Consider the following 115,343-nt stretch of genomic DNA (forward strand, 5'->3'; position numbering starts at 1 on the left):
AACATACAGCGCGTGCATGTCTTCATCGCTGATTTTGGCGTAATCCGGGTACGGCATTGCCGGATACAGACGTGAACCGTCCGGCAGCACACCTTTACGCACGGCATCAGAGAACTGCTGCTCGCTGTAGTTGCCGATGCCGTGCTCTTTGTCCGGCGTAATGTTGGTGGAGTAGATGGTGCCGAGATTCGACTCAATCGCCAGACCACCGGCGTAATCGGCCTTGCCCGCTACGGTATGGCACGCCATACAGTCGCCGAGACGTGACAGATATTCACCCTGCTTGATCAGCGCGGCTTCATCTTCCGCGTGAGCCTGGACCGCAAAGCTTCCCAGCAGTACGGCGTTAGCGATTAACAATGATTTTAATTTCATGTGCTTATGCCTGTACCAATGGACCTGGGTTTTTCAGATAGTGTTCTTTGATCGCCTGCGCAGCCATCAGGGTAATCGCGCCGATGGTATCGGTCGGGTTCGCCTGGAAGTTTTGCGGGAAGGCGTTACCGCCCGGTACAAACACGTTATGTACATCCCAGCTCTGCAGATACTTGTTCAGCGCCGAGGTTTTCGGGTTATCGCCCATCACCGCACCACCCACGTTATGGGTAGAAACGTATTTGGTCAGGTCAAAGTCCGCGCCCATTGGCAGGAAGCTCATGCTCATGCTGTCTGGGTTCAGCTCTTTGGCGATATCGCCGACGATACCTTTCAGATGCTGTTGCAGCTTGAGTTCGTTCTCTTTCCAGTTAAAGGTCATGCGCAGCAGCGGCTGGCCACGATGGTCGGTGTAATGCGGATCCAGATCCAGATAGATATCGCGATACGACTGACAAGTGGTCGTGATGCTGATTTTCATAGAATGGTTGTACCACTCTTCCAGACCTTCTTTGTAACCCATACCCCAGGCTGGCGTGCCCTTTGGCAGCGCTGCCGCCATTGGCGTGCCGGTAGCTTGCGAGCTGTGAATCTTCGCGCCGCCGAGGAAGCCGAGGCCAGGACCATCAAAGTTGCCTGGTGAGATGTCGTTGAACATCTGGCCGGTGGCGCCTGCGGTGGCGTAAGAGTTGAAGTTCTTGTCTTTGAAGAACAGGGTTGCGCCGCCGTTCGACAGGAACGCGTAGTTACGGCCCACCACACCTTCTTCGGTGATTGGGTTGTACGGCTTGCCGATACCCGACAGCAGCATCAGACGCACGTTGTACAGCTGGAAGCTCGACAGCACGACGATTTTGGCCGGCTGGAACACTTCGTTTCCGTCTGCATCGAAGTAGAGAACGCCCTTCGCCGTTTTACCATCGTCGTGCAGCACCACTTTGTACACTTCCGCATGCACTTCGTAAGAGAAGTTAGGCATACGCTTCAGTGCATCCATCACAGCGGTTTGCGGTGAGGCTTTGGAGTAGTTCAGGCACGGGTATTTCGAGCAGTAACCGCAATAGTTACACGGCGCGATCTGGTTGCCGTACGGGTTTTTCCACGCGCGAGACACGCAAGCAGACGGGTTCGGGAACGGGTGGTAACCCAGCCTGGTCGCGGCTTCTTTGAACATCACGTTGTTCAGCGTATCTTCCAGCGCAGGCAACGGATAAGGCTCAGAACGTGGACCTTCAAACGGGTCACCGCCTTCCAGAATCTGGCCGCGCAGGTTGCCGGTGTTGCCCGACTGACCGCAGATCAGTTCAAACTTGTAGTAATACGGCTCGATCTCTTCCCAGGTGAACGGGAAGTCCATCACGCGCATATCTTCCTGCAATACGCCGGGTTTGTAAGCCTGATCGACGTAGGTCTTCAGTTTGATATCGGTTGGGGTTGGACGAATCAGTACCGCCGTCCAGTGCATACCTGCGCCGCCCACACCGGTACCCGGAGCGAATGCGCCCCATTTACGCGTCGGGAGTGCCGTCTGGCTCATGTTGTAACGCACGGTGACCGCCACTTCTTTTGGGGTGGCGAACACTTTGTTACGCACGTTATAGGCGTATTCATCAGCGGGTTTCGGGTAAGCGAAATCCGGGTAATCACGCTCGCCGCCGCGCTCTAACGCGCGAACTTCCAGTCCGGCCATTGCCAGTTCGATGCTCATCAACGAGCCGGCCCAGCCGAGGCCGCAAACGACGACGTCGACTTCTTTCTTTGTAATCTGTGCCATGTTAAATCCTGTCTCACATACCAAATACGGGGGGAGGCTTACGCGCGTTCACCCAAGAGGCTGACCGGTCCCAGCGGGTACGGCACGTTGTGCTGTTTCACCCACTCAGTGAAGCTGGCGCGTGCGCCTGGGAAACCAATCGCAATCCAGGCTTTCATGCCCTTATTGCCGCCGTACATGGGATCGGCGAGGTAACCGTGTTTGGTATCAGCCAGAAGCTGGCCAAAGAACTGCGAGGCTTTCAGGTTCGGTTCACCCATCGCCGGGAAATCGATACCGTCATTTTTATTGACCTTGGTCAGCACCGCGTCTTTCTCTTCCAGCGTCAGTTCATGGAAGGATTTTTTGTAGGTGCTCTGCGTCCACTGTTCCACCAACTTGATGCCTGTGCGATACAGTTCCTGCGGGGTGTAAGGGATCTGATAACCCATGGTGGCTGGCGCGTGCACGTCGAACGGACCCTGCATGTAAATTTCGCCGCCGAACTCAGGGCTATGGAGTTGCTGATCGATAAAGATCGGCACGTTAGTTTCCAGTGCACCTGGCGCCTTGCCCTTACCACCGGCCGGAATCAGACGATCGGTCGCGGCCAGAATAAACTGCCACTCCTGAGCGCTGAAAAAGATCGGTTTGTAATCGGCGAGTTCCGGTGCTGCCATTTCCGCAGCTTGCGCCGCAGTTAATCCCTTAAATACCAGGTCGCTTAATGGCAAAGCCAATAACGACCCAAGCAAAAACTTACGTCTGGTGGTCGGTTTATTTAGAAGCATGGCGCGACGACTCTCACTTGCTAAGAAAGATAATTATTTTTGTTAATGGCTTTATAAATCGGTAAATAACCTGGCAATCTTAGGGATATAGATATTTCTGAATGTAAGAATCAATGTTCAGATGTGTTTTGATGAGAAATCATCATGATGTTGAATTTAGGTTAAGAGCAGGTAAAGGGCTTTCGGAGGGTGAATTGGACTTTTAACCGTACAATTGCTGTGTTTTTAGCAATTCTGGATGGGCAAATGACCAAAATTGATCGCGCAAAGAAATAATCGCTCAATTCAATCGATAAAAATAAATCATACTTCCATACAAGAGAATTATTCTCATTAATAACATCTTATTTACTTAATTGACCAGTACATGAACGATCTATTTCCTGAAAATGACAGGCGGCGCACAAAATAAGCGAAATAATCGCAAGATGTTATCATTTGTTAATTTCCGGCACAGCTCAGAACAAACCGGCATTTTGCCTGAGCGGCGGCAGCGGTAGAGTCGATTAATCTATCACTCAGGAAAACAATAAATGCGTGCATTGATTTTGTTGGTCACTTTATGGAGTAGTGCATTTGCCTTACAGGCTGCCACACCGAAAGACACGCTGGTGGTCGCCGTACCGCTGGATGGCATTATCAGCTTCGACCCTGCAGAAAGCTTTGAAACCGTCAGCAACAGCGTACAGCGCAATATCTACCAGACGCTGGTACAAGCCGACCGCGATACGCCACAGAAACTGGCACCGCTGCTGGCAACATCCTGGCAAAGTGGCAGTTCGCCACACAGCCTGGTGTTTAACCTCAAACCCGGCACTCGCTTCTCCAGCGGTAATGCGGTGACACCGCAGGATGTGATTTTCTCACTGACGCGCGCCGTGCAGTTGAACAAGGCACCTTCTTTCATTCTCGCCGAATTTGGCTGGACCCGCGAAAACATCGCCAGCCAGTTTAAGGTGCTGAGTGACCATCAGTTGGAGATACAGTGGCCTGCACAGATCGGTCAGGACTTGGCGCTGCGCCTGCTGACTGCGCCGGTCGCCTCGGTGGTGGACAGTAAAACCGTGCAGCAGCATGCGGTAAATAACGATTTGGGTAATGGCTGGCTGCACACCCACACCGCTGGCAGCGGCGCGTTCACGATTCAACAGTATGTGCCGCAGCAGGCGCTGGTGCTAAGCGCCAATCCGCAAGCTAACCCGCAGCCACATCTGAAGCGTATTTTGCTAAAAGGCGTGGCCGATGCCGGTGCGCGTCGCCTGTTGATCCAGCAAGGCGATGTGGATGTCGCTTATCAGCTCGGCCCGGATCAAATCGATGCGCTGAAGAGCGATAAAAACCTGCGCATCGAGGCGTTCCCTTCGAGCCTGGTGTATTACCTGGGCTTCAATACCCAAAACAAAGCGCAACCGGCACTGGGCAACCCGGCCCTGTGGGAAGCAGCGCGTTGGTTGGTGGATTACCAGTCAATCTCAAAAGATTTGCTGAAAGGTCAGTACCGCATTCATCAGAGTTTCCTGCCGCAGGGCTTTGATGGCGCGCTAGAGGATCAACCGTTCCATTACGATGTGGCGAAAGCCAAAGCGATATTGGCCAAAGGGGGCATTAAACCCGGCAGCAAGTTTGCGCTGACGGTGATCAACCAGCCGCCGTACATTGATGTTGCCCAGGCGCTACAGGCCAGCTTTGCCAAAGCGGATGTGCAGATTGAGCTGCAGCCGGTGGCAGAATCCGAGTTGTGGAGCAAAATGCGCGGCCGCGATTTCCAGTCGATCTTTATCTACTGGGGCGCGGATTACGTTGACCCCAATACCAATGCCAGCGCTTTTGCTTACAACGTGCCGGGCGGCTCAAAAACGCTGGCGTGGCGAGTCGGCTGGGAGATTCCTGCACTCAGCGCGAAGACACGTGCCGCAGCGGGTGAAAGTGACGCCACCCAACGCCGTGCGCTTTACACCGACCTGCAAAATACCGTGCAGCAGAATTCCCCGTTTGTGGTGATGCTGCAGGGTGCGCAGCAGGTCGCGGTGCGTAACAACGTCAATCATGTGCAGCAAGGGATTGGGGTGAGCTTGCTGTTCTTTGATGTGGTACAGAAGCAGTAAATTCTGTTGATGGGGGAATGACTTCCCCCCTCAACACTTTCAGTACAATCTTCATCCGTCTCCTCGCATCGCTTGCTATTCTTTCTGGCATAACCTGTTGCCTTCGAGTGAAAAAAATATGACCACCCCGTTGCTGATTGCTCAAACGCCCGACATCCAGTTATCCCTGCTTTCCAATATGGCGAACCGCCACGGCTTAATCACTGGCGCCACCGGCACCGGTAAAACCGTGACGCTGCAAAAAATTGCCGAGTCCTTCTCTAATATCGGCGTGCCGGTGTTTATGGCCGATGTGAAAGGCGATCTGACTGGCGTAGCCACCGCCGGTGAAGGCTCGGAAAAGTTGCTGGCACGGCTGGAAAAGATTGGCGTGACCGACTGGCAGGCACAGAAAAATCCGGTGATGGTGTGGGACATTTTTGCCGAGAAAGGCCACCCAGTGCGCGCCACCGTTTCCGACCTTGGCCCGCTGTTGCTGGCGCGCTTGCTCAACCTCAATGATGTGCAATCGGGCGTGCTGCAAATCATCTTCCGCATCGCCGACGATCAGGGCCTGTTGCTGCTGGATTTCAAAGATCTGCGCGCCATGACGCAATACATCGGCGATAACGCTAAATCTTTCCAGACGCAGTACGGCAACATCAACAGCGCCTCTGTGGGGGCGATTCAACGTGGCTTACTGGCGCTGGAACAGCAAGGCGCTGAACACTTCTTTGGCGAGCCGATGCTGGATATCCGCGACTGGATGCGTTGTGACAGCGAAGGCAAAGGCTTCATCAACATTCTCTCCGCTGAGAAGCTGTATCAGATGCCGAAACTCTATGCCACCAGCCTGCTGTGGCTGCTGGCGGAGCTGTACGAACAATTGCCCGAAGCGGGCGATCTCGACAAACCAAAGATGGTATTTTTCTTTGATGAGGCACACCTGCTGTTTACCGATGCGCCGCCGGTGCTGCTGGAGAAAGTGGAGCAAGTGATCCGTCTGATTCGATCCAAAGGCGTCGGCGTCTATTTCGTCACGCAGAATCCATCGGATATCCCTGACAACGTGCTCGGCCAGCTGGGCAATCGTGTGCAACACGCCCTGCGCGCCTTCACGCCGAAAGATCAAAAAGCGGTGAAAAGCGCCGCCGAAACCATGCGCGCCAATCCGGCATTCAATACCGTGGAAGCCATTCAGGCGCTGGGCACTGGCGAGGCGCTGATTTCGTTTCTCGATGAAAAAGGCAGCCCGTCGATGGTGCAACGCGCCATGGTGATTGCGCCCGGCTCGCGCATGGGGCCGATAACGCAGGATGAGCGCAACGGCCTGATCAATAACTCACCGCTGTACGGCAAATACGACACCGAAGTGGATCGCGAATCCGCGTTTGAGATGCTGCAAAAAGGGGTGCAAGCCGCGCCACAGCAGGCCGATGCGCCGGAAGCCAAAGGCAATAATGTCGAAGTTGATGATGTCATTCTCGGCGGGTTGAAAGACATTCTGTTTGGCACCACCGGACCGCGCGGCGGCAAGCGCGATGGCGTGGTGCAGAGCGTGGCAAAAAGCGCGGCGCGCCAGGTAACCAACCAGATCATTCGTGGCGTACTGGGGAGTTTGATGGGCGGCCGTCGTCGATAACACACTGAAAATATTTATCTTCCTCCGCGGCGCTATGTATGGCGCGGGTATCAGCAACGCTGCTGTGACACCTGCGCGCCGCGACATCAATGACGCTGATTGAATAGGTACAATGATTCGCACCGCCACCATAAGGTGTGGTCTGCTAAGATCGTTATATGGATAAATATCAACAACTCAAACGGAGCAAGCGTCTGGCACTCGCATTGCTGCTGGTTGCCGCAGTGACTTTTGTCGTGACGCTGTTTCTACCACCCAATTTTTGGGTGCTTGGTCTCAAGGCCATTGCTGAAGCGGCGATGGTCGGTGCGCTGGCAGACTGGTTTGCGGTGGTCGCGCTGTTTCGCCGCGTGCCGGTGCCCTTCATCTCGCGTCATACGGCGATCATTCCGCGCAATAAGGATCGCATCGGGGAGAATCTTGGCCGCTTTGTGCAGGAGAAATTTCTTGATACCGATTCGTTGCTGGCGCTGATCCGCCGCCACGATCCCTCGCAGATGCTGGCGCATTGGCTCAACACACCGGGCAACGCCGATCGCATTGGCCGCCATCTGTTGCAGGTGATGCGCGGCTTCCTTGATCTCACGGATGATGAACGCATCCAGCGCTTCCTGCGGCGTGCCGTGCATCGCGCCCTGGATAAGGTCGATCTGACGCAATCCAGCGCACTGCTGCTCGACAGCCTGACCAAAAACAATCGTCATCAGGAACTGCTCGATGCCGCAGTACAACAGCTGCTGCGTCTGCTGCATAAGCCTGGCACGCGTGAATTTATCGCGGCTCAGATTGTGCGCTGGCTGAAGCGTGAACATCCGATCAAAGCCAAAATGCTACCCACCGAATGGCTGGGCGAGCACAGTGCTGACCTGGTGGCTAATGCAGTGGACTCGATTCTGGATGAAGTGGCAATCAATCAAGGTCACGAACTGCGTCTGGGCTTTGACCGCGCAGTACAGCGACTGATTGAGAAGCTGAAAACCGACCCCGAAATGGCCGAACGCGCCGAGGTGATCAAAAGCTGGCTGAAAGAGGATGAGTCGCTGAATCGCTACATCGGCGAGCTATGGCAGGACTTGCGTAGCTGGCTGAAGGCCGATCTTAACAGTGAAGATTCTCGCGTGCAGGAGCGCGTGCGTCTTGCCGCGCTATGGTTCGGCGAAACGCTGGCAGCAGATGAAGGGCTGCGTACCTCGATGAATCAACACCTGGAAGATGCCGCCCGCAGCATTGCTCCAGAGTTCGCCGAATTCCTGACGCGCCACATCAGCGATACCGTGAAGAGCTGGGATGCGCGAGAGATGTCACAACAGATTGAGTTGAACATTGGCCGCGATCTGCAGTTTATTCGTATTAACGGGACGTTGGTGGGTGGCACCATTGGATTAGTTCTGTATCTGCTATCGCAGCTGCCAACGTTGATTCATACATTGAAGTAATAAAAAAACCGCCATGGAGATGGCGGCTTCAATGGGTTTTCGTGATAGCTGCGGGTTATCCCTTTACCATCATTAACTGCGCTTCATCAACAGATACAAGCTGATGGCAAAGAACGCGGCGCTCGGCAATAGCGCCCCCAGAAGCGGCGGGATGCCATACACCAGGCTCAGCGGTCCGAAGATCTGATCCAGCACGTAGAACAGGAAGCCGAAGCTGATACCCGTCACCACGCGCACGCCCATCGACACACTTCGCAGCGGACCAAAGATAAACGACAGCGCCATTAACATCATCACCGCCACGGACAGCGGCTGGAAGATTTTACCCCACATGTTTAGCAGATAACGCCCTGACACTTGGCCACTCTGCTTAAGGTATTTGCTGTAGTTGTACAGACCGCTAATGGACAGCGCATCCGGATCCAGCGCGACCACGCCGAGTTTGTCAGGCGTCAGGTTGGTTTTCCACTCCCCACCCAGACTTTGCGAACCGGTAATCTGTTTCGCATCACTCAGGTTGGACTCATCCACCTGCGACAGCTGCCACAACTTCTTGTCTTTGTTCCATGTCGCACTGGCGGCATAACGAACGCTGAGAAGACGACGCTGATCGGTGAAGGTGTATATGCTGACGCCATCAATCTCGTTGTCGCCTTTGATACGTTCGATGTAGATGAAGTCATGGCCGTCTTTCGCCCACAGCCCATTCTGCGTCGACATCAGCGAGCCGCCGTACAGTTGCTGCGCACGGTAGTTACGCGCCATCTGCTCCCCCTGCGGTGCCACAAATTCGCCGATAGCCATGGTCAACAACACCAGAGGAATCGCGGTTTTCATCACCGCCAGCGCCACCTGCATACGGGTAAAGCCCGATGCCTGCATCACCACCAGCTCGCTGCGCTGCGCTAGCGTTCCCAAGCCCAACAGTGCACCCAGCAGTGCGGCCATCGGGAAGAAGATTTCAATATCTTTCGGTACGCTGAGCAGCGTGTAGTAACCGGCGTCGAGCGCGGTGTAAGCGCCCTGCCCGGTTTTACGTAGCTGATCGACAAACTTGATGATGCCCGATAGCGACACCAGCATGAACAATGTCAGCATGATGGTGTTGAAAATGGTTTTACCGATATAGCGGTCAAGGACCTTAAACATCACTGCGATCCTCCACGACTAAAGCGACCACGAATGCGTCGCATCGGTACCGTATCCCACAGGTTCAACATCACGGCCAGCGCCAGATAAGCCAGGTTCACTACCCACATCCAAATCGCGGGATCGAACTTGCCTTTCGCTGCGTTAGAACGTAACGAACTCTGCAGCAGGAAGAAGATCAGATACAGCAGCATCGCAGGCAGCATTGACAGCACACGCCCCTGCCGAGGGTTGACCACGCTGAGCGGCACCACCATCAACGCCATCACCAGCACCGCAAACACCAGCGTTAAACGCCAGTGGAACTCGGCCTGGAACTGCGGCGTTTTGTTTTGGTACAGGGTGCTAATGCTCGCCTGATCGGCATCATTCGGATCGAGCGTGGCCTCTTTATAGCCCACCAGCGCCTGGTAGTTGGTGAAGTCGGTGATGCGGAAATCGCGCAGCATCGCCGTGCCCTCGAAGCGCGTGCCTTTATCCAGCGTCACCACTTGAGAACCGTCTTTGCGTTGTTCCATATGACCGCTGTCAGCCAGCACCACCGATGGGCGTGCATTGCCTTTCGGACGCAGCTGGGCCAGGAATACGCTACCAAAGTGATTACCCTTCACATTTTCCACAAACAGCACAGTATTACCGTCGCTGGAGGTCTGGAACTGGCCCGCCGCCAGTGCCGCTGCGCCAGGGTTGGCTTTGGCATTTTGTGTGACTTCATCCTGGTAACGCGATGACCATGGTCCTAACCAAAGGACGTTGACAGCCGCTACCGCTGAAGTCAGCAGCATCAGGATCATCGCGGCCTTGACCAGCACGCTTTTCCCCAGGCCGCAGGCATGCATCACCGTGATCTCACTTTCGGTGTACAGCCGCCCAAGGGTCATTAAAATCGCCAGAAACAAGCTTAGGGGCAGGATAAGTTGTGCCATTTCAGGCACGCCAAGTCCTAACAATGTCAGAACCAGATTTGTTGGGATCTCGCCATCCACCGCTGCACCCAAAATCCTGACTAACTTCTGGCAAAAGAAGATCAGTAGCAGGATGAACAGGATAGCCAGCTGGCTTTTGAGCGTTTCCCGAACCAGATATCTAATGATGATCACGCTTAGTACGCCTGTGATAACTTGTCTTTTTGCAGGAAAATCGCTAGTTTCAACGCTTATCAGCCATTTTTCTTCATCAATGGCCGTCATCGTAGCTAAAATAGTATGACGAACGCGTTAGGGTGGTGAAAAAACAACACATTGCCACCACATCTCATTATGACCGTCGGCGTTAAATTGTCATGGCGCCGCTAAAAATAATGGGTTACGAACGCGCTACATTCTAACGACAGCTAAGGCCGTTGTCTTTAAGATTCAGGAGAGTGCATGGAGTTCAGTGTAAAAAGCGGTAGCCCGGAAAAACAGCGTAGCGCCTGCATTGTTGTAGGCGTTTTCGAACCGCGCCGTTTGTCACCCATTGCTGAACAGCTGGATAAAATCAGCGACGGCTACATCAGCGCCCTGCTGCGCCGCGGTGAACTGGAAGGCAAAGTCGGTCAGACCTTGCTGCTGCACCATGTGCCTAACATCCTGTCTGAACGTATCCTGTTGATCGGCTGCGGTAAAGAGCGCGAGCTGGATGAACGCCAGTATAAGCAGGTGATTCAGAAGACCATCAATACGCTGAACGACACGGGTTCGATGGAAGCGGTGTGCTTCCTGACCGAACTGCATGTTAAAGGGCGCAACACTTACTGGAAAGTCCGCCAGGCGGTTGAAACCTCAAAAGAAGCGCTCTACAACTTCGACCAGCTGAAAAGCAATAAAGTTGAACCGCGCCGTCCACTGCGCAAGCTGGTGTTCAACGTGCCAACCCGTCGTGAACTCACCAGCGGTGAACGTGCGATTCAGCATGGTTTAGCGGTGGCAGCGGGCGTCAGAGCCGCCAAAGACCTCAGCAATATGCCGCCAAATATTTGTAACGCCGCGTATCTGGCGTCGCAGGCGCGCCAGTTGGCTGATGCGTACAGCAAAAATGTCACCACGCGTGTCATCGGTGAACAGCAGATGAAAGAGCTGGGCATGAACGCGTATCTGGCGGTCGGTGCTGGCTCACACAACGAATCATTGATGTCGGTGATTGAATACAAAGGCAGTACCGATCCGGAAGCGCGTCCGATTGTGCTGGTCGGTAAAGGCCTGACCTTCGATTCCGGTGGTATCTCGATTAAACCTGCCGATTCGATGGATGAGATGAAGTACGACATGTGCGGCGCGGCGTCCGTGTACGGCGTGATGCGCATGGTGGCGGAACTCAATCTGCCATTGAACGTCGTCGGCGTACTGGTGGGTTGTGAGAACATGCCGGATGGTCGTTCGATGCGTCCAGGCGATGTGCTGACCACCATGTCGGGCCAAACCGTTGAAGTGCTGAATACCGATGCGGAAGGCCGTCTGGTGCTGTGCGATGCGCTGACTTACGTTGAGCGCTTCGAGCCAGAAGTGGTGATTGACGTCGCGACCCTGACCGGTGCCTGCGTGATTGCGCTGGGCCATCACGTCAGTGGTTTGATGTCGAACCATAATCCGCTGGCGCACGAGCTGATCAGCGCCTCAGAACAAGCAGGTGACCGCGCGTGGCGTCTGCCGATGGCGGATGAGTATCAGGAGCAGCTGGAATCCAATTTTGCCGATATGGCAAACATTGGCGGCCGTCCCGGCGGTGCCATCACGGCAGCCTGTTTCCTGGCGCGTTTTGCGCGTAAGTTTAACTGGGCGCACCTGGACATCGCGGGTACCGCATGGCGTTCTGGCAAGGCCAAAGGTGCCACCGGCCGCCCGGTTCCGCTGCTGTCGCAGTTCCTGTTGAACCGCGCGGGTCTGAACGGCGACGATTAAAGCCGCGAAAAAATATACACAAATAATCCGAGGTGCAGGAAGGCGGCAAATGAGCGACAAATCGACTTGTCGATTTTAACAGCGCTTACGCTGGCCCGCAGGGTGAACCTCCTTCGGGAGGTTCATAGTCCCGATGAGCTTACTCAAGTCAGTGATTCGGGTGAGCGAGAGCAGCCAACGCATCTGCACCTTGAAGTATGAAGTGTATAGACGTATCAACTCATGGGGCGCAAAATGCGCCCCACTGTCATTAATGGAAATAAGCTTGCCATGAAAAACGCCACTTTCTATGTGATGGAGTCAGAAAGCGCCAGTGACGGCCTGAGCGCCATCGAAGCACTGGTGTGCGATCTGGCCGAAACACGCTGGCGTGACGGCAAACGCATTCTGATTGCCTGCGAGAATGAAGAGCAGGCCAATCGTCTGGATGAAGCGCTCTGGCAGCGCCCCGCCAACGCCTTTGTGCCACACAATCTGGCGGGTGAAGGCCCACGCTACGGTGCCCCGGTTGAGCTGGCCTGGCCGCAACGACGCGGCAGTTCACCGCGTGACCTGCTGATCAGCCTGCTACCACAGTTCGCAGATTTTGCTACTGGTTTCCATGAAGTGATAGACTTTGTTCCTTACGAAGAATCCCTAAAACAACTGGCGCGCGATCGCTACAAAACGTATCGCAGCGTTGGTTTCCAATTGAATACGGCGACGCCACCTCCGCCGCAAACGACAGTGTAGAAATGGAAAAGACATATAACCCGCAAGATATCGAGCAGCCGCTCTACGAGCACTGGGAACAGCAGGGCTACTTCAAACCGAATGGCGACACCAGCCAGGAAAGCTTTTGCATCATGATCCCGCCGCCGAACGTCACCGGCAGCTTGCATATGGGTCACGCTTTCCAGCAGACCATCATGGATACCATGATTCGCTACCAGCGTATGCAGGGTAAAAACACCCTGTGGCAGGCGGGTACTGACCACGCCGGTATCGCGACTCAAATGGTGGTGGAGCGCAAGATCGCCGCTGAAGAGGGCAAAACTCGCCAGGATTACGGTCGTGATGCCTTCATCGATAAAATCTGGCAGTGGAAAGCAGAGTCCGGCGGCACCATCACCCGCCAAATGCGTCGCCTCGGTAACTCCGTGGATTGGGAGCGTGAGCGCTTCACCATGGATGAAGGCCTGTCGAATGCGGTACGTGAAGTCTTCGTGCGCCTGTATAAAGAGAACCTGATTTACCGTGGCAAACGCCTGGTGAACTGGGATCCAAAACTGCGTACCGCTATCTCCGATCTGGAAGTGGAAAACCGTGAGAGCAAAGGCTCCATGTGGCATATCCGCTACCCGCTGGCCGATGGCGTGAAAACCGCAGAAGGCAAAGATTACCTGGTGGTCGCCACCACTCGTCCGGAAACCCTGCTGGGCGATACCGGCGTGGCGGTGAATCCGGAAGATCCACGTTACAAAGATCTGATCGGCAAAGAGCTGATCCTGCCGCTGGTGAACCGTCGTATTCCTATCGTGGGTGACGATCACGCCGATATGGAAAAAGGCACCGGCTGCGTGAAGATCACCCCAGCGCATGACTTCAATGACTACGAAGTGGGTCGTCGTCACAAGCTGCCAATGATCAACATCCTGACCTTTGATGGCGATATCCGCGAGCGTGCGGAAGTGTTCGACACCAACGGTGAAGTCAGCGACGAATGCGCCGATGAGATCCCAGCGCAGTTCCAGAAAATGGAGCGTTTCGCTGCGCGCAAAGCCATGGTGGCTGCGATTGATGAGCTCGGCCTGTTGGACGAAATCAAACCACACGATCTGACTGTGCCTTACGGCGACCGTGGCGGCGTGGTGATCGAGCCAATGCTGACCGACCAATGGTATGTGCGCACTGCCCCGCTGGCAAAAGTTGCGGTGGAAGCGGTCGAAAACGGCGACATCCAGTTCGTGCCTAAGCAGTACGAAAACATGTACTTCTCATGGATGCGCGACATTCAGGATTGGTGCATCTCCCGTCAGCTGTGGTGGGGACATCGCATCCCGGCCTGGTATGACAACGACGGCAACGTCTATGTTGGTCGTACTGAAGCCGAAGTGCGTCAGGAAAATAACCTGGCAGACGTTGTGGTGCTTCGCCAGGACGACGACGTGCTGGATACCTGGTTCTCATCAGGTCTGTGGACCTTCTCGACCCTTGGCTGGCCAGAGAATACCGAAGCGCTGCGTACCTTCCACCCAACCAGCGTGCTGGTGAGCGGCTTCGACATCATCTTCTTCTGGATTGCGCGCATGATCATGCTGACCATGCACTTCATCAAAGACGAAGACGGCAAGCCTCAGGTGCCGTTCAAAACCGTGTATATGACCGGTTTGATCCGTGATGAAGAAGGCCAGAAGATGTCCAAGTCGAAAGGCAACGTCATCGATCCACTGGATATGATCGACGGCATTTCGCTGGAAGATCTGCTGGAGAAACGCACCGGTAACATGATGCAGCCGCAGCTGGCTGAGAAGATCCGCAAACGTACCGAGAAGCAGTTCCCGGACGGCATTGTGGCTTCCGGCACCGATGCCCTGCGCTTTACCCTTGCTGCACTGGCCTCAACCGGCCGTGACATCAACTGGGATATGAAGCGTCTTGAAGGCTATCGCAACTTCTGTAACAAGCTGTGGAACGCCAGCCGTTTCGTGCTGATGAACACCGAAGAGCATGATTGCGGCCAGAACGGCGGCGAACTGAAGCTGTCACTGGCGGATCGCTGGATTCTGACCGAATTCAACAGCACCGTGAAAGCCTATCGTGAGGCGCTTGACAGCTATCGCTTTGATATCGCTGCCAACATCCTGTACGACTTCACCTGGAACCAGTTCTGTGACTGGTATCTGGAGCTGACCAAGCCGGTAATGACCAACGGCAGCGAAGCGGAACTGCGCGGCACGCGTAATACGCTGGTCACCGTGCTGGAAGCGGTGCTGCGCCTGGCGCATCCGATCATTCCTTACATCACCGAAACCATCTGGCAGCGTGTGAAAGGTTTGAAGAACATCGATCACGATACCATCATGCTGCAGCCGTTCCCGCAGTTTGACGCGGCGAAAGAAGATGCCGAAGCCAAAGCGGATATCGAGTGGATCAAGCAGGCGATCGTGGCCGTGCGTAACATCCGTGCGGAGATGAACATCGCTCCGGGTAAACCGCTGGATGTGCTGCTGCGTGACTGCTCGCCAACCGCGCAGCGTCGTGTGGATGAGAACCGTAGCTTCCTGTCGCGCCTGGCGCGTCTGGAAAGCCTGACCATCCTGCCTGCGGGCGAGAAAGGTCCGGTCTCAGTCACCAAGATCGTCGAAGGCGCTGAGTTACTGATCCCGATGGCGGATCTGGTCAACAAAGAAGCCGAGCTGGATCGTCTGGCGAAAGAGCTCACCAAGCTGGATGTCGAGATTGAGAAAATCCAGATCAAACTGGCGAACGAAGGCTTTGTGGCACGCGCACCGGAAGCGGTCGTGGCCAAAGAGCGCGAGCGCATTGTTGAGCTGGAACAATCAAAAGCAAAACTGATTGAACAGCAGGGCGTGATTGCGGCATTGTAAGCGCATCAGTCCAACTGCTTAATCCAGGCCGGGCACTGCCCGGCTTTTTTACACCGGAAGAAAATGATGACCACCGCTACGCCACTGAATTTACAGGTGCGCCCGATTGTTGCGGCCGATAATCCGCTGATTGCCCAGGTGATCCGTGATGTGTCCGCAGAGTTTGGCCTGACCGCAGATAAAGGCTACACCGTGTCCGATCCAAATCTGGATCGCTTGTTCGAGTTGTACAGCGAAGCCAACAGCGCTTACTGGATTGTCGAGCATGAAGGTCTCGTCGTGGGCGGCGGTGGCGTGGCACCGCTGGCGTGTAGCGCGCCGGATATTTGTGAACTGCAGAAGATGTACTTCCTGCCTCAAGTGCGCGGTTTAGGGCTGGCGCGTGCGCTGGCTTTGCGGGCGATGGAGTATGCGCGTCAGCAGGGCTTCCGCCGCTGCTACCTGGAAACCACCGGTACCCTCACCCGCGCGATTAAGCTGTATGAGTCATTGGGCTTTGAGCTGATTGACAGCGCCATGGGTTGTACCGGGCACGGCGATTGTGAAGTGCGGATGCTAAAGGTGTTGTGATGAGTGCGCATGACTGCGCACTCGTTTAAAATGCGGGCACACCGCTATGAAAACGCAATTCACCATCTGGCTCGCTGATTAAGCGCGCCTCGGCGGCACCAAAGGCCTGCACGCGCGGGGCAATATCCTTCGCTGAAATTTGTTCCGCCAGCTTCAGGTAGTCCTGATAGTGGCGCGCTTCAGAACGCAGCAGTGAGATATAGAACTTCTGCAGTTGATCATCCAGATACGGCGCCAGGCTGGCGAAACGTTCGCAGGATCGCGCTTCAATGTAGGCTCCGCAAATCAACTTATCCACCAGCGCATCCGGTTCAAAGGTGCTGATTTCGCGTATCAATCCTTTGGCATAACGGCTGGCAGTGATTTTACGGTACGGCAAACCCCGCGACTGCATAATCTCCCACACCTGATAGAAGTGATGTAGCTCTTCTTTGATCAGCAGAATCATCATCTCGACTAAGTCATCCGCCCATGGCAGTTCATTACGCACGATGATGCTCTTGGTCAGATTCTTATGCGCATTGATAAAGTTGCTGTCCGGCTCATCGCGATAGATGAAATCTTCATAGGGTTTGAGCCACGCCAGAATGGCATCGCCACTCGGCTTATCGGCCACATATCGACGAATAATAAACACCGCGGTTTGAGCCGCTTTCAGCTCGCACACCATGTGGTCGGTCAGCAACAGCGTCAGGTTTTCTGGCTTGCGTGCCTCATCAATCCACGCTTGTGGCGTGCGGCAGTGCAGGAATTCATAGATGGGTTCTAACAGTGGAGCGTAATTCATCGGCGTTCTTTATTCTGGCGGGGAATGAGAGTTGGGCGACGAACGCCGCCCATCAAAACTTAGTGACGCACACCGTCGTCTTCTTCGTCGTCGATGAAGTCGCCATCGTCGTCTTCATCTTCCGCGTCCGGGTCTTCGAAATAAGTGCCCCAGCCGTCGTAATCGACGTTGAATTTGCCGGCCAGATTCACCAGTTGCTCAACCTGCGCATCAATCAGCTCTGGCTTTAATGCGCCTTCGCTCAGGATGTCCACGCACATTACGGTGCCGCCCTCTTCCAGCTCCAGCTCTTCCGGCTCGCTCACTTCAAAGCCCAGTTTGAAAGCCTCAACCGCCACTTTCTCCAGTGAGTCGAAGTTGTTGCAAGAGAGGTGATGCTCGATAGTGTAAAGCGCATCCGGATCGCTGCCGTCTTCCAGCAACTCTTCAATGATCAGGCGGGTTTCTTCGCGCTGTTCTTCCAGCAATGCTTCATATGCCATGTGCGTGTCCTCAAAATGTTCGACGTGAATGCAATTATTTTCCCACACTGCCTCGCGCGCCACTACACAAAACAGAAAGTTTCTTAACGCCGGGGTTGAAAATGCATATTCATACGGTTAGATTGAATTTTAATTCATTATTAGTCCCTATCTGGAGCGCTGTATGAGTCAGCTGTATTCGAGACACTTCCTGAGATTGCTGGATTTCACCCCCGCTGAAATCGCCGACCTGCTAAGTCTGGCAGGTGAATTAAAACACGCTAAGAAAAATGCCCAGGAAACGCAGTACCTGAAAGGCAAGAATATCGCGCTCATCTTCGAAAAAGACTCGACCCGTACCCGATGCTCTTTCGAAGTTGCCGCATACGATCAGGGCGCTAACGTCACCTATCTCGGCCCAAGCGGCAGCCAAATCGGCCATAAAGAGTCAATGAAAGATACTGCGCGCGTCCTTGGCCGCATGTATGACGGCATTCAGTATCGTGGCTTCGGTCAGGAACTGGTGGAAACGCTGGCGGAATTTGCCGGTGTGCCGGTGTGGAACGGCCTGACCACGGAATTCCACCCGACGCAGTTGCTGGCAGATTTGCTCACCATGCAAGAACATCTGCCAGGTAAACCATTAAGCGACATGACGTTGGTGTATGTGGGTGACGCACACAACAACATGGGCAACAGCATGCTGGAAGCGGCGGCACTGGTGGGTCTGGACCTGCGCCTGGTGGCACCGAAGGGTTGCTGGCCGGAAGAGCAGTTGGTTGAACAGTGTCGCGTTGCCGCACAGAAAACCGGTGGCAAAATCACCCTGACCGAAGACATTGGCGAAGGCGTGCAAGGTGCGGATTTCATCTACACTGATGTGTGGGTGTCGATGGGTGAAGCGAAATCAGTATGGGAAGAGCGTATCGCCCTGCTGCGTCCGTATCAGGTCAACAGCGCCATGCTGGCACTGACCGGCAATCCGCAGGTGAAATTCCTGCACTGCCTGCCCGCCTTCCATGATGATCAAACCACGCTGGGCCGTCAGATGGCTGAACAGTATGGTCTGAAAGACGGCATGGAAGTGAGTAATGAGGTGTTTGAATCGGCGCACAGCATCGTTTTCGATCAGGCCGAAAACCGCATGCATACCATCAAAGCGGTGATGGTCGCCACGCTGGGTAATAAGTAAAGCAAACGTTTACCTTGCGGCGATTTCTGCTTGATGCAAATCAGTGAATGCGTATAATGCGCCACAATTTGCCGGAGGAAACATGCAACAGCGCAGCGCACAATTTGCCGCTCTACCCCGCCTGACCACAGGCGATGCAGCTGTTTCTTTCCGTCAACCATTGATCGTAAAAAAAGCCCCTTAAGCAGGGGCTTTTTTTTGTCCGCAATCCGGCAGCGCAGAGGAGAACGCTATGGCCAACCCGCTATATCGCAAGCACATTATTTCCATTAACGATCTCAACCGCGAAGAGCTGGAGTTGGTGTTACACACCGCTGCCCAGCTAAAGGCTCATCCCCAGCCGGAACTGCTGAAGCATAACGTGATTGCCAGCTGCTTCTTTGAAGCTTCAACACGTACCCGTTTGTCGTTTGAAACCGCCATGCATCGCCTCGGCGCTTCGGTGGTGGGCTTCGCCGACGGCAGCAACACCTCGCTGGGTAAGAAAGGCGAAACGCTGGCCGACACCATTTCGGTGATCAGCACTTATGTCGATGCGATTGTGATGCGTCACCCACAGGAAGGCGCCGCGCGTCTGGCGACCGAATTCTCCAGCGGCATTCCTATTCTCAATGCCGGTGACGGTGCCAACCAGCACCCGACGCAAACCCTGCTCGATCTCTTCACCATCCGTGAAACCCAAAGCCGCCTGGATAATCTCAACGTGGCGATGGTCGGTGACCTGAAATATGGCCGCACCGTGCACTCGCTAACGCAGGCGCTGGCGAAATTCACCGGCAACCGTTTCTACTTTATCGCGCCGGATGCGCTGGCGATGCCGGCCTACATCACCGACATGCTGGATGAGCAGAACATTGTCTGGACGCGTCATGACACCATCGAAGAAGTGATGCCAGAACTCGACATCCTCTACATGACCCGTGTGCAGAAAGAGCGTCTCGATCCGTCTGAGTATGCCAACGTTAAAGCACAATTCATTCTGCGCGCGGCCGATTTAGCCGGTGCACGCGATAACATGAAAGTGCTGCATCCGCTGCCGCGTATTGATGAGATCACCACTGACGTCGATAGCACGCCGCACGCCTGGTATTTCCAGCAGGCGGGCAATGGCATCTTCGCCCGCCAGGCTCTGCTGGCACTGGTATTGAATAGCGAACTGGCACTGTAAGGAGAAACCGATGACTCACGATAATAAATTGCAGGTTGAAGCCATCAAGCGTGGCACGGTAATCGACCATATTCCTGCGCAGGTCGGTTTTAAATTGCTGTCACTGTTTCGCCTGACCGAGACCGACCAGCGCATCACCATCGGCCTGAATTTGCCTTCGGGTGAGATGGGCCGCAAGGATTTGATTAAGATCGAGAATACCTTCCTGACCGACGATCAGATCAATCAGCTGGCGGTGTATGCGCCTCACGCCACCGTTAACCGCATTGATGAATACGAAGTGGTGGCGAAAATCGCCCCAACCTTGCCGGATCGTGTCGAGCGTGTGCTCACCTGTCCGAACAGCAACTGCATTAGCCGCAGTGAGCCGGTATGCAGCAGCTTTGCGGTGAAACAGCGCGACGATGATGTGCACCTGAAGTGCAAATATTGCGAGAAAGAGTTCGCGCGCCACGTGGTGCTCGGTCACTGGTAATCGTGCCTATCGTCCCTATAATGGGGCGAACCAATACGCGGCTGACAAGGGTCGGCTGCGCACTTCTAAGGAGAAGCAATGTCTCGCGAAATCAGCACAGAAAAAGCACCCGCAGCAATTGGCCCTTATGTGCAGGGCGTGGATCTCGGCAGCATGATCATCACTTCAGGCCAGATCCCTGTTGATCCGGCGACCGGTGCCGTCGCGGATGATGTGTCTGCGCAGGCGCGTCAGTCACTGGAAAATGTGAAGGCGATTGTGGAAGCCGCTGGCCTGAAAGTGGGCGACATTGTGAAAACCACCGTGTTTGTGAAAGATCTCAACGACTTCGCTACCGTCAATGCCACTTACGAAGCCTTCTTCACCGAGCACAACGCCAGCTTCCCGGCACGTTCTTGTGTGGAAGTCGCGCGTCTGCCGAAAGATGTGAAGATCGAGATTGAGGCAATTGCCGTTCGTCGTTAAGTAAAGGCAATGCGCAATACATTGCGCCGCTACAAACTTTTGCTCAACTGTGGCGGCGCAATGAGTGTGTGAGAACATCACGTTAGCGGCATCATTTCATGGCTTGCTCTTCACTCCCGTAGCGGCCTGATTTTATAGTGTGCCATCTCCTCGTAGAGGCATAATTCTATGGTGTGCCATCCCCCGGTAGCGGCACGATTCAAGAAGTGAACCCCGAAAGTTGGACACCATTCCAACGAGTAGTGGAGTGACCCCGTTCCCGTAGAAATTCATCGCGCATCCGTTTATTTAGACGACCTCAATAACTTCTCCAGCGGCCTGACCAACGCCAGCACAGTTTCATCCTGCACCTGTGCCGCAGCATCCAGTTTGGCATGCATCCCGGCCACTTCGCTGGCACCGTACGCCTGATTACGCTGCATCGCATTGACCAAATCAATGCCCATGCGGCTCAGTTCCGCCACCTGCTGAACCTGCTGCTGCAACGGTTTCAATTGGTCATTGCTCAATATCAACGGCATCACAGCATCACTGTTGTTTTGCCAACGCTGAAATTGCTGGCGAATGGCGTTGGCCGCGCCGCGATCCTCGCGATTAGCCATCAGAGCATCCACCTGTTTGTCCAGTAAGCGCACCGCTTCACTCTCAGCAGGCAGCACATCCGCCAGACGGTTGAGCGGCTCAAAGTAATCGTAATGCCCGGCCTGGAACTTCAGGTGCTGACGCGTGTAATACTGTGCCGGTTCCAGCACCTCCGCCAGCACGCGCAGCGGCGTGATATCGCTGGTGTTGGCCAACCGCATCATCTGCACGTCCGCCTGCTGATGCTGTTGTAATCCCACCGATACCGTGCCCCAGCGATCCACCGCGTTTAAACGCTGATACATGTTGTCGCTGTCGGTGACATCCTTCGCCGACCACAGGCGCTCAGCCACCACAAAGGCACGCGGCCATAGACGCGTATCAATGACCCGACTGTTGACGTTTTCCGCCCACAGCGCAGCCTCGCCACCAATCAGATTGTTTTGCATCTGTTGTGGCGTAGGGACGGAGGGTTGAATGCCGGTTGGCACCTGCGCCAGCTTATTGCCCTCGGTGGGATAGCGCACATTGCCCACCAGCATGTAGCCGGTCAGTTTGTCCTGCGTCAGAGTGACCATTGGCTGGAACGGCCCCATCCAGGTATCAACGCTAAAGGTCAGCTGCGTGGGTGACAGCCAGCGAATATCACTCACCATACGCCGCGCTTTGCCGCTGAAATCAATAAAGCCACGCCAGCCGTTTTTCGCTTCCACCAGAGTGAAACTGCCTTTGACCGGGCTGCCCTTCAAACGCGGCATGGTGAACTGCCAGCTCTGCGCTTGCTCTCCGGCTTGAATCTGATCCTGCCCATGAAGTCCCTGCGGCCATGGCTCGTTGCGGTAGTGATAAGCCGCAGTCTGTGGCTGATCGAGGTAAAAACCGGTTGAGAGAATGCCACGGAAATCGTGCTTCGCCACCTCACCTAACGCATCCTGCCCCTGCCAGGACTGGATCAAAATGCTGTTCGGCAGATCCGGATGGTAAACCTCATCCCAGCCAATCATGCGACGTTGATGCGCTTCCAGGATCTTCTCCACCCGCTGATTGAACCACGCCTGTAATGCGTGCGTGTCTTTCAGACCATGGTCGCGCATAAACTGCTGTATTTTCGGCGAGTCATTCCACTGTGTTGGATCCACTTCATCTCCGCCAATATGGATATAGGGATCCGGGAAGATCGCGGTGACTTCACCCATCAGCGTATCGATAAAGGTGAAGACGGCTTCGTTGCTGGGATCAAGCAACGGTTTAAACACACCCCAGCCGCGTTCCATCTTGTACGGGCCCGGCGCGCTGAGCAGTTCTGGCATCGCCACCGCGATCGCCGAGGCGTGCCCCGGCACATCAATTTCCGGCACCACGCGCACACCGCGCTGTGTGGCATAACGCACCACATCGCGCATTTGCTGCTGCGTGTAGTAAAGGCCGTCGCTGGCCTTCTCCTGCAACTGCGGATAGTGGCTGGAAGCAAATCGCCAGCCCTGGTCATCGGTCAGATGCCAATGGAATACGTTCATACGCGCAGCGGCGATACCGTCGATTTGCCGTTTCACGGTTTCAATCGGCAGGAAGTGGCGCGCCGAGTCGATTAGCACCCCGCGCCACGGGAATCGAGGTTTATCGTCAATGGTGACAAAGGGGATCTGCGTTCCCGTCTCATTATTCTCAATCAACTGAAGCAGGGTCTCCATGCCGCGCATCGCACCGAAACGCGTGTTGGCTTTTAGCGTCGCGCCGCCGCTGTTGACCTCAAGATGATAGCTCTCATCGCTGTCCGGCTGTGGCAAGGGATCCACCGCCTGAGCGATTTGCACCTGGATCGTCGCCTGATCGCCCGGTTCGCTGGTGGGCAGCAGCGGCCAACCAGTTTGACGTGAAATACGTGCTCGCCAGCGCGCTTCAGCTCCCTCCAGATGATCGCCCGTAATATTCAGCGTGAATTGCGGCGTCAGCGTGAACTCGCCACCGCTGGCGGGCTGTACCACTTTTTGCGGCCAGGGCATTAAAGGCAGATCAGAGGCGGGGGCAGCAACAGCGGAAAAAGTCAGGGATAAACAACAGGCGAGCAGCGTTCGTTGCAGAGGCATGTAAGGCATCCTTGTAATTAAATGACGGGCCAAAAATAGGCAAAAAAAATCATTAAACCTGCTTCGCGTCGCAAATCAAGTTGTAAAAAGGTCGAAGTTTGGCCTGCTTAAAACTTTTGAAGTTTAGTCCGCTTTACCATTGTGCGGCTTTCAATCTTCGTTATGTCTTCTTTGCGGCAGGTCAAAAACAACGCAATTAATTTCAGCCAAAACACCACATATTGCGATTACACTCTGCACAAATATCTACATATAGTTTCACGGAGAGAAAATGGCGGCGGTGGTGATTAAGCGAGACGGCTGTAAAGTGCCGTTTGAAGCGCAGCGTATTGCGCTAGCGGTTCAGGCGGCGGCGCAGGCTGCTCAGATTGATGATGCGAATTGGTGTACACAGGTCGCAGAGCAAGTGAGCCAGCGATTGTCCGATCGCATTGAGGTCGATATCCGTGACATTCAGTGCGCAGTGGAAGAGACGCTGATGGCCGGACGCTGGCCGCAGCTGGCGCGCGCCTATATCGAGTATCGCCATGACCGTGATTTAGCCCGTGAACAACGTGGCAAACTGCACCACGCCATTCGCGGCCTTGTGGAACAAACCAACGCTGCGCTGCTCAATGAGAATGCGAATAAAGACAGTAAAGTGATTCCCACGCAGCGCGATTTACTGGCGGGCATTGTTGCCAAACATTATGCCCAGCAGCAACTGCTGCCGCGTGATGTGGTGCTGGCGCATGAGCGCGGCGAGATTCATTACCACGACCTCGACTATTCGCCATTTTTCCCGATGTTTAACTGCATGTTGATCGATCTTCAGGGCATGTTGAACAACGGCTTCAAGATGGGCAATGCCGAAATCGAGCCGCCAAAATCCATTGCCACCGCGACGGCGGTGACAGCACAAATCATTGCGCAGGTCGCCAGCCATATTTACGGTGGTACCACCATCAACCGCATTGATGAAGTGCTGGCGCCGTTTGTGACGCTTAGTCTGGAGAAACATCGCGCCGTGGCACAACAGTGGCAGATTCCGGATGCGGAAGCCTATGCGCGCGTGCGCACCGAGAAAGAGTGCTTTGACGCATTCCAGTCCCTGGAATATGAGGTCAACACACTGCATACCGCCAACGGACAGACGCCGTTTGTCACCTTTGGCTTTGGACTCGGCACCGATTGGGCCGCGCGCCTGATCCAGCAGTCGATTCTGCGCAACCGCATCGCGGGGCTGGGTAAAAACCACAAAACCGCGGTGTTCCCTAAACTGGTGTTCGCCATCCGCGAAGGTGTGAATCGCCGCCCCGGCGATTTTAACTACGACATCAAACAGCTGGCGCTGGAGTGTGCCAGCAAACGTATGTATCCCGACATTCTCAATTACGACAAAGTGGTGGAAGTCACCGGCTCGTTCAAAACCCCGATGGGCTGCCGCAGCTTCCTCGGCGTGTATGAGGAAAACGGTAAGCAGATCCACGAAGGGCGAAATAATATTGGTGTCATTAGCCTGAACCTGCCGCGCATCGCGCTGGAAGCCAAAGGTAATGAAGCCCGTTTCTGGCTGCTGCTGGATGAGCGGCTAGAACTGGCTAAGCGCGCTTTAGTGACACGCATCGCCCGGCTGGAGAAAACCAAAGCACGCGTAGCACCGATTCTCTACATGGAGGGCGCGTGTGGCGTACGTTTGAATGCTGATGACGAAGTCGGCGCGATTTTCCGCAACGGCCGTGCTTCGATCTCGCTCGGCTACATCGGCCTGCATGAAACGCTGAACGCGCTGAGCGGCAATGAAGTCCATCCGTATGATGCGCAGCACCTGCGGGAAAAAGGCGTGGCGATTGTACAGCGTCTGCGCGACGCCGTGGATGCGTGGAAAGACGAGACAGGATACGGTTTTAGTCTGTACAGCACGCCGAGCGAAAACCTGTGTGATCGCTTCTGCCGACTCGATGCCGCCGAATTTGGCGTGGTGCCAGGCGTCACCGACAAAGGCTATTACACCAACAGCTTCCACCTCGACGTCGAAAAGAAAGTGAATCCCTACGACAAGATCGATTTTGAAGCGCCCTATCCTGCCATCGCCAATGGCGGCTTCATCTGTTATGGCGAATACCCCAATATTCAGCACAACCTCAAGGCGCTGGAGGATGTGTGGGATTACAGCTATCACCGCGTGCCCTATTACGGCACCAATACGCCAATCGATGAGTGCTACGAATGCGGCTTTACGGGTGAATTCAGTTGCACCAGCAAAGGTTTTACTTGTCCGTGCTGTGGTAACCACGATCCGGCGCGGGTTTCCGTCACGCGCCGTGTTTGTGGCTATCTGGGCAGCCCTGATGCGCGGCCGTTCAATGCCGGTAAGCAGGAAGAGGTGCAGCGTCGCGTTAAGCATCTGGATACCGGACCGCTGGGATGATGCGTATTCACCGCTATTACCCCGTCGATATCGTCAACGGGCCGGGTACACGCTGTACGCTGTTTGTCGCGGGCTGCGAGCATCAGTGTCGCGGCTGTTATAACCAGAGTACCTGGCGGCTGGATTCCGGCGTGCCTTTTACGTTAGAGAAGGAAGAGCAGTTGATTGCCGATCTCAAAGATCAGCGCATTCCACGTCAGGGGCTGTCGCTGAGCGGCGGCGATCCCCTGCATCCGCACAACGTACCGCACATCCGCCGTCTGGTAAAACGCGTGCGCCGCGAATGCCCGGATAAAGATATCTGGCTGTGGACCGGCTATGAGATGGCGGAACTGAGCGCGGCACAGCGTGAAGTGGTGGATGAAATTGATGTGTTGATCGACGGGCGGTTTGTGGAAGCGGAGAAAGATGCGCGGCTGCTGTGGCGCGGCAGCCGCAATCAGAAGATCTGGTATTTACGTCAGCCACAGGGCGAGTGTGCCGAGGAGCATGCCGCTCAGCGCCACGCCAGCCAGGGCGATCCACAAGGCGCGTGCCGGGAAGGCACGGTGCAGCATCAGTAAGGACGGCACACTCACGGCGGGTAAGGTCACCAGCAGCGCTAACGCAGGCGCGAGCCCCATGCCCGCCATCATCATGGTCTGTACAATGGGAATTTCTGCGGCTGTCGGGATGACAAACAAACAGCCCGCTATCGCCATCAGCATCACCCAAAACAGCGTGTTGCCCACTGCGCCATCGGCATGCGGAAACAGCCAGACGCGTGCCGCACCCAGCAACAACACGGCAAAGATATACAGCGGAATGGTGTTCCAGAACAGTCGCCACATGACGCGCAGCCAGCGAGTCAGAAACGGCTGCTCGCTGTCGGCAGCCATCACCATGGGCGCGGCAATGGTTTGTTCCGGCACGCTGCGCTGTACCAGCGACGCAATCCCCAGCACCATGATTAAGCCCGCCACCAGCCGAATCGCCGCGAAGTGCCAGCCCAGCACAAAGCCCATAAAAATTAGCGTGGCCGGATTCAGCAGCGGGTTCGCCAGCCAGAAGGCCATCGCCGCCCCGCTGGATACCTGCGACTGACGCAACCCCGCCGCCACTGGCGCGGCGCAACAGGTGCACATCATGCCCGGCAATCCCAGACCGGTGCCGATCAGCGTCGATCCAAACCGCGAGTTGCCCATTAAGCGAAGCAGCCAGTTACGCGGAATAAGCACTTGTACCAGCGATCCCAGCATCACACCTAACACTGCGGCTTTCCAGACGGCGAGGAAGTAAACCATCGCATAATCCAGCGCCGCGCGCCACGGTGAGTCCGCGGCATTCGCCAGAATGGATTTGCCGATCGAGTGGGTTTCAGCCGCCGTGAAGGCTTTGCCGTAGTAGGGCTGCCATTTGACGTACCACAGGCCAATAACGACGACGGCGAGGAACAGCAAGGGTTTCCACCATGCGAAGCGCGTCGCCGGGGCAGATGTTGCAAGTTGGGTCATAGCAGATTCCGTATTCTACAGAATAACGAATGCCGCACCGGAGAGTGTGGCGGTTAATCCATAGTGTTATTCAGGTTATTGGAATCTGCTACGCAAAGTTAGCGTAAGTTTGATCGGGCGCGGAAATTTAACTTTCGCTGGTTTTGTCTCGCTGCCAGACAATTTTTTTGCCGAAACCCAGTGCGTTGTCGGTCATCTTCACTACATCCAGCGTGATTTCCCATAATGGTGCCTGAACCTTGCGGGCAATCGGAAAACGGTTCTGGTAAGCGTGACGCGCCTGGGCTTCACGCTCGCCATTTAGCCGCTGAATTCGGCCACTGTACTGCACGCCTTTGATTAGCAACACGGTTTTCGGCTGGCCGTTAACCGTGCCCGCCACGCGCGGATGGGCTTGCATAAGGGTGCCGTGTCGCGTATCGGGTTCGGTCATCAACCAAAATGCCATACGCGTTTCATCGAAGACGTAAAAGCAGTTTGCACACCACAGATCGTCGCCATGACTGGCGCACAATGACAGGGCACGCTGTTTTTTGAGATAGCGAATAAGATGAGAATGGTCAGACACAATGCAACTCCATGCGGCACATAGCGAGGTTAACCTAAGCGCGCTACACTGCCCAACAGCCATCGAACAGGAAAAGTCATATATGCAACAGGGCTGGCAGCTGTACATGCTGCAAACCGCCGCCGGGATGATTTACACCGGCATCACCACCGATGTTCATCGTCGCCTGCAGCAACATCAGAGCGGAAAAGGTGCACGCGCATTGCGTGGCAAGGGTCCGCTGACGCTGGTGTTTAACTGTGATGCCGGCGATCGCGCGGCCGCTTCGCGCCTGGAATATCAGGTGAAGCAGCTCAGCCGCACGCAAAAGCTGCTGCTGGTTGCACAGCAGCCTGCATGCCTGAACGCATGGTTTAATCGAAACGATTAAAAGGTTCAGCGAATGCGATCAGCCCTTCTGCGCCCGCGAACGCATCATCCGCTAACTTGTACACCTGAAACGCCGCTTCACTGCCCAGCCAGCGACAGTGCAAGCCATGACGTGCCGCCGGTTCGAAGCCCAATGGGTTGTAGAATTCGGGATCGCCCAAGACCACCACCGCGCTGTAGCTGAACTCGTTCAGGGAATCGAGCCCTTCATACACCAGCTGTTTGGCAATGCCCTGCTTACGAACGGATTCATCTACCACCAGCGGCGCCAGCGCCACCCAATTGCGATCTTCACCTTGTAAGGTCACCGGGCTAAAGGCGGCATAACCCAACACCTGCCCTTCATCGTCCGTGGCCACCACACCCAGCGTTAACAGACCATCTTCACGTAGCTGCTGCACCAGTTCAGCCTCGGCGGAGGTCGCAAAACTGCGCTTCAATAACGTGTCGATGCCCGCCGCATCTACACCAATTTCAGTACGAATTAACATGAGATCCCCGCGCGCGCCTCAGCGGCCTCCGCGTCCTGTTTCATTCCTGCCTCAACAAAGGCAGCCAGCTGCTGCAACCCCGTGCGCAAAGGCGTGGGCATGGCCTCCAATTCAATGGCATCCATCAAATTCTTCACCTCCAAACCCAGCTCCGTGTCGCCTTCAATCACCAGACGGCGTTGAAAGAACAACATATCGGGGTCTGCTTTGCGTGCTGCCACCAGCAACAAGTCGTTGGCTTCACCGCGGAACCAGACATCTGCCTCGGCGTCGCGTGAAACGGTCAGGCGTCCATTCTGCAAGGTGGTGATCCAGCGCAGATTCACATCTGCAATCTCAATCCCCAGAAAGCGCCCTTCCAGAAAGTCTAACTCACCTTCAGACAAAGCATGACGAAATTGCCAGTTTAAGAGTTGTTGCAAAACCACTTTTTTTACAGGGAATGGGGTGAGTGAAACAGGTAAGGTAAGGAATTCTGGGCCTTTTTTCACCATCAGGCCGCGTAAGCGCGAAAACATCATCAACAATCCCTTCAGAAAATTTTACCTATATTGCCACATCCAGGCGCCCTCGCCTCCACTGAGATCAAGGAAATCGCTGAACAATTGATTAAATAACCTTCACTCTGCATGCTGAGTGACGCTTTCACTGCCTTAAATCAACATTCACGCCTGTCGCCTTCCCTACACTTTAACGCTTCGGAATTCGGGGGGAGGAAATGTATGGAACTGCTGTGTCCAGCGGGGAATTTACCTGCGCTGAAATCGGCGGTGGAGCATGGCGCCGATGCAGTGTATGTCGGTTTGAAAGATGACACCAATGCCCGCCACTTTGCTGGCCTTAATTTTACTGACAAGAAGCTGGCAGAAGCGGCGCGCTTCCTGCACCAGCACCGCCGCAAGCTGCACGTGGCCATCAATACCTTTGCCCATCCTGATGGGATGAATCGCTGGCAAACGGCCATTGATGTGGCGGCGCAGAACGGCGCAGATGCCTTGATTCTCGCCGATATCGCCACGCTGGAGTATGCCGCTCAGCGTTATCCGCAGGTGGAACGCCATCTTTCCGTGCAAGCTTCGGCCACAAATTTGCAGGCCATCCACTTTTACCATCGCCATTTCGATCTCAGCCGCGTGGTGTTGCCACGCGTACTGTCGATGCATCAGGTGAAACAGCTGGCGCGTGAAACACCGGTGCCGCTGGAAGTGTTTGCCTTTGGCAGCCTGTGCATTATGGCGGAAGGCCGTTGCTATCTCTCCTCATGGCTGACGGGGGAATCACCCAACAGTGCGGGTGCCTGCTCGCCGGCAAAATTCGTGCGCTGGCAGCAAACGCCGCAGGGGATGGAATCACGCCTGAATGAAGTGCTGATTGATCGTTACAGCGCCGATGAGAGCGCCGGTTATCCCACTCTGTGTAAAGGGCGCTATGAAGTAGATGACCAGCGCTATCACGTGCTGGAAGAACCCACCAGCCTGAACACCTTATCGCTGTTGCCAGAGTTGCTACGCGCCAATATCGCTTCGGTAAAAATTGAAGGCCGCCAGCGCAGTCCGGCTTATGTGGCGCAAGTGGCAAAAGTGTGGCGCCAGGCGATTGATCGCTGCATGGCCTCACCCGAGCAATTCGCGGTGCAGGAACCCTGGATGCGCGCGCTGGGCGAACTTTCTGAAGGTAGCCAGACCACGCTCGGTGCCTATCACCGCAGCTGGCAGTGAGGAGACGCTATGAAATATGCCATCGGGCCGGTGCTGTGGTACTGGCCAACGGAGACGCTGGAACACTTTTATCAGCAGGCAGCCGACAGCTCTGCTGACATCATCTACCTCGGCGAAGCGGTATGCAGTAAACGTCGCGCGACCCCATTCCAGCAATGGATGGAATTAGGCCATCATCTGGCACAACACGGCAAACAGGTGGTGCTCAGCACGCTGGCGCTGTTGCAGTCACCTTCGGAAGTCAAAGAGCTGCGGCGCTATGTGGAGAACGGTGAATTTTTGCTGGAAGCCAACGACATCGGCACCGTTAACATGGCGGCCGAGCGTAAGCTGCCGTTTGTCGCCGGGCCGACGCTTAACGTCTACAACGCGCAAACACTGCAGCTGCTGCTAAAAGAAGGTATGACGCGCTGGTGTTTGCCGGTCGAGATGTCGCGCGACTGGCTGATTCAGCTATTGCAGCAGTGCAATGCCGCAGGCCTGCGCGACAAGTTTGAAGTGGAAGTGATCGGCTATGGCCATCTGCCACTGGCGCTGTCAGCACGCTGCTTTACCGCCCGTTCCGAAAATCGCGCCAAAGATGACTGCCAGACTTGCTGTATTAACTATCCTACCGGCCGCCGTGTGCTGTCGCAGGAGGGCCAGCAAGTGTTTGTCTTAAATGGCATCCAGACCATGAGCGGTTACTGCTATAACCTCGGTAACGATTTGGCCGGTATGCATAACTGGATCGACATCGTGCGCCTCTCGCCGCAGGATGAAACTACGCTGGCAGAGGTCGATCGCTTCCGCGCGAACGAAGCCGGCGAAGCGCCGCTGATGATGGCGCGCGGCAGTGACTGCAATGGCTACTGGCGTCGTTTGGCCGGTATGGCGCTTGAAGGCGGACGCTAAAGGCACATTCCGGCTATATTCCTGCTGTTAATAGCAGTTTTAATATGGGTAATGATGCGTAATACTGACTGGCGCAGGTCTGATAACACCTGCGCCATCCTTATCTGGAGTGCCCATGTCTGAGAAAAAAACAGTTCGCCTGTCCGTACTGGATCTTGCACCTATCCCGCAAGGTTCTGCTGCGCGCGAAGCTTTCCACAATTCGCTGGCGCTGGCGCGTCAATCTGAAGCCCTTGGTTTCCATCGTTACTGGCTCGCTGAGCACCACAACATGACCGGTATCGCCAGTGCGGCAACCTCGGTGTTGATTGGCTATCTGGCCGCGAATACCGAAACTCTGCGCCTCGGATCTGGCGGTATTATGCTGCCCAACCACGCACCGCTGGTGATCGCTGAACAGTTTGGTACGCTCGAATCGTTATACCCTGGCCGTATTGATTTAGGGCTGGGCCGTGCACCGGGTTCTGACCAGCGCACCATGCTCGCGCTGCGCCGCCATCTCTCCAGCGCCCAGGCCGATAGCTTCCCGGAAGATGTGGCAGAACTGATTCGTTGGTTTGATGCCGAAGAAGGTGAACATCCGCCAGTGCAGCCAGTGCCGGGTTTAGGCTTGAAAATTCCTGTCTGGCTGTTGGGCTCCAGCCTCTACAGCGCACAGCTGGCCGCGCAGCTCGGCCTGCCGTTCGCCTTTGCTTCCCACTTTGCACCGGACCTGTTGTTCCAGGCACTGCATCTCTATCGTGAGAAATTCAAGCCTTCAGCGCGTCTGGCCAAACCGTATGCCATGGTGTGCGTCAACGTGGTCGCGGCGGATAGCGAGCGCGATGCGCGCTTCCTGTTTACCTCGATGCAGCAGCAATTTATTAATCTGCGCCGTGGCAAACCCGGCCCGCTGCCTGCACCGGTCGAGAACATGGACAACCTCTGGTCGCCATCAGAGCAGTACGGTGTACAGCAGGCGTTGAGCATGTCGATTGTCGGTGACAGCGATAAAGTGCGTCAGGGACTGGCTGCGCTGATGCGTGAAACGCAGGCCGATGAAATCATGGTTAATGGCCAGATTTTCGATCCGCAAGCCCGCCTGCGCTCATTCGCGCTGGCCATGGAAGCCGCTCGTTCACTGTAAAGCTTACTGCGGTGGGGACAGGCCTTCTGGCCCCACTGCGACCATGCGCACATCCCGCGCTGGCGATTGCCCGTAAAAGCGGCTGTATTCGCGGCTAAACTGTGAAGCACTCTGATACCCCACGCGATACCCTGCGGTTCCCGCATCCAACTTATCAATCAGCATCAGACGCCGCGCTTCGTTAAGACGCAGCTGCTTTTGATACTGCATTGGTGTCATGGCTGTGACCGATTTGAAGTGATGGTGCAGCGATGAAATACTCATGCCCACGCTGCTGGCCAGCTGATCCATCTTAAGCGGCTGATGAAAGTTTTCGCGTAGCCAACGTGCCGCGCGCGCCACTTTGTTGCCCGGCCGTTCCGTCAACGCCATGTTGAGGATGCGCGGCCCTTCCGGACCAGTGAGGAGTCGATAGAAAATTTCCTGTTCAATTAACGGTGCCAGCGCCGGAATATCCTGGGGCTGATCCAGCAGCTCAATCAGGCGGATCACGGCATCGACCAGTGGCGGCGCCACTTTGTGTACCGTAATCCCACGTTCATTGGTTACCGTTGCGCCAATCTGCTGTAGCGGGAAATGTTCGAGGTAGTGCATCAGGCGCGTTTCGTTGATGGTGATCCCGACGCCCAGATTCGGTTTTTCCGCCGTAGCCTGCACCACGCAGGATTGCACCGGCATATCCAGCGTCACTAACAGCAGATCGCCCGGTCCGTAATGCATCACGTCTTCACCCATGCGCAATGCTTTTTGCCCTTGCGCCACCAGTGCAAAACTGGCCCAGGTGGCAATGTGCGACAGGCTCGTGGGTTTGGAGCTTCGGCCAAAAGAGAGAAAATCGATGGGGCTGAAGTGGCGGCCATCTTCGGGGGTATGGCGAGCGATCATCGCCACCAACTGCTGCCACTGTTCCTGATGAATCATGCGTTGCGCACTCCGTGATGAGTGATCACTGTCCCCGCATTCTCGCCTTTCGCTCGCGTTACGCCTAGTCCCTGCACAGCACATTTGCAGGATTGTGCAAAAAGCTTGCAGGATTGCGCTACCGCAAAATTGTAGGGACAGCGCATGCTTACCCTTCCCCGAATTCTCAGGTGGAGAAACACAATGAAAGCACTTGAAGGCAAAATCGCGCTGGTGACGGGCGCCTCGAAAGGCATTGGCGCCGCCATTGCTATGACTTTCGCGGCGGCCGGCGCTCGCGTCATTGTTAATTACCGCCAGGATGAAGCGGGTGCGGCAGATGTGGTCACGGACATCTGCGAGCTAGGCAGCGATGCCATTGCGGTACAAGCAGATATCTCCCGCGAGGCCGATGTGCAGCGTTTATTCGCGCGCAGCATCGAGCAGTTTGGCGCACCGGATATCGTGGTCAACAATGCCGGTATTTTCCATCACGGCGATTTCGCCGAACTCAGCCTCAGTGAAATGCAGCAGCAGCTCAATGTAAATGTATTGGGCACGTTACTGGTCTGCCAGCAGGCGGCGAAACATTTCCCGGCTCGCGGGGGCACCATCATTAACCTGAGCGCCCTTAACAGCCAACGCAGCACACCCGGCTCGGTGTTATGGGCAGCGACCAAAGGGGCGATTGATACCTTAACCCAGGGCCTGGCGCGTGAGCTCGGGCCGCGTAATATCCGCGTCAATGCGCTGGCACCGGGAATCATCCTGACCGAAGGTTTACTGGCTGCCAAGAAGATGAATCCGGATGTCAAAGCGAAACTGATCGCTGCTACGCCGTTGGGACGATTTGGTCTGCCGGAAGATGTGGCGCAGGTTGCCCTGTTTCTGGCTTCAGAAGAGTCAGCCTACGTCAGTGGAGAGCGGGTGTTGATTGCCGGCGGCGTGTAACGTTTAATTTACGAACATAAAAAAGGGACGCCGTGGCGTCCCTTTTTATTTTTTAGCGTTTATCGCTTACGCGTCACGACGACGTGGTGCAGAAGCACCTTCTGGACGTGGGCCACGACCGCCTTCACGGCTGAAGCGTCCGCCTTCACGGCCTGAGTCACGACCACCTTCACGACGCTCAGAGAAGCGACGCGGTGCGCCTTCGCCACGCGGTGCGCCATTACCACGACGCTCACCATCACGACCGCCTGGACGACGTTCACTACGTTCGAACGCAGGAGCATCACCCATCAACTGCATGTTCATCGGCTTGTTCAGAATGCGCGTGCGAGTGAAGTGTTGCAGAACTTCGCCCGGCATACCTTTTGGCAGCTCGATAGTTGAGTGGGTACCAAACAGCTTGATGTTACCGATGTAACGGCTGCTGATGTCACCTTCGTTAGCGATCGCGCCCACGATATGACGAACTTCAACACCATCATCACGGCCCACTTCAATGCGGTACAGCTGCATTTCGCCAACGTCACGACGTTCACGACGTGGAGCGCCATCACGGTCACCGCGATCGCCACGGCTTTCGCGTGGACCACGTGAGTCGCGAGAATCACGACGATCATCACGGTCGCGGAACTCACGACGTGGTGGACGTGGTGCTTCTGGTGGCAGAATCAGTGGACGTTCGCCCTGTGCCATTTTCAGCAGTGCTGCGGCCAGTGTTTCGAGATCCAGATCTTCGCCCGGCTGCATTTTGCTCAGCAGTGCACGGTACATATCCAGATCGCTGCTTTCCAGCTGCAGCTGTACTTTGGCGGCGAATTTAGCCAGACGGCGCTCGCTCAGCAGTTCTGCATTTGGCAGTTCAACTTCTGGAATAGTCAGCTTCATGGTGCGTTCGATGTTACGCAGCAGACGACGCTCGCGGTTCTCAACGAATAGCAGCGCACGGCCCGCACGACCTGCACGACCAGTACGGCCGATACGGTGAACGTAAGACTCAGCATCCATTGGGATGTCATAGTTAACAACCAGGCTGATACGCTCAACGTCCAGACCACGTGCGGCAACGTCGGTTGCGATCAGGATGTCCAGACGGCCATCTTTCAGGCGCTCCAGTGTCTGCTCACGCAGAGCCTGGTTCATGTCACCGTTCAGTGCTGCGCTGTTATAGCCGCTGCGCTCCAGCGCTTCAGCCACTTCCAGCGTGGCGTTTTTGGTACGCACGAAGATGATGGCAGCATCGAAGTCTTCCGCTTCCAGGAAACGCACCAGCGCGTCAGTTTTACGGCCGTAAGCGGTCCAGTAAGACTGAGAAATGTCAGGACGCGTGGTCAGGCTTGACTGAATGCGCACTTCCTGTGGATCTTTCATGAAGCGTTTGGTGATACGACGAATCGCTTCTGGCATGGTTGCTGAGAACAGCGCGGTCTGGTGACCGTCTGGGATCTGCGCCATGATGGTTTCAACGTCTTCGATGAAGCCCATACGCAGCATTTCATCAGCTTCGTCCAGCACCAGACCGCGCAGGTTAGACAGATCTAACGTGCCGCGTTTCAGGTGGTCCAGCAGACGACCAGGCGTACCTACGACAACCTGTGGCCCCTGGCGCAGTGCGCGCAGCTGAACGTCATAACGCTGGCCGCCGTACAGGGCAACCACGTTCACGCCACGCATGTGTTTAGAGAATTCCGTCATGGCTTCAGCAACCTGAACAGCCAGTTCGCGGGTTGGAGCCAGCACCAGAATCTGTGGTGCGCGGACAGTTGGATCAATGTTGTTCAGTAACGGCAGGGAGAATGCCGCTGTTTTACCACTCCCGGTCTGCGCCATACCCAGCACATCACGGCCCGCCAGCAGGTGAGGAATACACTCAGCCTGGATTGGGGATGGCTTTTCGTAGCCCATACCGTTCAGTGATTCGAGGATGTCAGCGTTCAGGCCAAGGTCAGAAAAAGTGGTTTGAATATCAGTCATGTAGTACACGTGCCTCTTAGATTGCGGCGGCCAGTCTACATAACTCGTCGTGAAAATTTTCAGTCATTTTCATCAAAAAGTGTGAACCGGCTCAAATTAGAAGTTTTGACGAACAGAAAAGCCCTCACCTTGAAGATGATGACTTTACAAGTATTCAGGCAATAAAAGTTCGTCAGCTATTGCTGGTCAGATTCTGATAAATCGTCTTGTGTCTGGCCGAGTTGCGCCAGTTCCAACAATGCGTATCGGTGCTCAACAAAGTTGTTAACATTGTTAGCGACCGCCAGTTTGAACAACGCTTTCGCGTCGTCCTTCTCCCCCAGACTTAGGTAGTACTTACCTAAATAGAAGTTGGTTTCACTGAGATGTTCAGCGAGCGAGGTGTTATCCGTTGCGTCCGCCTTGAGACGTTCCATCAGCGTTTTTTCACTGATGTCGCCAAGGTAGAACTCGACAATATTCCATCCCCATTGGTCCCGGACCGCTTTGTCATGTCGCTGTCTCAGCGTGACTTTGGCCTTGTCGGCGTCCATATCGCTTTCAACGAGATAGAGCCAAAGGCTGCGGAAAGGATCGTTAGGATCGTCTTGATAAAACGCCAGCAGATCATCTTGCGCTAACTTGTATCGACCGCCGTAATAGAGGGCGATACCACGGTTTAAATGCGCATAGTTGTAAGTTGGATCAAGCTCAAGTACAGAATCAAACGCTTCATAGGCAGCATCAAAATTGCCTGCCTGCGTTAAATATATACCGAGGTAGTTAAACACCTCAGGCATATCCGGTCTTATAGACAGCGCTTGCGAGAAATCGTTTCGCGCTAATGCCCTCAGACCCAAACTATCATACAACACTCCGCGCTCATATAATAGCTGTGCGCGTTCATCATCGGTCAGGGCACGACTGGCAAGAATTTGTTCCATTCGCGCCAGGATCACCTCTTGCTGCAGTGTGGGCTGCAAAGGTACTGCCAGAACTTCGTTCTTACGCCAATTGGAGTTGCTGCATCCTGCCAGCGTGATAGCTGTCGCAACAAAACACCAGCGCAAAAAAGGCTTCATTTCCCACTCCCGAATACAAACATTGGGATGACCATCCTGTCATCCGCCTGCTGTGCACAAGGATTCCCGCCCTCGCGATGATCCAAACACTTCTCCCCGCAGAGCAGGGAGAAGCCAATCAGTAAACGCTTACTCGGCGTCAGATGCATTCGTTGCAGCAGGGGTTTCTTCCGCTGGTTTCTGCTCTGTCGCTTCTTTGATGCTCAGGCGAACGCGGCCCTGACGGTCCACTTCCATCACTTTCACTGGAACTTCCTGACCCATCTGCAGATAGTCGGTCACTTTCTCAACACGCTTGTCAGCGATCTGAGAGATGTGGACCAAACCTTCTTTACCGCCGCCGATCGCCACGAAGGCACCGAAATCAACGATACGCGTCACTTTACCGGCATAGATACGACCCACTTCGATTTCAGCGGTGATCTCTTCGATACGACGAATCGCTTCTTTCGCTTTGTTGCCGTCGGTTGCTGCGATTTTCACGGTGCCATCATCTTCGATTTCGATGGTGGTGCCGGTTTCTTCGGTCAGCGCACGGATAACAGAACCGCCTTTACCGATGACATCTTTGATCTTGTCTGAATTGATCTTGATGGTGTAAATGCGCGGTGCGAACTCAGAGATTTCCTGACGCGGTGTACTGATTGCCTGCTCCATCACGCTCAGGATGTGCAGACGCGCACCTTTAGCCTGGTTCAGAGCAACCTGCATGATTTCGCGGGTGATACCTTCAATTTTGATATCCATCTGCAGTGCAGTGATACCGTCGCGGCTACCCGCCACTTTGAAGTCCATATCGCCGAGATGATCTTCATCGCCCAGGATGTCAGACAGAACCACAAAGTTCTCATCTTCTTTAACCAGACCCATCGCAATACCGGCTACGGCAGCTTTGATCGGAACACCTGCGTCCATCAGTGCCAGAGAGGCACCACACACGGAAGCCATTGAAGAAGAACCGTTAGATTCGGTGATTTCAGACACCACACGTACGGTGTACGGGAACTCTTCCTGCTTAGGCATCACTGCCAGCACGCCGCGCTTCGCCAGACGACCGTGACCAATTTCACGACGCTTCGGTGAGCCAACCATACCGGTTTCGCCCACAGAGTACGGAGGGAAGTTGTAGTGGAACAGGAAGCTGTCAGTACGCTCGCCCATCAGCTCGTCCAGATTCTGTGCATCACGGGCAGTACCCAGAGTTGCAGTGACCAGAGCCTGAGTTTCACCACGAGTGAACAGAGAAGAACCGTGTGTACGTGGCAGTACGCCAGTGCGCACGTCCAGACCACGAATCATATCTTTTTCGCGGCCATCGATACGTGGCTCACCACGGATGATGCGGCTACGCACCACGCTCTTCTCGAGATCGTGAACGATGTCAGCTATTTCGCCAGCATCCAACGTTTCGTCTTCAGCCTGCAGCGCAGCGATAGTCGCGTCTTTAACCGCGCCAACCTGCGTGTAACGCTCTTGCTTATCAGTGATGCGGTAAGCATCAGCAATACCGGCTTCTGCCAGTGCAGCAACACGTGCAATCAGTGCATCGTTTGCTGGCTCTGGCTGCCAATCCCAACGCGGTTTGCCTGCTTCACCAACCAGTGAGTTGATGTTTTCAATCACAACCTGCTGCTGATCGTGGCCGAATACCACCGCGCCCAGCATCTGATCTTCGGTCAGCACTTCTGCTTCAGATTCAACCATCAGAACCGCGTTCTGCGTACCGGCAACCACCAGGTCCAGACGTGAGGTTTTGATCTCATCAGCAGTTGGGTTCAGAACGTACTGGTCGTTGATGTAACCCACGCGCGCTGCACCGATTGGGCCGTTGAATGGCAGACCAGACAGAGCCAATGCAGCAGAGGCACCGATCATCGCAACGATGTCCGGGTTAACCTGTGGGTTGACAGAAACAACGGTCGCAATAACCTGCACTTCGTTGATGAAACCTTCCGGGAACAGTGGACGCACTGGACGGTCAATCAGACGAGAAATCAGGGTTTCGCCTTCGCTTGGACGGCCTTCACGACGGAAGAAACTACCCGGGATACGACCAGCAGCGTAAGTACGCTCCTGATAGTTAACCGTCAGCGGGAAGAAATCCTGACCTGGTTTGGTTTTTTTCTGGCCAACAACAGTCACGAATACCGCGGTGTCATCCATGCTCGCCATAACTGCTGCAGTGGCCTGGCGCGCCATCATGCCGGTTTCCAGCGTGACGGTATGCTGACCATATTGGAATTTGCGTACGATCGGGTTCAGCAAAATTTAAGTCCTTAAATTCGAGGGGCTGAGCACTTTTGGGCTCGCCGGGGTTTACCGATCTTTAGTTGCATCCTCGCGACTAATGACAATCTTCAACCGCTCATGCGGTAAAGCCTCTCATTAGCCGCGCGAAACGCTGCAAGCAAAGATCACTCTCAGCAACAATACATGAGTTTGGTACGGAATGCTGCGGATTGCTCGAAAAAAGGGGCCATAAAGGCCCCCTTTTCGCGAAACTCGCACAAATCTGATCGTCAGATGCGCTTTTCTGCATAGTGCATGTGCTACATCGTTGATCAGATTCTTCAGACTTAGCGACGCAGACCCAGGGTTTCGATCAGGCTGGTGTAACGTGCTACGTCTTTACGCTTCAGGTAGTCCAGCAGCTTACGACGCTGAGATACCATGCGCAGCAGACCGCGACGGCTGTGGTGGTCTTTTTTGTGCTCAGAGAAGTGACCCTGCAGGTGGTTAATCTGAGCAGTCAGCAGAGCAACCTGAACTTCAGTTGAACCGCTGTCGTTAGCACCACGACCGAATTTAGCAACGATCTCTGCTTTAGCTTCTACGCTTAGAGACATAATGAACTCCGAAATAATAAATGAATGGTTGGGTGCCGATCTCTAATTCAGCAGCCCGCTTTAAAAGCCGCGCTATTCTACTCTTCGCCACATAGCAACGCAAATGCGCCGTTAGGTCTAAGTGAGCTTAATGATTAGGCGGGAAACTCAACCACCAGACGACGCGGCGCCACGCGCCCATCCTCGGCGATTTCAGCCATGCCGATAAATTTGTGCTCTTCACCTTCAGTGACACGCACTAACCCCTGTTCAGGCGCATTCGCCGCCTGCACTGGCATCCCCTGCTTGAAATAAGCGGCGACAGAGGGCAACAAATTCACGATGGGGAACGCTTCCGCTGGGCTATCCATCGGCAGCAGCAGCGCATCAAGTGCACTGTAGTCTGGCGTTTCTGCTGCGTTGGCTTCCGCCGCCATCGCCTGCAACTGCTCAAAGGTGATCATGCGCTCAATCGGATACTTCGCCACCTGCAAACGACGCAACATAATCACATGTGCGCCACAGCCGAGCTTCTCACCGAGGTCATCAATGATGGTACGAATATAGGTACCTTTGGAAACGTGAATTTCCAGCTCCAGCTCATCGCCTTCCCAGCGTATAAACTGCAGTTCAAACACGGTAATCGGACGCGCTTCACGCGGTACGGTAATGCCTTCACGCGCGTACTCATACAGCTTGCGGCCCTGATACTTTAGCGCAGAGAACATGGTGGGTACCTGTAAGGTGTCACCACGGAAGCTCTCCAGCGCCGCATCAAGCTGGGCTTGATTGAAGGTCACCTGGCGCGTTTCGACGATATTGCCATCAGCGTCTGAGGTATCCGTACGCTCGCCAAGGCGGGCAATAACACGATAGCGTTTATCGGAATCGAGCAGGAACTGCGAGAACTTCGTCGCTTCACCGAGGCAGATCGGCAGCATGCCTGTCGCCAGCGGATCAAGCGCTCCGGTGTGGCCCGCTTTGTTCGCGTGAAACAGGCGCTTCACTTTCTGCAGTACATCGTTGGAGGATGCGCCCTGATGTTTATCCAGCAGAAACACTCCGTGGACGTCGCGACCGCGACGACGAGGACGACTCATTAGTCCTCCTTGTCATCTTCCGCCGGGCTTTCACCACGACGCTCAACGTCACTCTTGATCACGTTGCTAACCAGGTTTGACATCCGCATCCCTTCGATCAGCGAGTTGTCATAGAAGAAGGTCAGTTCAGGCACGATACGCAGACGCATCGCCTTACCGACCAGAATACGGATATAGCCCGAGGCTTCTTTCAGCGCCTTGAGGCCATTTTTTACCGCATCTTCATCCCGGTCATTCAAAAAAGTTACGAACACTTTGGCATACGCCAGGTCACGCGACACTTCCACGCCGGATACCGTCACCATCATGCCGAGGCGTGGATCTTTAATTTCACGTTGCAGGATAATTGCAATTTCTTTTTGCAGTTCCTGAGATACGCGCTGTGGGCGGCCAAATTCTTTTGCCATTTTTCTTTCTCCCAAATAATTCGGGAGGCCAGAGGCCTCCCAAATTGCAACACATCAGATGATAATCAATCGATGGTGCGTTTAATTTCAATCACTTCAAAGACTTCGATCATATCGCCAACACGAACGTCGTTGTAGTTCTTCACGCCGATACCACACTCCATGCCATTACGCACTTCGTTGACATCGTCTTTAAAGCGACGCAGAGATTCCAGCTCGCCTTCGTAAATCACCACGTTGTCGCGCAGTACGCGAATCGGGTTGTGACGTTTGATGTTGCCTTCGGTAACCATACAGCCGGCAATGGCGCCAAATTTCGGTGACTTAAATACGTCACGCACTTCGGCCAGACCGATGATCTGCTGTTTGAATTCCGGTGCCAGCATGCCGCTCATTGCCGCTTTAACTTCGTCAATCAGATTATAGATGACGGAGTAGTAACGCAGGTCAACGCTTTCAGCATCAATCACGCGGCGGGCAGAAGCATCAGCACGAACGTTGAAGCCAAGAATAATCGCGTTAGAGGCTGCTGCCAGGGTGGCGTCGGTTTCAGTAATACCGCCCACGCCTGAACCGATAATTCTCACTTTCACTTCGTCGGTAGAGAGTTTCTGCAGGGAATCGGAGATCGCTTCCACAGAACCCTGTACGTCGGACTTCAGCACGATGTTCAGCTCGGACACTTCGCCTTCGGTCATGTTGGCGAACATGTTCTCCAACTTCGACTTCTGCTGACGTGCCAGCTTCACTTCGCGGAACTTGCCCTGACGATACAGTGCAACTTCACGTGCTTTCTTCTCATCACGTACAACGGTCGCTTCATCACCCGCTGCTGGCACACCAGACAGACCGAGGATTTCGACTGGAATCGATGGACCCGCTTCCAGCACTTCACGACCCAGTTCGTCACGCATCGCACGCACACGGCCATACTCGAAGCCGCACAGCACGATATCGCCTTTGTTCAGCGTACCTTCACGCACCAGAACAGTAGCAACCGGACCACGACCTTTATCAAGGAAGGATTCGATAACCACGCCGCTCGCCATACCTTCACGGATTGCGGTCAGCTCCAGAACTTCAGCCTGCAGCAGAATCACGTTCAGCAGGTCATCAATACCGGTACCGGCTTTTGCAGACACGTTAACGAACATGTTCTCGCCGCCCCACTCTTCCGGAATAATTCCATACTGAGTCAGCTCGTTCTTAACGCGGTCTGGATCGGCTTCTGGCTTATCAATCTTGTTCACTGCAACCACAACCGGCACTTTCGCCGCTTTGGCGTGCTGGATAGCTTCGATGGTCTGTGGCATCACGCCGTCATCGGCTGCAACGACGAGGATAACGATATCCGTTGCCTGCGCACCACGTGCACGCATTGCGGTAAACGCGGCGTGGCCAGGGGTATCCAGGAAGGTGATCATACCGTTGTCAGTTTCAACGTGGTAAGCACCGATATGCTGAGTAATACCGCCAGCCTCGCCTGAAGCGACTTTGGTTGAGCGGATGTAATCCAGCAGGGAGGTTTTACCATGGTCAACGTGACCCATGATGGTGACCACTGGCGCGCGAGCTTCCTGCGCAGCATCGGTGTCACGATCGTCCATTACCGCTTCTTCCAGCTCGTTCTCGCGGCGCAGGATCACTTTGTGACCCATTTCTTCCGCAACCAGCTGGGCAGTTTCCTGGTCGATAACCTGGTTAATGGTCGCCATAGCGCCCATCTTCATCATCGCTTTGATAACCAGAGAACCTTTGATCGCCATTTTATTGGCCAGTTCCGCTACGGTGATAGTTTCACCGATGACAACATCGCGGTTAACAGCCTGCACCGGCTTGTTGAAGCCCTGCTGCAGGGAGCTTGGCTTACGATGCTTACCGCCTTTACCACCACGAACTTGCGCACGCGCTTCTTCACGGTCGGTTTTGGCTTCGGAATGCTTGTTACCTTTTTTAACCGGACGCGCAGCTTTAGCAGTACGTGTACGAGCACGACCCGCTTCAACTTGACGATCGTTCTCGTCTTCGGCCTGACGGGCATGAGTAGACGTGGTGACGTGATAGTCGCCTTTGTCTTCTTCTTCAGGTTTTTCCCATTCCGCCGCTTTTTCTTCAGCCAGGCGTTTAGATTCTTCTGCTACGCGGCGGGCATCTTCTTCCAGCTTGCGGCGTGCTTCTTCTTCCGCTTTGCGTTTCAGTTCAGCCGCTTCGGCTTCACGGCGCGCTTTATCAGATTGCGCAGCCTTGGTTACTTCGTCGGTTGGTTGATTAGTCACTTTCTCATTTTCCGCTGCTTCACGTTTAGCCTTGTCAGCGGCTTCGCGCTTGGCTTTGTCTTCGGCTTCACGTTGCGCTTTTTGTTCAGCTTCGCGACGGGCTTGTTCTTCCGCCTCGCGACGCGCCTGCTCTTCCGCTTCACGCTGCGCCTCGGCTTCTGCTTCTGCCTGAGCTTGCTCAGACTCTGCATCACCTTTCACGTATGTGCGTTTTTTGCGGACTTCGATTTGCACCGACTTACTTTTACCCCCGGTGACGGGAATATTCAAGGTGCTGCGCGTTTTGCGCTGTAATGTCAGTTTACTTGAACCGGTCTGACCGTGCTCACGATTCAAATGGGACAGTAAGGTTTCTTTCTCTTGCTGGGACACCGCATCGTTTTCAGACTTGCGGATCCCTGCGTCAGCAAATTGCTGTACCAGGCGATCGACCGGAGTCTGAATTTCGGCGGCCAGCGATTTTACGGTTACATCTGTCATGCTGTTCCTTCCTGTTATTACGCGTCATCGCCGAACCAGCAGATATTACGTGCAGCCATAATCAGCGCACCGGCCTTCTCATCATCCAGCCCTTCAATATCTGTCAGATCGTCAACACCTTGCTCAGCGAGATCTTCCAGCGTGCAAACGCCTTTAGACGCCAGGCGATACGCCAGCGCACGATCCAGGCCCTCAAGATTCAGAAGATCCTCAGCGGGCTCCTGATTACCAAGGCTCTCTTCTTTCGCTAATGCCAGGGTGGTCAACGCATTTTTGGCTCGTTCACGCAGGGCTTCAATGGTCTCTTCGTCGAGGCCGTCGATTTCCAGCAACTCGTTGATTGGCACGTAAGCCAATTCTTCCAGCGAAGAGAAGCCCTCTTCCACCAGTACGGTGGCGAACTCTTCGTCGATGTCGAGATGTTTGGTGAACATATCGATCGCTGCGTGGGCTTCAGCCTGATGCTTAGCCTGCAGATCATCGACGGTCATCACGTTCAGTTCCCAACCGCTCAGTTGGGAAGCCAGACGCACGTTTTGGCCGTTACGGCCGATCGCCTGAGCCAGATTACCGGCTTCAACAGCGATATCCATGGTGTGATTGTCTTCATCCACCACGATTGACGCCACATCGGCTGGCGCCATGGCGTTAATCACGAACTGCGCCGGGTTATCGTCCCACAGCACGATATCGATACGCTCGCCACCCAGCTCGCTTGATACAGCCTGGACGCGCGCACCGCGCATACCCACACAAGCGCCTACCGGATCAATACGTTTATCGTTGGTTTTCACCGCGATTTTAGCGCGTGAACCTGGATCGCGCGCAGCCGCTTTGATCTCGATAACTTCTTCACCGATTTCTGGCACTTCAATGCGGAACAGTTCGATCAGCATTTCTGGTTTAGAACGAGTGACAAACAGCTGTGCACCACGCGCTTCCGGGCGAACGGCATATAACACGCCGCGAATACGGTCGCCTGGACGGAAGTTTTCACGTGGCAGCATATCTTCACGTCCGATCACAGCTTCAGCATTGCTGCCCAGATCGAGTGAGATACTGTCGCGGTTTACTTTCTTCACCACGCCGGTGATGATTTCACCTTCATGTTGACGGAACTGATCAACCACCATCGCGCGCTCAGCTTCACGTACTTTCTGCACGATAACCTGCTTGGCGGTTTGGGTGGTGATACGGTCGAAGGTGACAGATTCAATCTGGTCTTCAACGTATTCGCCCAGATTGAACGCTTCGTCTTCAAAGCGGGCCGCATCCAGCGTAATTTCACGAGTCGGCTGTGTCACTTCTTCCACAATCTGCCAGCGACGGAAAGTATCGAAATCACCGCTGCGACGGTCAATGCTGACGCGCACTTCGATCTCTTGCTCATACTTCTTTTTAGTCGCAGTGGCCAAAGCGCTCTCAAGCGCTTCGAAGATTTTCTCACGTGGCAGGGCTTTTTCGTTAGAAACGGCTTCTACTACAGCTAAGATCTCTTTGTTCATCCTGGTTAGCCTCAATCCGGACTTTTAAAAGTGGGGGACCAGGTTCGCTTTCTGAATATTACTCAGCGCGAACACCTCATCGTTACCCTCAACGGTTACCGTGATCATCTCACCTTCCACGGATTTGATGATCCCCTGCCATTTACGGCGGTTCTGTACGGCCATGCGCAGTGTCAGGCTCACCTCATCACCGGCGAAACGTGCATAGTGTTCAGCAGTGAAAAGAGGACGCTCGAGACCTGGCGAGGAGACTTCAAGGTTGTAAGCCACCGTAATGGGATCTTCCACATCCATTACCGCGCTGACCTGGTGGCTAACATCGGCACAATCATCAACATTGATACCATTCTCACTATCAATATAGATGCGCAAAGTCGATGTGCGACCGCGAACGAATTCGATACCGACCAATTCGTAGCCAAGCGCTTCTACTGGAGCGGTGATCAAATCAGTCAATTTTTGCTCTAATGTGGACAAGCCCACCCCCAAGACATAAAAAAAGGGCCTATAGCCCAGTATTGCGATTCCTGATAACAAAAAACCCCGAAAATTCGGGGCTTTTTGTGACTGGACCCTGTACGCCGCATAGCGGCTTCGGCACACAATCCAAAAGAATTTTTTTCAAAAAACACTGAGGATGCGTCCGTCGATGCATACAGTATATTTGAAAAAGAACTCTAAGGGAAAGTGGTTGCGGGGGCCGGATTTGAACCGACGACCTTCGGGTTATGAGCCCGACGAGCTACCAGGCTGCTCCACCCCGCGTCCGAAAACGTGGCGAATAATACGCCGACCTTGCTAAAAAAGCAAGTTTTACTGAGATTTGGTACCGAGGACGGGACTTGAACCCGTAAGCCCTTTCGAGCACTACCACCTCAAGGTAGCGTGTCTACCAATTTCACCACCTCGGTACTGCACTGACTGCGACGTTATGTTGCCGCTAAAGCATTGACGATGTTACTGCGGGATATCATTGCCCGGGGTTGCCGGTTTAGCTGGCTGAGTCTGCTGTTCAGACTGAGCTGGCGCAGTGAGGTTTTCCCACTCGCTTCCTTTAGAAGACTTGTTCGTGTTCAGATTGCCCAGGATCAAGCTGATAATGAAGAACAGGGTCGCCAGTACTGCAGTCATACGTGTCATGAAATTACCAGACCCGTTTGAACCGAACAGTGTACCAGAGGCGCCTGCACCGAATGAGGCTCCCATATCAGCGCCTTTGCCTTGCTGAAGCATGATCAGACCTACAAGGCCAATCGCAACAATAAGGAAAACAACTAACAGAGCTTCGTACATAATCAACCTGTTTCCTTGCGCGTTATCCGCACAGTTAAAGCTTCACCAATATTGACGGGGAGTATCGTCATCACCCATCAGAAGCGGGTGTGAATACTAACCAATGGGGCATACCTCTGCAAGCGCAATTTTCACGAACTTTATTGATTGCGGAAAAAAACGCCAGGGCGGTGATTTAACAGGCGGAAAGTCGAGATCTCGCCGCCTGATAACACCTTTAAACCGCTTTCACTGCATCAGCAATTTTATGCGCCAACTCGGTGACTAAAGTTTCGTCTTCCCCCTCAACCATCACGCGGATCAGCGGTTCAGTACCGGATTTACGCAGCAGTACACGACCTCGCCCTGCTAACGTTTTTTCGACTTCAGCACTAACGGCTTTAACACTCTCGGATTCCAGAGGATCATGACTGCCGCTGAAGCGTACGTTGACCAGAACCTGCGGCAGCATTTTCATGCCACTGCACAAATCATGCAGACTCATGTGATTACGCACAATAGCAGTGAGCACTTGCAAACTTGCCACGATGCCGTCACCGGTACTGATTTTGTCCAGCAGGATGACATGGCCAGAGTTTTCAGCCCCCATGCGCCAGCCCTTCTCCTGCATTTTTTCCAGCACGTAGCGGTCACCCACTTTGGCACGCGTGAAGGGAATGCCCAACTGTTTCAACGCCAGTTCCAGCCCCATATTACTCATCAACGTGCCCACCACGCCGCCGCGCAGTTGCCCCTGACGCAACGCTTCACGTGCAATGATGTAGAGAATCTGGTCACCATCGACCTTCATGCCCAGATGATCAACCATCATGATGCGGTCGCCATCGCCATCGTAAGCAAGGCCCAAATCGGCCTTCTCTTCCAGCACGCGCTGCTGCAGCATGCGGAGATCGGTTGCGCCGCACTCTTTGTTGATGTTCATGCCATCGGGCTGAACGCCAATCGCAATCACCTTAGCGCCCAATTCACGCAGCACGTTAGGCGCGATGTGATAGGTCGCACCATTAGCGCAATCCACCACAATTTTCAGGCCGTTGAGGCTTAACTCGCTCGGGAATGTGCCTTTACAGAACTCAATATAGCGGCCGGCAGCGTCAACAATACGGCTGGCGCGCCCCAGCTCAGCGGACTCGACACAGGTTAGCGGCTTCTCTAACTCAAGCTCAATGGCCTCTTCCACTTCATCCGGTAATTTAGTGCCTTCCGCAGAGAAGAATTTGATACCGTTATCGTCGAAAGGATTATGCGATGCAGAGATTACGATGCCGGCTTCTGCGCGGAAGGTCCGCGTCAGATAGGCAATCGCGGGCGTTGGCATAGGTCCCGTAAAGGCCGCCGACAAACCGGCTGCAGCCAGGCCGGCTTCCAGTGCCGATTCCAGCATATAGCCAGAAATGCGTGTGTCTTTACCAATCAATACTTTACGCGAACCCGAACGCGCCAGGACCTTACCCGCAGCAAAACCCAGCTTCAGGACAAAATCAGGGGTAATCGGCGCTTCACCGACCTTGCCACGAATACCATCTGTACCGAAATATTTACGATTACTCATGCTTTATCCTTTTGCTCTCCGTGTCGCTTCAACAATACGCATCGCTTCGACAGTCTCTTTAACATCATGCACGCGAATAATTTGTGCACCCTGCATAGCGGCAATCACCGCACAGCTCAGGCTGCCGGTCAGACGCTGCGTCGGGCCGACATTTAACAGCTGGCCAATCATCGATTTACGTGACATTCCGACCAGTAGCGGTAAGCCAAAATGGTGGAAATGGCTGAGTTCTGCCAGCAGTTGATAATTGTGGTTGAGATTCTTACCGAAACCGAAGCCAGGGTCGAGCAACAGATTCTCTTTTTTAATGCCTGCCGCTTCGCAGCGTGCAATCTGTGCATGGAAGTAAGCGTCCACTTCACCCACGATATTCTGATATTCAGGTGCTTGCTGCATGGTACGAGGTTCGCCCTGCATATGCATCAGACACACCGGCAGACCGGTTTCTGCTGCTGCTGCCAACGCACCCGGTTCTGACAGTGAGCGAATATCATTAATGATGTGAGCACCCACTCGCGCTGATTCACGGATCACTTCTGGCTTTGAAGTATCCACGGAAATCCACACTTCAAAACGCTGAGCAATGGCTTCCACTACCGGAATCACGCGCGCTAACTCTTCATCTACGCTGACTTCATCGGCACCTGGCCGCGTAGATTCCCCGCCGACATCGATGATGGTTGCGCCCGCATTCACCATCTCATTGGTATGGGTCAGCGCATCCACCAACGTGTTGTGTGTTCCGCCATCAGAGAAGGAGTCCGGCGTGACATTCAAAATACCCATCACATGGGGAAACGACAGATCGAGATGGGAATCACGGGCGAACAACTTCATGGCGGGAATCTCCTTGGGAATCACGGTATCACTGAATGTAAAAAACCCCGGACCGGCCGGGGTTTTTGCTGAGGTTTGTGGCCTCTTATTTGTCGAACTGTTCTGACATGGTGTTGCCAGGATTTGGCGTACGCGGTTCATCAACCGGACGTGGCGCCTTTGGCGTGCCATTGTTGTCCGATGAACTGCTGCTGCCTGAATCATCCCAACCTGCAGGTGGGCGAACTTCACGGCGAGCCATCAAGTCATCAATCTGTGGCGCATCAATGGTTTCATACTTCATCAGCGCGTCTTTCATCGCGTGAAGGATGTCCATGTTCTCACCCAGCAGAACACGAGCACGTTGGTAGTTGCTATCGATCAGGTGTTTAACTTCCTGGTCGATGATGCGTGCTGTTTCATCTGACATGTGTTTAGCCTTGGCCACAGAGCGGCCGAGGAACACTTCGCCTTCTTCTTCAGCATACAGCAACGGACCTAACTTCTCGTTGAAGCCCCACTGCGTCACCATGTTGCGCGCCAGGTTAGTGGCGACTTTAATATCGTTAGATGCACCGGTAGAAACGTGTTCTGCGCCGTAGATGATCTCTTCCGCCAGACGACCGCCGTACAGCGTCGAGATCTGACTTTCAAGTTTCTGGCGGCTGGCGCTAATCGCGTCGCCTTCTGGCAGGAAGAAGGTCACACCCAGCGCACGTCCACGCGGAATAATCGTCACTTTGTGCACCGGATCGTGTTCCGGTACCAGACGACCAATAATTGCATGGCCCGCTTCGTGGTAAGCGGTGGATTCTTTCTGCGCTTCCGTCATCACCATGGAGCGACGTTCTGCACCCATCATGATTTTGTCTTTCGCTTTCTCGAACTCAACCATCGAGACCACACGCTTGTTGCCACGTGCAGCAAACAGTGCCGCTTCGTTGACAAGGTTAGCGAGGTCAGCACCCGAGAAGCCCGGCGTACCTCGTGCGATGATCGCTGCATCAATGTCAGTGGCCAGCGGCACACGACGCATATGCACTTTCAGAATCTGTTCACGACCGCGAACATCTGGCAGACCGACCACAACCTGGCGGTCAAAACGACCTGGGCGCAGCAGCGCGGGGTCAAGTACGTCTGGACGGTTAGTTGCGGCGATAACAATGATGCCTTCATTACCTTCGAAGCCATCCATCTCCACCAGCATCTGGTTCAGCGTCTGCTCACGTTCATCATGACCACCGCCTAAACCAGCGCCACGTTGACGGCCTACGGCATCGATTTCATCGATAAAGATGATGCACGGTGCGGCTTTCTTCGCCTGCTCGAACATGTCACGCACACGAGATGCACCGACACCCACGAACATTTCAACGAAGTCAGAACCGGAGATAGTGAAGAACGGTACTTTTGCTTCGCCAGCAATCGCTTTAGCCAGCAAAGTTTTACCCGTACCCGGAGGGCCGACCATCAGGACGCCTTTCGGGATCTTACCACCCAGTTTCTGGAAGCGGCTTGGCTCGCGCAGATACTCAACCAGTTCACCCACTTCTTCTTTCGCTTCATCGCAACCTGCGACATCTGCAAACGTGGTCTTGATCTGGTCTTCGGTCAGCATGCGGGCTTTACTCTTGCCAAAGGACATTGCGCCTTTGCCACCGCCGCCCTGCATCTGCCGCATAAAGAAGATCCAAACGCCAATCAACAGCAGCATTGGGAACCAGGAGATGAAGATGGAAGCCAGCAGGCTTGGCTCTTCTGGTGGTTCGCCAATCACTTTGACGTTTTTGGTCAAGAGGTTATCAAGCAACTTGGGATCGTTGACAGGAATGTAAGTCGTATATTTATTACTGTCTTTTTTGACAACGTTAATCTCACGCCCGTTAATACGTGCCTCGCGGACCTGATCCTGGTTCACTTCCGACAGGAAGGTTGAATAATCAACCCTACGGCCATTCGACTCGCTGGGCCCAAAGCTCTGGAAGACAGACATCAGCACGACCGCGATGACTAACCAGAGAATCAGGTTTTTCGCCATGTCACTCAAGGGATTAACCTCATATTACAACGGTGTTAACAGACAGCGTAGGGTACTATATATCCTTCAGACCTGGAATCGCGGCGCTGATGATTTTACTGCTTTCCACTGAAACTCAGAATTACACATCAGAGTAAACGCAGTTCGCCTTGCTTTGATTCCGGTACCGAGGGCTATAGTTTGCGCCCTGTCGCCACAATATACACTTCACGCGAACGTAAACGAGAAGCGTCTGGCTTACGAATTTTCACTTTCGTAAATAGGGAGCGAATTTCCCGCAGGTATTCCTCGAAGCCATCTCCCTGAAACACTTTCACTACAAAACTGCCGCCAGGCGCCAGGATATCCCGACACATTTCCAGCGCCAACTCTACCAAATACATCGATCGTGGAATATCAACCGCAGGTGTACCACTCATGTTCGGCGCCATGTCAGACATGACAACTTGCACCTTTTGGTCACCTACTCGCTCCAGCAATGCGTTCAGCACTGCCTCTTCACGAAAGTCGCCCTGTAAAAAATCGACACCGACAATCGGGTCCATGGGAAGCAAGTCACAGGCAATAATACGACCGTTGGATCCAATCTGTTGTACCGCATATTGCGACCAACCACCGGGTGCAGCACCCAGATCTACCACTGTCATGCCGGGTTTGAAAAGCTTGTCACCCTGCTGAATTTCGTCCAGTTTAAACCAGGCGCGCGAACGCAACCCCTTTTTCTGTGCCTGCAACACATATTTATCGCTAAAGTGTTCCTGTAGCCAGCGACTGGAACTGGCCGAACGCTTTTTACCCGTCATAATTTTTCCAATTAAATCTTCATCGTAGCGATAAATCAGTACGCAATGAGTCGCGTTGATTTGGCGATATACCCGAGATGGCGGTAGAATGAACCGTTTTCAATCCCTGAGTAAGTAAAAAATACGATGAATCTGAGTACCAAACAAAAACAGCACCTGAAAGGCCTTGCCCATCCACTTAAGCCCGTTGTTATGCTGGGCGGTAATGGCTTGACCGAAGGCGTGCTCGCCGAAATCGAACTGGCGCTCGAGCATCACGAATTGATCAAGGTGAAAATTGCCTCTGAAGATCGTGAAACCAAGCAGCTGATCGTTGACGCTATCGTACGTGAAACAAAAGCTTGTAACGTACAGGTCATCGGCAACACGCTGGTGCTGTATCGCCCTGCAAAAGAGCGCAAAATTACTCTGCCACGTTAATCAAGCCGTAAAGGCTGCCATGACGGGCAGAGAAAGTGCCATGCTCCTGCATGGGATAAAAGGCCGCTATGCGGCCTTTTTCCTTTCTTTACAATATGCGGCTACACATTTCAAAGCGTAGCAATATCTTAAAGGTATTCCACCTTTAACACTTCATATTCCACATCGCCGCCCGGTGTCTTCACAATCGCAACGTCGTCTGCTTCTTTTCCAATCAAACCACGCGCCATCGGCGAGTTCACTGAAATCAGGTTTTGTTTGAAGTCAGCTTCATCATCACCCACGATGCGGTAAGTGAATTCTTCGTCCGTATCCACATTCAAAATGGTCACGGTAGCACCAAAAATCACGCGGCCGGTTTTCGGCATCGTCGTGATATCAATCACCTGAGCGTTGGAGAGTTTGGCTTCAATCTCCTGAATACGGCCTTCGCAAAAACCCTGCTCTTCACGGGCAGCGTGGTATTCGGCATTTTCTTTGAGATCGCCGTGCTCACGAGCTTCGGCAATAGAGGCGATGATGCGCGGACGCTTCACGGTTTTCAGTTCGTTCAGCTCTTCACGCAGGCTCTCAGCGCCTTTCAACGTCATCGGAATCTGATTCATTTTGGCTCCTCGTCATCTATCCTGGTTAACGGCGTCATCCTGACCGGTGACAGCAGAAAACAGCTTCTGCGGCGCGTTACCTCTTTTCACAAGCAAAAGAAGCCTGACCCGGAAAGCTTTCCGGGTCAGGTTCGGTTTTGCATTTTGATACGTATTTTACCCCAGAGTTCCCTGTGGGTCATCGTTTACTTTGCACCGCCTCGGGACGTAGTATTGACGCCTTCACCCGTCAGTTACCGCGAGATTATGCGATTTTCACGACTTGTTACCGGATTAACCTGTGCGTTTATGCTGCAGGCACAAGCAGCCCCCGTTGAAGAATACATGCAGTATTTGCCAGACGGCGCAAACCTGGCGCTGATGGTACAAAAAGTGGGCGCATCAACCCCGATAATCGACTATCACGGCAAACAGATGGCATTGCCGGCCAGTACCATGAAGGTGATTACCGCGCTGGCGGCCCTGCTGGAACTCGGTCCGGACTTCCGTTTTCAGACCACGATGGAAACCAAGGGTGCGATCAGCGATGGCACGCTCAATGGCGATTTAGTGGCGCGTTTTGGTGGCGATCCGACGCTGAGCCGTCAGGATCTGCGCAATATGGTGGCGGCCCTGAAAAAGCAGGGCATCACGCATATCAAAGGCAATCTGGTGATCGATACGTCCGTGTTTGCCAGCCACGACGCTGCGCCAGGTTGGCCGTGGAACGATATGACGCAGTGTTTTAGCGCCCCGCCTGGCGCGGCTATCGTCGACAAAAACTGCTTCTCGGTCTCGCTCTATAGCGCCACCACGCCGGGCGAAAACGCCTTTGTGCGTATCGCCTCGTATTATCCAGCGCATATGTTTAGCCAAGTACGCACTATTGGTCGTAACAGTGGAGATGGGCAGTACTGCGAGTTGGATGTGGTACCGGGCGAGTTAAACCGCTATACGCTGACCGGCTGCATGCGCCAACGCGCCGAACCTTTGCCGCTGGCGTTTGCTGTGCAAGATGGTGCCGCCTGGGCAGGCGAAATCCTCAAGGCCGAACTGCGTGCCGCGGATATCGATTACAGCGGCCATTTAGTCCGTCAGACGCAGGTTACCTCACCGGCAACCGTGCTAGCGTCGACGCAATCCGCGCCGCTGCACAATCTGCTGCACACCATGCTGAAGAAATCGGACAACATGATTGCGGATACGGTGTTCCGTACCATCGGCCATCACTATTTCAACGTACCAGGCACGTTCCGCGCCGGTTCCGATGCGGTACGCCGCATACTGCGTGAAAAAGCGGGCGTCGATCTCGGCAACAGCATTCAGGTCGATGGTTCAGGCTTGTCGCGTCACGATTTGATTGCGCCAGATACCATGATGCAGGTACTGCAATACATCGCGAAAAATGACTCAACGCTGAACTACATCTCCATGCTGCCGCTGGCAGGATACGATGGCACGTTGCAATATCGTGGTGGCCTGCATGAAGCCGGACTGGATGGCAAAGTGTCGGCAAAAACCGGTTCGCTGCAGGGCGTCTATAATCTGGCTGGATTTATTACCACTTCCAGCGGTGCACGTGTCGCCTTTGTGCAGTATCTTTCTGGTTATGCGGTGCCGCCTGAAGATCAGAAAACGCGGCGCATTCCTCTGGTACGCTTTGAAAGCCGCCTCTACTCGGATATCAACAAAAACAACTAATGAAATTGCTGATCGTTGAAGATGACGCGCTGTTGCAATCGGGCCTTGCTCAGGCCCTTAGCGCACAAGGGTATGCGGTTGACTGCGCGAGTACTGCTGCAGAAAGTAATGCTTTCTTACGCAGTGGGCAGTACAGCCTGATCGTCCTGGATCTCGGTTTACCGGATCGCGATGGTGCCACGCTGCTGCGTCAGTGGCGGCGCGATGGCATCAACGTGCCGGTGTTGATCCTGACGGCACGTGATGCGCTGGAGGATCGCGTGGATGGCCTGGATGCCGGTGCCGACGATTATCTGGTCAAACCCTTCGCGCTGGTGGAACTGCAGGCGCGTGTGCGTGCACTGATTCGCCGTTTTCAGGGCCACAGCGACAATTTGCTGCAACAAGGTGATCTCACTCTCAATCTCAGTTCGCAGCAGGTATTGCTGGAAGAGCGTCCGCTGGAAATCACCCCAAAGGAGTTCGCACTGCTGACGCGCCTGTTAATGCGCGTCGGTCAGAACGTCCATCGCGAAACGCTGCAGCAGGATCTCTACAGCTGGAATGACGATCCTGGATCCAATACGCTGGAAGTTCACATTCACAATCTGCGCCGTAAGCTCGGAAAAGATCGTATCAAAACCGTGCGTGGCGTGGGCTACCGCCTGGAAGTGCGCGAATGAACAGCATGCGTCAGCGGTTACTGATTATGCTGGCGCTGATTCTCCTCACCTGCCAGGTGATGAGCGCCATCTGGTTATGGCATGAGAGTCGCGAACAGATCAGTTTCCTGGTCAACGAAACGCTGTCTGCTCAGGCGCGCAACGACCGCGTCGAGAATGAGATCCGTGAAGCCATCGCTTCACTGCTGTTGCCTTCACTGGTGATGGTCGCTCTGACGCTGCTGCTGTCATTCTGGGCGATTAACTGGATCATTCGTCCATTACGATCCCTGCAGGATAGCCTCGCCCATCGTTCCGCCGATAATCTCACCCCGCTGCCGGTTTATTCAGAAATGGATGAGATCGTTGCCGTGACGTCTTCCATTAATCAGCTATTTTCGCGGCTCGACCACACGCTCCAACAGGAACGCCTCTTCACCGCCGATGCCGCACATGAATTGCGTACCCCTTTGGCCGGTTTACGTCTGCATCTTGAACTTCTGCACCAGCAGAACGTGCCGCAGAGTGAGATGCTGATTGAACGTATCGACCAGTTGATGCACACCGTGGAGCAACTGCTGATGCTGTCGCGAGCTGGCCAGGCGCTGGCAGGCGGTCACTATCAGCAGTTGCAGTGGCAAAAAGACATCATGCAGCCGCTGCAGCCGGAAATGGCCGAACTTTATGCACAGCGACAGCAAACACTGCACTGGCCGCACGGCAAAGATATTCCACAGCAAGGTGAAGCCGTGTTACTGCGTCTGATGCTGCGTAATCTGCTGGAAAACGCCTCACGTTACAGCCCGGAAGGCAGTGAAGTCAGTGTGAAAATGCAGCAGGATAAACAGCAGGTGATCATCGAAGTGTGGGATCAGGGACCAGGCATTGAGGCCGATGCGGCAGAAGAACTGACGCAAGCCTTCCGTCGTCGCGATCAGCGTTACGGTGGCAGCGGATTGGGTCTGAATATCGTACTGCGCATTGTGCAGATGCACCGTGGCAGGCTGGAGCTGGTTAACCGTAAAGATAGCAACGGGCTGATTGCCCGCTGCTATTTACCGCATCAGCTGCTTTAGAAGTGAGTGTTGAGGCTCATGTAGTAAGTACGGCCTGACTCGTTATAAGTATTCGCACCCGCACCGTAGAGGTAGGCGCCTGTTGTCGCGTTCCCGGTGGTTTGCGCATTACCTTCGCGGAAGTGACGCTTATCAAACAGGTTGTCGATACCCAGGGTGACGCTGGCGTACTTATTCACATCATAAGTCCCGCTCAGGCCAACGATAGAGTAAGGACTGACTTTATCGGCCGCGCTTCCCGTCACCGGCTGACCTTTATAGTCATACTTTTTCGGTGTTTGCGTGCCGTACCAGGTCAGGGTGGTTTGCAGCGACAGATCCTGCGTTGCCTGCCAGCTCAGCGTTGAGTTCAGGGTGTATTCCGGGATGATTGACAGACGATCGCCGGTTTCCTTGTTCTTACTCTGCAGCATATAAGTGAAGTTGTTGTTCCACATCACGCTATCAGAGAACGGCACGTTAACCGTACCTTCCAGCCCTTCCACCACTGCTTTCGGTACGTTTTCCCACTTGTAGATATCCGTGGTGCCGTTTGAGGCTTTACCGACGGCTGCGTAACCCGCTTCAATCTTGTTGCGGTAATCGTTACGGAACCAAGTCAGACCCGCCTGATAGCCTTCGTGTTTCCACTCCAGTCCAATCTCTTTGTTGAAACTGTTTTCGGCTTTCAGGTCTGGGTTACCCTGCAGATAACAGGCGCCGGTGCTGGCAGCACAGCCTTGGCCGTTGCTGTACAGCAGGTAGTTCGGGTTGGTCTGGTACAGGCTTGGCGCTTTATAAGCCAGGCCCGCCCCCATCTTCAGCGTGAAGTCATCACCCAAACCTTGCGACAGGTTCAGAGACGGACTCCAGTTGTTACCCACAATCGAGTGATGATCGAAACGCAGGCTCGGCGTCAGCATGGTGCTGTCAGTCAGTTCCATGTTGTCTTCAGCGAACAGCGAGAAGATTTCCGCCTGCGAATACGGACTACGACCGGTATTCGACACGCCAGGCACAGAGCCATAGTTAGCAGCCTGAGTGGTTGAAGAGGGATCCTTCATGCTCTGCTGGTTCCATTCGGCGCCCAGCGTTGCCGTCTGATTAATCAGCCACTCAAACGGAATGCTAACTTCGCTGTGCAGCAAAATATCGTCTAACTGAATGGTGTTGAAACCATCGTTAGAGAAGATACCTTCCGTTCCGCCCGCCAGACCTTCGTTAATGCGGCTGTTACGGGTTTTCTCATAACGTGCGTAGGTATTGGTGCTGACACCGTTATCCCAGGCACCAGTCCATTTCAGCGAGATGTTCTGGCGATACAGGCGGTTAGTTTCATCGCCATACAGGCTTTTCACCAGCGCACTGGTGTTGGTGTTCTGCGTATCGCCTGCATACAGGTTGCCTTGACGGCTGTAGCCCGCTTGCAACTCCAGGGTTTGCATCGGAGCAAACGCCCAGCTCAGTAACGCATTGATATCTTTATTGACCGAGCCTTCACGGCCTGAAGGATAGCTACCCGCATAAGTACCGGTACGTGCCGCTGCATGGCCTTCATTGATGTCATACGCATCGGCCTGAGTTTTGGCTAATCCCCCGTACAACCGGAAGTTGAAGTCGTCACCCAGCGGCCCTTCAAGGCTGAAGTTGGTGCGTTTGGTTGCGCCTTCTGCTTTGTGTTCCGGTGCATTGAAGTAGGTGTTCCAGGAACCGTGCCACTGCTGGTCGGTGTACTTTTTGGTGATAATATTCACCACCCCGCCCGCCGCGCCATTGCCGTAACGTACCGCAGCCGGGCCACGAATGACGTCGATATGGTCGATCATCTCTGGCGGCACCCAGTTGGTGTCACCGCGCGTATCACGCTCACCGCGCCAGCCCAAACGCACCGAGTTGCGGCTGGTGATTGGCATGCCATCCACCATAATCAGGGTGTTTTCCGGGCCCATGCCGCGAATATCGATCTGGCGATTGTTACCGCGCTGGCCGCTGGTGGAGTTACCGGTCAGGTTAACGCCTGGCATGGTACGAATAATTTCAGAGACATCACGCGCCGGTGGATGCTTTTTAATTTCATCTGCGGTGATGGTGGAAACGCCGGGTGCCTGCAGGTTCTGCTGCTGTGCGGTCACCATTAACGTGCCGCCATTCATCGATTCGGCGTCAGTGGTGGATTGGCTGCTGGTCGTCTTGCTGGAAGTGTCTGCTGCCCAGGCGCTGCCGGAGAGCAGTGAGGCGCTCAGCCCCAGTTCAATCAAAATAGCTAATGATAATCGTGAGTAACGCGTCATTGTTTTTCATTCCTGGATGGCCAGTAAAAATGCCGTTGGATTCTTAACTGGCGAGCCGGTGAGAATATCCCTGTCCTTATCGCGCCCAGTTCCAGACCTGGCAGTGCCATCCGTTGCGTAACCTTCCAGGAAGGAAAGAGTCAGGCGGAACGAGCGTGCTCTTTTGAGCGGAAACACCCTATTGCAAATGCAAATAGTTATCAATAGTATTAATTATTAATCTTATGTAAATCTTTCCCTACACAGTGACTGGCAGCCCCTATGACCTGGCGAAATGATGTAACCGGTAGTGAAGCCTGGTGGCAGGAGCAACACACTCAAGGTATTCCGCGAATTGCCCCTCAGCAGGATGGCACCTGTCTGGTGACTTTCTTCTGGCGCGATCCACAAGGCAGCGAAAAAACCTCAGCAACTCAGCGCGTGTGGATCAACATTACGGGCGTGACCGATCATCATCAGAAGCGTCCACCGCAGTCATTGGTGCGGGTAACGGGCACCGATGTGTGGTACTGGCAAACCGCGCTGCCCTCCACCTGGCGCGGCAGTTACTGCCTGATGCCCGATGAACAGGCAATCGACTTTAGCGGTGAAGCCGACATGTACGCGTTACGTAACTGGTGGCGTGACAAATTTCCCACGGCGAAGGCCGATCCCCTGAATCCATTACGTGGCTGGGCCGGTGGGCGCGGCATGGGCGTCTCGCCGCTGCATCTCCCGCAGGCTCCTGACCAGCGGGTCTGGAAATCTGTCGATGAGGGCAACGCACCTGCTGTTTCTTTGCAGCAGTATCAGTGGGATAGCGCGCTATTAGGCAACAGTCGCAAAGTGTGGATTTATGCCACTGGCGAGTCCGATGCGGAGCAACGCCCACTGGCCATTCTGCTGGATGGCCAATTCTGGGCAAATCAAATGCCGATTGCCGGGCCGTTGCAGCAACTTACTGATGCCGGAAAACTCCCTCCTGCGGTCTATTTGTTTATCGATATCATCGACCGTGAACACCGTAGCCGCGAACTGCCCTGTAACCCGCAGTTCTGGCAAGCCGTGCAGCAGGAATTACTGCCGCAGGTGGCGCAATGGGCACCTCATCGCCAACAGGCAGACAGCACGCTGGTGGCCGGGCAGAGTTTTGGTGGGCTGGCTTCCGTTTTCGCTGCACTGCATTTTCCGCAGACGTTTGGCAATGCGCTGAGTCTTTCGGGATCTTTTTGGTGGCCCGAACGCGGCAATCCTTACGGATGGCTACTACAGGCGCTGGATAGCGGCCTGGCACCCGAACAGCCGCTGCGTTTCTGGCTGGAAGCAGGTAAACGTGAAGGCCTGATTCTGCAAGCTAATCAACAATTAGAACAAAAACTTACCGCTGCCGGCTACCAGGTGAATTACCTGCCGGTGGAGGGCGGCCATGACGCGCTATGCTGGCGCGGTGGTCTGCTCGACGGTCTGCAAGCCCTGTGGCGCAATCCGACTTAACTTCATCACGCAGGACGCAAACCGGAGCACAGATGTCTGAATCTCTGATGAACAAAACCATGACTGACCAACATACTTTGCCATTAGTGGCAGCCCAGCCCGGCATCTGGATTGCCGACCAGCTGACCCAACACCACAATGCCTATGCCGTGGCCCACTTTGTCGAATTACGCGGCGCGATTAACAGCGACCTGCTGGCGCAGGCCGTCGTGGCTGGCATGCAGGAAGCCGACACCCTGAATATGGCGTTTGCCGAAGTGGAGGGCGAAGCACTGCAGTGGCAACAACCGCAGGCGTTCAGTGCGCCAAAAATCGTTGATTTGCGTGCTGAAACCGATGCGGCCGCCCAAGCTCGCGCGTTGATGCGTGAAGACATGAACGGTGATTTACGCGTACTGAGCGGTGCCCCGTTATGGCATCACACGCTGTATCGCATTGGCGATCAGCACTGGTTCTGGTATCAGCGTTATCACCATTTAGTGGTGGATGGCTTCAGCTTTACCGCCATCACTCGTCGTATTGCCAACCTCTACACCGCAGCCGTCGAGCAACAGGATGCCGAGCCGACGCCCTTTATCCCGTTTAGCGAAGTGGTGGAGGAGTACCAGCGCTACCAGGCATCCTCTTCTTTCACCCGCGATCGTGAATTCTGGCGCGAAAAAGGGGCTGCCCTGCCTTCACCGGCTTCACTATCACCTTTACCGCTGGCTGGACAAAGCGCGACCACCGATCTGCTGCGCCACAGCATAACGCTTGATCGCAACACCTTTCAGACGCTGGTTAATCAACATCCACAATCCAGCGCTGCTGACCTGGCTTTTGCGCTGGTGGCGCTGTGGCTGGCGCGACTCAGTGGACAAAATGATTTTGCCGCTGGATTCATCTTTATGCGCCGCATCGGATCCGCCGCGCTGTGCGCCACCGGTCCGGTGATCAACGTGCTGCCGATGGCCGTGCATTACGATCCCACCGAGCCACTAAGCGCGCTTGCTGCACAGTTGGCCGGTGAAGTGAAGAAAATGCGTCGCCACCAGCGTTATGATGCGGAACAGGTGCAGCACGATCTCGGTCGTCTGGGCGATGGCGATCCGCTGTACGGCCCGGTGATCAACCTGAAGATGTTTGATTATCAACTCGATTTCGCGGGCGTTGAAGGCCTAACCCATCAGCTGGCATCCGGTCCGGTACGCGACCTGGAAATCGCTATCTACATCAGCGAACAGGGTGAACTGACGCTGGAACTGCTGGCGAATGCGGAGCGCTATAGCGAATCGACGCTGATTCGCCACGCCAGCCGTTTTGCTTTGCTGCTGGATCAGTTGGCGGAGCAACCGCATCGTGCGTTGGGTGAACTGGATCTGCTAACCGCAGAAGAGCACGTACAAATTGCCGCTATCAACCAGACTGCGTATCCCGTTCCGGCAGAAACGCTGGCTTCACTGCTGGCGCAGCAAGTCGCACGCACACCTGATGCCCCGGCGCTGGCCGATGCGACTCACCAGTTAAGCTATCGTGAGATGCAGCAGCAGCTGTATGCCCTGGCCGCCGATCTCAGCGCTGCGGGCGTACAGCGCGGCGATATTGTTGCGGTGGCGTTGCCACGTTCGGTGCAGCTCTCGCTGGCATTGCAGGCGATTGTGTCACTTGGCGCGGCATACCTGCCGCTGGATACCGGTTACCCCGACGAACGATTACAGCTGATGCTGGAAGATGCCACCCCCAAAACGCTCATCACCTCAGCAGAACTCAGTGCACGTTTCAGCGCCATCGATTCTGTTAAACAGCTGCACTTTGATACGCTTTATCCTGCGCCAGACGCGTCACAACCTGCCAGCGCGCCGACACCGCAGGATGGCGCCTACATCATCTACACTTCAGGGTCTACCGGGCGTCCGAAAGGCGTATTGGTCGGTCATGAAGCGATCGTCAACCGCCTGTTGTGGATGCAGGATCGCTATCCGCTGCACGCCGACGACGTGGTATTGCAGAAAACCCCGAGCAGTTTCGATGTATCCGTATGGGAATTCTTCTGGCCGCTGCTGGTAGGCGCGCAACTGGTCATGGCACCGCCGGAGGCGCACCGCGATCCGGAGGCGCTTCAGCAGCTGTTTGCGCGTCACAAAGTCACCACCACGCACTTCGTTCCTTCGATGCTGGCCGCCTTTGTCGCGGCGCTGGACAGTGAACCGGCCGTTGCCTGTTGTGGCAGCTTACGCAACGTCTTCTGTAGCGGTGAAGCGCTGCCGACCGATCTGTCGCGTGAATGGGAAAAACTGACGCAGGTGCCGCTTCACAATCTGTACGGTCCGACCGAAGCGGCGGTGGATGTTAGCTGGTATCCGGCGTTTGGCGAAGCTTTGGCAGCCGTTGAAGGTGCCAGCGTGCCGATTGGTTTCCCGGTGTGGAATACCGGACTTCGCATTCTTGATGCACGCATGCAGCCGGTGCCGCCTGGTGTGGCAGGCGATCTTTACTTAACAGGCGTACAGCTGGCACATGGCTATCTTGGCCGCCCGGATCTGACCGCCAGCCGCTTTATCGCCGATCCATTTGCCGCTGGCGAACGCATGTATCTGACCGGTGACGTGGCGCGCTGGCTGGATAACGGCGCGGTGGAATACCTCGGACGCAGCGACGATCAGTTGAAGATCCGAGGCCAGCGTATCGAACTCAACGAAATCGATCATGTGATGAGCGCACAGCCTGGCATTGATCAGGCGGTCACGCACGCGGTGGTACTCGGCGGTGCCGCTGCACAAGGCGGTGATGCGCGTCAGCTGGTGGGGTATGTGATTGCGGAGCACACTGTCGATGGTGACGCGCTGCGTGATGCACTGGCGCAACGGCTGCCTGCGCACATGGTGCCGGTGGCAATTATACAACTGGATACCTTTCCGCTGAGCAGCAACGGCAAGCTGGATCGTAAAGCCCTGCCGCTGCCGCAAAACGCGGCTGGCAGCGTGGGTCGCGACCCTTCCCCAGGTTTGGAAACACAATTGGCGCAGGCTTTCTGCCAGCTGCTGGCGCGCGACACCATCAGCGCCCAGGATGATTTCTTCGCCCTCGGTGGTCACTCGCTGCTGGCGATGCGTTTAGCCGCCCAGTTGCGCCGCGAACTGCAACAGCCGGTTTCGGTGGGGCAGATTATGGTGGCTTCGACGGTGGAAAAACTTGCCCGGTTGCTGAGCGATACCCAATCGCATCAGCAGGCAGGTTTTGAAGCCGTGCTGCCGCTGCGTCAGAGCAACGGACCCACGCTGTTCTGTTTCCATCCGGCGTCGGGTTTTGCCTGGCAGTTCAGCATTCTGCAGCGTTATCTCGATCAGCGCTGGTCGCTGGTGGGCATTCAGTCGCCGGATATCGCCAGCCCGCTGAATCAAAGCGCGCACCTCGACGAGGTGTGTGACGCGCATCTGCAAACCTTACTTGACGTGCAGCCGCACGGACCGTACTTCTTCCTCGGTTATTCGCTCGGCGGCACGCTGGCGCAAGGTATTGCGGCACGACTGGAAGCGGCAGGTGAAGAGGTGGCCTTCCTGGGCCTGCTCGATACCTGGCCACCGGAAACGCAAAACTGGGATGAGAAGCGTGGCGAGAATGTGCTGGATCCGGCGGTACTGGAAGAGGTGAATCGCGAGCGCGAGCAGTTTATCGCTGCGCAGCGTCATCAGGCGGGCGAAGAGATGCGCGCGATGTTTGACACCATTGAAGCCAACTACGCCAGTTCGGTGCGCCTGTTAGCCACCGCGCGCAGCGCCCGCTTCCACGGTCGCGCCACGCTGTTTCTCGCCGAGCAGACGCAGCAGCCTGGTCAGGATGCACGTCGCGCCTGGGCACCGTATGTGGGTGAGTTAGAAGTATGGCCAATGGATTGTGCACACGTGGAGATTATCTCTCCGCAGATGTTTAAGCAGATTGGCCCGTTGCTGCAGCGGATATTAGGCTAACCCAGGCCGATTGCCAGAAGGTCGAGGGACCTCCTGGCAATAAAATTATCTGTCCTGAACAGGGCGCTGACATTAAGCCTCACTGCGATCAGCTTGCCTGCCATTTACAGGGCACTTCCTTCAGCGCTGCTCCAGGGTGCATGTTATAGCGTTCAGATTCCCGCTATAACCTGCTTTGCTGCAGCCAGGCTGCTTAATTTCCCCGCCCCAGCGGCACGATCATTGGCGTGTGCGCCACCGGATCTTCCACAATCACGCAGCGTAAACCGTACACCTGTTCTATCAACGCGGGCGTCACGATCTCTGCGGGCTTGCCTTCGGCCAAAATCTTGCCGTGACGCATGGCGATCAAATGGGTGGCATAACGGCAGGCGTGATTGAGATCGTGCAGCACCACCACTAACGTGCGGCCATGTTGCTGATTCAACTCCTGCATCAATTCCAGCAGTTCAATCTGATGGGTGATATCCAGCCAGGTGGTCGGCTCATCCAGCAGTAACAGCGGCGTTTGCTGCGCCAGTACCATGGCAATCCATACACGCTGACGCTGCCCACCGGACAAGGTATCCACTGGCTGCTGCGCCAGATCGGCCACGCCGGTTGCCCGCATCGCCGTTTGCACCGCCTCTTCATCCTCGCTACGCCAGCGACCAAATAGCGGCTGATGGGGATAACGCCCGCGCGCCACCAGCTCGGTCACGCTGATGCCCGCCGGTGCGTTGGAACTCTGCGGCAGCAGCCCAAGTCGACGTGCGACCTCTTTAGTCGGGTAACGCGCTATCGCTTCACCATCCAGATACACTTCGCCTTTCAGGGGTGCATTAAGACGGCTCAGGGTACGCAGCAAAGTGGATTTACCGCAGGCGTTGGGGCCGATAATCACCGTCAGCTCACCTTCCGGGATCGCCACCGACAGATTTTCTGCCACCACTTTCTTGTCGTAGCCAAGCGTCAGGCCTTCGCCATACAGCCGTGAAGGGATATCGATCATTGGCGTCGCGCCTCCCGCACCAGTAACGCAATCAGATAAAGTCCACCGAGGCTGACGGTAATCACGCCAACCGGTAATTGATAAGGCAGGAAAAGATGTTGTGCGGCAAAATCGGCTGCAATCAACAGCAGAGCCCCACACAGTGCCGCCAGCAACAACGCACCTTTCTCGCCGCCGCCGAGTCGACGCGCGATCTGCGGTGCCAGCAACGCGACAAAGGAGATCGGCCCCACCAATGCGGTGGATGCCGCAGTCAACACCACACCAATCAGCATCAGCAGCAGCCGACTGCGCTCCACTGGCACGCCGAGCGCGCTGGCGGTGTCATCACCCATTTCCAGCAAACGCATGCGCCGGGTCAGCAAGGCCATCAGCAACAGCGACAGCAACAATACGCACACTACCGGTGGCGTTTTCGCCCAGGTGATACCGTTAAGTGAACCGGCACTCCACAATCCGGCACTGAGCGCGGACTCCAGCGAGGCAATGATAATCAGCCAGGCATTCAGCGCCATCAGCAACGCGCGCACGCTGATACCGACAATAATCAGGCGGAAGGTTTCTACCCCGTTGCGCCAGGCAAACAGATACACCAATGCCGCCGTGCTGATACCGCCAATCAATGCTGCACCGGTCATGGCGGCGATGCCCTGATTGAACAGCACCAGTGCCACCAGTACGCCGCTGTAGGCACCGGTATTGAAACCGAGAATATCCGGGCTGCCGAGCGGGTTGCGCAGCAGTGACTGGAAAATCGCGCCGCTGACGCCAAGTGCCGCGCCAATCAGTAGTGCCATCAGCACACGCGGCAGCCGCCACTCTAAAACGATAAGTTTGACGTTGCTGGCACCCTGTCCAGCCAACACCTGCCAGAACTGCTCTGCACCAATCGGCAATGCGCCTCGCGTCATCGCCAGATACGCCAGCAGTGCGCATCCGAGCATCAGCCACGTGGTATGTAATCCAACACGACGCGTCATAGCGCACCTCGCCCGAGTTTACGGCGCACCAGCACAATCAGTACCGGAGCCCCCAACATCGCCGTGACAATGGAGACGCGCAGTTCACCCGCCACCAGCAGTCGTCCCAGAATATCCGCTGCCAGCAGCAGAATCGGGGTAATGATCGCGGTGGCGGGCAGCATCCAGCGGTGATCGTTGCCGACCATCCAGCGTGCAAAATGGGGCGTCATCAGTCCGATGAAAGCGATCGGTCCCACCGCAGCCGTCGCCGCACCGCACAGCAACGCAATCGCCAGCAATCCCAGCAATTGTGTACGCGCCACCCGCGTGCCCAGCGCGGTCGCCATATCGCCGCCCATGCTTAAACTGTTCAACGCCTGCGATAGATAAATCGCCACCCCGCTGCCAATGACAACGGCCGGGAACAGGGTGCGCAGTACGGTGAAATTGCGGATATCCAACGATCCGCTGTGCCAGAAACGCAAATGGTCATAAATATCGGGATTCAGCAGCGACAGGCCAGACGTCAGTCCATCCAGCACTGCGCCCAATGCCACGCCCGCTAACGTCAGGCGCACCGGATTGACTCGCCCGCCGCCAATCGCTCCCGTCATCGCCACCAGCAATGACGCCAACAGCGCACCCGCAAACGCGAAGCCGAGCCAATCAAGAGGCGAATCGGCGCCAAACAGCGCAATGCCGATCACCACCGCAAAACCGGCACCCGCATTGACACCGAGAATGCCCGGATCGGCCAGCGGATTACGCGTCAGGCTTTGCATCAGTGCGCCTGCTAACCCGAGGGCCACACCGGCCAGCAATCCGGCCAGCGTGCGAGGCAAGCGTGCATCACGCACAATCACGCACTCAGCGCTATTACAGCCTGAGGTAAATGAATGATATACATCGGAAATGGGTATCGATTTTGCCCCCAGCATCAAGCTGAGCGCGATGAGGAGCAAGAGCAGAATCCCTGAGCCTGCTAATGCACGGATTTGGCGCATCGTTCTAAACCTTCACTGTTCAACGTCGTCGCATGCGCAACGCAATTTGATAATGGTTATCGTTATTACTCGCGTTTGCCTATGTTACCATGACTCGCCTCGCGGACGATGAGGAAAATTGGTGCAAAAAGGCGAACAAATGAACAAATCTTCCCACTTTATCGATCTATCCCTGCTGAAAACCCATGCGGCATTTCGCGCAGTATTTATTGCCCGTTTCATCTCGATTGTCGCGCTTGGTATGCTCGCCGTGGCGGTGCCGGTGCAGATCCAGCAGATGACACACTCCCCGCTTTTGGTGGGATTGGCCGTCACCCTCGCCGCATCCGGTATGTTTATTGGTCTGCTGACCGGCGGCGTGTTAGCCGATCGCTACGAGCGTAAGAAACTGATTTTGCTTGCCCGATCTACCTGCGGCTTGGGCTTTATCGCGCTGGCTATCAACGCTGCGCTGCCGCAGCCTTCACTGATTGCGGTGTATCTGCTGGGATTTTGGGATGGCTTCTTTGGCGCGATTGGCGTCACGGCGCTGCTGGCGGCCACACCGGCGCTGGTGGGGCGCGAAAACATTATGCAGGCCGGCGCCATCACCATGCTGACGGTGCGTTTTGGCTCTATCCTCTCGCCGGCCATTGCCGGACTGGTCATTGCACACGGCGGCGTGGTGTGGAACTACGGCTTAACCGCGTTTGGCACACTGATTACCGTACTGACGCTGCTGAAATTACCTCAACTCCCGCCGCCACCTCAGCCGCGTGAACATCCGCTGAAGTCGCTGGCCGCCGGGGTGCAGTTCCTGTTTGCCAGTCCGATTGTCGGTATGGTGGCATTGATTGGTGCGTTGGTCACACTGGCCAGCGCGATTCGCGTGCTCTATCCTGCCCTGGCGCCACATTGGTCAGTGAGTGCTAACCAGTTTGGCATGCTCTACGCAGCCGTGCCGCTGGGTGCCGCTATCGGCGCTTTCACCAGCGGTAAATTGAAGCATGCCGCCCGACCGGGACAGCTGGTGCTGGGCAGTGCGGTGGCCGCCTTTTTCGCGCTGGGATTATTCAGCCTGATGCCCAATCTGCCGCTGGCGCTGCTGTGCCTGGTGGCGTTTGGCTATTTCAGTGCCATCAACAGTCTGGTGCAGTACGCGATGATTCAACTGCTGACGCCTGACCATCTGTTGGGCCGCATCAACGGCTTGTGGACCGCGCAAAATGTCACCGGGGATGCGATGGGTGCGGCGATGATAGGTGCTATGGGTTCATGGCTATTGCCGCCACAGGCTGCCGCCGCATTTGGCTTTGCGGCAGCGCTGCTTGGCATAGTTATGTGGTGCGTTATGGGACGCTTACGTCGTTATGCGCCGCCAGCTCCTGAGCTGGCGGAGCAGGCATCATGACTTAACGAACAGTTTCTCCAGACGCGCCAGCAGATTGCTGGCGCTGTAGTAATCCAGGCGGAACGAATCGACGCCAAGCGGGAACACCTGCTTATCCTTAACCGCCGCGTTTTGCGCGAGGAACGGATTGCCGATCACTGACTGTGTGGTTTTGTCATCCGCCGCAAACAGCAGGAAGGTTTTCCCCGTCAAGCCGCTACCCACATTCTCACCCGACAACTGAATGATGTCTTTACGCTGGCCCATGCTGTGACCTTGCTGCACACTGGCTGGCGGGACGGCAAGGGTAAAACCAAGCTGCTCCAGCAGTTTGCCCTGCGCTGACTCCGTGGTCCAAACGTTAACGGCACGCCCATCGCCGTTCCACACCATGGCAGACACGGGTTGCGGCGGTAAGGTGATGGTTTTTTTCAACGCTGCTTCACGATCGTCAAAAGCTTTCACTTGCTGTGCCGCTTGCGCTTCATGGCCGGTTGCCTGCCCGAGCAGCGTCACCACATCCTGCCAGCTTTTGTCATCGTAATTGACCACCAGCGTTGGCGCGATGGCGGAAAGCTGGCTGGCAAGTTTAATCGCAGAGTCATTTCCTGTGGCGCTCACCAGAATCAGATCGGGTGCTTCTGCGGCTACCGCTTCGGCGCTCGGCTCGCCAATATAGAGACGTTTTACATGGCGCTGTTTTGCCACCTCACCCCATTGACGGAAAAAACCCTGATCGTCGGCCAGACGACTGTTCGGTGCGGTCGCACCGGACGCCACCACCGGCGCATCAATCGCCAGCAGCGATCCGGTTAAGGTGACGCTGGTTGAAACAATGCGCTGCGGAGCTTTGTTTAAGATAATCGAACCCTTTGCCCCTTGCACCGTGCGCGGCCATCCCTGTTCTGCCTGTGCGAGCCCTGTGAAAGTCTGGAAAATAAACAAAAGGGCTGTCAGGCCCAATAAACCGCATTTATTCATAAGTTTTGGTCCACCTTTTAGCTTATTGCACGGCTCGACGTCACCTTCCGATTACGCCTAATCATGCGGGAAATCCCGCGAATGGATTGACTCTTTTGTCCAATCGACGTAGGTTACAGGCCCATAATAAAAATGATAATCATTCTTAATAATCTTATCATTTATAGGTGAAAATTATGGTGGAATCATCCATGTTTGAAAATGCCTTATTAGAGGATTTTTCTGCGTTATGCCGTGGGTTCCTCTTTACCTCGCCGTGGCGCAGCCTCGCGACTCAAGGCTGCTATACCACGATAACCACCTCTGTGGCAGACGCTGCATCATTGCAGGGTGATTTTCAACTTCAGCTGCATCAACATTTTGCGGCGGCAAAACAACAAGGCATTGAGAATCCGATCCTGGTGGGTGCGATTCCGTTTGACGTGAGTCAGCCTGCGGCCTTGTTTATCCCTGAAACGTATCAAACTTTTCATCGTGCCGACCTACAGAATGCGCTGCCTGCGGCTGCCAGTGAACTGCCGCAGGTACGTCGTCGCATGGCGGTGCCGGATCACGATGTCTTTACCCAAATGGTGGCCGATGCGGTGACAGCAACGCAACGTGGTGACCTCGATAAAGTGGTGCTGTCACGCCTGATGGATATTGTCACCGAGCAGCCAGTGGATACCGCGGCGCTGATGCAACGCGTGATTGCACAGAATCCGAATAGCTATCACTTCCACCTGCCGCTACCACAAGGCGGTGCACTGGTGGGGGCCAGCCCGGAACTGATGCTGCGTAAGCAGGGCCGCGATTTTAGCTCGTGCCCGCTGGCGGGCTCAGCACGTCGTGATCACCACGATAGCCAACAGGATCAGGCAGCGGGCAATACGCTGATGGACTCCAGCAAAGATCGTCATGAACACCAGCTGGTCACGGATGCGATGCGCGATACGCTGCAACCGCGCAGTCGCCTGCTGTCGGTGCCGACGGTACCGTCGTTGATCACCACGGCAACCTTGTGGCACCTCGCGACCCAAATCGATGGTGAGGTGCAGGATGATCGTGAGAACGCCTTGTCGCTGGCCTGCCTGCTTCATCCGACCCCCGCATTAAGCGGCTTCCCACACCAGCGTGCTCAGCAGCTGATTCAGCAGTTGGAGCCTTTTGATCGTCAGCTGTTTGGCGGCATTGTGGGATGGTGTGACAGTGAAGGAAACGGTGAATGGGTGGTGACGATTCGTTGTGGCACCGTGCACGGTGCACGCGTGCGACTGTTTGCGGGCGCAGGCATCGTTGCCGATTCCCAACCTGAATCAGAATGGCGCGAAACCGGCGTGAAGCTGGATACCATGTTGCGCGCTTTTGGACTGCAATAAAGGAAAGAGCATGAGCATTCCCTATACCCGCTGGCCTGAAGATTTGGCTGCGCGCTATCGCGAAAAAGGCTATTGGCTCGATGTGCCAATGACCGATATCCTGGCGCGCCATCAAGAGAATGATGCCATCGCGGTCATCGACGGCGATCGTCAAATCAGCTATCGCGAGCTGAATCAACTAACCGATAACCTCGCGGCGGCCCTGCAGCGCCGTGGCCTGCAACAGGGTGATACTGCGTTAGTGCAGCTAGGCAACGTGGCGGAGTTTTACGTCACGGTCTTTGCGCTGTTTAAACTGGGCGTGGCATCCGTCTTCGCGCTGTATAGCCATCAGCGCACGGAGCTGACCGCCTACGCCACGCAGATTGAGCCTAAGCTGTTAATTGCCGATCGCCGTCACGCACTGTTTGCCGACGACACCTTTATTGGTGCGCTCTGTGCGGCACAGCCCTCTCTGCAGCAGGTGATTCTGTGCCATGACGGTGATAAAGAAAACACCCTCGAAGCCCTGATGGCGGAAGCGGCAGGCGATTACCAGTCAACGCCAACTGCTGCCGATGAAGTGGCGTTTTTCCAGCTCTCCGGCGGCAGCACCGGTACGCCGAAGCTGATCCCACGCACGCACAATGATTACTATTACAGTATTCGCGCCAGTGATGAGATCTGCGAAGTCACGGCTGACACGCGCTATCTGGTCGCCCTGCCCGCACCGCATAACTTCGCCATGAGCTCACCGGGTTCACTCGGTGTGTTTTATGCAGGGGGCCAGGTGATTCTTGCCGCTGACCCAAGCGCCACGCTCTGCTTCCCGCTGATTGAGAAGCATCAGGTCACCGATACCGGTCTGGTGCCACCCGCAGTGAGCCTGTGGCTGCAGGCGATTCAGGAATGGGGTAGCAACAAGCAGCTGGCTTCGCTGCAGCGGATTCAGGTCGGCGGCGCGAAGCTCGGCGAAACCCTGGCGGCACGCATCCAGAGCGAAATTGGCTGCCAATTACAGCAGGTGTTTGGCATGGCCGAAGGCCTGGTGAACTACACCCGCTTTGGCGATGACGAGAAAATCGTGCTGACCACTCAGGGCCGACCGATTTCTGAAGATGACGAAGTGTGGGTGGCCGACGAACAGGGTAATCCGCTGCCGCACGGCACGGTAGGCCGCCTGATGACACGCGGTCCGTACACCTTCCGTGGTTACTATAAAAGCCCGGAGCACAACGCGGCCAGCTTCGATGCTAATGGTTTTTACTGTTCTGGCGATCTGATTGAGATCAATCCTCAGGGCTACATCACCGTGCAGGGCCGAGAGAAAGATCAGATCAACCGGGGTGGCGAGAAGATCGCCGCAGAAGAGATCGAGAATCTGCTGCAGCGTCATCCGGACGTGATCCACGCTGCGCTCGTGTCGATGAATGATGAACTGATGGGCGAAAAGAGCTGCGCCTTTATCGTTGCCAGTCAGCCGATCAAAGCGGTAGCACTGCGTCGCCATCTGCGCGATCTCGGTGTCGCCGAGTTTAAATTACCCGATCGTATTACCTGCGTAGATGCCCTGCCGCTGACCCCGGTTGGCAAGGTGGATAAAAAACGTTTACGCCAACAGCTTGCTGACCAACAAGCGCAAGCCTGACCTGTTCCGGAGATAATAATGGCTATTCCAAAACTCAATTCTTACGCGCTGCCTGCCGCCACTGAACTGCCGACCAATAAAGTGAAATGGAGCGTAGAGCCACAGCGCGCTGCGCTGCTCATCCATGATATGCAGGCTTATTTCCTGAATTTCTGGGGCGAGAACAGCCCGCTGATCGACCAGGTCGTCGAAAACATTGCGCGCCTGCGTGCCTACTGCAAAGCGCAGGGTATTCCGGTGTTTTACACCGCGCAGCCTAATGAGCAGAGCGATGCCGATCGCGCATTGCTTAACGACATGTGGGGGCCGGGCCTGAATAAGCATCCGGATCAACAGAAGATCGTGGATGCACTGGCGCCAGATCAGGACGATCAGGTGTTGACCAAATGGCGCTACAGCGCCTTTGTGCGTTCGCCGCTGGAATCGATCCTGCAAGAGATGGGCCGCGATCAGCTGATCATCACCGGCGTTTATGCCCACATCGGCTGTCTGACCACCGCCACTGACGCCTTTATGCGTAATATCCAGCCGTTTATGGTGGCAGATGCGCTGGCCGATTTTAGCCGCGAAGAGCACATGATGGCGCTGACTTACACTGCTGGCCGTAGTGGCAAAGTGGTGATGACCGCCGATCTCATGCCGCTGCCGCTAAGCAAAGATGATCTGCGTGCGCTGATTCTGCCGCTGCTGGAAGATGACGATGTGCCGGAAGATGATGAGAATCTGATCGACTACGGTCTGGATTCCGTGCGCGTGATGGCGCTGGCAGCGCGCTGGCGCCAGGTGCACAACGATATCGATTTCGTTAGCCTGGCGAAAAATCCTAGCATTGATGGCTGGTGGGCTCTGCTGTCACGGACGCCTGCCAAATGAGTGCCTCTTTCGACTTTAACGGAAAATTCGTCTGGGTAACCGGTGCGGGTAAAGGCATTGGTTACCACACGGCGCTGGCATTCCATCAGGCCGGCGCACAGGTGATCGGCTTCGATCTGCGTTTTGATCAGCCCGACTACCCGTTTGCCACGCAGGTTTTGGATGTAGCGAATGCGGCGGAGGTGAAAGAAGTTTGTCAGCGCCTGCTGACTGAGCAGCCTCGTCTGGATGTGCTGGTCAACGGCGCCGGGATCCTGCGCGTCGGCAGCACCGAAGCACTCGCATTCGAAGACTGGCAGGCGTGTCTGGCGGTGAACGCTGGCGGCGCCTTCAATATGTTCCAGCAGACGCTGCCGGTGTTCCGCCAGCAGAGCGCAGGAGCGATTGTCACCATCGCCTCCAACGCCGCTCATGCGCCACGCCTGGGGATGTCCGCTTATGGCGCTTCCAAAGCGGCACTGCGTAGCCTGTGCCTGACCGTCGGTCTGGAAATGGCACCGTTTGGCGTGCGCTGCAACATCGTTTCACCGGGTTCAACCGATACCGACATGCAACGTAGCCTGTGGCACACGCCGGAAGCAGAGCAGGAGATGATCAACGGCTTCCCGGATCAATATAAGCTGGGGATCCCACTGCGTAAGATCGCGAAACCGCAAGAGATCGTGAACAACGTCCTGTTCCTTGCCTCGGATCTTGCCAGCCACGTGGTACTGCAGGATATTGTGGTCGACGGTGGCGCAACGCTGGGATCCTGATATGGCAATCTGGAAACGATCGGTTGATCTGGCAACCTTAAATACCCTGGGTGATAACTCGCTGGTGTCGCACATCGGCATCGTGTTCACGGTGATTGGCGACGATTACCTTGAGGCCACTATGCCAGTGGACACCCGCACGCAGCAGCCGTTTGGCCTGCTGCACGGCGGTGCGTCAGTGGTGCTGGCGGAATCGATGGGATCGATTGCCGGTTATCTGAGTGTGGAAGAGGGCAAAAGTGTGGTGGGGATTGAGGTCAGTGCCAGCCACCATCGCGCGGTGAGCAGCGGTGAAGTCCGCGGCATCTGCCGTCCTTTGCATCTTGGCGCACGCAACCAGAGTTGGGAAATAGAGATTCGCAATGGACGCGATCAGCTGTGCTTCACATCGCGATTGACGGTGGCGGTGCTGGGGTAATTTTCCGCGACGGCCCCCTTATTCCAGGGGGTGAGAAAAATCGCGCCGGATTGCTGAACACGATGCCCTTTCATCGGGAGATGAAAATGGGCACTCAGCAGCCATAAAAAAAGCGGCCAATTGGCCGCTTTCTCTTTGGCGATTAACGCTGGTAAATGATTTCGACGCCTTCGTCGTCCTCCTCGTCCCAGTCGTCATCCCAATCGTCATCTTCTTCCACTTCCTGAGCGGTTTCCATGGCTTCGCGGTGATAGTCATCCCACATGAAGGCCACTTTCTCCGGCTCTTTCGCTTCTTCTTCCGCTTCTTTCGGGTTCTCGATGATGAAGGTCATCACGTCCCAGCAAAGATCTTTCACGCCATCATGGCTGGCCGCAGAAATCAGATAGTATTTGTCTTCCCAGCCCAATGCTTCCACAACCGCTTTAGCGCGGTTTTCTGCTTCTTCACGGTCCAGCAGGTCACATTTGTTAAACACCAGCCAGCGTGGCTTCTGGAACAGCTTCTCGCTGTATTTTTCCAGTTCACCCAGGATGATGCGGGCGTTCTCAACCGGATCGGATTCATCGATCGGCGCAAGGTCAATCAGGTGCAACAGTACACGGCAACGCTCAAGGTGCTTCAGGAAGCGAATGCCCAGACCGGCACCATCCGCTGCGCCTTCAATCAGGCCCGGGATATCCGCGACGACGAAGCTCTTTTCGTTGTCCATGCGCACCACGCCGAGGCTTGGCACCAAAGTGGTAAATGGATAATCCGCCACTTTCGGTTTAGCCGCAGACACGGAGCGAATAAAGGTCGATTTACCGGCATTTGGCAGGCCAAGCATACCGACATCAGCCAGCAGCATCAGCTCCAGCTGCAGGTCGCGTTTCTCGCCCGGCGTACCCATGGTCTTCTGACGTGGGGAACGGTTAACGGAGGATTTAAAACGCGTATTGCCCAAGCCGTGCCAGCCGCCTTTTGCGACCATCAGCTTCTGCTCGTGGCGCGTCATGTCACCCAGCGTTTCGCCAGTCCCCTGGTCAATCACGCGAGTACCAACAGGCACCTTGATAATGATGTCTTTGCCGCGTTTACCGGTGCAATCACGGCTCTGGCCATTTTGGCCACGTTCGGCGCGGAAAGATTTCTCGAAGCGATAATCGATCAGGGTATTCAGGTTTTCATCCGCCAGCAGGTAAACATCACCGCCGTCACCGCCGTCGCCGCCGTCCGGGCCACCGCGTGGAATGTATTTCTCGCGGCGGAAGCTTACGCAACCATTACCGCCATCGCCTGCGACCGCAAGGATCGTCGCTTCATCTACAAACTTCATTTTATTTCTCCGTCACGCTATCGTTCGCGGCGACTAAAGCACAGCAAACGGGTCCGCCAGGGTCTTCTGCGCTGACCGGCGGCGGATAATACAAGACTGGCAAAGCCAGGAGTACATAAATTGTACAGCAAACTGCGCGTTTTGGTCAGAGGGAATCCCGCAACCTGCGGCAGAATGTAAAAAGCCCCGCAAAGCTGCGGGGCCTTCAATTCGTGTGTTCAGACGTTAACCGTCTGCGTCACAACAACCTTACTCAGCAACGATGCTGATGTACTTACGGTTGTTAGGACCTTTAACTTCGAATTGTACTTTACCGTCTGCGGTAGCAAACAGGGTGTGGTCACGACCACAACCTACATTGGTACCTGCGTGGAATTTGGTGCCACGCTGACGAACGATGATGCTACCTGCCAGAACAGATTCACCACCGAAACGCTTAACACCCAGACGTTTTGCATTGGAGTCGCGACCGTTACGAGTCGAGCCACCAGCCTTTTTATGTGCCATTTGTCAGATCTCCTCTTACGCGCCGATCACAGTGATTTTCACATCAGTGAACCACTGACGGTGACCAGCTTGCTTACGGTAGTGTTTACGACGACGAAACTTAACAATCTTAACTTTCTCGCCACGACCGTGAGCAACAACTTCTGCCTTGATCACACCGCCTGATACCAGTGGCGCGCCGATTTGCACGTCTTCGCCATTTGCAATCATCAGAACCTGGTCGAACTCAATGGTTTCGCCGGTTGCGATGTCCAGCTTTTCCAAGCGAACGGTCTGACCTTCGCTTACTCGGTGTTGTTTACCACCACTTTGGAAAACCGCGTACATATAAAACTCCGCTTCTGCGCATGCCTTTCTATTCATCAGGCGGCGCGATAAATATTCACAATAGGGCGCGAATTCTACGCAAATCTCCAGCAGAAGACAAGTGCACTTTGCACTCTCTTGCAGAAAAAAAGCGCAGGACGAATGCAAACGTTTCTCAGCCCGATTTTTCAAGTACAATCAGTAACAGATTACCTGAACTCACGCTGGGTAAAAGCGCTTACCATGCAAAATACGAGTCAAAGCTGAACAGACGAATGAACTTAGAACAGATTAATGAATTAACCGCGCAGGACATGGCGGCCGTCAACCAGACCATCCTCGACCAGCTGAATTCAGATGTCTCACTGATTAATCAGTTGGGTTATTACATCATCAGCGGCGGAGGCAAACGTATCCGGCCTATGATCGCGGTGCTCTCGGCACGTGCGCTGAACTATCAGGGATCGCTGCATGTCACCAATGCGGCGCTGATCGAATTTATCCACACAGCGACTCTGCTGCACGATGATGTGGTGGATGAATCCGATATGCGCCGTGGCAAAGCCACTGCCAATGCCGCGTTCGGCAATGCTGCCAGTGTGCTAGTGGGGGATTTCATCTACACCCGCGCGTTTCAGATGATGACCAGCATGGGATCCTTAAAGATCCTCGCGCTGATGTCCGAAGCAGTAAACGTGATTGCGGAAGGTGAAGTGCTGCAGTTGATGAACTGCAACGATCCCGATATCACTGAAGAGAGCTACATGCGCGTCATCTACAGTAAGACCGCGCGCCTGTTTGAAGCGGCTTCTCAAGCCTCCGCGATTCTGGCTGAAGCCACGCCGGCGCAGGAAAAAGCGCTGCAGGATTATGGTCGCTATCTGGGTACCGCTTTCCAGTTAATTGACGATTTGCTGGATTACAGTGCGGATGGCGAAACCCTGGGTAAAAATACCGGTGATGACCTGAGTGAAGGCAAGCCGACGCTGCCGCTGCTGCATGCCATGCACAACGGCACGCCAGAGCAAGCTCAGATGATCCGCAAAGCAATCGAAGAAGGTAACGGTCGCCATCTGCTGGAACCGGTACTGGATGCCATGCAACAAACTGGCTCGCTGGAATGGACGCGCAAACGCGCTGAAGAAGAGGCGGATAAAGCCATTGCTGCCCTGCAAGCCCTGCCAGAAACACCGTGGCGGAGCGCACTCGAAGCATTGGCCCACATGTCAGTGCAGCGTGATTTCTGATTGTCATTACGGGGCAGCCTGGCCCCGTTTTCTTTCCTGCCTCACCCGTTTTCTCCCCCTGCTTTACTTCCCAGCCCTTCACCTGACTGCCCATTACATTCCTTGCAGCGCTTTTGCGAAAGAGAGCTCAGTTTAATGCGAGGCCAAAACAATTACTGGAAGCTTATGGAAATTATTTGCTATAAGGTTTTTGTTTTTTCCTAATATCTCTGCATTGGATACGCTCGCTGCGGCAGAGACAACGCAATAACATGGACAAGGAGCAGGACGTTATGAAAGCAAGGAAACAGGATTGGCATCCCGCAGATGTGATTGCAGCACTGCGTAAAAAAGGCACATCAATGGCTGAATTGTCACGCAATTCGGGGCTGAACTCATCCACACTCTCCAACGCACTTTCCCGCCCCTGGCCAAAAGGAGAGTGGTTGATCGCTGAAGCGATCGGTGTTCATCCCGCCGAGATCTGGCCAACTCGCTATTATGATCCTATTACATCGCGCTTGCTGGATCGCAAAAAACGTATTCGATCCCCCAGGGATCGTCAGGAGATCTGAGATCTTTGGCATAAAAAAACCAGCCACGCTGCCGTGACTGGTTTTCTTCGCGTGCGAGATCTGTGTTATTCGCCGCTGACGCGCTCGATATTGGCACCCATGGCCTTCAGTTTATCTTCGATGTGCTCATAGCCACGGTCGATATGATAAATACGGTCCACAATGGTAGTGCCTTCCGCGATGCAACCGGCCAGTACCAGGCTCGCAGAAGCGCGCAGGTCGGTTGCCATCACTTGTGCACCCGACAGCGCCTCAACACCGTGGCAAATCGCAGTGTTGCTTTCGATTTCCGCGTGACCGCCCATACGAATCAGCTCAGGGATGTGCATGAAACGGTTTTCGAAGATGGTTTCGGTGATCACGCCAGTGCCTTCCGCCACCATGTTCAGCAAGGTGAACTGTGCCTGCATGTCGGTTGGGAAACCTGGGTGTGGTGCAGTACGGAGGTTAACCGCCTTAGGGCGCTTACCGTGCATATCGAGGCTGATCCAGTCTTCACCGGTTTCAATCTCGGCACCCGCATCACGCAGTTTTGCGAGTACCGCATCCAGCGTATCGGGCTGGGCTTTATGGCACACCACTTTACCGCGGGAAATCGCAGCAGCGACCAGGAAGGTACCGGTTTCGATACGATCCGGCAGAACGCGATACACACCACCACCCAGACGTTCTACGCCTTCAATGGTGATTTTATCTGTGCCTGCACCGCTGATTTTTGCGCCCAGCGTGTTGAGGAAGTTTGCCGTATCGACAATTTCCGGCTCACGAGCGGCGTTTTCAATAATGGTCGTGCCAGTGGCAAGCGTTGCCGCACTCATGATGGTCACGGTCGCGCCAACGCTGACTTTGTCCATGACGATATGCGCGCCTTTCAGGCGGCCATTAACGGAAGCTTTGACGTAACCTTCTTCCAGTTTAATTTCCGCACCCAGTTGCTCAAGGCCAGTGATGTGCAGATCAACCGGACGTGCACCAATAGCACAGCCACCTGGCAATGAAACCTGACCCTGGCCAAAACGCGCCACCAGCGGACCCAGTGCCCAAATCGAGGCACGCATGGTTTTCACCAGATCATACGGCGCGCTGAAGACATTAACTTCGCGAGCATCAACGTGAACCGAACCATTACGCTCAACGCGCGCACCCAGCAAATTCAGCAGCTTCATGGTGGTATCGATATCACGCAGCTTCGGCACGTTCTGAATTTCAACCGGCTCTTCTGCCAGCAGCGCAGCAAACAGAATTGGCAGCGCAGCATTCTTCGCCCCGGAAATGGTCACTTCACCACTTAAACGGGTGGGGCCTTGCACACGAAATTTGTCCATTAACGGCTCTCAATTATCTATCAACAAATCAACCGGCGAGATACTTAGAAACCGTTGAGTTTACGGTCGCGCGCCCACTCGGCTGGGGTATAAGTTTTAATGGAAACCGCATGAATACGGTTATCCGCAATGTATTCCATCAGCGGCGCATATACAGCCTGCTGTTTTTTCACACGGCTCAGTTCACCGAACATCTCACCCACCGCGATCACCTGAAAATGACTGCCGTCGTTGCTGAGAACATGTACTTCATCTAATGGCAGCGCCTGCATCAGCACGGCCTGAACTTCACTATTTTCCATCGCTCTTTGCTTCACTTAATAATAATAAGGCGGATATCTTAGAGGAAAGCGCCTGACTCTTAAATACGCAAAAGCCCCTGAATAAATCAGGGGCTTTTGGCGATGACAACGTAATCAGGCGATTTTTTCCGCAGAAACAATAATCTGCTGTAGGTTATACAGCGCAATTAATGACTGGAGTTTGTCGTTGATACCGGTGAAAACTGGCGTGCTACCTTGTGCTCGCGCGATTTCGCGTAGATGGACTAACAAAGCCAGCCCCGCTGAATCCACGCGCTCCAGCGCCGCGACATCAATGGTTGCGACATCCACCATGGCGGTTTCACGGTCATGCCACAATGACAGCAGGGTATCGCGATCCAACATGCCGCTTAAAGATAGCGTGCTGGCATTGCGCTGCCAGCGTAACGGTTCGCTCATGCTTACTGTTTATCCAGAGTGATAGGCTGTGCTGCGTAGGTTTTCAACTGCGCGGTCAGACCATCAATGCCCTTGGTACGCAGCAAATCACTCCACTCATTTTGTTTGGTGGTGATCATACTGATGCCTTCAGCCACCATATCATAGGCCTGCCAGTTGCCGGTCTGGCTGTTCTTGCGCCACTGGAAATCAAGACGCACAGGCGGACGGCCGTTCGGATCCAAAATAGTCACGCGAATCGCAACGATATTCGCATCGCCAATCGGCTGCGGTTGCTGAATCTGGTAGGTTTGGCCATGGTACAGCGCCAGCGCCTGGCCATAAGCCTGCGCCAGATAATCGCCAAATGCGGCAAAGTAAGCGTCGCGTTGCGCGGGCGTTGCTTCACGATAATAGCGGCCCAGCACCAGCGCACCTGCGTACTTGATCTGTACATAAGGCAGCAACTCCTGACGCACTACCTCACGCAGATAGTTAGGATCCTGCTTGATTTTAGGTTGCTCGTTTTTCAAGCGGGTGAAGGTCTTCGCCGCCGCTTCATTCATCAGTTTATAAGGATCGCTCTGATCCGCTGCATTGGCCGCCAGCGGCACAATCGCCAGCATGGCAATCATCAGGAAACGTTTAAACATCGTGTTTTACCTCTCTATTCCGTTGTAGCAGGTGCTGCCGGAGCAGGCGCACTCTCGGTGCCCTGCTTTTGATTATCGTTTTTGTTATCGCCGCTCTTGTAGAGGAACTGGCCGATCAAATCTTCCAGCACCATCGCGGATTTGGTGTCACGCAACGTGCCGCCATCTTTCAGCATAGCCGAACCCAGTTCTGGATCATCAAAGCCTAAATTTAGCGCGAGGAACTGTTCACCCAGCAGACCTTGCGTGCGAATAGCCAGCGAGCTGGTGTCCGGGATTTTGTCGGCATATTGATCGCTGATGTCCATGGTGACACGCGGCGACAGCGTTTTATCATCCAGCGAAATATCCGTGACACGACCAATCACCACACCACCAATTTTCACCGGTGAGCTGACTTTTAGGCCGCCAATATTATCGAAAGTGGCATACAGCTTCCATGTCGGTTCGGTGCCAAGTGACTTGAGATCGGCCACGCGCAGGCTGAGGAATAACAGTGCCAACAGTGCTGCCAGCATGAAGACGCCAACCCAGATTTCGTTTTTCTTGCTTTGCATTGCATCAATTCCCAAACATCAGTGCTGTCAGCACAAAGTCCAAACCGAGTACCGCCAGTGAAGCATGCACTACGGTACGCGTTGTCGCCCGACTAATCCCTTCCGAGGTCGGGATGGCATCATAGCCATTGAACAGCGCAATCCAGGTTACCGTCACGGCAAAGACTGCGCTTTTAATGATGCAGTTGATGACATCGGTGCGGAAATCCACGGCATTTTGCATCGCTGACCAGAAGAAGCCAGGATCGATGCCTTTCCATCCCACGCCCACCAACGCCCCACCGGCAATACCGACTGCCGTAAAGATCAAGGCTAGCAGCGGCATGCTGATAAACCCTGCCCAGAAGCGCGGCGAAACCACGCGACGCAGCGGATCAACGGCCATCATTTCCATACTGGAGAGCTGTTCGGTGGCTTTCATCAAACCAATCTCTGCCGTCAGGGCTGAACCCGCACGTCCTGCAAACAGCAATGCCGTGACCACGGGACCCAGTTCACGTAGCAGCGATAAGGCCACCAGCATGCCGAGACTGGTTTCAGCGCTGTAGGTCGTCAGCACCAGATAACCCTGCAGGCCCAGCACCATACCAATGAATAAACCCGAGACCACGATGATCAGCAGCGACAGCACACCCACGCTGTACAGCTGTTTTACCAGCAGTGGCGCGTGGCGACGGAAAGCGGGTTTACCCACCAGCGCATGAAACAGCATCAAGCCTGCACGGCCAAACGCCGCGCAAGTATTAATTCCCTGACGTCCAAGTGACGCCAGCGCCTTTAGCAACATCAGTTTACGTTCTCCCTGCACGAGTCAGATCGCTGAGGTAATCCCCGGCAGCGAAGCGGAATGGCACAGGACCGTCCGCATGACCCTCAATAAACTGGCGCACGCGCGGATCAGGATTTTCCCGCAACTCCGGCGCGCTGCCCTGGGCAATAATCTTTTGACCGGCAACAATATAGGCATGGTCAGCAATGCTCAAGACCTCTGGCACATCGTGTGAAACCACAATGCAGGTCACACCTAACGAGTGGTTCAATTCATCGATCAATTTCACCAGCACGCCCATGGTAATCGGATCCTGGCCGACAAAGGGCTCATCGAACATGATCAGGTCCGGCTCCAGCGCAATCGCGCGCGCCAGTGCGGCACGGCGCGCCATACCACCAGAGAGCTCGGCCGGCATCAGTTTGGCTGCACCGCGCAGGCCGACTGCTTCCAGCTTCATCATCACCGTGCTGTGCAGCAATTCCGGCGGTAATTGTGTGTGCTCACGCAATGGCCAGGCAACGTTATCAAAGACGTTAAGATCGGTAAAAAGTGCACCCGACTGGAACAACATGCTCATTTTTTTTCGCACTTCATACAATTTAGTGCGGGAAAGCGTCGGGATATTCTGGTCACGGAACCAGATTTCCCCATTATCCGGTTGCAACTGACCACCAATCAGGCGCAGCAGCGTGGTTTTTCCAATCCCGGATGGCCCCATAATAGCGGTCACTTTACCCGCTGGCACGGTAAGCGAAATGTCATCAAAGATGACGCGGTCTCCGCGAGTGAAGCTGACGCCACGAACCTCAACCAGATTCGTTTTTTGCTGGATCATCGTTACCTCTTTATGCGGATCGGGCGTAATCAAAGTCGTGGATGGTAGCCTGGTAGACCACAATGCACGATAGTTTTACAGAAACTTACCCGTCAGGTGTGGCGAAAACGGCCTTAAAATTTACTTTTGCCTCTCAGACAGTCAAAATCAGCGCCTGTTTCCGCGCGCGCAATGTATTTACCTGTCGGACAAGGTTTGCCGACACACCTATCCATCAAGGATTTTTCATGTTCGTAGCCACTGCCCTGCTGTTTATTGGATTGATTTTACTGGCTTACGGTGCTGACCGTCTGGTTTTCAGTGCCGCGATCCTGTGTCGATCCTTCGGCATTCCTCCGCTGATCATCGGCATGACAGTGGTAAGCATTGGCACATCGTTACCCGAACTGATCGTTTCTTTTTCTGCAGCGCAGCATGGGCAAATGGATTTAGCTGTAGGGACGGCGCTGGGCTCAAACATTACCAATATTCTGCTGATCCTCGGCGGTGCCGCACTTTTGCACCCATTGACAGTGCACTCCAATCTGATTCGGCGCGAACTCCCCCTGATGCTGCTGGTCTCACTGCTGAGTGGCATCATGCTGTTTGATAATCACCTTAGTCGACTTGATGGCATCGCGCTGCTGCTGATTGCGTTAGGTTATCTGCTGATCGCCATTCGCATTGCCCGCCGCGCAGAGCGGGATAACAACGACACGTTAACGCGCGAACAATTGGCTGAACTGCCGCGCGATGAAGCTGGCAATACCGTGGCCTTTCTGTGGCTGGCGGTGGCGCTGATTATTTTGCCGATGTCGACGCGGATGGTGATCGATAATGCCACCGTGTTTGCCGACTATTTTGGTGTCAGCGAGCTGGTCATGGGTCTGACGTTGATTGCCGTGGGCACCAGCCTGCCTGAACTGGCAACCGTACTGGCGGGGGCATTGAAAGGTGAAGACGATATCGCTATCGGTAACCTGATTGGCGCTAATATCTTTAATCTGGCCATTGTGCTGGGCCTGCCCGCGCTGGTGCACCCCGGCAGCGTTGATGCGCACGCTTTCGCACGAGATTACTGGGTGATGTTAGGTGTCAGCGTGCTGTTCGCCCTACTCTGCCTGTTACGCAAACGCCGGATTGGCCGCGTAGCGGGCTCTCTTTTGTTATCGGGATTTATTGCGTGGGTTCTGTGGCTGTGGCTCAGCCCTGCGCTCATCACAAGTTATTAAGGACGGACTGACCATGTCACATCAGCAACCGGTTTTTGATTACCAACAGGCAGGTAAAGCGGTACTGCGCATCGAACGCGAAGGGCTGGAGCAGCTCGATCAGTATATTAATGCCGACTTTAGCCGCGCCTGCGAAATGATCATTGCCTGCCGTGGAAAAGTGGTGGTGATGGGCATGGGCAAATCCGGTCATATTGGTGCAAAAATGGCAGCGACTTTCGCCAGCACCGGCACGTCTTCGTTCTTTGTTCATCCTGGTGAAGCCAGCCATGGTGACCTCGGTATGGTGACAGCTAACGACGTGGTGATCGCTATTTCTAATAGTGGCGAATCGAACGAAATTCTGGCCCTCATTCCGGTCCTCAAGCGACAGAAAGTGCCGTTGATTTGCCTCACCAGTCGTCCGGAGAGTGCCATGGGGCGTGCCGCTGATGTGCATTTATGCGTGAAGGTTCCACAGGAAGCGTGCCCGCTCGGTCTGGCACCGACCTCCAGTACTACCGCCACGCTGGTGATGGGCGATGCGCTGGCGGTTGCCCTGCTGGAAGCACGCGGCTTTACGCAGGAAGACTTTGCGCTCTCGCATCCCGGTGGCGCACTGGGCCGCAAGTTGTTGCTGCACGTGAGCGATATTATGCACAGCGGTGACGAGATCCCACACGTCAGCCGCGATGCGTCGCTGCGGGATGCGCTGCTGGAAATTACGCGCAAAAACCTCGGCCTGACGGTGATTGTTGACGACCTGATGAAAATCGAAGGCATTTTCACTGATGGCGACTTACGCCGCATCTTCGATATGGGGATCGATTTCCAGTCAGCCAGCATTCAGGATGTGATGACGCGCGGCGGGATTCGCGTGCGCCCGAATATGCTGGCTGTCGACGCACTGAATCTGATGCAAAACAAAAACATCACTGCGGTGTTGGTCGCCGATGACGATCGTCTGCTCGGTGTGGTACATATGCATGACATGCTGCGCGCGGGCGTAGTTTGAACAGGAACAAAGAATGAGTGTTGAAACCACGATGATTGATACCTGCTATGGCCCGGTGAGTGCCGATGTAATGGCTCGGGCGGCGCGGATTCGCCTACTGATTTGCGATGTCGACGGTGTGATGTCTGACGGCGTGATTTACATGGGCAACAACGGCGAAGAATTGAAGGCCTTTAACGTCCGTGATGGCTATGGTATTCGCTGCCTGCTGACCTCTGATATCGAAGTGGCTATTATTACGGGCCGCAAAGCGAAGCTGCTGGAAGATCGTTGCCAGACGCTCGGCATTACGCATCTTTATCAGGGACAATCAGATAAGCTTTTGGCGTGGCGTGAACTCCTGGATAAACTGTCATTATCTGCTGAGCAAGTGGCTTACATCGGCGATGATTTGATCGACTGGCCAGTGATGGCGGAGGCCGGTTTGAGTGTGGCCGTTGCCGATGCCCACCCCGTGTTATTACCTCGTGCACACTACGTCACCCGCATTGCCGGTGGCCGTGGTGCGGTACGTGAACTCTGCGATCTGATTTTGATGGCGCAGAACAAATTTGAGGATGCCAAAGGGCAATCAGTATGAGTAAGAGCAGGCGTTGGATAACGCTGATTTTGGCCTTGATCGCCCTGGTGCTGATCGGCTGGAATCTCACCAACCAGGACGATAGCGAAGCGCCGATGGCGACCAATAGCCAGGAGCCAACCTATACCAGCGAGAAGTCCCATTCTGTGGTGTACAACCCCACGGGCGCGCTGGCGTACAAACTGATCTCGGATAAAGTGACTTACTTTGCGGCAGATGAGGTGAGCTGGTTCGATAATCCGGTTGCAACCACGTATGATGAAAATAAAGTGCCCACCTGGACAATACGTGCCGATAAGGCAAAGCTGACCAAAGATCGTATGCTTTATCTATATGGTCACGTCGAAGTGAATACCCTGACCCAGGATTCTCAACTTGAGCGCATTATTACCGATACGGCTCAGGTTAATCTGGTCACCCAGGATGTGACATCTGACGATCAAGTCACCCTATTTGGCCGCAGTTTTAATTCCACTGGCATGAAGATGCGCGGCAATTTACGAACCAAGAATGCCCAGCTGCTTGAAAAGGTCAAAACTTCCTATGAAATCCAAAATGAACAAAAACAGCCTTAAGTTGTTGTTGGTGAGCGCCTTACTGGCGACCAGCCTGCCCGCGCTGGCCCTGACGGGCGATTCTGACAAGCCCGTTAATATTGATTCGGTGAATCAGGCGCTGGATCTGCAAGGCAACGTGGCGACCTTTACCGGCAATGTCATCGTGACTCAGGGTTCAATCAAAATCACCGCTGACAAGGTGGTGGTCACACGTCCAGGTGGCGACAGTAAAAAAACTATCGTGGATGCCTACGGCGCTCCCGCCACCTTCTACCAGATGCAGGATAACGGCAAACCCGTGCAGGGCCACGCCTCAAAACTGCATTATGAGCTGGCGAACGATTTCGTTGAACTGACGGGCAATGCCTTCATTCAGCAGCTGGACAGCAACATCAAAGGCGATCGCATCACTTACCTGGTGAAAGAGCAGAAAATGCAGGCGTTTAGCCAGGGCGAAAGCAAACGCGTCACCACCGTACTGGTGCCGTCGCAGTTGCAGGACAAAAACGGCTCGTCCACGAGCCCTAAAAAGAGTAACTGATCGCTATGGCCACATTAGTCGCTGAAAACCTGGCGAAAGCCTATAAAGGCCGCCGCGTGGTGGAAGATGTCAGCCTGCAGGTAAAATCTGGCGAGATTGTCGGCCTGCTAGGTCCAAACGGTGCCGGCAAGACTACCACATTCTACATGGTTGTCGGGATTGTGCCGCGTGATGCAGGCCGCATCGTGATCGATGACGAAGATATCAGTATTCTGCCGCTGCATGCGCGAGCGCGCCGTGGTATTGGCTATCTGCCGCAGGAAGCGTCAATCTTCCGCCGTCTAAGCGTGTTCGACAATTTGATGGCAGTGTTGCAAATCCGCGATGATTTAACGGAAGAGCAGCGTCAGGATCGTGCCAATGAATTGATGGAAGAGTTCCACATTGAGCATCTGCGTGACAGCATGGGCCAGGCGCTTTCCGGTGGTGAGCGACGCCGTGTTGAAATCGCTCGCGCTCTGGCAGCCAACCCCAAATTTATCCTGCTGGATGAACCTTTTGCCGGTGTTGACCCGATCTCAGTCATCGATATCAAAAAAATCATCGAACACCTACGCGACAGCGGTCTTGGCGTGTTGATCACCGATCACAACGTGCGTGAAACGCTTGCGGTGTGCGAACGTGCTTACATCGTGAGCCAGGGACATCTGATCGCGCATGGCACGCCTGATGAAATTCTTGCAGATGAGCAGGTTAAACGGGTTTATTTGGGCGAAGAGTTCAGACTCTGATAAGGTGTCGTTATTCACGACATTTGCTTAGGAAATTCAAGCAGAATTATGAAGCAAGGTTTGCAACTCAGGCTCAGCCAACAGCTGGCGATGACCCCACAGTTGCAGCAGGCCATTCGTCTGCTGCAACTCTCTACGCTTGAACTCCAGCAGGAACTGCAACTGGCGCTGGAAAGCAATCCGCTGCTTGAGCAAACCGATCTACATGAAGAAGTCGATTCACGTGAGCATCAGGAGAGCGACTCGTTAGACACACGTGAAGCCCTCGAACAGAAAGAGATGCCCGAGGAGCTTCCACTCGACGCCACCTGGGATGAAATCTACACCGCGGGCACGCCTTCTGGCACGGGTACCGATTACCAGGATGATGAGCTGCCGGTTTATCAAGGCGAAACCACCCAGTCACTGCAGGACTACCTGATGTGGCAAGTGGAGCTCACGCCGTTTACGGATACCGACCGCGCGATTGCCACTTCAATTGTCGACGCCATTGATGACACGGGCTATCTCACCGTTTCCGTCCAGGACATCTGCGACAGCATTGGTGATGAAGATCTGACGCTGGAAGAGGTTGAAGCGGTGCTGAAGCGTGTTCAGCGCTTTGATCCTGTCGGTGTCGGTGCTCGTGATCTACGTGACTGCTTGCTGGTGCAACTTTCACAATACGCTGCCGATGCGCCAATGCTGGCAGAAGCGCGGTTGATCGTCAGTGAACATCTGGATCTGCTGGCCAACCATGATTTTCGCAGCCTGATGCGTGTCACACGCCTCAAGGAAGACGTGCTGAAAGACGCGATGCTGCTGATTCAGTCACTTGATCCCCGTCCCGGCCAATCGATCAACACCAGCGAACCCGAGTATGTGATTCCTGATGTACTGGTGCGTAAAACCAGTAAGCGCTGGACGGTTGAACTGAATTCAGACAGTTTGCCGCGCCTGAAGATTAATCAACATTACGCCGCGATGGGCGGCTCCGCGCGTAACGACAGCGACAGCCAATTCATTCGCAGTAATTTGCAGGAAGCCAAATGGCTGATTAAAAGCCTCGAAAGCCGCAACGACACACTGCTCAAAGTGACGCGTTGTATTGTCGAGCAGCAGCAGGCGTTCTTTGAACAGGGCGAGGAATACATGCGGCCGATGGTGCTGGCTGATATCGCCCAGGCCGTGGATATGCATGAATCCACCATTTCCCGTGTGACCACGCAAAAGTACCTGCACAGCCCGCGTGGCATCTTTGAATTAAAATATTTTTTCTCCAGCCATGTGAATACCGAAGGCGGTGGCGAAGCCTCTTCCACGGCGATCCGTGCACTGGTGAAGAAATTGATCTCCGCGGAAAACCCCGCAAAACCCTTGAGCGACAGCAAACTCACCTCCATGTTATCCGATCAGGGCATCATGGTGGCGCGACGTACGGTTGCTAAATATCGCGAGTCTTTATCTATACCGCCATCAAACCAGCGCAAGCAGTTGGTTTGACCGAACGAAGAAGGAAGACCTATGCAGCTAAACCTGACCGGACTGAATGTTGAAATCACTGAACCGCTGCGCGAATTTGTAAATAGCAAATTTGCCAAACTGGAACACTACTTTGATCGTATCAATCAGGTTTATATTGTTCTGAAAGTGGAGAAGGTGACGCAGATTGCGGAAGCAACACTGCACGTCAATGGCGGAGAGCTGCACGCCACAGGGGAAGCGGAAGACATGTACGCGGCCATCGACGGGTTAATCGACAAGCTTTCCCGTCAGCTGACCAAACACAAAGACAAACTGAAAAAACACTAACCTTCATGCTTGCAGAGTGCTGACCGATTCGGCACTCAGAGCGCAAATGGGGCGGGTTAACCGCCCCGTTTTGTCATCTGCGCAAGCGCCAACGGGAGACTCGCCATTGTGCTATGAATGGCGTTAACCTTGCGGCTATGTGAACTCGCAAGTGAAACGATGATGAACAACGATCTGACACTGGAATTGAGCTCGGTCCTCTCACTGGACTGTACCCGTAGCGGCGTACACTGCCAGAGTAAAAAACGCGCGCTGGAAATTATCAGCGAGTTGGCAGCAAAGCAGCTCAATCTGCCGCACCAGACACTATTTGAAGCCATTCTGACCCGCGAACGTATGGGCAGTACGGGCATTGGCAACGGTATCGCCATTCCGCATGGCAAACTGGAAGAGGATACGCTGCGCGCCGTTGGTGTGTTTATCAGCCTCGACCAACCGATCGCCTTTGACGCAGTGGACAATCAGCCGGTTGATCTGCTGTTTGCTCTGCTGGTGCCTGCAGACCAGTGCAAAACCCATTTGCATACGCTGTCGCTGGTCGCTAAACGTCTGGCGGACAAAACCGTCTGCCGCCGTTTGCGTGCGGCACAGAGTGATGAAGAACTCTATGCCATTATCACAGAAGCTCAGGAAGAACACTCTTAAGCGACAGACACATTTACCGGCCTATTCGTCGGTTTAAAACGGGAGAAATGTGATGGTGCTGATGATCGTTAGCGGTCGGTCAGGCTCAGGAAAATCGGTCGCACTGCGTGCCCTGGAAGACATGGGATTTTACTGTGTCGATAATCTGCCCGTGGTGCTGCTACCGGAATTAGCGAACACCTTAACAGAGCGCAATATTTCGGCGGCCGTCAGCATTGATGTGCGCAACATGCCTGAATCGCCGGAGGTGTTTGAAACGGCGCTCAATAATCTGCCGGATTCGTTTTCACCACAGCTACTGTTCCTGGACGCCGATCGCAACACACTGATACGGCGTTACAGTGATACTCGCCGCATCCATCCGCTCTCCAGTAAAAATCTGTCACTGGAAAGCGCGATTGATGAAGAGAGTGACCTGCTTGAGCCTTTGCGTTCGCGGGCAGACCTGATCATTGATACTTCCGAAATGTCGGTCCATGAGTTGGCTGAAATGCTGCGTACGCGCCTGTCTGGCAAACGTGAGCGTGAGCTGACCATGGTGTTTGAGTCCTTCGGCTTCAAACACGGCATCCCAATTGATGCCGATTACGTCTTCGATGTGCGTTTCCTGCCAAACCCGCACTGGGATCCCAAGTTGCGTCCGATGACCGGACTTGATCGTCCGGTTGCGGCTTTCCTCGACCGCCACACTGAAGTGCATAACTTCATTTACCAGACGCGCAGCTATCTGGAGCTGTGGTTGCCGATGCTGGAAACCAACAACCGCAGCTATCTGACGGTCGCGATTGGCTGTACCGGTGGTAAACACCGTTCGGTTTACATCGCCGAACAGCTGGCAGATTACTTCCGTTCACGCGGCAAAAATGTGCAGTCTCGTCATCGCACTCTGGAAAAACGTAAATCATGACCGTGAAGCAAGTCGTTGAGATTCGCAATAAGCTGGGCATGCATGCGCGCCCGGCAATGAAACTGTTCGAGTTGGTGCAGAGTTTTGACGCAGAGGTACTACTGCGCAATGAAGCCGGTACGGAAGCCGAAGCCAGCAGCGTGATTGCGCTGTTGATGCTCGACTCCGCGAAAGGCGGCCATATCGAGATTGAAGCCAGCGGCCCTCAGGAAATAGAGGCGCTGGCTGCGGTGATTGAGCTGTTTGAAGCCGGGTTTGACGAAGACTAATTGCTGTTAATGCAATTTGTAGCGAGCGAGGAAACCTTCCCCACCTAACTGACGCATCTGGCGCATTATCCACTGCTGGCGCATTCGTATATACCCGGAAGGTGCATCAGCGCGGAAGCGAATCGGGTTTGGTAGTACCGCCGCCAGCAGCGCCGCTTCAGAAAGCGTCAGACGACTGGCTGGTTTGTGGAAGTAGCGCTGTGAAGCCTCTTCCACACCAAACACGCCGTTGCCAAACTCCGCAATATTCAAATATACCGTCAGAATGCGGCGTTTGGTCCACACCGTTTCGAGTCCAACGGTTAAACCGGCTTCGAGCCCTTTTCGCACCCAGCTGCGGCCATCCCATAAGAACAGGTTTTTTGCGGTCTGCTGCGACAGCGTTGAGGCACCACGCATCTGTTCTGAGCCATCGTTATCCAGCACTTTTTGTATCGCATCAACATCAAAGCCCCAGTGCTCCGGAAATTTTTGATCTTCAGAAGCGATCACGGCCAGCGCCATCCACGGAGAAATCTCATCCATGCTGACCCAATCGGAGTGCGCCACATAGTCGAACCGACCACTGAACCAGGCACCCAGTTGACGCTCCACCATCACCGCAGAAAACGGCACTGGTAAAAAGGCAAAGATCACGATGCCGGCCAGCCAAATTCCCAACCACGCCAGCAGCACTTTAGCAATCAGCACTTTAAGGCGTTGCCCCATTTTCCCTTTACTCTTACTCATGCAATTTACTCTTACCTGTTCCCTGCATTAATCAATCACCCCGGTCACAATTTTGATTACCTGTAATCCTGGGCAAAACTTTACCGCCTATCGCGTGAAAGTTAGAGATGAAGTTATTACCTGCGTCATCATCGTTCCTCTATTAGAGCCAATCACATCAAGCACTTCCATCATAAGGGAATCGGTTCCATGGTGAAAAACCCAGCAAAACCCTTACAATCGGATACTTCATACAAAGTGATAAAGATCACGTTTAAACTTTCACAATACTTAACAATAAACTTTCAAAGCATTTGAATAAGCGCACTGATGCGCGCAGCCGTTTCAATAAACGTGGCTGAAATCGCGTCAACATCATCATGATTAGCCCTGACAATGGTAAAGGATTTAGCCTTCCGTTTGGTTTACATTGCACCGCAAAACCTTAAACTGGAACTTTCTGCAGAGGGTTTCCAAAACGTTTTGGATAACCCACCAGAACCACCTTATTTGTTACCTAATATCAGCATGTTAAGCTCACTTAACTCTGATTTTTCGGCTGATTAGGAATTTCGGCGCAGCTGTCAGGCTTTTCCTGCTTCCGGCTGAAGGAAATTCAGGCAAAAAGCAGAACAATTGGTCAAAAATAGTGCAATACGGCAAAGAAATTAATTCCTTGCTTGACTGTGTCAGCAAATTAATGTTTTCTGTATTTAATCGCTGCTCAACTTCACACAATTTAATGAATCTTGTCACAAGCGTTGGCGAATTTGTTAAGGTGATTTCGAAGCGTTAACCAATACCATACTGTTGCTGATCCATTCGACTTCTAACGATAGCAGCAGTACCCATTTCCCTGGTGTTGGCGCAGTATTCGCGCACCCCAGTTTCGACTGGGGTCATTTTTTTCTGGCGTCCGAAGATTTTTCCCTTTCAGCTACCCACTCGCGTAACACGTTAACGTCATGCAGCCACTCATGTTTTAATTCGTCGATCCACTCCTGCACGTTGTCCCACCATGCTGGCAGTTCCGGTGACTGTATCTGTTTCGCCAGTTTCTGCAGATGCAACAGTCCTACTGAGCCCGCAGCCCCCTTAATTTTATGCCCTTCTTCCGCAATCCCTTTTTGATCGCGCGCCATCATGTTGGAATCCAGCACGTCGAGATACCCCGGCATCATCTGTTCAAACATCGTCAGGCTTTGTGTAATCAATCCTGGGCCGACCAATTCGATATACTGCTCCAGCATCTCCACATCGAGCAGCATGCGCGAGTGTTCGTCTGAGGAGGTCTGAATCTCTTCTTCCGGCTCGCCCTGGTAATCCCAGAACTTTTTAATCATCGCCGTTAAGGCCGGCACCGCCAGCGGTTTACTCAGCACATCATCCATTCCAGCGTCGAGATACTCTTTTTTATCCTTCAGCACGTTGGCGGTCAGTGCCACCAGCGGCGGCAGCGCCACGCCAGCATGGCGCTGATGAATGGCGCGCGACACATCCAGCCCGGTCATATCCGGCAATTGGATATCCAGCAGCACCAGGTCAAATTCCTGCGGATCGAACATTGCCAGCGCTTCAGTGCCGGTCATCGCCACTTCCACGCTGCATCCCAGTTTCTCCAGTACTGAGCGCGCCACAATGACGTTCAGTTCAATATCTTCAACCAGTAATACGTGCAGCGCCGGCAATGGCATGCTGTCGTCGAGATCTTCGTTTTCCACTTCATCGGCCACACGAGGTGCATTTATCTCGACCACAAAGCATGAGCCCTGCCCCGGCGCACTACTCACGCTAATATCACCGCCCATCGCCTGTGCCAGACGACGAGAAACCGCCAAACCAATGCCGGTACCGGTGGCGGGTTTTCCGCCGTGCTGATCTTTTACCTGGTAATACATGGCGAAGATCTTGTCCTGCTCTTCCTGCGGAATTCCCATGCCAGAATCCTGCACTTCAAAGCGCAGCGTTTCGTCCTGGTGATAGGCGACGCGCACCACAATTTCACCCTGCTGGGTGAATTTCACCGCGTTACCGATCAGGTTCCACAAAATTTGGCGCAGGCGCGTGCCGTCAGCAGAGATGATGTGCGGCAGCGGTAGCTCAGGTGCCATCACGAACTTCAGTCCTTTCGGCTGCGCCAGTAACCCGGAGAGGTTTTCCAGATCGGCAAGGAAGCCGGTGAAGTCGAGCGGCTGATTATCCAGCTGCACTTTGCGGCGCTCAATTTTGTCCACTTCAATCACGTCATTAAAGATGTTGCCAAGCGTGATGGCAGAGACATGGATGGTTTTCAGGTACTTCAGTTGTTCCTGATTGAGATCGGTGTCCAGCAGAATGCGGCTCAAGCCGACAATGCCATTCAGTGGCGTACGCAGTTCATGGCTGATGGTTGAAATAAAGGTGGTCTTCTCACGGCTGGCATTCTCCAGCGCGTCCTGATAACGCTTACGCTCAGTAATATCGCGACCAAAGCCCATCAGGCCGCTGCGTTTACCGACGCGATCGTAATACGGCACTTTGCGGATTTCGAAGCAGGCTTTGCGCCCATCAGGATATTGCAGCCACTGTTCGTACGTCAGGGAGACGTTATGGCGGAAGACCTTTTCATCCGTCTCCAGCACCTTGGAGGCGGCATCTTCATCGTAAATGTCGCGCGGCGTCAGGCCAATCAGTTGCTTCTCGCTCATGCCCGTTAGCAACTCCATCGCGCGGTTACAGCCCGAGAACTGCTTGTCGATGTTGCGATAGAACACCAAATCCGGTGAGGCATCGAGGAAGGAGCGTAAGAAAGAGGATTGCTGTTCCAGCTCGATTTGCGCCTGTTCACGGCGCGCCATCTCTTCGCGCAGTTTATCCATCACCTGCTCGCGGGCCTGCTCCGCTTTGATACGATCGTTAATTTCCTGATTCAGCTGAGCGATGGTCTCTTTCATTTGCTGGTTAAGTTCAAGATCGCGCGTGCGCATCTCTTCCAGCTTATCGACCAGCTTCGTCAGGCGCTGGCGAGACTCTTCCAACTGATCAACCACCACCGAGAGAAAATAGACGGCCCAGGGCGTGATCAACAGGCCGAAGAACACCGATCGCACCACATCGATACTCTCAACATGTCCACGCAATACCATGGTGACAGCCATTTGCACCACCATCGCCAGCACCACCAGTGCTGAGGCTAATAGCAGCGAGAAACGCACCAGCCCCAGCTTGACCATCAGATCAACGTAGTACTGCGCTAAAAGACGAATTTGTTTCATCACGAGCTCCCTGAACGAAATCTGGCTCATGATAGCGTAATTATCGCGGCACTGCGCCGACTCAGCGTGTCATTGCCTGCTGACTTTGCCTCATTATGGTGCATCGCAGCGCCTTTTCGCCGATGTTCGCGTCGTTATGCGTAAAGCGCTTGACTAAATCTGCCAACTGAATAATCTGGAGGGCCGCGCTTTTGCGACCCTTTTGTAACATCCCGTGCTATTCCGCCTCCCGGCAGCCATTTCATCTGATGGCTGGGCCTTGTTATTGCATATTCATTCAACTTTAACGCCATTTTACTCACAATCGGCTTGATTAATTTTACTAATGACAGCCCTATTTTGATTCAAATATGACGCCATAAGAAAAACAGATACATGCTGTGCGTGAAACCGCCCCAACAGAATTTTATGCTGATGGAATGCAGTTATTCAGCATTGTTTAGATATCTGAGGCGTACCTCACAGTGAGACGGCTCACACTTCATAGGGGAATCAGAATCGTCAGATTGACAGTTATTAACGTAATAAATTGTTCATAATCATAAAGTTAATTGGCAAAACAGCCGATTACCCGCAACAAAGCTGGCTATTTGACCTGAGTTCGCTTTCCCGATAAGTTGGAATTCCGCTGGATGCTTTCCAGTCGGGACTGAGTCTCGGCATATCTATGCAGCAAGAAACTCCCTCTGGATGCAAGTTATCTCCCGTAAGAGACCGGAAGTAAGAGCAGCTCATCAAGGACGAGACCATACTCTCTTGAGAGCCTTTGCTCGGTATTGCGACGTCCGCGTTTAAGCGGCGAAAACGAATTTGATACAGCACGCAGCAGTGCTCTGTGCTTGAAATAATGCAGGTAATGTCAAAAGCAGTTTAAGGAGACCCTCAATGTCCACTCAAAAACCTCATCCCTATGGTTTGTATGATCCCTCAGCCGGTAGTGATAGCTGTGGTGTTGGGTTTATTACCCGTAAGGACGGCGAGCAGACCCATGAGATCCTGCAGATGGCGCACAGCGCACTGTGCACAGTACCGCACCGTGGCGGTATGTCTGCTGAGGGCGTGGGCGATGGCGCAGGTGTCAACGTCGACCTTTCTCTGAACTTCTTCCGCAAAGTGACTGGCCAGCCACTGGAAGCTGGCCGCTTTGGCGTGGGTAACTTCTTTGTGCCAAAAGATGCCGAGCTGCGTGCTAACGCAGAGCGTCTGGTCGAAGAAACCCTGGCCGCCCATAACTTCCCTGTGCTGATGAAACGCGATATGCCGTTGGACGGCAGCGTGACACGTCCAGCCGCCCTGCCATTCCAGCTGCCGATTGTGCAGTGGATTTTTGCGGCGCCACAGGAAGTCACTGAACAGATCGAATTCGAGCGTCACATCTATCGTGCGCTGCTGGATATCGAAGCGCGTGCCTTTACAGAAAGCGAATTCGGCGGTCTTTATCCGCTGTCGCTCTCTTCCCGTACTCAGGTATTCAAAGCACGCCTGAACTCAAATGAAGTGATCCCGTACTTCAAAGATTTGACCGATGTGGACCATCAGGTGCGTGGGCTGTTCTTCCATACCCGCTTCTCCACCAACACCGATCCGCACACCACCATGGCACAGCCGTTCCGCCTGATGGCGCACAACGGTGAGCTGAACACCGACCGTAAAAACCGCATCGCAGAAGCGGCATTGATGCTGGCGCGCGGTAAGAAAATCGTGCGTCCGAAAGGCCAGTCCGACAGCTCGCGTCTGGACCAAAGCATTCATAGCCGTTTGATGGAAGATAACCTCGACCTGATCAACGCCGTCGTCTCAATGATGCCGCCAGCGTGGGAAAACGACACCTCACTGTCAAATGAAGTGCGCGCCATGCTGGAGTACTTCTCTCTGTATGAAGAGAAGAACGATGGCCCGGCAGCGTTGATCTTCGGTAATGGCGAAGTGATCGGGGCACGCCTTGACCGCCTGGGTCTGCGCCCATTGCGTTCTGTCGAAACCGCCGAGTACATCGGTGCGATGTCCGAAGCGGGTCAGATTGCCTTCCCACCGGAAAGCGTACTGCGTCGTGGCCGTATCGAAGCGGGCGGCATGCTCTATTACGATCACAAAGAAAAACGCTCTTACACCACGGTGGAAGCGCTGGAAAAACTGGCAGCAGAGAAAGATTACCTTTCACTGCTGAGCGCGGCTCGCGTGGACCTGCACGATCTGCCGGAGATTCAGGCAGAGCAGCTGGGTTCACCGCTGCGCTATCGTGGTGACCTCAAAACCTATCAGCGTTTTGTGGCGTACTACTACAACCAGGAAAGCTTCAAATTCATGATGGACCCGATGTTGCAAACCGGCGCTGAGAAAATCTCGGCGATGGGTTACGGCAACGCCATCAATGGCCTGTCCGACCACGAAGGCGGCATGGCGCACTACTTCTCACAACGCTTTGCTCAGGTTACCAACCCGCCGCTGGATTCGATCCGCGAAGCGGACGGCATGACGTTGCGCGTGGCACTGGGAGCAAAACCGCACTTGGGCCGCAGTAAAGGTCAGCAGGTTATCGTGCCCACGCCGATCCTGACACACCTCGATATGCTGCGTCTGCGCGAGCAAACCGTCGCACCTTATGCGCGTTTCGAGATGCTGTATGAGCCGGTCATCGGCAAAGATATCGTCAGCCGCGCCGCCAACGCCAAAGCGCTGGAAAACGCCATTGATAATCTGGCACAGCAGGTCGTGGATTTCGCACGCCAGCAGGGCGGCATTGCGGTAATCACCGACCGCCACATCTCTTCAACTCACGCAGCCATTCCTATGCTGCTGATGGTTTCAGCGATTAACCAACGTCTGGTGCAGGAAGGTCTGCGTCTGGATGTTTCTCTGGTGGTAGAAAGTGGCCAGAGCATCTCTTCACACCACATCGCAGCCACTTTAGGCTTTGGTGCGTCAGCGGTTTACCCGCTGGGCGTACAGATGCGCGCGGAAGAGAAATATGGCGAAGGCGAAGAAGGTAACAAAGCCTTCAAACGCTATGCCAAAGCAGCCGAAAAAGCCTTGATGAAAACCATGGGTAAAGTGGGTCTCTGTACCGTTGAGAGCTACAGCTGTGGTGAATTCTTTGAACCTAACTTCCTGAATACCGACGATCCGGTTCTGAAGAAGTACTTCCCGAATATTAAAACACCGGTCGGTGGCGCGGGCTTCCCGGCTATCGCCCAGATGGCGGTTGACTGGCACCAGAGCGCACTGAAAATTCAGGGCGAGGCCGAAGTGCCACTGCTGGGTCTGTTCAAAGAGCGTGCGGAAGGTGCAGGTCACTCTTACGGTACCATTGCCGTACGTACCTTTATCGACATGACAGAGCAGCCGATTCGCTTCGCTGATAAAGCACGCGAAGAGGACAACTTCATCCGTCTGATGACGCTGGCCAAACTGGACAATGCCTTCAGCATTAAAGCTGACGCATTCAAAGACAGTAGCTTCGAACGCATCCCGAACGAGGTCATTGACTCACTGGCGATCACGCCGGATTACCGTCAATTCTCCAGCCTGATGCACGCCGAACGTAAACGTCGCCCTGCTGCGCTGCGTGACATCCTCGCGCTGCCGTGTGATTTGACCCACGTTGACAGCGAAGCGGAGTTTGGTCGCAAACTCGGCCGTTACTCACTGGTCAACAACGGTTTTGCCACCCGTGGATTGAAGTGTGAAGCCGTGGAAGGCAGCCTGAACCAGTTCGAGTTGCGCCTGATTGATTCCATCGCGGGCCTGAAGCCAGAAGATGAACGTCTGGAAGCGCTGGCACGTGCACTGAAAACCCGCTTTAGCAACGACATCGAAAGCAGCAGCGTGGCCGATGGTGTATTGCACATCACCGCTTACGGTAAAGCGGCAAATTACCTGTCACTGATCTTTACCGCGTTGCCTTCGCTGCCACTGGAAGAAATCCAGCCGGCACACGAAATTACCCGCACTTTCGCCTCCGGTGCGATGAGCCACGGAGCGCTGGTTGCGCCTGCGCACGAAGCCGTAGCGCACGGTACCAACATGGTTGGTGGCATGAGTAACTGTGGTGAAGGTGGCGAGCACTATTCGCGTCACGGCACCATCCGCGCTTCACGCATCAAGCAGTTGGCATCGGGTCGTTTCGGCGTATGGGCGGCATATCTGGCCGACCCGATGCTGGAAGAACTGGAGATCAAAATTGGTCAAGGCGCGAAGCCAGGTGAAGGCGGACAGCTGCCTGCACCGAAAGTGACCGTGGAGATCGCCGCAGCGCGTGGCGGTACACCAGGTGTTGAGTTGGTTTCACCCCCACCGCACCACGATACCTACTCTATCGAGGATTTGGCACAGCTGATCCACGATTGTAAAGCCGCACGTGTTCGCGTCATCGTGAAACTGGTGTCCTCTGAAGGCATCGGCACCATCGCGGTTGGCGTGGCGAAAGCGGGCGCAGACGTGATTAACGTGGCAGGTAACACCGGTGGTACCGGTGCGGCCTCGGTCACCAGCCTGAAATACACCGGCCGCGTTGCTGAAATCGGTATCGCGGAAGTGCATCAGGCGCTGTGTGCTAACGGCCTGCGTGACAAGGTGCAGCTGCGTTGCTCCGGTGCACAACAAACCGGTAGCGACGTGATCAAATCTGCCCTGCTCGGCGGCGACAGCTTCGAGTTCGGCACCACCGCGCTGATGATGCTGAAATGCGTGATGGCGAAAAACTGTAACGTTAAATGCCCAGCCGGTTTAACCACCAACGCCGAAGCCTTTGATGGCGATCCGCGTCAGCTGGCGCAGTACTTCGTTAACGTGGCGCAAGAAGTGCGTGAATTCCTCGCACGCCTCGGCCTGCGTTCACTGCGCGAAGCACGTGGCCGTTCTGACCTGCTGCACCTGATGGATCATCCACTGGAAGTCGGCAAGCTGGATCTGCGTGCGATGTTGACCGTGGTGCCAGAGCAGAAAATCGCGAAGCCGGTCTATCTGGAGAAAGATTTTGAGCTGGATGATAGCTGGGTTGAAGAGCTGAAAACGCAGCTGATCGGCCAGGCGAGCCGCGATATCGCGCTCGGCGCAGGCATCACCCTGAACAACCGTAACAAGAGTGTTGGCGGCCAGTTGGCCATCGACATCGAACGTATGCTGAACCACGAGCTGTCTGCTGAACAACGTGCTGCACTGCCAGCGGTGTTCAAAGACGATCGCGGCCGTCATTACCTGGCACCGCGCACCGTAAACATCCACACCAGCGGATCTGCCGGTCAGTCATTTGGCGCCTTCTGCAACGATGGTATGCAGATGAAGCACTACGGCACCTGTAACGACGGCGTAGGTAAAGGTCAGTGCGGTGGCGAGCTGGTGGTGATGTCACCAGGTGGCGGCGCACAAGACAGCGACGGCAACGTGCTGATTGGTAACTTCGCGCTGTTCGGTGCGACCGGTGGTCGCTTGTTCGTACAGGGCCAGGCGGGCGACCGTTTTGCGGTTCGTAACTCTGGCGCTACTGCGGTAGTCGAAGGCGTCGGCGATTTCTGCTGCGAATACATGACTAACGGTGCGATTCTCAACCTCGGCACCTTTGGTAAAGGTTTCGGCAACGGCATGAGCGGTGGTTTCGCTTACCAGTATGACCCGTACGGTGCACTGGCAGGACACGCAGCGGGTGATTCCGTGCTGTTCGGTTCAATCGCTGACGAAGATGAATTGGCGCAGGTTCACAAGCAAGCAGTGCTGACCATGCTGAACTGGCACCTGGAAGCCACCAACTCGCCGCGCGCAGCCTGGCTGCTGGAGAATTGGGAAACCGAGTGCCACCACTTTGTCTACGTGATGCCGCGTTCGCTGCTGCTCTATCAAGATGGTGGCGAGATCCTGAAAGCGAAATCACGTAAGGATTTGCTGGAAGAGCTGTCAACCTCACTGGCTGCGCATCAGGTTGCCAAATTCAAGGCAGCATGGCGCACCGGCAAAACCATTGCGGATGGCGCCGTACCGGCTTACGGTGCGACGGATACAGCGGAAATGTTCGTGCTGCTCAACAACTACACCGTATTGAGCTTCGCGCAGCAACTGGCGCTCGGCAAACTGCCAAAAGGTACTGCCGTTGAAGACCCTGCGGTTGAGAAAGCGGTACGCAATTTGCTGATGACGGAAGACTTCGCGCTGGTGAGCAAACTGCAACGCCATGCACGCTCAGCGATTGAAAGCTACAGCGATGACGAACTGGCTAGCCTGATTGCAGCAAAACGTATGTCCGATTACAAAGCAGCATTAACGCAACGCAACATTCGCTCGATGGACAGCCTGGCGACCTATGGCTGGATCATTTATCAGGATGCCCGCAACCGTGAGGTGCTTGGCCATCTGCCTGATTTCGAAGAGCTGTTTGCACGCGCCGCGCTGCCAGAAATCGCCGCTGCTGTCGGGAAACTTTCCTGATAGCAGCACCAATGAATGTGTGTATATTGACTGAACATCACGAGACGGGTTTGAGTACAGATATCCATGAAGATTCCTTACATTCCTGAAGATGCGCCGTTTAACGGCGAACAGAAATACTGGCTGGCGGGTTTTCTCGCCGGTCTCCACTCGCGTCTGTTGGTATTAGAAGATAAGCAGACGGCACCTGCGGCCGGTGGCGCCACCAACACGCAGTTGCACATTCTGTTCGGTTCACAGACCGGCAACGCAGAAGCGCTGGCGCAAACTGCCGCTAAAGCCGCGCGTGCCAAAGGTCTGGTGCCGGTGGTTCAGGCATTGGGCGAAGTAGACCTAGACGTGTTCGCCACCATGCGTCATGTGCTAATTGTCACCTCCACCTACGGTGAAGGCGAGATGCCGGACAATGCCCAGCTGTTCTGGCAAGCACTTTCAGCCAGCACCGCGCCGCGTCTGGAGCAGATGCACTTTGCTATCCTGGCGATCGGCGATACTGGCTACGATGGCTTCTGTCAGGCCGGTAAATTCTTCGATATGCGTCTGGAACAGCTGGGTGCTAAGCGCGTCTTTGACCGTATCGATTGCGATATCGACTTCGAGGAGCCTTCCAGCGCATGGATTGGCGACGCAATGCCACAGTTTGCCGCCAGTGCCGGCAGCAGCGGCACGGTGTTAGAGAGCGCGCCAGAAGCACCGGTAATTCCAGGTAGCAACAAGCAAAACCCTTATGCTGCAGCGCTGGCGACGAACAAGCGTCTGTCTGGCGAATCATCGGCGAAAGATATTCGCCACTTTGAATTCGATCTCACTGACAGCGGCCTGAAATATGAAGCCGGTGACGCGTTGGGCGTCATCCCAGTGAACGATGCTGAGCTGGTTAGCCTGTTGCTGAGCGAGCTGAAAGCGGACTATGAAACCCCGGTGCCAGGCTTTGATCGTAACCTCGGCGATCTGCTGACCTACCAGTTCGAGATCTCCGAACCATCGCGCAAGCTGATTGAGTGGGTGGGTCAGCACACTGCCAACCAGGAACTGTTGCACGTATTACAGCACGACGATAAAGACACCCTGGCTAACTGGCTGTGGGGCAAAGACACGCTGGACCTGCTGCAGCTTGAGCTGAAGCGCACTCTGTCTGTGCCAGAGTTCGTGGCGATGCTGCGTCCGTTGCAACACCGTGCGTACTCCATCTCTTCCAGCTCCAAAACGCATCCTAATCAGGTGCACCTGACGATTGCTTCCGTGCGCTATCACAGCGGTGGCCGTGAGCGTAAAGGCGTCTGCTCTACCTATCTGGCCGAGCGCGTGCGCCGTGGCGAGAAGCCAGCGATCTTTATCTCGCCAAACAAAGCGTTCCGCGTGCCGGCTAACGGCAATGCTCCGCTGATCATGGTTGGCCCTGGCACCGGTATTGCTCCGTTCCGTGCGTTCTTGCAGGAACGTCAGTCAACGGGTGCTGAAGGTAAGAACTGGCTGTTCTTTGGCGATCAGCATCAGGAACACGACTACATCTATGAAGATGAGCTTAATGGCTGGCAGCAAAGCGGTCTGTTAACACATCTCGACCTGGCGTTTTCACGCGATCAGGAAGAGAAGATCTACGTGCAGAACCGTATGCTGGAAAAAGGCGCTGAGCTGTACGCCTGGCTGCAGGAAGGGGCTTACTTCTACGTCTGTGGTGATGCCTCTCGCATGGCGAAGGATGTCGACTCTGCGCTGTATGAAGTGGTCCGCCAGTTTGGTGGCCTCTCCAGTGAACGTGCAGCGGCTTACATCGACCAGTTGAAGAAAGATAAACGCTATCTGCGTGACGTCTACTAAGACCCATAAAAAGGAAGCTGATGAGCTTCCTTTTTAACCTCTGCTGTCGCAGCACGCTGAATCGCGCCATGTAACAGCGGTTCAGATGTGCGATCAATCGCGCCGTTATTGAGAAGTGCATCCATAAAAAAACGGGCCAATTGGCCCGTTTCTTATTTCATGCGATTTACTTCACCACGCGTAATGAAGGGCGCCCACCACGCGGTGGCGGTTCATCATCCGGCGAGTGATCGTTATCAGCCGCATCGTCGGGACGATCGCCATCAATCACAGACATCATCGTCTCTTCCTGGCCTTCCTGTTCGTTGGTTTCCAGCTCGTAAGCCGGTTCCGGTTCGAACATGGTACCTGCACCGTTTTCACGTGCGTAGATGGCCAGCACAGCGGCCATTGGCACAGAAACCTGGCGCGGCACGCCACCAAAGCGCGCATTGAAACGCACTTCGTCATTGGCGAGGTCGAGGTTACCGACAGCGCGCGGCGCAATGTTCAGAACGATCTGGCCATCACGCGCATACTCCAGCGGCACCTGCACACCAGGCAGATTGATGTCGACCACCAGATGCGGCGTTAACTGGTTGTCGAGCAGCCAGTCATAAAACGCACGCAGCAGATACGGACGACGAGCCGTTAGTTGCGACATTTCCATACATTAGCCCCGGGCTTGCAGGCGCATTTCACGTTCCGCTTCCGTTAATGAAGCGAGGAAAGAGTCACGTTCAAATACGCGCGTCATGTAGCCTTTCAGCTCTTTAGAACCGGCACCAACCAGTTCAACGCCCATTTGCGGCAGGCGCCACAGCAGCGGTGCCAGGTAGCAATCAACCAGGCTGAACTCTTCGCTCATAAAGAACGGCGTGCGAGAGAACAGCGGGGCAATCGCCAGCAGCTCTTCACGCAGTTGTTTGCGTGCCGCGTCGGCTTCAGCATTGTTACCGGTTTCGATAGCACGCATCAGCGTGTACCAGTCCTGCTCGATGCGGTGCATCATCAGGCGGCTTTCACCACGGGCAACCGGATAAACAGGCATCAGCGGTGGATGCGGGAAACGCTCATCCAGGTATTCCATGATGATGCGTGATTCATACAACGTCAGTTCACGGTCGACCAGCGTTGGTACAGTGCGATACGGGTTGAGGTCAATCAGATCCTGCGGCAGGTTATCCGTTTCAACCTGCTCGATCTCCACGCTGACGCCCTTTTCAGCCAGTACAATACGTACTTGATGGCTAAAAATGTCAGTCGGACCAGAAAACAGCGTCATTACCGAACGTTTGTTGGCAGCGACAGCCATGAAAACCTCCAAGTTTGTTCACAAAAAGATACTGCGAATAGCCAACCACGCGGCGACTCACCTGCTCATCAGATTCGCACACAGCCAACGTCAGTGGCGCTTTTCCGTCGTCCCGACAGAAATAACGCGCACAACGCTCCGGCTTGCGGGCGCAAAGTGTCAGTGAGTTTACCAGATTTTAAGCAGCTTGTGGGGCAGGGATAATGATTTGCGGGCAAAATGCGGGTAAAGCTCGCGTTTTTAGCGTGAGAAATCGTGAATGGCGGCAATAAAAAACCCGCCGAAGCGGGTTTTTTGAGCAAATTGTGTCTGCCGAAGCAGCAACAATTAACGCTTAGAGAACTGCGGACGACGACGTGCTTTACGCAGGCCGACTTTCTTACGTTCAACTTCACGTGCGTCACGGGTAACGAAGCCCGCTTTACGCAGTTCAGGACGCAGAGACTCGTCGTATTCCATCAGAGCGCGTGTGATACCGTGACGGATCGCACCAGCCTGACCAGAAATACCACCACCTTTAACAGTGATGTACAGGTCAAATTTACCAACCATATCAACCAGCTCCAGCGGCTGACGCACGACCATGCGTGCAGTCTCGCGACCGAAGTATTGCTCCAGTGAGCGCTGGTTAATTACGATGTTACCGCTACCCGGCTTGATGAAGACGCGAGCGGCAGAGCTTTTGCGGCGACCAGTGCCGTAGTTTTGAGTTTCAGCCATTGCCTATAATCCCGATTAAATGTCAAGAACTTGCGGTTGCTGCGCCGCGTGAGTGTGCTCGTTGCCTGCGTAAACTTTCAGTTTACGGTACATAGCACGACCCAGTGGGCCTTTCGGCAGCATGCCTTTAACCGCGATTTCAATCACACGCTCAGGACGGCGCTCGATCATCTCTGCAAAGGTCGCTTGCTTGATACCACCGATGTGGCCAGTGTGGTGATAGTAAATCTTGTCATTACGCTTGTTGCCGGTTACAGCAACTTTCTCAGCGTTCAGAACGATGATGTAATCACCGGTATCAACGTGCGGAGTGTATTCCGCTTTGTGCTTACCACGCAGACGGCGCGCCAGTTCAGTCGCCAGGCGACCCAAGGTTTTGCCCGTTGCGTCAACAACATACCAGTCACGCTGTACGGTTTCTGGTTTAGCTGTAAAAGTTTTCATTGAAAAGCTTACCCAAATAAAAAGTTACACGTTGGTGAAATCCCAAACGCTAAGTAAACGATTGAGGCTCACACGACCATTTTGCCCAGCAAGCCACCCCTTCAAGTGAGTTACCGGATCACATCGAGTTCTTGGGAAAGAAAACCGATGCTGTAACGTGGGGTCGCAAGATTATAGAGAAGTCGAACTCAAAGATCGAACCTTTTTGCATCGAAATCCTGCGATTTTTGCCCACGTCATCAGGGCAGATGCGGCAGACGCAAATACTCTTCGCTTTGCATCTCCTGCAAACGCGACAAGCAGCGTTGATACTCAAACTTCAGGCGCGTGCCCTGATAAATTTCAAACAATGACGTTTCGGCCGCCACCACCAGTTTCACGTGGCGCTCGTAGAATTCATCGACCAACGCCAGGAAGCGGCGTGCCTGATCTTCCGTCTTGTAAATCATCACCGGCACATCATACAGCAATACGCTGTGGAAGCGGCGTGATAGCTCGATGTAGTCATGCTGGCTACGCCCGGTGCCGCACAGCGTGAGGAAATCGATCGCCAGCACGCCTTCGTTAACGCCCAGCGTTGGCATCTCACGATGGTTAATGTCCAGCACGGGGGCATCTTCACGCGGCTTACCTGAAAGCGCGCGGAACATGCGCTCCATTTCGGCATGCGTGTCCTCATTGAGCGGGAAATTCCACAGATGGGCTGACGTGAGGGTACGCAAGCGATAGTCGATACCCGCATCGACGTTCATCACATCACAATGACGTTTGATCTGCTCGATGGCGGGCAGAAAACGCGGGCGCTGCAGGCCATTGCGATAGAGATCGTCAGGCGGAATATTGGAAGTCGCCACCAGCGCAATGCCGCGATCAAACAGCGCTTGCATCAGCGTACCCAACAGCATCGCATCCGTAATGTCTGAAACGAAGAATTCGTCGAAGCAGAGAATATCGGTCTCCGCTTTAAAGCGGTCGGCCACGATCAGCAGCGGATCGCTATGGCCTTGTAACTGCGTCAGTTCTTCATGGACGCGCAGCATAAAGCGGTGAAAATGAAGACGAAGTTTGCGGTCGCCAGGAATAGACTGAAAAAACAAATCCATTACCCAGGTTTTACCGCGACCCACGCCGCCCCACATATACAGCCCGCGCACCGGGGCTTCGCTGCTGCTTTTCTCTTTACCCATCAGCTTTGACAGGCGGCCAAACAGCCCTTTCGCCGCAGGTTCCTGCGAGGGCTTGCGGGCAATCAATCCTTGCTGGATAGCATCTAAACGGGTAATGGCTTCACGTTGTACATCATCCGGGCGGAACTCGCCCTGTGACAGCGCCTGCTCATAGCGGGCAAGCGGAGATGAGGTTTGCATGGTTCTCTCAGAATCCCTGAAAAAGTCCGATTCACGGGTCGGTTGGCGAAAATTAGGCCGCTCTACAGTAAGCGATGCAGCCCGATAGTTCCACTTCCATAAGATTATTGGTTATAGTGGCTGCTATTGAAGTGGAAACAGAAGCAATGCCCTACGAAGCAACGGAAATTACACGGGAGTCATTATGACCTGGGAATACGGGCTGATTGGTTTAGTGATTGGCATTATTGTCGGCGCAGTCGTTATGCGTTTTGGCAACAAGAAGCTGCGTGAGCAGCGAAGCATGCAGTACGAACTGGAAAAATCGAAGGCTGAGCTGGCAGATTATCGTGAAGAGCTCACCAACCACTTTGCGCGCAGCGCAGAATTGCTGGACAACATGGCACATGACTACCGCCAGCTGTATCAGCATATGGCGAAGGGTTCGAATGACCTGCTGCCAAATCTGCCGGGCGAAAAAAATCCGTTTGCTTATCAGTTAACGGAAGCCGAAGCGGACAACGATCAGGCACCGGTGCAAATGCCGCGTGATTACTCTGATGGCGCATCGGGTTTGCTGCGTGGTAGCGACCGTACTCCGCGTAAATAATCCTTTTGGGGCACAGCTTAGCTGTGCCCTTTTTGTTTTCCGAACACTTACGCCAAACTACTGTCACACTTTCTATCCCCTTTCTTCTTTCGCAGCGAGAGCGTTGTAGCAATGAAAAAACAAGCACGACTGTTAAGCGCATTAGCCTTGAGTATTGGGATGAGTCTGGCGGCAACGCCTGGCGCGATGGCGACGCTGCCCGCACAGGTGCAGGGACAAGCACTGCCGAGTCTGGCACCCATGCTGGAAAAAGTTCTGCCCGCGGTCGTTAGCGTGCATGTTGAAGGCACCGACAGCGGCCAGCAGGCACAGGATATTCCTGAACCGCTAAAGCGCTTCTTTGGCCAGGCACCGGGACAATCCCAGCCGCAACCGTTTGAGGGCCTTGGTTCAGGTGTCATCATTGATGCGGCTAAAGGTTACATTCTCACCAACAATCACGTGGTAAACGGTGCCGATAAAATCAGCGTCCAGCTCAGCGATGGCAATGAATATGATGCCAAGCTGATTGGCCATGATGAGCAAACCGATATCGCGCTGATCCAGGTTGAAGGCGCTAAAAATCTGACGCAGGTGAAAATCGCCGACTCCGACGCGCTGAAAGTGGGCGATTTTGCCGTGGCTATCGGTAACCCCTTCGGTCTTGGCCAAACGGCCACCTCCGGCATTATTTCGGCGTTGGGCCGCAGCGGGTTGAACCTTGAAGGCCTGGAAAACTTCATACAGACCGATGCAGCGATCAACCGAGGTAACTCTGGCGGTGCGCTGGTGAACCTGAATGGCGAGCTGATTGGTATCAACACCGCGATTCTGGCCTCCAGTGGCGGCAACATCGGTATCGGCTTCGCGATCCCAAGCAATATGGCGATGAACCTCGCGCAGCAGCTGATTCAGTCTGGTGAAGTGAAGCGTGGTCAGTTGGGCATTAAAGGCACCGAAATGACGCCTGACATCGCCAAAGCCTTTAACGTTGACGCGCAGCGCGGTGCCTTTGTTTCTGAAGTGCTGCCTAATTCAGCGGCGCAGAAAGCGGGCATTAAAGCGGGCGACATCATCACCTCCATCAATGACAAAGCGATCACCAGCTTTGCCGAGCTGCGCGTAAAAGTGGGCACCACCCCACCAGGTCAGCAGGTGAAAATTGGTCTGCTGCGTGAAGGCAAACCGGTGACCGTGACCGTGACGCTGGAACAGAGCGCGCAAACCACCGCCAGCGCCCAGCTGATGTCTCCGGCGTTACAAGGTGCCACCTTGAGCGATGGTGCCTCTAAAGCCGGTGATAAAGGCGTGAAAGTGGATGCCATCGAAAAAGGCACGCCAGCGGAGCAGGCAGGTTTGCAGAAAGATGATGTGATTGTCGGTGTGAACCGCGATCGTGTGACCTCGCTGGCTGAAATGCGTAAAGCGCTGGAAAGTAAACCCGCGATCCTGGCACTGAACGTGGTGCGCGGCGACGAGAGCATTTACTTACTTATGCGATAATCCTCGTAACAGGCGGACAAGCAGGTGTTTGTCCGCCTTTCTCATGTTATTCTGCCCAGCGATCCCACCTTTCCTGAAATAACACCATGTTTCTTAAACTTTTGCGTTCTGTGGTGATGGGCCTGATCGTAGCGGGTTTGCTGCTGGTTGCGATTCCTGCGCTGCGTATGAGCAGCAACGTCACCTTTGATCATGACAACAGTGATGATGAATCCCCCGTGAGTTTCAATCAGGGGGTGCGCCGCGCTGTGCCTGCGGTGGTCAACGTCTACAACCGCAGTGCCCATGGCAACAACAATCGCGGTATCACCACGCTGGGTTCTGGCGTAATCATGAACGTGAAAGGCTACATTCTCACGAACAAGCATGTGATTAATAACGCCGACCAGATCATCGTGGCGTTGCAGGATGGCCGCTTCTTTGAAGCCACTTTAGTGGGTTCAGATGCGATGACCGATTTAGCGGTGCTGAAGATCAGCGCCACTAACCTGCCGGTGATTCCGATTAACGCGAACCGTATCGCACATATCGGCGATGTGGTGATGGCGATTGGTAACCCCTACAACCTCGGGCAGACCGTCACTCAGGGCATTATCAGTGCCACCGGGCGCGTGGGCTTGAGCTCATCGGGTCGTCAAAATTTCCTGCAGACCGATGCATCCATCAATCAGGGCAACTCAGGCGGTGCGCTGATTAACTCGCTCGGCGAACTGATGGGCATTAACACCCTGACATTTGATAAAAGCAATGATGGCGAAACGCCGGAAGGGATTGGCTTTGCGATTCCAACCGCGTTGGCAACCAAGATCATGGATAAGTTGATTCGTGACGGTCGGGTCATTCGTGGCTATATCGGCATCACCGGCCGTGAGCTGCCGCCGCTACACGGTCAGGGCAGCAGTCTGGATCGTGCACAGGGTATTATCGTCAGTGAGGTTACGCCAGGCGGGCCAGCCGACCAGGCAGGGATTCAAGCCAATGATGTGCTTTTACAGGTGAACGGCAAACCGGCGCTGTCGGCGCAGGAAACCATGGATCAGGTCGCCGAGATTCGTCCAGGATCGGTGATTCAGGTGCAGGTTCTGCGTAACGAACAGAAGATGATGCTGCCGGTCACTATTCAGGAGTTTCCAGAGGCACCTGCCGCTCCCACGACACAGCAGTAACGATGAAATGAACAGCGGCGCAATATGCGCCGCTGTTGTCTGAATCACCCTATCCCGAGCAAGAATAATTAGCTACGATCCACCGGGAAGGCAATCACGTCGCTTAATGCATTGGCTTTCAACGCCAGCATAATCAAACGATCCACACCCAACGCCACACCTGAACAAGCAGGCATGCCATGTGCCAGCGCATCCAGCAGGTTGGTATCAATCGGATGCTGCGGTAAGCCACGCGCTGCACGGCGACGATTATCCTGCTCAAAGCGCTGACGCTGTTCGCGGCTATCGGTTAACTCGCGGAAGCCGTTAGCCAGCTCCACGCCTTTGTAATACACCTCGAAACGCTCAGCGACGCGATGATCCTCAGTGCTGATTTCGGCCAATGCCGCCTGACTGGCCGGGAAGTGATACACGAAGCACGGTTTGTCGTTACCAATCTTCGGTTCAACACCCAGCATAAACAGCAGCTGCAACAAGGTATCACGGTCTTCTTCACGGTTCGCCAGTTCACCCTCACCCAACTTCGTCGCGGCTTCACGCAGCTGCGTTTTATCCGCTGACAAAGGATCAAGTTCCAGATGGCGAATAAACGCCTGCTGATACGATAAAGATTCGGCGCTATCGCACTCTAGCACCTGCTGCATCAGATCATCGACTTCATTCATCAGGCGATACATATCATAGTGAGGACGATACCACTCCAGCATGGTGAACTCTGGATTATGATGACGACCTGCCTCCTCATTACGGAAGCAACGCCCCATCTGATAGATCGGGCCACTGCCCGCCGCCAGCAGGCGCTTCATATGATATTCCGGGCTGGTCATCAGCCACAGATCGCGCCCTTCCGCTGCGCCTGGACCCACAAAGCGCGTCTGGAATGGGACCAGATGGATATCCGTGATGGTCGCCTGGCTCATTGCCGGGGTATCGACCTCCAGCACGCCGCGATCGGCAAAGAAACGCCGAATTTCCGCTAAGATAGCGGCGCGTTTCAACAAATTGGCAATGGGTGCGCTCGGCTGCCAGCTTGCCGTTTCGCTCATGTTGGTGACTCCTTATACAGATAAGGGGGAGAAGTCTACCCGTATTGGCTACGGCAAACAACGGCGTGACGGGATCGAAGGCGTTAGCGGTGCTTTTTCAGACAAAGAAAGAGGAAGTCAGGAAATCCGGTACGAAATCGGGTTTCGCACCGGTTTGGATCACTGTGCGCTGCGCTGAATCGCTTTGCCACCGGCCTGAACGTCCTCGCCAACACCACGGGTGGTGTTGCAGGCGGTCAACACAGAGGAAAGCACCAGAACAGAAAGAATCGCGACAATACTTTTCTTTAACATAGCCATATCCTTGTTGGTTGCAATAAAAGTACAGCCATTCAAGCATAGACCTTATACACGACCTTGCTGGCTAAGCCGCTGAGAAAAGGCGGCGCCCTCGCAATTTATTTATAAGCTGCGCGTGAAATGGCACCGCCCAAATGGGAGACGTCTTCACCAAAGCCGTGGAAAGTGTTGCAGGCACTTAAAGCAGAAGAGACCAGCAACGCAAAAACAGCCAATTTCGCCATCTTTTTCATTATTCTGAACTCATAAAGGAAAAAAGGCGCATCGAGTGATGCGCCTGATTTGGCAATTATTTTACGCGCGAAACGTATTCGCCAGAGCGGGTGTCAACTTTAACCACTTCGCCAATCTGCACGAACAGTGGAACTTTGATCACTGCGCCAGTAGACAGGGTCGCTGGCTTGCCGCCGGTACCGGCAGTATCACCTTTCAGACCTGGATCTGTTTCGATGACTTCTGCTTCGATGAAGTTCGGTGGCTGAACAGCGATCGCTTTATCGTTCCACAGGGTAACGATACAATCCGCATTGTCCTGCAACCATTTGGTCACGTCGTCCAGCACTTTAGATTCGATCTGATACTGCTCGAAAGACTCTGGGTGCATGAAGTAATAGAAGTCGCCGTCGTTGTAAGAGTACTGCAGCGTCATATCACGAACGTCTGCGCCTTCGGCAGAGTCGGTAGATTTGAAGGTCTTCTCAACGCGAGAACCGGTCAGCAGACGACGCATTTTAACGCGTGCAAATGCCTGGCCTTTACCCGGTTTAACGAACTCACTGGCTTCGATGGCATATGGCTCGCCTTCGAACATGATTTTAAGACCGGGACGGAAATCGTTGCTAAGATAAGTCGCCATAAAGGCCCTCTGTAAATATTGAACTGGTAATAGCCAAAAAAATGGCAAACATTGTAACCCTAAATCCCCCCATCAGAGAAGATTGGTTGCAGCAACTTGCTGATGTTGTCACCGATCCTACTGAATTACTGCAACTTTTATCTCTCGAACAGCATGCGGATCTGGCCGCAGGCAACGATGCGCGCAAGCTTTTTGCGCTGCGCGTGCCGCGTGCCTTTATTCAGCGCATGACGCCAGGCGATGCAAACGACCCCCTTTTGCTGCAGGTGGTGACCAGCCGTCAGGAGTTTGTTGATGCGCCAGGTTACAGCACTGACCCGCTGGATGAGCAAAGTAGCGTGGTGCCCGGTTTATTGCATAAGTATCGCAACCGTGCGTTGTTGCTGGTGAAAGGTGGCTGTGCGATTAACTGCCGTTACTGCTTCCGTCGCCATTTCCCCTATCAGGATAATCAGGGCAATAAGCGCAACTGGCAGGCGGCGATTGATTACATCGCTGAGCATCCAGAGCTGGATGAGATTATCTTCTCGGGTGGCGATCCGCTAATGGCCAAAGACCATGAGCTGGCGTGGCTGGTCGGCGCGCTGGAGAAAATCCCGCACCTGAAGCGTCTGCGCATTCATAGCCGCCTCCCGGTAGTGATCCCCGCACGCATTACCGAAGGGTTATGCCAGATTCTGGCCGAAACGCGCCTGCAAGTGCTGATGGTGAGCCATATCAACCACGCGCAAGAGATTGACGATGAGCTGCACTACGGCATGCAGATGCTAAAACGTGCGGGCGTCACTTTACTTAATCAAAGCGTGCTGCTGCGCGGTATCAATGATGATGCACAAGTGCTGGCTAACCTGAGCAACGCGCTGTTTGATGCCGGCATTCTGCCCTATTACCTGCACGTGCTGGATAAAGTACAGGGCGCGGCGCATTTCTTTGTGTCGGATGATGAAGCCCGTGCGCTAGTGCGCCAGTTGTTAACCATGGTATCGGGTTATATGGTGCCGAAGCTGGCGCGCGAGATTGGTGGTGAGCCGAGCAAAACACCGCTGGATTTACAGCTACGTCAGGAATAACCGCCGCGCGAGACATTGCGCCCACAAAAAAAGCCGCATCAGCGGCTTTTTTTACATCTCTTTCATACCATTACGGGCACTTATACACCTGACCAGACATTTTGCTGTCAAGCGGTGCGAAAGCTGAGAGCAGGTTCTGCGTTGGGCTGGTTGCACCGTAAATCACGTTGCCACCCATCTCTGCCGCGCGGTTACGCAGGTCATTGGCTGCGCCACGCAAAGAACTGCCTTCACCGCCTGATCCGCTCAACCAGTTGCTCTGTGAGCCGGTGACATTGCCCAGCAGCTGACATTGGCTTCCAGGCTGTTGGTCAACGAAAGTGACACGCTGTCCGCCGGAACTCAGTTGATTGGAGCTGCTGCAGCCCGCTAGCAGTAAAGTCCCTACCGCCAGTCCGAGCAAGAGGTTAATCCGCATTGTAATCCCCATTTATTATCATCAGTGTCGGGCGGCAGCGTAGCAGAAAAGCGCACTTTTTTTCTGAACATTCATTGCCCTAAACCCGCAAAGCCGAAGTATTGCGCTCATACTTATACCTTGTTCGCCACCAAAAGAAAAACCCCCGACCGTTTCCAATCGAGGGTTTTTCACATGACTTAAGCAGTCAGGGGCAAATTACATCATGCCGCCCATTCCGCCCATGCCACCCATGCCGCCAGCGCCACCTAAATCAGGAGCATCGCCTTTAGGCAGGTCGGTCACCATCGCTTCGGTGGTGATCATCAGGCCCGCAACAGAAGACGCGTACTGCAGCGCAGAACGGGTCACTTTGGTTGGGTCCAGGATACCGAAGTCGAGCATGTTGCCGTACTCTTCAGTCTGTG

General features: G+C 54.5%; 105 protein-coding genes, 2 tRNA genes and 1 pseudogene (2 of these 108 running past the window's edge). 49 read left to right on the plus strand and 59 right to left on the minus strand.

The annotated features are described in order from the left end of the window. The 3 genes in view from LH22_RS18990 to LH22_RS19000 are tightly spaced (at most 38 nt apart) and all read right to left on the minus strand, a layout consistent with a single transcriptional unit that may run on beyond the window. Positions 1 to 375, minus strand: partial view of a c-type cytochrome gene (locus LH22_RS18990; RefSeq protein WP_038649336.1) — the 5' end (the start) only. It extends 882 nt beyond the left edge of the window; 375 of the gene's 1,257 nt are visible here — the first part of the coding sequence; the start codon lies at positions 373 to 375; its stop codon lies beyond the left edge, outside the window. Between the two features lie 4 nt (positions 376 to 379). Further along, positions 380 to 2,149 carry a GMC family oxidoreductase gene (locus LH22_RS18995; protein WP_038649339.1) on the minus strand — a complete coding sequence of 590 codons (1,770 nt, stop codon included), beginning with the start codon at positions 2,147 to 2,149 and terminating at the stop codon, positions 380 to 382. Positions 2,150 to 2,187: 38 nt separating this feature from the next. Beyond that, positions 2,188 to 2,919: a gluconate 2-dehydrogenase subunit 3 family protein gene (locus LH22_RS19000; protein WP_038649342.1), complete on the minus strand. Its 732-nt coding sequence runs from the start codon at positions 2,917 to 2,919 to the stop codon at positions 2,188 to 2,190. Positions 2,920 to 3,452: 533 nt separating this feature from the next. On the opposite strand from LH22_RS19000, the gene LH22_RS19005 reads away from it, so the two are divergent. From LH22_RS19005 to LH22_RS19015, 3 genes are all read left to right on the plus strand, one after another. Beyond that, complete coding sequence (locus LH22_RS19005; protein WP_038649345.1) at positions 3,453 to 5,024, plus strand: ABC transporter substrate-binding protein; 1,572 nt, start codon at positions 3,453 to 3,455, stop codon at positions 5,022 to 5,024. A gap of 118 nt (positions 5,025 to 5,142) precedes the next feature. Further along, positions 5,143 to 6,645, plus strand: a complete 1,503-nt coding sequence (locus tag LH22_RS19010; protein ID WP_038649348.1) for a helicase HerA-like C-terminal domain-containing protein — start codon at positions 5,143 to 5,145, stop codon at positions 6,643 to 6,645. Between the two features lie 158 nt (positions 6,646 to 6,803). Then, positions 6,804 to 8,081: a DUF445 domain-containing protein gene (locus LH22_RS19015; RefSeq protein ID WP_038649350.1), complete on the plus strand. Its 1,278-nt coding sequence runs from the start codon at positions 6,804 to 6,806 to the stop codon at positions 8,079 to 8,081. Between the two features lie 72 nt (positions 8,082 to 8,153). Here the strand turns inward: LH22_RS19015 and lptG are convergent, their stop codons facing one another. Together lptG and lptF are read right to left on the minus strand one after the other, a co-directional pair. Further along, positions 8,154 to 9,230: an LPS export ABC transporter permease LptG gene (gene lptG / locus LH22_RS19020; RefSeq protein WP_038649352.1), complete on the minus strand. Its 1,077-nt coding sequence runs from the start codon at positions 9,228 to 9,230 to the stop codon at positions 8,154 to 8,156. Continuing rightward, a complete protein-coding gene (lptF, locus tag LH22_RS19025; protein ID WP_038649354.1) occupies positions 9,230 to 10,330 on the minus strand; it encodes an LPS export ABC transporter permease LptF in 1,101 nt (366 codons plus the stop codon). Before lptF ends, lptG begins: the two co-directional genes overlap by 1 nt. Positions 10,331 to 10,597: 267 nt before the next feature. On the opposite strand from lptF, the gene pepA reads away from it, so the two are divergent. From pepA to LH22_RS19045, 4 genes are all read left to right on the plus strand, one after another. After that, on the plus strand, positions 10,598 to 12,109 hold the full coding sequence (gene pepA / locus LH22_RS19030; protein ID WP_034826455.1) for a leucyl aminopeptidase: 1,512 nt from the start codon (positions 10,598 to 10,600) through the stop codon (positions 12,107 to 12,109). A 270-nt stretch (positions 12,110 to 12,379) separates the two neighbouring features. After that, a complete protein-coding gene (locus LH22_RS19035; protein ID WP_034826457.1) occupies positions 12,380 to 12,841 on the plus strand; it encodes a DNA polymerase III subunit chi in 462 nt (153 codons plus the stop codon). Between the two features lie 2 nt (positions 12,842 to 12,843). Next, entirely contained in the window at positions 12,844 to 15,699 is a 2,856-nt protein-coding gene (locus LH22_RS19040; protein ID WP_038649358.1) for a valine--tRNA ligase, read from the plus strand. 63 nt (positions 15,700 to 15,762) lie between these two features. Beyond that, the gene (locus LH22_RS19045; protein WP_369801881.1) at positions 15,763 to 16,269 is read left to right on the plus strand and encodes a GNAT family N-acetyltransferase; all 507 of its coding nucleotides are present in this window, start codon (positions 15,763 to 15,765) and stop codon (positions 16,267 to 16,269) included. Positions 16,270 to 16,294: 25 nt separating this feature from the next. Here LH22_RS19045 and miaE read toward each other — a convergent pair whose 3' ends face one another. Next, on the minus strand, positions 16,295 to 17,056 hold the full coding sequence (gene miaE, locus LH22_RS19050) for a tRNA isopentenyl-2-thiomethyl-A-37 hydroxylase MiaE (RefSeq protein WP_038649364.1): 762 nt from the start codon (positions 17,054 to 17,056) through the stop codon (positions 16,295 to 16,297). A gap of 59 nt (positions 17,057 to 17,115) precedes the next feature. Further along, positions 17,116 to 17,538, minus strand: a complete 423-nt coding sequence (gene rraB, locus LH22_RS19055) for a ribonuclease E inhibitor RraB (RefSeq protein WP_034826466.1) — start codon at positions 17,536 to 17,538, stop codon at positions 17,116 to 17,118. Between the two features lie 163 nt (positions 17,539 to 17,701). Between rraB and argF the strand changes: the two genes are divergently transcribed. The 4 genes from argF to ridA all read left to right on the plus strand — a co-directional run bounded on the left by argF (position 17,702) and on the right by ridA (position 20,817). Continuing rightward, positions 17,702 to 18,709: an ornithine carbamoyltransferase gene (gene argF, locus LH22_RS19060; RefSeq protein ID WP_038649366.1), complete on the plus strand. Its 1,008-nt coding sequence runs from the start codon at positions 17,702 to 17,704 to the stop codon at positions 18,707 to 18,709. Between the two features lie 232 nt (positions 18,710 to 18,941). Further along, a complete protein-coding gene (gene pyrB / locus LH22_RS19065; protein ID WP_034826472.1) occupies positions 18,942 to 19,877 on the plus strand; it encodes an aspartate carbamoyltransferase in 936 nt (311 codons plus the stop codon). A 10-nt stretch (positions 19,878 to 19,887) separates the two neighbouring features. After that, complete coding sequence (gene pyrI, locus LH22_RS19070; protein ID WP_038649369.1) at positions 19,888 to 20,352, plus strand: aspartate carbamoyltransferase regulatory subunit; 465 nt, start codon at positions 19,888 to 19,890, stop codon at positions 20,350 to 20,352. Between the two features lie 78 nt (positions 20,353 to 20,430). Continuing rightward, positions 20,431 to 20,817, plus strand: a complete 387-nt coding sequence (gene ridA, locus LH22_RS19075) for a 2-iminobutanoate/2-iminopropanoate deaminase (RefSeq protein ID WP_034826478.1) — start codon at positions 20,431 to 20,433, stop codon at positions 20,815 to 20,817. Between the two features lie 284 nt (positions 20,818 to 21,101). On the opposite strand, the gene LH22_RS19080 is transcribed toward ridA, so the two are convergent. Continuing rightward, a complete protein-coding gene (locus LH22_RS19080; protein WP_038649372.1) occupies positions 21,102 to 23,486 on the minus strand; it encodes a beta-N-acetylhexosaminidase in 2,385 nt (794 codons plus the stop codon). A gap of 271 nt (positions 23,487 to 23,757) precedes the next feature. Between LH22_RS19080 and nrdD the strand changes: the two genes are divergently transcribed. Both nrdD and nrdG read left to right on the plus strand, forming a co-directional pair. Then, positions 23,758 to 25,896: an anaerobic ribonucleoside-triphosphate reductase gene (nrdD, locus tag LH22_RS19085; RefSeq protein WP_038649375.1), complete on the plus strand. Its 2,139-nt coding sequence runs from the start codon at positions 23,758 to 23,760 to the stop codon at positions 25,894 to 25,896. Further along, positions 25,893 to 26,357, plus strand: a pseudogene (gene nrdG, locus LH22_RS19090) (anaerobic ribonucleoside-triphosphate reductase-activating protein); the annotation flags it as partial. The gene nrdD and the pseudogene nrdG, both read left to right, overlap by 4 nt. Here nrdG and LH22_RS19095 read toward each other — a convergent pair. Further along, entirely contained in the window at positions 26,352 to 27,389 is a 1,038-nt protein-coding gene (locus LH22_RS19095; protein ID WP_038649381.1) for a permease, read from the minus strand. The pseudogene nrdG and the gene LH22_RS19095 sit on opposite strands and share 6 nt — an antisense overlap. 127 nt (positions 27,390 to 27,516) lie before the next feature. Further along, entirely contained in the window at positions 27,517 to 27,957 is a 441-nt protein-coding gene (locus LH22_RS19100; protein WP_038649383.1) for a YhbP family protein, read from the minus strand. A gap of 82 nt (positions 27,958 to 28,039) precedes the next feature. On the opposite strand from LH22_RS19100, the gene LH22_RS19105 reads away from it, so the two are divergent. Further along, positions 28,040 to 28,327, plus strand: a complete 288-nt coding sequence (locus tag LH22_RS19105) for a GIY-YIG nuclease family protein (RefSeq protein WP_038649386.1) — start codon at positions 28,040 to 28,042, stop codon at positions 28,325 to 28,327. On the opposite strand, the gene LH22_RS19110 is transcribed toward LH22_RS19105, so the two are convergent. Both LH22_RS19110 and ubiT read right to left on the minus strand, forming a co-directional pair. After that, complete coding sequence (locus LH22_RS19110; protein WP_038649389.1) at positions 28,311 to 28,817, minus strand: GNAT family N-acetyltransferase; 507 nt, start codon at positions 28,815 to 28,817, stop codon at positions 28,311 to 28,313. The genes LH22_RS19105 and LH22_RS19110 overlap by 17 nt on opposite strands. Beyond that, complete coding sequence (gene ubiT / locus LH22_RS19115) at positions 28,811 to 29,335, minus strand: ubiquinone anaerobic biosynthesis accessory factor UbiT (RefSeq protein WP_038650280.1); 525 nt, start codon at positions 29,333 to 29,335, stop codon at positions 28,811 to 28,813. The genes LH22_RS19110 and ubiT overlap by 7 nt, the downstream gene beginning before the upstream one ends. A 204-nt stretch (positions 29,336 to 29,539) precedes the next feature. Here ubiT and ubiU point away from each other — a divergent pair, with 204 nt between their 5' ends. From ubiU to LH22_RS19130, 3 genes are all read left to right on the plus strand, one after another. Continuing rightward, positions 29,540 to 30,535 carry a ubiquinone anaerobic biosynthesis protein UbiU gene (gene ubiU, locus LH22_RS19120; protein WP_038649392.1) on the plus strand — a complete coding sequence of 332 codons (996 nt, stop codon included), beginning with the start codon at positions 29,540 to 29,542 and terminating at the stop codon, positions 30,533 to 30,535. Between the two features lie 9 nt (positions 30,536 to 30,544). Continuing rightward, complete coding sequence (locus LH22_RS19125; RefSeq protein ID WP_038649394.1) at positions 30,545 to 31,429, plus strand: U32 family peptidase; 885 nt, start codon at positions 30,545 to 30,547, stop codon at positions 31,427 to 31,429. Between the two features lie 115 nt (positions 31,430 to 31,544). Continuing rightward, a complete protein-coding gene (locus tag LH22_RS19130; RefSeq protein ID WP_038649397.1) occupies positions 31,545 to 32,555 on the plus strand; it encodes a luciferase-like monooxygenase in 1,011 nt (336 codons plus the stop codon). Positions 32,556 to 32,558: 3 nt separating this feature from the next. Here LH22_RS19130 and LH22_RS19135 read toward each other — a convergent pair whose 3' ends face one another. Continuing rightward, positions 32,559 to 33,476 (minus strand): AraC family transcriptional regulator, encoded by a 918-nt coding sequence (locus LH22_RS19135; protein WP_038649400.1) that lies wholly within the window; start codon positions 33,474 to 33,476, stop codon positions 32,559 to 32,561. A 183-nt stretch (positions 33,477 to 33,659) separates the two neighbouring features. Between LH22_RS19135 and LH22_RS19140 the strand changes: the two genes are divergently transcribed. After that, entirely contained in the window at positions 33,660 to 34,406 is a 747-nt protein-coding gene (locus LH22_RS19140; RefSeq protein WP_038649403.1) for an SDR family NAD(P)-dependent oxidoreductase, read from the plus strand. A gap of 66 nt (positions 34,407 to 34,472) precedes the next feature. Here the strand turns inward: LH22_RS19140 and LH22_RS19145 are convergent, their stop codons facing one another. The 17 genes from LH22_RS19145 to rlmE form a co-directional block, all read right to left on the minus strand. Then, positions 34,473 to 36,377, minus strand: a complete 1,905-nt coding sequence (locus tag LH22_RS19145) for a DEAD/DEAH family ATP-dependent RNA helicase (RefSeq protein ID WP_038649405.1) — start codon at positions 36,375 to 36,377, stop codon at positions 34,473 to 34,475. Positions 36,378 to 36,393: 16 nt separating this feature from the next. Continuing rightward, on the minus strand, positions 36,394 to 36,450 hold the full coding sequence (yrbN, locus tag LH22_RS21060) for a protein YrbN (protein WP_100229640.1): 57 nt from the start codon (positions 36,448 to 36,450) through the stop codon (positions 36,394 to 36,396). 103 nt (positions 36,451 to 36,553) lie between these two features. Beyond that, positions 36,554 to 37,438 (minus strand): lipoprotein NlpI, encoded by an 885-nt coding sequence (gene nlpI, locus LH22_RS19150; RefSeq protein ID WP_008104288.1) that lies wholly within the window; start codon positions 37,436 to 37,438, stop codon positions 36,554 to 36,556. Positions 37,439 to 37,567: 129 nt separating this feature from the next. Beyond that, on the minus strand, positions 37,568 to 39,703 hold the full coding sequence (gene pnp / locus LH22_RS19155; protein WP_038649409.1) for a polyribonucleotide nucleotidyltransferase: 2,136 nt from the start codon (positions 39,701 to 39,703) through the stop codon (positions 37,568 to 37,570). Between the two features lie 311 nt (positions 39,704 to 40,014). Beyond that, on the minus strand, positions 40,015 to 40,284 hold the full coding sequence (gene rpsO / locus LH22_RS19160; RefSeq protein ID WP_034826514.1) for a 30S ribosomal protein S15: 270 nt from the start codon (positions 40,282 to 40,284) through the stop codon (positions 40,015 to 40,017). 134 nt (positions 40,285 to 40,418) lie between these two features. Beyond that, the gene (truB, locus tag LH22_RS19165) at positions 40,419 to 41,363 is read right to left on the minus strand and encodes a tRNA pseudouridine(55) synthase TruB (RefSeq protein WP_038649413.1); all 945 of its coding nucleotides are present in this window, start codon (positions 41,361 to 41,363) and stop codon (positions 40,419 to 40,421) included. After that, on the minus strand, positions 41,363 to 41,770 hold the full coding sequence (rbfA, locus tag LH22_RS19170) for a 30S ribosome-binding factor RbfA (RefSeq protein WP_038649416.1): 408 nt from the start codon (positions 41,768 to 41,770) through the stop codon (positions 41,363 to 41,365). The genes truB and rbfA overlap by 1 nt, the downstream gene beginning before the upstream one ends. Positions 41,771 to 41,835: 65 nt before the next feature. Beyond that, positions 41,836 to 44,526: a translation initiation factor IF-2 gene (infB, locus tag LH22_RS19175; protein ID WP_038649419.1), complete on the minus strand. Its 2,691-nt coding sequence runs from the start codon at positions 44,524 to 44,526 to the stop codon at positions 41,836 to 41,838. Positions 44,527 to 44,543: 17 nt separating this feature from the next. Continuing rightward, positions 44,544 to 46,031: a transcription termination factor NusA gene (nusA, locus tag LH22_RS19180; protein ID WP_034826526.1), complete on the minus strand. Its 1,488-nt coding sequence runs from the start codon at positions 46,029 to 46,031 to the stop codon at positions 44,544 to 44,546. Between the two features lie 24 nt (positions 46,032 to 46,055). Beyond that, entirely contained in the window at positions 46,056 to 46,508 is a 453-nt protein-coding gene (gene rimP / locus LH22_RS19185) for a ribosome maturation factor RimP (RefSeq protein ID WP_034826528.1), read from the minus strand. Between the two features lie 211 nt (positions 46,509 to 46,719). After that, a tRNA-Met gene (locus LH22_RS19190) sits at positions 46,720 to 46,796 on the minus strand. A 59-nt stretch (positions 46,797 to 46,855) separates the two neighbouring features. Beyond that, positions 46,856 to 46,942 (minus strand) — tRNA-Leu (locus LH22_RS19195). A 46-nt stretch (positions 46,943 to 46,988) separates the two neighbouring features. Beyond that, on the minus strand, positions 46,989 to 47,324 hold the full coding sequence (gene secG, locus LH22_RS19200) for a preprotein translocase subunit SecG (RefSeq protein WP_034826531.1): 336 nt from the start codon (positions 47,322 to 47,324) through the stop codon (positions 46,989 to 46,991). Between the two features lie 217 nt (positions 47,325 to 47,541). Continuing rightward, positions 47,542 to 48,876 (minus strand): phosphoglucosamine mutase, encoded by a 1,335-nt coding sequence (gene glmM / locus LH22_RS19205; RefSeq protein WP_038649421.1) that lies wholly within the window; start codon positions 48,874 to 48,876, stop codon positions 47,542 to 47,544. A gap of 3 nt (positions 48,877 to 48,879) precedes the next feature. After that, complete coding sequence (gene folP, locus LH22_RS19210) at positions 48,880 to 49,713, minus strand: dihydropteroate synthase (RefSeq protein WP_034826536.1); 834 nt, start codon at positions 49,711 to 49,713, stop codon at positions 48,880 to 48,882. Between the two features lie 85 nt (positions 49,714 to 49,798). Beyond that, positions 49,799 to 51,730 (minus strand): ATP-dependent zinc metalloprotease FtsH, encoded by a 1,932-nt coding sequence (gene ftsH, locus LH22_RS19215; protein WP_038649424.1) that lies wholly within the window; start codon positions 51,728 to 51,730, stop codon positions 49,799 to 49,801. 173 nt (positions 51,731 to 51,903) lie between these two features. Continuing rightward, a complete protein-coding gene (gene rlmE, locus LH22_RS19220; protein WP_034826540.1) occupies positions 51,904 to 52,533 on the minus strand; it encodes a 23S rRNA (uridine(2552)-2'-O)-methyltransferase RlmE in 630 nt (209 codons plus the stop codon). Positions 52,534 to 52,659: 126 nt separating this feature from the next. Between rlmE and yhbY the strand changes: the two genes are divergently transcribed. Continuing rightward, on the plus strand, positions 52,660 to 52,953 hold the full coding sequence (yhbY, locus tag LH22_RS19225) for a ribosome assembly RNA-binding protein YhbY (RefSeq protein WP_034826542.1): 294 nt from the start codon (positions 52,660 to 52,662) through the stop codon (positions 52,951 to 52,953). A 128-nt stretch (positions 52,954 to 53,081) separates the two neighbouring features. On the opposite strand, the gene greA is transcribed toward yhbY, so the two are convergent. Then, positions 53,082 to 53,558 carry a transcription elongation factor GreA gene (greA, locus tag LH22_RS19230; protein WP_034826545.1) on the minus strand — a complete coding sequence of 159 codons (477 nt, stop codon included), beginning with the start codon at positions 53,556 to 53,558 and terminating at the stop codon, positions 53,082 to 53,084. A gap of 246 nt (positions 53,559 to 53,804) precedes the next feature. Here greA and dacB point away from each other — a divergent pair, with 246 nt between their 5' ends. The 3 genes from dacB to pmrB are packed head-to-tail and all read left to right on the plus strand — an operon-like array spanning position 53,805 to position 56,955. Further along, a complete protein-coding gene (dacB, locus tag LH22_RS19235) occupies positions 53,805 to 55,238 on the plus strand; it encodes a serine-type D-Ala-D-Ala carboxypeptidase (RefSeq protein ID WP_038650282.1) in 1,434 nt (477 codons plus the stop codon). After that, positions 55,238 to 55,900, plus strand: coding sequence for a two-component system response regulator PmrA (gene pmrA / locus LH22_RS19240; RefSeq protein ID WP_034826547.1), 663 nt, complete (start codon positions 55,238 to 55,240; stop codon positions 55,898 to 55,900). The genes dacB and pmrA overlap by 1 nt, the downstream gene beginning before the upstream one ends. After that, positions 55,897 to 56,955, plus strand: a complete 1,059-nt coding sequence (gene pmrB / locus LH22_RS19245; RefSeq protein WP_038649428.1) for a two-component system sensor histidine kinase PmrB — start codon at positions 55,897 to 55,899, stop codon at positions 56,953 to 56,955. The genes pmrA and pmrB overlap by 4 nt, the downstream gene beginning before the upstream one ends. Here pmrB and LH22_RS19250 read toward each other — a convergent pair. Then, positions 56,952 to 59,225, minus strand: coding sequence for a TonB-dependent siderophore receptor (locus LH22_RS19250; RefSeq protein ID WP_038649431.1), 2,274 nt, complete (start codon positions 59,223 to 59,225; stop codon positions 56,952 to 56,954). The genes pmrB and LH22_RS19250 overlap by 4 nt on opposite strands. 261 nt (positions 59,226 to 59,486) lie before the next feature. Between LH22_RS19250 and fes the strand changes: the two genes are divergently transcribed. Further along, positions 59,487 to 60,698, plus strand: a complete 1,212-nt coding sequence (gene fes, locus LH22_RS19255) for an enterochelin esterase (protein WP_038649434.1) — start codon at positions 59,487 to 59,489, stop codon at positions 60,696 to 60,698. Between the two features lie 32 nt (positions 60,699 to 60,730). Next, on the plus strand, positions 60,731 to 64,645 hold the full coding sequence (locus tag LH22_RS19260; protein ID WP_038649437.1) for an enterobactin synthase subunit F: 3,915 nt from the start codon (positions 60,731 to 60,733) through the stop codon (positions 64,643 to 64,645). 193 nt (positions 64,646 to 64,838) lie between these two features. Here the strand turns inward: LH22_RS19260 and LH22_RS19265 are convergent, their stop codons facing one another. The 3 genes from LH22_RS19265 to fepD are packed head-to-tail and all read right to left on the minus strand — an operon-like array spanning position 64,839 to position 67,602. After that, positions 64,839 to 65,636: an ATP-binding cassette domain-containing protein gene (locus LH22_RS19265; protein WP_038649442.1), complete on the minus strand. Its 798-nt coding sequence runs from the start codon at positions 65,634 to 65,636 to the stop codon at positions 64,839 to 64,841. Continuing rightward, positions 65,633 to 66,616: an iron-enterobactin ABC transporter permease gene (gene fepG, locus LH22_RS19270; RefSeq protein ID WP_038649445.1), complete on the minus strand. Its 984-nt coding sequence runs from the start codon at positions 66,614 to 66,616 to the stop codon at positions 65,633 to 65,635. The genes LH22_RS19265 and fepG overlap by 4 nt, the downstream gene beginning before the upstream one ends. After that, complete coding sequence (fepD, locus tag LH22_RS19275; RefSeq protein WP_038649448.1) at positions 66,613 to 67,602, minus strand: Fe(3+)-siderophore ABC transporter permease; 990 nt, start codon at positions 67,600 to 67,602, stop codon at positions 66,613 to 66,615. The genes fepG and fepD overlap by 4 nt, the downstream gene beginning before the upstream one ends. 139 nt (positions 67,603 to 67,741) lie before the next feature. On the opposite strand from fepD, the gene entS reads away from it, so the two are divergent. Then, the gene (gene entS / locus LH22_RS19280; protein ID WP_038650284.1) at positions 67,742 to 68,992 is read left to right on the plus strand and encodes an enterobactin transporter EntS; all 1,251 of its coding nucleotides are present in this window, start codon (positions 67,742 to 67,744) and stop codon (positions 68,990 to 68,992) included. Here the strand turns inward: entS and fepB are convergent. Then, positions 68,987 to 69,952, minus strand: coding sequence for a Fe2+-enterobactin ABC transporter substrate-binding protein (fepB, locus tag LH22_RS19285; RefSeq protein WP_038649450.1), 966 nt, complete (start codon positions 69,950 to 69,952; stop codon positions 68,987 to 68,989). The two genes, entS and fepB, sit on opposite strands and share 6 nt — an antisense overlap. Positions 69,953 to 70,128: 176 nt before the next feature. Between fepB and LH22_RS19290 the strand changes: the two genes are divergently transcribed. The 5 genes from LH22_RS19290 to LH22_RS19310 are packed head-to-tail and all read left to right on the plus strand — an operon-like array spanning position 70,129 to position 74,983. Beyond that, positions 70,129 to 71,310 carry an isochorismate synthase gene (locus tag LH22_RS19290; RefSeq protein WP_038649453.1) on the plus strand — a complete coding sequence of 394 codons (1,182 nt, stop codon included), beginning with the start codon at positions 70,129 to 70,131 and terminating at the stop codon, positions 71,308 to 71,310. Between the two features lie 10 nt (positions 71,311 to 71,320). Further along, entirely contained in the window at positions 71,321 to 72,937 is a 1,617-nt protein-coding gene (locus tag LH22_RS19295; RefSeq protein WP_038649456.1) for a (2,3-dihydroxybenzoyl)adenylate synthase, read from the plus strand. A gap of 18 nt (positions 72,938 to 72,955) precedes the next feature. After that, positions 72,956 to 73,810 carry an isochorismatase family protein gene (locus LH22_RS19300; protein ID WP_038649458.1) on the plus strand — a complete coding sequence of 285 codons (855 nt, stop codon included), beginning with the start codon at positions 72,956 to 72,958 and terminating at the stop codon, positions 73,808 to 73,810. Continuing rightward, positions 73,807 to 74,565 carry a 2,3-dihydro-2,3-dihydroxybenzoate dehydrogenase gene (gene dhbA, locus LH22_RS19305; RefSeq protein ID WP_038649461.1) on the plus strand — a complete coding sequence of 253 codons (759 nt, stop codon included), beginning with the start codon at positions 73,807 to 73,809 and terminating at the stop codon, positions 74,563 to 74,565. The genes LH22_RS19300 and dhbA overlap by 4 nt, the downstream gene beginning before the upstream one ends. A 1-nt stretch (position 74,566) precedes the next feature. Then, complete coding sequence (locus tag LH22_RS19310) at positions 74,567 to 74,983, plus strand: hotdog fold thioesterase (RefSeq protein WP_038649464.1); 417 nt, start codon at positions 74,567 to 74,569, stop codon at positions 74,981 to 74,983. A 142-nt stretch (positions 74,984 to 75,125) separates the two neighbouring features. Here the strand turns inward: LH22_RS19310 and cgtA are convergent, their stop codons facing one another. The 3 genes from cgtA to rplU all read right to left on the minus strand — a co-directional run bounded on the left by cgtA (position 75,126) and on the right by rplU (position 77,135). Further along, positions 75,126 to 76,301: an Obg family GTPase CgtA gene (gene cgtA / locus LH22_RS19315; protein WP_038649467.1), complete on the minus strand. Its 1,176-nt coding sequence runs from the start codon at positions 76,299 to 76,301 to the stop codon at positions 75,126 to 75,128. 249 nt (positions 76,302 to 76,550) lie between these two features. Continuing rightward, on the minus strand, positions 76,551 to 76,808 hold the full coding sequence (gene rpmA, locus LH22_RS19320; protein ID WP_003851093.1) for a 50S ribosomal protein L27: 258 nt from the start codon (positions 76,806 to 76,808) through the stop codon (positions 76,551 to 76,553). A gap of 15 nt (positions 76,809 to 76,823) precedes the next feature. Continuing rightward, entirely contained in the window at positions 76,824 to 77,135 is a 312-nt protein-coding gene (gene rplU, locus LH22_RS19325) for a 50S ribosomal protein L21 (RefSeq protein WP_034826596.1), read from the minus strand. Between the two features lie 254 nt (positions 77,136 to 77,389). Here rplU and ispB point away from each other — a divergent pair, with 254 nt between their 5' ends. Further along, positions 77,390 to 78,361 carry an octaprenyl diphosphate synthase gene (ispB, locus tag LH22_RS19330; RefSeq protein WP_038649473.1) on the plus strand — a complete coding sequence of 324 codons (972 nt, stop codon included), beginning with the start codon at positions 77,390 to 77,392 and terminating at the stop codon, positions 78,359 to 78,361. A 272-nt stretch (positions 78,362 to 78,633) separates the two neighbouring features. Then, a complete protein-coding gene (locus tag LH22_RS19335; protein WP_038649475.1) occupies positions 78,634 to 78,915 on the plus strand; it encodes a helix-turn-helix domain-containing protein in 282 nt (93 codons plus the stop codon). Positions 78,916 to 78,980: 65 nt separating this feature from the next. Here LH22_RS19335 and murA read toward each other — a convergent pair whose 3' ends face one another. The 7 genes from murA to mlaF form a co-directional block, all read right to left on the minus strand. Continuing rightward, positions 78,981 to 80,240, minus strand: coding sequence for a UDP-N-acetylglucosamine 1-carboxyvinyltransferase (gene murA / locus LH22_RS19340; RefSeq protein WP_038649478.1), 1,260 nt, complete (start codon positions 80,238 to 80,240; stop codon positions 78,981 to 78,983). Positions 80,241 to 80,284: 44 nt separating this feature from the next. Continuing rightward, positions 80,285 to 80,542 (minus strand): BolA family iron metabolism protein IbaG, encoded by a 258-nt coding sequence (gene ibaG, locus LH22_RS19345; protein ID WP_021184251.1) that lies wholly within the window; start codon positions 80,540 to 80,542, stop codon positions 80,285 to 80,287. A 114-nt stretch (positions 80,543 to 80,656) separates the two neighbouring features. After that, positions 80,657 to 80,962 (minus strand): lipid asymmetry maintenance protein MlaB, encoded by a 306-nt coding sequence (gene mlaB / locus LH22_RS19350; protein WP_038649484.1) that lies wholly within the window; start codon positions 80,960 to 80,962, stop codon positions 80,657 to 80,659. 2 nt (positions 80,963 to 80,964) lie between these two features. Further along, positions 80,965 to 81,594: a phospholipid-binding protein MlaC gene (gene mlaC / locus LH22_RS19355; protein ID WP_034826602.1), complete on the minus strand. Its 630-nt coding sequence runs from the start codon at positions 81,592 to 81,594 to the stop codon at positions 80,965 to 80,967. A gap of 14 nt (positions 81,595 to 81,608) precedes the next feature. Beyond that, complete coding sequence (gene mlaD, locus LH22_RS19360; RefSeq protein WP_034826604.1) at positions 81,609 to 82,151, minus strand: outer membrane lipid asymmetry maintenance protein MlaD; 543 nt, start codon at positions 82,149 to 82,151, stop codon at positions 81,609 to 81,611. A gap of 4 nt (positions 82,152 to 82,155) precedes the next feature. Then, positions 82,156 to 82,938, minus strand: coding sequence for a lipid asymmetry maintenance ABC transporter permease subunit MlaE (gene mlaE / locus LH22_RS19365; RefSeq protein ID WP_034826606.1), 783 nt, complete (start codon positions 82,936 to 82,938; stop codon positions 82,156 to 82,158). Between the two features lie 4 nt (positions 82,939 to 82,942). Then, the gene (gene mlaF, locus LH22_RS19370) at positions 82,943 to 83,758 is read right to left on the minus strand and encodes a phospholipid ABC transporter ATP-binding protein MlaF (protein WP_038649487.1); all 816 of its coding nucleotides are present in this window, start codon (positions 83,756 to 83,758) and stop codon (positions 82,943 to 82,945) included. 227 nt (positions 83,759 to 83,985) lie between these two features. On the opposite strand from mlaF, the gene LH22_RS19375 reads away from it, so the two are divergent. From LH22_RS19375 to npr, 11 genes are all read left to right on the plus strand, one after another. Then, entirely contained in the window at positions 83,986 to 84,969 is a 984-nt protein-coding gene (locus LH22_RS19375; RefSeq protein ID WP_034826610.1) for a calcium/sodium antiporter, read from the plus strand. Between the two features lie 13 nt (positions 84,970 to 84,982). Then, positions 84,983 to 85,963, plus strand: coding sequence for an arabinose-5-phosphate isomerase KdsD (gene kdsD / locus LH22_RS19380; RefSeq protein WP_034826612.1), 981 nt, complete (start codon positions 84,983 to 84,985; stop codon positions 85,961 to 85,963). Positions 85,964 to 85,976: 13 nt separating this feature from the next. Then, the gene (gene kdsC, locus LH22_RS19385) at positions 85,977 to 86,543 is read left to right on the plus strand and encodes a 3-deoxy-manno-octulosonate-8-phosphatase KdsC (RefSeq protein ID WP_034826614.1); all 567 of its coding nucleotides are present in this window, start codon (positions 85,977 to 85,979) and stop codon (positions 86,541 to 86,543) included. Next, positions 86,540 to 87,118 (plus strand): LPS export ABC transporter periplasmic protein LptC, encoded by a 579-nt coding sequence (gene lptC, locus LH22_RS19390; RefSeq protein ID WP_038649491.1) that lies wholly within the window; start codon positions 86,540 to 86,542, stop codon positions 87,116 to 87,118. Before kdsC ends, lptC begins: the two co-directional genes overlap by 4 nt. Next, a complete protein-coding gene (lptA, locus tag LH22_RS19395) occupies positions 87,087 to 87,641 on the plus strand; it encodes a lipopolysaccharide ABC transporter substrate-binding protein LptA (RefSeq protein ID WP_034826619.1) in 555 nt (184 codons plus the stop codon). The genes lptC and lptA overlap by 32 nt, the downstream gene beginning before the upstream one ends. Positions 87,642 to 87,646: 5 nt before the next feature. After that, complete coding sequence (gene lptB, locus LH22_RS19400; RefSeq protein WP_034826621.1) at positions 87,647 to 88,372, plus strand: LPS export ABC transporter ATP-binding protein; 726 nt, start codon at positions 87,647 to 87,649, stop codon at positions 88,370 to 88,372. A gap of 48 nt (positions 88,373 to 88,420) precedes the next feature. Then, positions 88,421 to 89,854, plus strand: coding sequence for an RNA polymerase factor sigma-54 (gene rpoN, locus LH22_RS19405; RefSeq protein WP_038649494.1), 1,434 nt, complete (start codon positions 88,421 to 88,423; stop codon positions 89,852 to 89,854). A 21-nt stretch (positions 89,855 to 89,875) separates the two neighbouring features. Beyond that, positions 89,876 to 90,163, plus strand: a complete 288-nt coding sequence (gene hpf, locus LH22_RS19410) for a ribosome hibernation promoting factor (protein WP_034826627.1) — start codon at positions 89,876 to 89,878, stop codon at positions 90,161 to 90,163. A gap of 162 nt (positions 90,164 to 90,325) precedes the next feature. Continuing rightward, positions 90,326 to 90,808 (plus strand): PTS IIA-like nitrogen regulatory protein PtsN, encoded by a 483-nt coding sequence (ptsN, locus tag LH22_RS19415; protein ID WP_176505766.1) that lies wholly within the window; start codon positions 90,326 to 90,328, stop codon positions 90,806 to 90,808. 52 nt (positions 90,809 to 90,860) lie between these two features. Next, complete coding sequence (gene rapZ, locus LH22_RS19420) at positions 90,861 to 91,715, plus strand: RNase adapter RapZ (RefSeq protein WP_038649498.1); 855 nt, start codon at positions 90,861 to 90,863, stop codon at positions 91,713 to 91,715. Further along, positions 91,712 to 91,984 carry a PTS phosphocarrier protein NPr gene (gene npr / locus LH22_RS19425; RefSeq protein WP_038649501.1) on the plus strand — a complete coding sequence of 91 codons (273 nt, stop codon included), beginning with the start codon at positions 91,712 to 91,714 and terminating at the stop codon, positions 91,982 to 91,984. The genes rapZ and npr overlap by 4 nt, the downstream gene beginning before the upstream one ends. A gap of 6 nt (positions 91,985 to 91,990) precedes the next feature. On the opposite strand, the gene mtgA is transcribed toward npr, so the two are convergent. Together mtgA and arcB are read right to left on the minus strand one after the other, a co-directional pair. Beyond that, positions 91,991 to 92,713: a monofunctional biosynthetic peptidoglycan transglycosylase gene (gene mtgA / locus LH22_RS19430; RefSeq protein ID WP_038649504.1), complete on the minus strand. Its 723-nt coding sequence runs from the start codon at positions 92,711 to 92,713 to the stop codon at positions 91,991 to 91,993. 878 nt (positions 92,714 to 93,591) lie between these two features. Next, positions 93,592 to 95,946 (minus strand): aerobic respiration two-component sensor histidine kinase ArcB, encoded by a 2,355-nt coding sequence (gene arcB / locus LH22_RS19435; protein WP_038649507.1) that lies wholly within the window; start codon positions 95,944 to 95,946, stop codon positions 93,592 to 93,594. An 885-nt stretch (positions 95,947 to 96,831) separates the two neighbouring features. Between arcB and LH22_RS19440 the strand changes: the two genes are divergently transcribed. Next, positions 96,832 to 102,363: a glutamate synthase-related protein gene (locus LH22_RS19440; protein WP_038649510.1), complete on the plus strand. Its 5,532-nt coding sequence runs from the start codon at positions 96,832 to 96,834 to the stop codon at positions 102,361 to 102,363. Between the two features lie 66 nt (positions 102,364 to 102,429). Next, positions 102,430 to 104,184 carry a sulfite reductase subunit alpha gene (locus LH22_RS19445; protein ID WP_038649513.1) on the plus strand — a complete coding sequence of 585 codons (1,755 nt, stop codon included), beginning with the start codon at positions 102,430 to 102,432 and terminating at the stop codon, positions 104,182 to 104,184. A gap of 166 nt (positions 104,185 to 104,350) precedes the next feature. On the opposite strand, the gene sspB is transcribed toward LH22_RS19445, so the two are convergent. The 5 genes from sspB to zapE form a co-directional block, all read right to left on the minus strand. After that, entirely contained in the window at positions 104,351 to 104,833 is a 483-nt protein-coding gene (gene sspB, locus LH22_RS19450; RefSeq protein ID WP_034826642.1) for a ClpXP protease specificity-enhancing factor, read from the minus strand. A 3-nt stretch (positions 104,834 to 104,836) separates the two neighbouring features. Further along, a complete protein-coding gene (gene sspA / locus LH22_RS19455; protein WP_034826645.1) occupies positions 104,837 to 105,478 on the minus strand; it encodes a stringent starvation protein SspA in 642 nt (213 codons plus the stop codon). A gap of 327 nt (positions 105,479 to 105,805) precedes the next feature. Next, positions 105,806 to 106,198: a 30S ribosomal protein S9 gene (gene rpsI / locus LH22_RS19460; RefSeq protein ID WP_034826648.1), complete on the minus strand. Its 393-nt coding sequence runs from the start codon at positions 106,196 to 106,198 to the stop codon at positions 105,806 to 105,808. A 15-nt stretch (positions 106,199 to 106,213) separates the two neighbouring features. Further along, a complete protein-coding gene (rplM, locus tag LH22_RS19465) occupies positions 106,214 to 106,642 on the minus strand; it encodes a 50S ribosomal protein L13 (RefSeq protein WP_038649517.1) in 429 nt (142 codons plus the stop codon). A gap of 239 nt (positions 106,643 to 106,881) precedes the next feature. Continuing rightward, positions 106,882 to 108,009, minus strand: coding sequence for a cell division protein ZapE (gene zapE, locus LH22_RS19470; protein WP_038649520.1), 1,128 nt, complete (start codon positions 108,007 to 108,009; stop codon positions 106,882 to 106,884). Positions 108,010 to 108,193: 184 nt separating this feature from the next. Here zapE and zapG point away from each other — a divergent pair, with 184 nt between their 5' ends. The 3 genes from zapG to degS all read left to right on the plus strand — a co-directional run bounded on the left by zapG (position 108,194) and on the right by degS (position 111,246). Continuing rightward, complete coding sequence (gene zapG / locus LH22_RS19475; protein WP_034826655.1) at positions 108,194 to 108,598, plus strand: Z-ring associated protein ZapG; 405 nt, start codon at positions 108,194 to 108,196, stop codon at positions 108,596 to 108,598. A gap of 111 nt (positions 108,599 to 108,709) precedes the next feature. After that, a complete protein-coding gene (gene degQ / locus LH22_RS19480; RefSeq protein WP_038649523.1) occupies positions 108,710 to 110,080 on the plus strand; it encodes a serine endoprotease DegQ in 1,371 nt (456 codons plus the stop codon). Between the two features lie 86 nt (positions 110,081 to 110,166). Then, positions 110,167 to 111,246 carry an outer membrane-stress sensor serine endopeptidase DegS gene (degS, locus tag LH22_RS19485; protein WP_038649525.1) on the plus strand — a complete coding sequence of 360 codons (1,080 nt, stop codon included), beginning with the start codon at positions 110,167 to 110,169 and terminating at the stop codon, positions 111,244 to 111,246. 68 nt (positions 111,247 to 111,314) lie between these two features. On the opposite strand, the gene epmA is transcribed toward degS, so the two are convergent. The 4 genes from epmA to efp form a co-directional block, all read right to left on the minus strand. Then, entirely contained in the window at positions 111,315 to 112,292 is a 978-nt protein-coding gene (epmA, locus tag LH22_RS19490) for an elongation factor P--(R)-beta-lysine ligase (RefSeq protein ID WP_038649528.1), read from the minus strand. A gap of 159 nt (positions 112,293 to 112,451) precedes the next feature. Continuing rightward, positions 112,452 to 112,586, minus strand: a complete 135-nt coding sequence (locus LH22_RS19495; RefSeq protein ID WP_038649531.1) for an entericidin A/B family lipoprotein — start codon at positions 112,584 to 112,586, stop codon at positions 112,452 to 112,454. Between the two features lie 104 nt (positions 112,587 to 112,690). Continuing rightward, the gene (locus LH22_RS19500) at positions 112,691 to 112,825 is read right to left on the minus strand and encodes an entericidin A/B family lipoprotein (protein ID WP_038649534.1); all 135 of its coding nucleotides are present in this window, start codon (positions 112,823 to 112,825) and stop codon (positions 112,691 to 112,693) included. A 56-nt stretch (positions 112,826 to 112,881) separates the two neighbouring features. Beyond that, the gene (gene efp / locus LH22_RS19505; RefSeq protein ID WP_034826669.1) at positions 112,882 to 113,448 is read right to left on the minus strand and encodes an elongation factor P; all 567 of its coding nucleotides are present in this window, start codon (positions 113,446 to 113,448) and stop codon (positions 112,882 to 112,884) included. Positions 113,449 to 113,489: 41 nt separating this feature from the next. On the opposite strand from efp, the gene epmB reads away from it, so the two are divergent. After that, the gene (gene epmB / locus LH22_RS19510; protein WP_038649538.1) at positions 113,490 to 114,518 is read left to right on the plus strand and encodes an EF-P beta-lysylation protein EpmB; all 1,029 of its coding nucleotides are present in this window, start codon (positions 113,490 to 113,492) and stop codon (positions 114,516 to 114,518) included. A gap of 70 nt (positions 114,519 to 114,588) precedes the next feature. Here epmB and LH22_RS19515 read toward each other — a convergent pair whose 3' ends face one another. Both LH22_RS19515 and groL read right to left on the minus strand, forming a co-directional pair. Further along, the gene (locus LH22_RS19515; RefSeq protein ID WP_034826674.1) at positions 114,589 to 114,936 is read right to left on the minus strand and encodes a DUF4156 domain-containing protein; all 348 of its coding nucleotides are present in this window, start codon (positions 114,934 to 114,936) and stop codon (positions 114,589 to 114,591) included. 198 nt (positions 114,937 to 115,134) lie between these two features. Further along, on the minus strand, positions 115,135 to 115,343 hold the 3' end of the coding sequence (gene groL / locus LH22_RS19520; protein WP_038649541.1) for a chaperonin GroEL. Its footprint extends 1,444 nt past the window's final position; 209 of the gene's 1,653 nt are visible here — the last part of the coding sequence; its start codon lies off the right edge, out of view; it ends in the stop codon at positions 115,135 to 115,137.

Origin of the sequence: Pantoea rwandensis (assembly GCF_000759475.1) — a bacterium.
Lineage (GTDB): Bacteria > Pseudomonadota > Gammaproteobacteria > Enterobacterales > Enterobacteriaceae > Pantoea > Pantoea rwandensis_B.

Bases quoted from the DNA above. Each gene is read 5' to 3' on its own strand.
- mtgA (WP_038649504.1), bottom strand. From the start codon at position 92,713: ATGAGTAAGAGTAAAGGGAAAATGGGGCAACGCCTTAAAGTGCTGATT.
- LH22_RS19495 (WP_038649531.1), bottom strand. From the start codon at position 112,586: ATGTTAAAGAAAAGTATTGTCGCGATTCTTTCTGTTCTGGTGCTTTCC.
- mlaF (WP_038649487.1), bottom strand. From the start codon at position 83,758: ATGATCCAGCAAAAAACGAATCTGGTTGAGGTTCGTGGCGTCAGCTTC.
- kdsD (WP_034826612.1), top strand. From the start codon at position 84,983: ATGTCACATCAGCAACCGGTTTTTGATTACCAACAGGCAGGTAAAGCG.
- LH22_RS19140 (WP_038649403.1), top strand. From the start codon at position 33,660: ATGAAAGCACTTGAAGGCAAAATCGCGCTGGTGACGGGCGCCTCGAAA.
- LH22_RS19125 (WP_038649394.1), top strand. From the start codon at position 30,545: ATGAAATATGCCATCGGGCCGGTGCTGTGGTACTGGCCAACGGAGACG.
- mlaB (WP_038649484.1), bottom strand. From the start codon at position 80,962: ATGAGCGAACCGTTACGCTGGCAGCGCAATGCCAGCACGCTATCTTTA.
- glmM (WP_038649421.1), bottom strand. From the start codon at position 48,876: ATGAGTAATCGTAAATATTTCGGTACAGATGGTATTCGTGGCAAGGTC.
- pyrB (WP_034826472.1), top strand. From the start codon at position 18,942: ATGGCCAACCCGCTATATCGCAAGCACATTATTTCCATTAACGATCTC.
- ptsN (WP_176505766.1), top strand. From the start codon at position 90,326: ATGAACAACGATCTGACACTGGAATTGAGCTCGGTCCTCTCACTGGAC.
- infB (WP_038649419.1), bottom strand. From the start codon at position 44,526: ATGACAGATGTAACCGTAAAATCGCTGGCCGCCGAAATTCAGACTCCG.
- LH22_RS19300 (WP_038649458.1), top strand. From the start codon at position 72,956: ATGGCTATTCCAAAACTCAATTCTTACGCGCTGCCTGCCGCCACTGAA.
- dacB (WP_038650282.1), top strand. From the start codon at position 53,805: ATGCGATTTTCACGACTTGTTACCGGATTAACCTGTGCGTTTATGCTG.
- LH22_RS19135 (WP_038649400.1), bottom strand. From the start codon at position 33,476: ATGATTCATCAGGAACAGTGGCAGCAGTTGGTGGCGATGATCGCTCGC.
- degQ (WP_038649523.1), top strand. From the start codon at position 108,710: ATGAAAAAACAAGCACGACTGTTAAGCGCATTAGCCTTGAGTATTGGG.
- kdsC (WP_034826614.1), top strand. From the start codon at position 85,977: ATGAGTGTTGAAACCACGATGATTGATACCTGCTATGGCCCGGTGAGT.
- ftsH (WP_038649424.1), bottom strand. From the start codon at position 51,730: ATGGCGAAAAACCTGATTCTCTGGTTAGTCATCGCGGTCGTGCTGATG.
- argF (WP_038649366.1), top strand. From the start codon at position 17,702: ATGAGTCAGCTGTATTCGAGACACTTCCTGAGATTGCTGGATTTCACC.
- nlpI (WP_008104288.1), bottom strand. From the start codon at position 37,438: ATGAAGCCTTTTTTGCGCTGGTGTTTTGTTGCGACAGCTATCACGCTG.
- fepD (WP_038649448.1), bottom strand. From the start codon at position 67,602: ATGCGCCAAATCCGTGCATTAGCAGGCTCAGGGATTCTGCTCTTGCTC.
- LH22_RS19515 (WP_034826674.1), bottom strand. From the start codon at position 114,936: ATGCGGATTAACCTCTTGCTCGGACTGGCGGTAGGGACTTTACTGCTA.
- murA (WP_038649478.1), bottom strand. From the start codon at position 80,240: ATGGACAAATTTCGTGTGCAAGGCCCCACCCGTTTAAGTGGTGAAGTG.
- ispB (WP_038649473.1), top strand. From the start codon at position 77,390: ATGAACTTAGAACAGATTAATGAATTAACCGCGCAGGACATGGCGGCC.
- LH22_RS19010 (WP_038649348.1), top strand. From the start codon at position 5,143: ATGACCACCCCGTTGCTGATTGCTCAAACGCCCGACATCCAGTTATCC.
- epmA (WP_038649528.1), bottom strand. From the start codon at position 112,292: ATGAGCGAAACGGCAAGCTGGCAGCCGAGCGCACCCATTGCCAATTTG.
- LH22_RS19080 (WP_038649372.1), bottom strand. From the start codon at position 23,486: ATGCCTCTGCAACGAACGCTGCTCGCCTGTTGTTTATCCCTGACTTTT.
- LH22_RS19500 (WP_038649534.1), bottom strand. From the start codon at position 112,825: ATGAAAAAGATGGCGAAATTGGCTGTTTTTGCGTTGCTGGTCTCTTCT.
- ibaG (WP_021184251.1), bottom strand. From the start codon at position 80,542: ATGGAAAATAGTGAAGTTCAGGCCGTGCTGATGCAGGCGCTGCCATTA.
- lptC (WP_038649491.1), top strand. From the start codon at position 86,540: ATGAGTAAGAGCAGGCGTTGGATAACGCTGATTTTGGCCTTGATCGCC.
- LH22_RS19310 (WP_038649464.1), top strand. From the start codon at position 74,567: ATGGCAATCTGGAAACGATCGGTTGATCTGGCAACCTTAAATACCCTG.
- fes (WP_038649434.1), top strand. From the start codon at position 59,487: ATGACCTGGCGAAATGATGTAACCGGTAGTGAAGCCTGGTGGCAGGAG.
- rlmE (WP_034826540.1), bottom strand. From the start codon at position 52,533: ATGACGGGTAAAAAGCGTTCGGCCAGTTCCAGTCGCTGGCTACAGGAA.
- lptA (WP_034826619.1), top strand. From the start codon at position 87,087: ATGAAATCCAAAATGAACAAAAACAGCCTTAAGTTGTTGTTGGTGAGC.
- LH22_RS19145 (WP_038649405.1), bottom strand. From the start codon at position 36,377: ATGACTGATATTCAAACCACTTTTTCTGACCTTGGCCTGAACGCTGAC.
- nrdD (WP_038649375.1), top strand. From the start codon at position 23,758: ATGGCGGCGGTGGTGATTAAGCGAGACGGCTGTAAAGTGCCGTTTGAA.
- zapG (WP_034826655.1), top strand. From the start codon at position 108,194: ATGACCTGGGAATACGGGCTGATTGGTTTAGTGATTGGCATTATTGTC.
- LH22_RS18995 (WP_038649339.1), bottom strand. From the start codon at position 2,149: ATGGCACAGATTACAAAGAAAGAAGTCGACGTCGTCGTTTGCGGCCTC.
- mlaD (WP_034826604.1), bottom strand. From the start codon at position 82,151: ATGCAAAGCAAGAAAAACGAAATCTGGGTTGGCGTCTTCATGCTGGCA.
- LH22_RS19265 (WP_038649442.1), bottom strand. From the start codon at position 65,636: ATGATCGATATCCCTTCACGGCTGTATGGCGAAGGCCTGACGCTTGGC.
- LH22_RS19015 (WP_038649350.1), top strand. From the start codon at position 6,804: ATGGATAAATATCAACAACTCAAACGGAGCAAGCGTCTGGCACTCGCA.
- pepA (WP_034826455.1), top strand. From the start codon at position 10,598: ATGGAGTTCAGTGTAAAAAGCGGTAGCCCGGAAAAACAGCGTAGCGCC.
- LH22_RS19035 (WP_034826457.1), top strand. From the start codon at position 12,380: ATGAAAAACGCCACTTTCTATGTGATGGAGTCAGAAAGCGCCAGTGAC.
- LH22_RS19105 (WP_038649386.1), top strand. From the start codon at position 28,040: ATGCAACAGGGCTGGCAGCTGTACATGCTGCAAACCGCCGCCGGGATG.
- pyrI (WP_038649369.1), top strand. From the start codon at position 19,888: ATGACTCACGATAATAAATTGCAGGTTGAAGCCATCAAGCGTGGCACG.
- greA (WP_034826545.1), bottom strand. From the start codon at position 53,558: ATGAATCAGATTCCGATGACGTTGAAAGGCGCTGAGAGCCTGCGTGAA.
- pmrB (WP_038649428.1), top strand. From the start codon at position 55,897: ATGAACAGCATGCGTCAGCGGTTACTGATTATGCTGGCGCTGATTCTC.
- LH22_RS19000 (WP_038649342.1), bottom strand. From the start codon at position 2,919: ATGCTTCTAAATAAACCGACCACCAGACGTAAGTTTTTGCTTGGGTCG.
- mlaE (WP_034826606.1), bottom strand. From the start codon at position 82,938: ATGTTGCTAAAGGCGCTGGCGTCACTTGGACGTCAGGGAATTAATACT.
- LH22_RS19005 (WP_038649345.1), top strand. From the start codon at position 3,453: ATGCGTGCATTGATTTTGTTGGTCACTTTATGGAGTAGTGCATTTGCC.
- LH22_RS19040 (WP_038649358.1), top strand. From the start codon at position 12,844: ATGGAAAAGACATATAACCCGCAAGATATCGAGCAGCCGCTCTACGAG.
- LH22_RS19375 (WP_034826610.1), top strand. From the start codon at position 83,986: ATGTTCGTAGCCACTGCCCTGCTGTTTATTGGATTGATTTTACTGGCT.
- nusA (WP_034826526.1), bottom strand. From the start codon at position 46,031: ATGAACAAAGAGATCTTAGCTGTAGTAGAAGCCGTTTCTAACGAAAAA.
- LH22_RS19290 (WP_038649453.1), top strand. From the start codon at position 70,129: ATGGTGGAATCATCCATGTTTGAAAATGCCTTATTAGAGGATTTTTCT.
- LH22_RS19095 (WP_038649381.1), bottom strand. From the start codon at position 27,389: ATGACCCAACTTGCAACATCTGCCCCGGCGACGCGCTTCGCATGGTGG.
- rbfA (WP_038649416.1), bottom strand. From the start codon at position 41,770: ATGGCAAAAGAATTTGGCCGCCCACAGCGCGTATCTCAGGAACTGCAA.
- efp (WP_034826669.1), bottom strand. From the start codon at position 113,448: ATGGCGACTTATCTTAGCAACGATTTCCGTCCCGGTCTTAAAATCATG.
- npr (WP_038649501.1), top strand. From the start codon at position 91,712: ATGACCGTGAAGCAAGTCGTTGAGATTCGCAATAAGCTGGGCATGCAT.
- LH22_RS19045 (WP_369801881.1), top strand. From the start codon at position 15,763: ATGATGACCACCGCTACGCCACTGAATTTACAGGTGCGCCCGATTGTT.
- sspB (WP_034826642.1), bottom strand. From the start codon at position 104,833: ATGGAAATGTCGCAACTAACGGCTCGTCGTCCGTATCTGCTGCGTGCG.
- rpsI (WP_034826648.1), bottom strand. From the start codon at position 106,198: ATGGCTGAAACTCAAAACTACGGCACTGGTCGCCGCAAAAGCTCTGCC.
- rraB (WP_034826466.1), bottom strand. From the start codon at position 17,538: ATGGCATATGAAGCATTGCTGGAAGAACAGCGCGAAGAAACCCGCCTG.
- rpsO (WP_034826514.1), bottom strand. From the start codon at position 40,284: ATGTCTCTAAGCGTAGAAGCTAAAGCAGAGATCGTTGCTAAATTCGGT.
- rapZ (WP_038649498.1), top strand. From the start codon at position 90,861: ATGGTGCTGATGATCGTTAGCGGTCGGTCAGGCTCAGGAAAATCGGTC.
- ubiU (WP_038649392.1), top strand. From the start codon at position 29,540: ATGGAACTGCTGTGTCCAGCGGGGAATTTACCTGCGCTGAAATCGGCG.
- LH22_RS19440 (WP_038649510.1), top strand. From the start codon at position 96,832: ATGTCCACTCAAAAACCTCATCCCTATGGTTTGTATGATCCCTCAGCC.
- hpf (WP_034826627.1), top strand. From the start codon at position 89,876: ATGCAGCTAAACCTGACCGGACTGAATGTTGAAATCACTGAACCGCTG.
- rplM (WP_038649517.1), bottom strand. From the start codon at position 106,642: ATGAAAACTTTTACAGCTAAACCAGAAACCGTACAGCGTGACTGGTAT.
- LH22_RS19445 (WP_038649513.1), top strand. From the start codon at position 102,430: ATGAAGATTCCTTACATTCCTGAAGATGCGCCGTTTAACGGCGAACAG.
- pmrA (WP_034826547.1), top strand. From the start codon at position 55,238: ATGAAATTGCTGATCGTTGAAGATGACGCGCTGTTGCAATCGGGCCTT.
- mlaC (WP_034826602.1), bottom strand. From the start codon at position 81,594: ATGTTTAAACGTTTCCTGATGATTGCCATGCTGGCGATTGTGCCGCTG.
- rpoN (WP_038649494.1), top strand. From the start codon at position 88,421: ATGAAGCAAGGTTTGCAACTCAGGCTCAGCCAACAGCTGGCGATGACC.
- LH22_RS19335 (WP_038649475.1), top strand. From the start codon at position 78,634: ATGAAAGCAAGGAAACAGGATTGGCATCCCGCAGATGTGATTGCAGCA.
- truB (WP_038649413.1), bottom strand. From the start codon at position 41,363: ATGAGTCGTCCTCGTCGTCGCGGTCGCGACGTCCACGGAGTGTTTCTG.
- LH22_RS19260 (WP_038649437.1), top strand. From the start codon at position 60,731: ATGTCTGAATCTCTGATGAACAAAACCATGACTGACCAACATACTTTG.
- folP (WP_034826536.1), bottom strand. From the start codon at position 49,713: ATGAAGTTGTTCGCCCGTGATTCCCATCTCGATCTGTCGTTTCCCCAT.
- ubiT (WP_038650280.1), bottom strand. From the start codon at position 29,335: ATGTTTTCGCGCTTACGCGGCCTGATGGTGAAAAAAGGCCCAGAATTC.
- entS (WP_038650284.1), top strand. From the start codon at position 67,742: ATGAACAAATCTTCCCACTTTATCGATCTATCCCTGCTGAAAACCCAT.
- arcB (WP_038649507.1), bottom strand. From the start codon at position 95,946: ATGAAACAAATTCGTCTTTTAGCGCAGTACTACGTTGATCTGATGGTC.
- LH22_RS19250 (WP_038649431.1), bottom strand. From the start codon at position 59,225: ATGACGCGTTACTCACGATTATCATTAGCTATTTTGATTGAACTGGGG.
- sspA (WP_034826645.1), bottom strand. From the start codon at position 105,478: ATGGCTGTCGCTGCCAACAAACGTTCGGTAATGACGCTGTTTTCTGGT.
- secG (WP_034826531.1), bottom strand. From the start codon at position 47,324: ATGTACGAAGCTCTGTTAGTTGTTTTCCTTATTGTTGCGATTGGCCTT.
- yhbY (WP_034826542.1), top strand. From the start codon at position 52,660: ATGAATCTGAGTACCAAACAAAAACAGCACCTGAAAGGCCTTGCCCAT.
- epmB (WP_038649538.1), top strand. From the start codon at position 113,490: ATGGCAAACATTGTAACCCTAAATCCCCCCATCAGAGAAGATTGGTTG.
- degS (WP_038649525.1), top strand. From the start codon at position 110,167: ATGTTTCTTAAACTTTTGCGTTCTGTGGTGATGGGCCTGATCGTAGCG.
- LH22_RS19130 (WP_038649397.1), top strand. From the start codon at position 31,545: ATGTCTGAGAAAAAAACAGTTCGCCTGTCCGTACTGGATCTTGCACCT.
- fepG (WP_038649445.1), bottom strand. From the start codon at position 66,616: ATGACGCGTCGTGTTGGATTACATACCACGTGGCTGATGCTCGGATGC.
- rplU (WP_034826596.1), bottom strand. From the start codon at position 77,135: ATGTACGCGGTTTTCCAAAGTGGTGGTAAACAACACCGAGTAAGCGAA.
- miaE (WP_038649364.1), bottom strand. From the start codon at position 17,056: ATGAATTACGCTCCACTGTTAGAACCCATCTATGAATTCCTGCACTGC.
- dhbA (WP_038649461.1), top strand. From the start codon at position 73,807: ATGAGTGCCTCTTTCGACTTTAACGGAAAATTCGTCTGGGTAACCGGT.
- rpmA (WP_003851093.1), bottom strand. From the start codon at position 76,808: ATGGCACATAAAAAGGCTGGTGGCTCGACTCGTAACGGTCGCGACTCC.
- LH22_RS19110 (WP_038649389.1), bottom strand. From the start codon at position 28,817: ATGTTAATTCGTACTGAAATTGGTGTAGATGCGGCGGGCATCGACACG.
- lptB (WP_034826621.1), top strand. From the start codon at position 87,647: ATGGCCACATTAGTCGCTGAAAACCTGGCGAAAGCCTATAAAGGCCGC.
- fepB (WP_038649450.1), bottom strand. From the start codon at position 69,952: ATGAATAAATGCGGTTTATTGGGCCTGACAGCCCTTTTGTTTATTTTC.
- lptG (WP_038649352.1), bottom strand. From the start codon at position 9,230: ATGTTTAAGGTCCTTGACCGCTATATCGGTAAAACCATTTTCAACACC.
- ridA (WP_034826478.1), top strand. From the start codon at position 20,431: ATGTCTCGCGAAATCAGCACAGAAAAAGCACCCGCAGCAATTGGCCCT.
- cgtA (WP_038649467.1), bottom strand. From the start codon at position 76,301: ATGAAGTTTGTAGATGAAGCGACGATCCTTGCGGTCGCAGGCGATGGC.
- LH22_RS19295 (WP_038649456.1), top strand. From the start codon at position 71,321: ATGAGCATTCCCTATACCCGCTGGCCTGAAGATTTGGCTGCGCGCTAT.
- zapE (WP_038649520.1), bottom strand. From the start codon at position 108,009: ATGCAAACCTCATCTCCGCTTGCCCGCTATGAGCAGGCGCTGTCACAG.